106 protein-coding genes and 1 tRNA gene (1 of these 107 running past the window's edge) are annotated in these 114206 nt (G+C 63.2%); 49 read left to right on the top strand and 58 right to left on the bottom strand.

Features of this window, described 5'->3' with window-relative positions; translation table 11 throughout:
- Together mutS and ISG32_RS22750 are read left to right on the top strand one after the other, a co-directional pair.
- On the top strand, positions 1 to 2483 hold the 3' portion of the coding sequence (gene mutS, locus ISG32_RS22755) for a DNA mismatch repair protein MutS (RefSeq protein WP_228530036.1). 133 nt of this gene lie to the left of the window's left edge; the window shows 2483 of its 2616 coding nt (coding positions 134-2616); its start codon lies beyond the left edge, outside the window; it ends in the stop codon at positions 2481 to 2483.
- A gap of 27 nt (positions 2484 to 2510) precedes the next feature.
- Complete coding sequence (locus ISG32_RS22750) at positions 2511 to 2744, top strand: hypothetical protein (protein WP_194773317.1); 234 nt, start codon at positions 2511 to 2513, stop codon at positions 2742 to 2744.
- A gap of 27 nt (positions 2745 to 2771) precedes the next feature.
- On the opposite strand, the gene ISG32_RS22745 is transcribed toward ISG32_RS22750, so the two are convergent.
- Positions 2772 to 3386, bottom strand: a complete 615-nt coding sequence (locus tag ISG32_RS22745; RefSeq protein WP_194773316.1) for an ABC transporter ATP-binding protein — start codon at positions 3384 to 3386, stop codon at positions 2772 to 2774.
- Between the two features lie 80 nt (positions 3387 to 3466).
- Here ISG32_RS22745 and ISG32_RS22740 point away from each other — a divergent pair, with 80 nt between their 5' ends.
- A complete protein-coding gene (locus tag ISG32_RS22740) occupies positions 3467 to 3841 on the top strand; it encodes a hypothetical protein (protein ID WP_194773315.1) in 375 nt (124 codons plus the stop codon).
- 26 nt (positions 3842 to 3867) lie between these two features.
- On the opposite strand, the gene ISG32_RS22735 is transcribed toward ISG32_RS22740, so the two are convergent.
- From ISG32_RS22735 to ISG32_RS22720, 4 genes are read right to left on the bottom strand one after another with little or no spacing between them, the layout of a single operon-like run.
- Positions 3868 to 5328, bottom strand: a complete 1461-nt coding sequence (locus tag ISG32_RS22735; protein WP_194773314.1) for an efflux transporter outer membrane subunit — start codon at positions 5326 to 5328, stop codon at positions 3868 to 3870.
- A gap of 26 nt (positions 5329 to 5354) precedes the next feature.
- On the bottom strand, positions 5355 to 8540 hold the full coding sequence (locus ISG32_RS22730; RefSeq protein ID WP_194773313.1) for a multidrug efflux RND transporter permease subunit: 3186 nt from the start codon (positions 8538 to 8540) through the stop codon (positions 5355 to 5357).
- A complete protein-coding gene (locus ISG32_RS22725) occupies positions 8537 to 11704 on the bottom strand; it encodes an MdtB/MuxB family multidrug efflux RND transporter permease subunit (RefSeq protein ID WP_194773312.1) in 3168 nt (1055 codons plus the stop codon). Before ISG32_RS22725 ends, ISG32_RS22730 begins: the two co-directional genes overlap by 4 nt.
- Before the next feature lie 57 nt (positions 11705 to 11761).
- The gene (locus ISG32_RS22720) at positions 11762 to 13300 is read right to left on the bottom strand and encodes an efflux RND transporter periplasmic adaptor subunit (protein ID WP_194773311.1); all 1539 of its coding nucleotides are present in this window, start codon (positions 13298 to 13300) and stop codon (positions 11762 to 11764) included.
- A gap of 154 nt (positions 13301 to 13454) precedes the next feature.
- Here ISG32_RS22720 and ISG32_RS22715 point away from each other — a divergent pair, with 154 nt between their 5' ends.
- Together ISG32_RS22715 and ISG32_RS22710 are read left to right on the top strand one after the other, a co-directional pair.
- On the top strand, positions 13455 to 14282 hold the full coding sequence (locus ISG32_RS22715) for a proteasome-type protease (protein WP_194773310.1): 828 nt from the start codon (positions 13455 to 13457) through the stop codon (positions 14280 to 14282).
- Between the two features lie 87 nt (positions 14283 to 14369).
- Positions 14370 to 15197, top strand: coding sequence for an alpha/beta fold hydrolase (locus ISG32_RS22710; protein WP_194773309.1), 828 nt, complete (start codon positions 14370 to 14372; stop codon positions 15195 to 15197).
- 550 nt (positions 15198 to 15747) lie between these two features.
- Here ISG32_RS22710 and ISG32_RS22705 read toward each other — a convergent pair.
- Positions 15748 to 16581: an undecaprenyl-diphosphate phosphatase gene (locus ISG32_RS22705; protein WP_194773308.1), complete on the bottom strand. Its 834-nt coding sequence runs from the start codon at positions 16579 to 16581 to the stop codon at positions 15748 to 15750.
- Positions 16582 to 16734: 153 nt separating this feature from the next.
- Here ISG32_RS22705 and ISG32_RS22700 point away from each other — a divergent pair, with 153 nt between their 5' ends.
- Complete coding sequence (locus tag ISG32_RS22700) at positions 16735 to 18003, top strand: MFS transporter (protein ID WP_228530035.1); 1269 nt, start codon at positions 16735 to 16737, stop codon at positions 18001 to 18003.
- Here ISG32_RS22700 and ISG32_RS22695 read toward each other — a convergent pair.
- The 4 genes from ISG32_RS22695 to ISG32_RS22680 all read right to left on the bottom strand — a co-directional run bounded on the left by ISG32_RS22695 (position 17994) and on the right by ISG32_RS22680 (position 24479).
- Positions 17994 to 19202, bottom strand: a complete 1209-nt coding sequence (locus ISG32_RS22695) for an FAD-dependent monooxygenase (RefSeq protein ID WP_194773306.1) — start codon at positions 19200 to 19202, stop codon at positions 17994 to 17996. The two genes, ISG32_RS22700 and ISG32_RS22695, sit on opposite strands and share 10 nt — an antisense overlap.
- A 61-nt stretch (positions 19203 to 19263) precedes the next feature.
- On the bottom strand, positions 19264 to 20265 hold the full coding sequence (locus tag ISG32_RS22690) for an ADP-ribosylglycohydrolase family protein (protein WP_228530034.1): 1002 nt from the start codon (positions 20263 to 20265) through the stop codon (positions 19264 to 19266).
- Positions 20266 to 20617: 352 nt separating this feature from the next.
- Positions 20618 to 23530 carry an aconitate hydratase gene (locus ISG32_RS22685; protein WP_194773305.1) on the bottom strand — a complete coding sequence of 971 codons (2913 nt, stop codon included), beginning with the start codon at positions 23528 to 23530 and terminating at the stop codon, positions 20618 to 20620.
- Positions 23531 to 24179: 649 nt separating this feature from the next.
- Positions 24180 to 24479: an H-NS histone family protein gene (locus tag ISG32_RS22680; protein ID WP_194773304.1), complete on the bottom strand. Its 300-nt coding sequence runs from the start codon at positions 24477 to 24479 to the stop codon at positions 24180 to 24182.
- Between the two features lie 385 nt (positions 24480 to 24864).
- Here ISG32_RS22680 and ISG32_RS22675 point away from each other — a divergent pair, with 385 nt between their 5' ends.
- Positions 24865 to 25710, top strand: coding sequence for a symmetrical bis(5'-nucleosyl)-tetraphosphatase (locus ISG32_RS22675; protein ID WP_194773303.1), 846 nt, complete (start codon positions 24865 to 24867; stop codon positions 25708 to 25710).
- A gap of 72 nt (positions 25711 to 25782) precedes the next feature.
- On the opposite strand, the gene ISG32_RS22670 is transcribed toward ISG32_RS22675, so the two are convergent.
- Complete coding sequence (locus ISG32_RS22670) at positions 25783 to 26844, bottom strand: FAD:protein FMN transferase (protein WP_194773302.1); 1062 nt, start codon at positions 26842 to 26844, stop codon at positions 25783 to 25785.
- Between the two features lie 19 nt (positions 26845 to 26863).
- Positions 26864 to 27271, bottom strand: coding sequence for a c-type cytochrome (locus ISG32_RS22665; RefSeq protein WP_194773301.1), 408 nt, complete (start codon positions 27269 to 27271; stop codon positions 26864 to 26866).
- 171 nt (positions 27272 to 27442) lie between these two features.
- Here ISG32_RS22665 and ISG32_RS22660 point away from each other — a divergent pair, with 171 nt between their 5' ends.
- The 7 genes from ISG32_RS22660 (at position 27443) to ISG32_RS22630 (ending at position 36119) form a co-directional block, all read left to right on the top strand.
- Complete coding sequence (locus ISG32_RS22660) at positions 27443 to 27865, top strand: hypothetical protein (protein ID WP_194773300.1); 423 nt, start codon at positions 27443 to 27445, stop codon at positions 27863 to 27865.
- Positions 27862 to 29805, top strand: coding sequence for a TAT-dependent nitrous-oxide reductase (nosZ, locus tag ISG32_RS22655; RefSeq protein ID WP_194773299.1), 1944 nt, complete (start codon positions 27862 to 27864; stop codon positions 29803 to 29805). The genes ISG32_RS22660 and nosZ overlap by 4 nt, the downstream gene beginning before the upstream one ends.
- Before the next feature lie 72 nt (positions 29806 to 29877).
- A complete protein-coding gene (locus tag ISG32_RS22650; protein WP_194773298.1) occupies positions 29878 to 32511 on the top strand; it encodes a NosR/NirI family protein in 2634 nt (877 codons plus the stop codon).
- 53 nt (positions 32512 to 32564) lie between these two features.
- The gene (locus ISG32_RS22645; RefSeq protein ID WP_194773432.1) at positions 32565 to 33797 is read left to right on the top strand and encodes a nitrous oxide reductase family maturation protein NosD; all 1233 of its coding nucleotides are present in this window, start codon (positions 32565 to 32567) and stop codon (positions 33795 to 33797) included.
- Positions 33772 to 34725: an ABC transporter ATP-binding protein gene (locus tag ISG32_RS22640; RefSeq protein WP_194773297.1), complete on the top strand. Its 954-nt coding sequence runs from the start codon at positions 33772 to 33774 to the stop codon at positions 34723 to 34725. Before ISG32_RS22645 ends, ISG32_RS22640 begins: the two co-directional genes overlap by 26 nt.
- 36 nt (positions 34726 to 34761) lie before the next feature.
- A complete protein-coding gene (locus ISG32_RS22635) occupies positions 34762 to 35577 on the top strand; it encodes an ABC transporter permease (RefSeq protein WP_194773296.1) in 816 nt (271 codons plus the stop codon).
- The gene (locus tag ISG32_RS22630) at positions 35577 to 36119 is read left to right on the top strand and encodes a nitrous oxide reductase accessory protein NosL (protein ID WP_194773431.1); all 543 of its coding nucleotides are present in this window, start codon (positions 35577 to 35579) and stop codon (positions 36117 to 36119) included. The genes ISG32_RS22635 and ISG32_RS22630 overlap by 1 nt, the downstream gene beginning before the upstream one ends.
- 78 nt (positions 36120 to 36197) lie before the next feature.
- On the opposite strand, the gene ISG32_RS22625 is transcribed toward ISG32_RS22630, so the two are convergent.
- From ISG32_RS22625 to xdhC, 7 genes are all read right to left on the bottom strand, one after another.
- Positions 36198 to 37652 carry a DEAD/DEAH box helicase gene (locus ISG32_RS22625; protein WP_194773295.1) on the bottom strand — a complete coding sequence of 485 codons (1455 nt, stop codon included), beginning with the start codon at positions 37650 to 37652 and terminating at the stop codon, positions 36198 to 36200.
- 114 nt (positions 37653 to 37766) lie between these two features.
- Positions 37767 to 38642, bottom strand: coding sequence for a KPN_02809 family neutral zinc metallopeptidase (ypfJ, locus tag ISG32_RS22620; RefSeq protein WP_194773294.1), 876 nt, complete (start codon positions 38640 to 38642; stop codon positions 37767 to 37769).
- 372 nt (positions 38643 to 39014) lie between these two features.
- Positions 39015 to 39581, bottom strand: coding sequence for a dCTP deaminase (gene dcd / locus ISG32_RS22615; protein ID WP_166300202.1), 567 nt, complete (start codon positions 39579 to 39581; stop codon positions 39015 to 39017).
- A gap of 167 nt (positions 39582 to 39748) precedes the next feature.
- Positions 39749 to 41029, bottom strand: coding sequence for a guanine deaminase (guaD, locus tag ISG32_RS22610; RefSeq protein WP_194773293.1), 1281 nt, complete (start codon positions 41027 to 41029; stop codon positions 39749 to 39751).
- Positions 41030 to 41375: 346 nt separating this feature from the next.
- Positions 41376 to 42479, bottom strand: coding sequence for a BMP family ABC transporter substrate-binding protein (locus ISG32_RS22605; RefSeq protein WP_194773292.1), 1104 nt, complete (start codon positions 42477 to 42479; stop codon positions 41376 to 41378).
- Positions 42480 to 42748: 269 nt separating this feature from the next.
- On the bottom strand, positions 42749 to 44008 hold the full coding sequence (locus ISG32_RS22600; RefSeq protein ID WP_194773291.1) for a urate hydroxylase PuuD: 1260 nt from the start codon (positions 44006 to 44008) through the stop codon (positions 42749 to 42751).
- A gap of 176 nt (positions 44009 to 44184) precedes the next feature.
- Positions 44185 to 45042: a xanthine dehydrogenase accessory protein XdhC gene (gene xdhC / locus ISG32_RS22595; protein WP_228530033.1), complete on the bottom strand. Its 858-nt coding sequence runs from the start codon at positions 45040 to 45042 to the stop codon at positions 44185 to 44187.
- Between the two features lie 289 nt (positions 45043 to 45331).
- Between xdhC and ISG32_RS22590 the strand changes: the two genes are divergently transcribed.
- Complete coding sequence (locus ISG32_RS22590; protein WP_323745985.1) at positions 45332 to 45811, top strand: hypothetical protein; 480 nt, start codon at positions 45332 to 45334, stop codon at positions 45809 to 45811.
- 590 nt (positions 45812 to 46401) lie between these two features.
- Here the strand turns inward: ISG32_RS22590 and uraH are convergent.
- Entirely contained in the window at positions 46402 to 46752 is a 351-nt protein-coding gene (gene uraH, locus ISG32_RS22585) for a hydroxyisourate hydrolase (RefSeq protein WP_194773289.1), read from the bottom strand.
- Between the two features lie 101 nt (positions 46753 to 46853).
- On the opposite strand from uraH, the gene ISG32_RS22580 reads away from it, so the two are divergent.
- The 5 genes from ISG32_RS22580 (at position 46854) to ISG32_RS22560 (ending at position 52304) form a co-directional block, all read left to right on the top strand.
- Positions 46854 to 47531 (top strand): GntR family transcriptional regulator, encoded by a 678-nt coding sequence (locus ISG32_RS22580; protein ID WP_194773288.1) that lies wholly within the window; start codon positions 46854 to 46856, stop codon positions 47529 to 47531.
- Positions 47532 to 47576: 45 nt separating this feature from the next.
- A complete protein-coding gene (gene puuE, locus ISG32_RS22575) occupies positions 47577 to 48536 on the top strand; it encodes an allantoinase PuuE (protein WP_194773287.1) in 960 nt (319 codons plus the stop codon).
- A 39-nt stretch (positions 48537 to 48575) separates the two neighbouring features.
- Positions 48576 to 50357 carry a 2-oxo-4-hydroxy-4-carboxy-5-ureidoimidazoline decarboxylase gene (gene uraD, locus ISG32_RS22570; protein WP_194773286.1) on the top strand — a complete coding sequence of 594 codons (1782 nt, stop codon included), beginning with the start codon at positions 48576 to 48578 and terminating at the stop codon, positions 50355 to 50357.
- Positions 50358 to 50439: 82 nt separating this feature from the next.
- Positions 50440 to 51708, top strand: coding sequence for a M20 family metallopeptidase (locus ISG32_RS22565; RefSeq protein ID WP_194773285.1), 1269 nt, complete (start codon positions 50440 to 50442; stop codon positions 51706 to 51708).
- A complete protein-coding gene (locus ISG32_RS22560; RefSeq protein ID WP_194773284.1) occupies positions 51708 to 52304 on the top strand; it encodes a hypothetical protein in 597 nt (198 codons plus the stop codon). The genes ISG32_RS22565 and ISG32_RS22560 overlap by 1 nt, the downstream gene beginning before the upstream one ends.
- 12 nt (positions 52305 to 52316) lie before the next feature.
- On the opposite strand, the gene ligK is transcribed toward ISG32_RS22560, so the two are convergent.
- The 4 genes from ligK to ISG32_RS22540 form a co-directional block, all read right to left on the bottom strand.
- Positions 52317 to 53000, bottom strand: a complete 684-nt coding sequence (ligK, locus tag ISG32_RS22555; RefSeq protein WP_194773283.1) for a 4-carboxy-4-hydroxy-2-oxoadipate aldolase/oxaloacetate decarboxylase — start codon at positions 52998 to 53000, stop codon at positions 52317 to 52319.
- A gap of 12 nt (positions 53001 to 53012) precedes the next feature.
- Positions 53013 to 54041 carry an amidohydrolase family protein gene (locus ISG32_RS22550; protein WP_194773282.1) on the bottom strand — a complete coding sequence of 343 codons (1029 nt, stop codon included), beginning with the start codon at positions 54039 to 54041 and terminating at the stop codon, positions 53013 to 53015.
- A gap of 47 nt (positions 54042 to 54088) precedes the next feature.
- The gene (locus tag ISG32_RS22545; protein WP_228530032.1) at positions 54089 to 55075 is read right to left on the bottom strand and encodes a tripartite tricarboxylate transporter substrate binding protein; all 987 of its coding nucleotides are present in this window, start codon (positions 55073 to 55075) and stop codon (positions 54089 to 54091) included.
- Between the two features lie 158 nt (positions 55076 to 55233).
- On the bottom strand, positions 55234 to 57705 hold the full coding sequence (locus ISG32_RS22540) for an IPTL-CTERM sorting domain-containing protein (protein WP_194773281.1): 2472 nt from the start codon (positions 57703 to 57705) through the stop codon (positions 55234 to 55236).
- A 155-nt stretch (positions 57706 to 57860) separates the two neighbouring features.
- Here ISG32_RS22540 and ISG32_RS22535 point away from each other — a divergent pair, with 155 nt between their 5' ends.
- Positions 57861 to 58628 (top strand): IclR family transcriptional regulator, encoded by a 768-nt coding sequence (locus ISG32_RS22535; protein WP_194773280.1) that lies wholly within the window; start codon positions 57861 to 57863, stop codon positions 58626 to 58628.
- Between the two features lie 6 nt (positions 58629 to 58634).
- Here ISG32_RS22535 and ISG32_RS22530 read toward each other — a convergent pair whose 3' ends face one another.
- Positions 58635 to 59633 (bottom strand): LysR family transcriptional regulator, encoded by a 999-nt coding sequence (locus tag ISG32_RS22530; protein ID WP_194773279.1) that lies wholly within the window; start codon positions 59631 to 59633, stop codon positions 58635 to 58637.
- Between the two features lie 191 nt (positions 59634 to 59824).
- On the opposite strand from ISG32_RS22530, the gene ISG32_RS22525 reads away from it, so the two are divergent.
- From ISG32_RS22525 to ISG32_RS22505, 5 genes are all read left to right on the top strand, one after another.
- Positions 59825 to 61015 (top strand): MFS transporter, encoded by a 1191-nt coding sequence (locus tag ISG32_RS22525; RefSeq protein ID WP_194773278.1) that lies wholly within the window; start codon positions 59825 to 59827, stop codon positions 61013 to 61015.
- A gap of 462 nt (positions 61016 to 61477) precedes the next feature.
- Positions 61478 to 62965: a nucleobase:cation symporter-2 family protein gene (locus ISG32_RS22520; protein WP_194773277.1), complete on the top strand. Its 1488-nt coding sequence runs from the start codon at positions 61478 to 61480 to the stop codon at positions 62963 to 62965.
- Positions 62966 to 63162: 197 nt separating this feature from the next.
- Entirely contained in the window at positions 63163 to 65463 is a 2301-nt protein-coding gene (locus tag ISG32_RS22515) for an NADP-dependent malic enzyme (RefSeq protein WP_194773276.1), read from the top strand.
- A 639-nt stretch (positions 65464 to 66102) separates the two neighbouring features.
- Positions 66103 to 66849, top strand: a complete 747-nt coding sequence (locus tag ISG32_RS22510; RefSeq protein ID WP_228530031.1) for a TetR/AcrR family transcriptional regulator — start codon at positions 66103 to 66105, stop codon at positions 66847 to 66849.
- Between the two features lie 40 nt (positions 66850 to 66889).
- Entirely contained in the window at positions 66890 to 68602 is a 1713-nt protein-coding gene (locus tag ISG32_RS22505) for an acyl-CoA dehydrogenase family protein (protein ID WP_194773275.1), read from the top strand.
- A 12-nt stretch (positions 68603 to 68614) separates the two neighbouring features.
- Here ISG32_RS22505 and ISG32_RS22500 read toward each other — a convergent pair whose 3' ends face one another.
- From ISG32_RS22500 to ISG32_RS22480, 5 genes are read right to left on the bottom strand one after another with little or no spacing between them, the layout of a single operon-like run.
- Entirely contained in the window at positions 68615 to 69391 is a 777-nt protein-coding gene (locus tag ISG32_RS22500) for an enoyl-CoA hydratase/isomerase family protein (protein WP_194773274.1), read from the bottom strand.
- 5 nt (positions 69392 to 69396) lie between these two features.
- Entirely contained in the window at positions 69397 to 70620 is a 1224-nt protein-coding gene (locus tag ISG32_RS22495; protein ID WP_194773273.1) for a CaiB/BaiF CoA transferase family protein, read from the bottom strand.
- Positions 70621 to 70632: 12 nt separating this feature from the next.
- Positions 70633 to 71604, bottom strand: coding sequence for a Bug family tripartite tricarboxylate transporter substrate binding protein (locus ISG32_RS22490; protein WP_228530030.1), 972 nt, complete (start codon positions 71602 to 71604; stop codon positions 70633 to 70635).
- Positions 71594 to 72520: a LysR family transcriptional regulator gene (locus ISG32_RS22485; RefSeq protein WP_194773272.1), complete on the bottom strand. Its 927-nt coding sequence runs from the start codon at positions 72518 to 72520 to the stop codon at positions 71594 to 71596. The genes ISG32_RS22490 and ISG32_RS22485 overlap by 11 nt, the downstream gene beginning before the upstream one ends.
- Before the next feature lie 4 nt (positions 72521 to 72524).
- Complete coding sequence (locus ISG32_RS22480) at positions 72525 to 73478, bottom strand: Bug family tripartite tricarboxylate transporter substrate binding protein (protein WP_194773271.1); 954 nt, start codon at positions 73476 to 73478, stop codon at positions 72525 to 72527.
- Between the two features lie 147 nt (positions 73479 to 73625).
- Between ISG32_RS22480 and ISG32_RS22475 the strand changes: the two genes are divergently transcribed.
- The 5 genes from ISG32_RS22475 (at position 73626) to ISG32_RS22455 (ending at position 78868) form a co-directional block, all read left to right on the top strand.
- Entirely contained in the window at positions 73626 to 75971 is a 2346-nt protein-coding gene (locus tag ISG32_RS22475) for an acyl-CoA dehydrogenase (protein ID WP_194773270.1), read from the top strand.
- 171 nt (positions 75972 to 76142) lie between these two features.
- Positions 76143 to 76427: a hypothetical protein gene (locus tag ISG32_RS27650; protein ID WP_228530029.1), complete on the top strand. Its 285-nt coding sequence runs from the start codon at positions 76143 to 76145 to the stop codon at positions 76425 to 76427.
- Between the two features lie 381 nt (positions 76428 to 76808).
- Positions 76809 to 76934, top strand: coding sequence for a four-helix bundle copper-binding protein (locus ISG32_RS27795; protein ID WP_267254049.1), 126 nt, complete (start codon positions 76809 to 76811; stop codon positions 76932 to 76934).
- Between the two features lie 358 nt (positions 76935 to 77292).
- On the top strand, positions 77293 to 77751 hold the full coding sequence (locus ISG32_RS22460) for a MarR family winged helix-turn-helix transcriptional regulator (RefSeq protein WP_194773269.1): 459 nt from the start codon (positions 77293 to 77295) through the stop codon (positions 77749 to 77751).
- Complete coding sequence (locus ISG32_RS22455; RefSeq protein ID WP_194773268.1) at positions 77738 to 78868, top strand: FUSC family protein; 1131 nt, start codon at positions 77738 to 77740, stop codon at positions 78866 to 78868. The genes ISG32_RS22460 and ISG32_RS22455 overlap by 14 nt, the downstream gene beginning before the upstream one ends.
- A gap of 23 nt (positions 78869 to 78891) precedes the next feature.
- On the opposite strand, the gene ISG32_RS22450 is transcribed toward ISG32_RS22455, so the two are convergent.
- From ISG32_RS22450 to ISG32_RS22405, 10 genes are all read right to left on the bottom strand, one after another.
- Complete coding sequence (locus ISG32_RS22450; protein WP_194773267.1) at positions 78892 to 80355, bottom strand: hypothetical protein; 1464 nt, start codon at positions 80353 to 80355, stop codon at positions 78892 to 78894.
- 92 nt (positions 80356 to 80447) lie between these two features.
- Positions 80448 to 81314, bottom strand: coding sequence for a hypothetical protein (locus ISG32_RS22445; RefSeq protein WP_194773266.1), 867 nt, complete (start codon positions 81312 to 81314; stop codon positions 80448 to 80450).
- Positions 81315 to 81334: 20 nt separating this feature from the next.
- Positions 81335 to 81847: a putative periplasmic lipoprotein gene (locus ISG32_RS22440; RefSeq protein ID WP_194773265.1), complete on the bottom strand. Its 513-nt coding sequence runs from the start codon at positions 81845 to 81847 to the stop codon at positions 81335 to 81337.
- A gap of 14 nt (positions 81848 to 81861) precedes the next feature.
- Complete coding sequence (locus tag ISG32_RS22435; protein WP_228530028.1) at positions 81862 to 82518, bottom strand: penicillin-binding protein activator LpoB; 657 nt, start codon at positions 82516 to 82518, stop codon at positions 81862 to 81864.
- 319 nt (positions 82519 to 82837) lie between these two features.
- Positions 82838 to 83413, bottom strand: coding sequence for a YceI family protein (locus ISG32_RS22430; RefSeq protein WP_194773264.1), 576 nt, complete (start codon positions 83411 to 83413; stop codon positions 82838 to 82840).
- Between the two features lie 64 nt (positions 83414 to 83477).
- Positions 83478 to 84080, bottom strand: a complete 603-nt coding sequence (locus ISG32_RS22425; protein WP_194773263.1) for a YceI family protein — start codon at positions 84078 to 84080, stop codon at positions 83478 to 83480.
- Positions 84081 to 84155: 75 nt separating this feature from the next.
- A complete protein-coding gene (locus tag ISG32_RS22420; protein ID WP_194773262.1) occupies positions 84156 to 84722 on the bottom strand; it encodes a cytochrome b in 567 nt (188 codons plus the stop codon).
- A gap of 332 nt (positions 84723 to 85054) precedes the next feature.
- Complete coding sequence (locus ISG32_RS22415) at positions 85055 to 87943, bottom strand: DUF11 domain-containing protein (protein ID WP_194773261.1); 2889 nt, start codon at positions 87941 to 87943, stop codon at positions 85055 to 85057.
- 414 nt (positions 87944 to 88357) lie between these two features.
- Positions 88358 to 89104, bottom strand: a complete 747-nt coding sequence (locus ISG32_RS22410; RefSeq protein WP_194773260.1) for a GntR family transcriptional regulator — start codon at positions 89102 to 89104, stop codon at positions 88358 to 88360.
- Between the two features lie 9 nt (positions 89105 to 89113).
- Positions 89114 to 90832, bottom strand: a complete 1719-nt coding sequence (locus ISG32_RS22405; protein ID WP_194773259.1) for a sigma-54-dependent Fis family transcriptional regulator — start codon at positions 90830 to 90832, stop codon at positions 89114 to 89116.
- 294 nt (positions 90833 to 91126) lie between these two features.
- On the opposite strand from ISG32_RS22405, the gene ISG32_RS22400 reads away from it, so the two are divergent.
- The 18 genes from ISG32_RS22400 to ISG32_RS22315 all read left to right on the top strand — a co-directional run bounded on the left by ISG32_RS22400 (position 91127) and on the right by ISG32_RS22315 (position 105391).
- Positions 91127 to 91342, top strand: coding sequence for a phenol hydroxylase subunit (locus ISG32_RS22400; RefSeq protein ID WP_194773258.1), 216 nt, complete (start codon positions 91127 to 91129; stop codon positions 91340 to 91342).
- Positions 91343 to 91392: 50 nt separating this feature from the next.
- Positions 91393 to 92385 carry a ferritin family protein gene (locus ISG32_RS22395; RefSeq protein WP_194773257.1) on the top strand — a complete coding sequence of 331 codons (993 nt, stop codon included), beginning with the start codon at positions 91393 to 91395 and terminating at the stop codon, positions 92383 to 92385.
- 43 nt (positions 92386 to 92428) lie between these two features.
- Positions 92429 to 92725: an MmoB/DmpM family protein gene (locus ISG32_RS22390; protein ID WP_194773256.1), complete on the top strand. Its 297-nt coding sequence runs from the start codon at positions 92429 to 92431 to the stop codon at positions 92723 to 92725.
- 47 nt (positions 92726 to 92772) lie between these two features.
- Positions 92773 to 94347, top strand: a complete 1575-nt coding sequence (locus ISG32_RS22385) for an aromatic/alkene/methane monooxygenase hydroxylase/oxygenase subunit alpha (protein ID WP_194773255.1) — start codon at positions 92773 to 92775, stop codon at positions 94345 to 94347.
- Positions 94344 to 94700, top strand: coding sequence for a phenol hydroxylase subunit P4 (locus ISG32_RS22380; RefSeq protein WP_194773254.1), 357 nt, complete (start codon positions 94344 to 94346; stop codon positions 94698 to 94700). The genes ISG32_RS22385 and ISG32_RS22380 overlap by 4 nt, the downstream gene beginning before the upstream one ends.
- Before the next feature lie 41 nt (positions 94701 to 94741).
- Positions 94742 to 95809 carry an NADH:ubiquinone reductase (Na(+)-transporting) subunit F gene (locus tag ISG32_RS22375; RefSeq protein ID WP_194773253.1) on the top strand — a complete coding sequence of 356 codons (1068 nt, stop codon included), beginning with the start codon at positions 94742 to 94744 and terminating at the stop codon, positions 95807 to 95809.
- A 19-nt stretch (positions 95810 to 95828) separates the two neighbouring features.
- The gene (locus ISG32_RS22370) at positions 95829 to 96242 is read left to right on the top strand and encodes a 2Fe-2S iron-sulfur cluster binding domain-containing protein (protein ID WP_194773252.1); all 414 of its coding nucleotides are present in this window, start codon (positions 95829 to 95831) and stop codon (positions 96240 to 96242) included.
- A gap of 26 nt (positions 96243 to 96268) precedes the next feature.
- Positions 96269 to 97213, top strand: a complete 945-nt coding sequence (locus ISG32_RS22365; RefSeq protein WP_194773251.1) for a catechol 2,3-dioxygenase — start codon at positions 96269 to 96271, stop codon at positions 97211 to 97213.
- A gap of 46 nt (positions 97214 to 97259) precedes the next feature.
- Positions 97260 to 98150 (top strand): SphA family protein, encoded by an 891-nt coding sequence (locus ISG32_RS22360; RefSeq protein ID WP_194773250.1) that lies wholly within the window; start codon positions 97260 to 97262, stop codon positions 98148 to 98150.
- 28 nt (positions 98151 to 98178) lie between these two features.
- Positions 98179 to 98640: a GlcG/HbpS family heme-binding protein gene (locus ISG32_RS22355; protein ID WP_194773249.1), complete on the top strand. Its 462-nt coding sequence runs from the start codon at positions 98179 to 98181 to the stop codon at positions 98638 to 98640.
- Positions 98641 to 98664: 24 nt separating this feature from the next.
- Entirely contained in the window at positions 98665 to 100119 is a 1455-nt protein-coding gene (locus ISG32_RS22350; protein WP_194773248.1) for a 2-hydroxymuconic semialdehyde dehydrogenase, read from the top strand.
- Positions 100100 to 100966: an alpha/beta fold hydrolase gene (locus tag ISG32_RS22345; RefSeq protein WP_228530026.1), complete on the top strand. Its 867-nt coding sequence runs from the start codon at positions 100100 to 100102 to the stop codon at positions 100964 to 100966. The genes ISG32_RS22350 and ISG32_RS22345 overlap by 20 nt, the downstream gene beginning before the upstream one ends.
- A gap of 3 nt (positions 100967 to 100969) precedes the next feature.
- Entirely contained in the window at positions 100970 to 101755 is a 786-nt protein-coding gene (dmpE, locus tag ISG32_RS22340) for a 2-oxopent-4-enoate hydratase (RefSeq protein WP_194773247.1), read from the top strand.
- Positions 101756 to 101779: 24 nt separating this feature from the next.
- Positions 101780 to 102568, top strand: coding sequence for a 2-oxo-3-hexenedioate decarboxylase (gene dmpH / locus ISG32_RS22335; protein ID WP_194773246.1), 789 nt, complete (start codon positions 101780 to 101782; stop codon positions 102566 to 102568).
- Positions 102569 to 102603: 35 nt separating this feature from the next.
- Positions 102604 to 103581 (top strand): Bug family tripartite tricarboxylate transporter substrate binding protein, encoded by a 978-nt coding sequence (locus tag ISG32_RS22330; RefSeq protein WP_194773245.1) that lies wholly within the window; start codon positions 102604 to 102606, stop codon positions 103579 to 103581.
- A gap of 53 nt (positions 103582 to 103634) precedes the next feature.
- Complete coding sequence (locus ISG32_RS22325; RefSeq protein ID WP_194773244.1) at positions 103635 to 103826, top strand: 2-hydroxymuconate tautomerase; 192 nt, start codon at positions 103635 to 103637, stop codon at positions 103824 to 103826.
- 76 nt (positions 103827 to 103902) lie between these two features.
- A tRNA-Ser gene (locus ISG32_RS22320) sits at positions 103903 to 103992 on the top strand.
- Between the two features lie 190 nt (positions 103993 to 104182).
- Positions 104183 to 105391 carry a tyrosine-type recombinase/integrase gene (locus tag ISG32_RS22315; protein ID WP_194773243.1) on the top strand — a complete coding sequence of 403 codons (1209 nt, stop codon included), beginning with the start codon at positions 104183 to 104185 and terminating at the stop codon, positions 105389 to 105391.
- Between the two features lie 21 nt (positions 105392 to 105412).
- Here ISG32_RS22315 and ISG32_RS22310 read toward each other — a convergent pair whose 3' ends face one another.
- The 18 genes from ISG32_RS22310 to ISG32_RS22225 form a co-directional block, all read right to left on the bottom strand.
- Positions 105413 to 105808: a hypothetical protein gene (locus ISG32_RS22310; RefSeq protein ID WP_194773242.1), complete on the bottom strand. Its 396-nt coding sequence runs from the start codon at positions 105806 to 105808 to the stop codon at positions 105413 to 105415.
- 112 nt (positions 105809 to 105920) lie between these two features.
- On the bottom strand, positions 105921 to 106133 hold the full coding sequence (locus ISG32_RS22305; RefSeq protein WP_194773241.1) for a helix-turn-helix transcriptional regulator: 213 nt from the start codon (positions 106131 to 106133) through the stop codon (positions 105921 to 105923).
- Positions 106127 to 106630, bottom strand: a complete 504-nt coding sequence (locus tag ISG32_RS22300; protein WP_194773240.1) for a hypothetical protein — start codon at positions 106628 to 106630, stop codon at positions 106127 to 106129. Before ISG32_RS22300 ends, ISG32_RS22305 begins: the two co-directional genes overlap by 7 nt.
- Positions 106627 to 107541, bottom strand: coding sequence for a DNA cytosine methyltransferase (locus ISG32_RS22295; RefSeq protein WP_194773239.1), 915 nt, complete (start codon positions 107539 to 107541; stop codon positions 106627 to 106629). The genes ISG32_RS22300 and ISG32_RS22295 overlap by 4 nt, the downstream gene beginning before the upstream one ends.
- On the bottom strand, positions 107538 to 108101 hold the full coding sequence (locus tag ISG32_RS22290; RefSeq protein WP_194773238.1) for a DUF4406 domain-containing protein: 564 nt from the start codon (positions 108099 to 108101) through the stop codon (positions 107538 to 107540). The genes ISG32_RS22295 and ISG32_RS22290 overlap by 4 nt, the downstream gene beginning before the upstream one ends.
- Complete coding sequence (locus tag ISG32_RS22285) at positions 108098 to 108271, bottom strand: hypothetical protein (protein ID WP_323745984.1); 174 nt, start codon at positions 108269 to 108271, stop codon at positions 108098 to 108100. Before ISG32_RS22285 ends, ISG32_RS22290 begins: the two co-directional genes overlap by 4 nt.
- A 23-nt stretch (positions 108272 to 108294) precedes the next feature.
- A complete protein-coding gene (locus ISG32_RS22280; protein ID WP_194773236.1) occupies positions 108295 to 108513 on the bottom strand; it encodes a hypothetical protein in 219 nt (72 codons plus the stop codon).
- A 32-nt stretch (positions 108514 to 108545) separates the two neighbouring features.
- Positions 108546 to 108767 (bottom strand): hypothetical protein, encoded by a 222-nt coding sequence (locus ISG32_RS22275; protein ID WP_194773235.1) that lies wholly within the window; start codon positions 108765 to 108767, stop codon positions 108546 to 108548.
- 10 nt (positions 108768 to 108777) lie between these two features.
- Entirely contained in the window at positions 108778 to 109215 is a 438-nt protein-coding gene (locus ISG32_RS22270; RefSeq protein WP_194773234.1) for a hypothetical protein, read from the bottom strand.
- Positions 109216 to 109218: 3 nt separating this feature from the next.
- Complete coding sequence (locus ISG32_RS22265) at positions 109219 to 109503, bottom strand: hypothetical protein (RefSeq protein ID WP_194773233.1); 285 nt, start codon at positions 109501 to 109503, stop codon at positions 109219 to 109221.
- Positions 109503 to 111287: a replication endonuclease gene (locus ISG32_RS22260; protein ID WP_228530025.1), complete on the bottom strand. Its 1785-nt coding sequence runs from the start codon at positions 111285 to 111287 to the stop codon at positions 109503 to 109505. Before ISG32_RS22260 ends, ISG32_RS22265 begins: the two co-directional genes overlap by 1 nt.
- Positions 111288 to 111658: 371 nt before the next feature.
- Positions 111659 to 112096 (bottom strand): hypothetical protein, encoded by a 438-nt coding sequence (locus ISG32_RS22255; RefSeq protein WP_194773232.1) that lies wholly within the window; start codon positions 112094 to 112096, stop codon positions 111659 to 111661.
- On the bottom strand, positions 112093 to 112272 hold the full coding sequence (locus ISG32_RS22250) for a hypothetical protein (protein ID WP_194773231.1): 180 nt from the start codon (positions 112270 to 112272) through the stop codon (positions 112093 to 112095). Before ISG32_RS22250 ends, ISG32_RS22255 begins: the two co-directional genes overlap by 4 nt.
- 115 nt (positions 112273 to 112387) lie before the next feature.
- Complete coding sequence (locus ISG32_RS22245; RefSeq protein WP_228530024.1) at positions 112388 to 112834, bottom strand: ogr/Delta-like zinc finger family protein; 447 nt, start codon at positions 112832 to 112834, stop codon at positions 112388 to 112390.
- A gap of 37 nt (positions 112835 to 112871) precedes the next feature.
- Positions 112872 to 113144 carry a hypothetical protein gene (locus ISG32_RS22240; RefSeq protein ID WP_194773230.1) on the bottom strand — a complete coding sequence of 91 codons (273 nt, stop codon included), beginning with the start codon at positions 113142 to 113144 and terminating at the stop codon, positions 112872 to 112874.
- Entirely contained in the window at positions 113132 to 113347 is a 216-nt protein-coding gene (locus ISG32_RS22235; protein ID WP_194773229.1) for a hypothetical protein, read from the bottom strand. The genes ISG32_RS22240 and ISG32_RS22235 overlap by 13 nt, the downstream gene beginning before the upstream one ends.
- A 17-nt stretch (positions 113348 to 113364) precedes the next feature.
- Positions 113365 to 113586 carry a hypothetical protein gene (locus ISG32_RS22230; protein WP_194773228.1) on the bottom strand — a complete coding sequence of 74 codons (222 nt, stop codon included), beginning with the start codon at positions 113584 to 113586 and terminating at the stop codon, positions 113365 to 113367.
- A 45-nt stretch (positions 113587 to 113631) separates the two neighbouring features.
- The coding region (locus ISG32_RS22225) for a hypothetical protein (RefSeq protein ID WP_194773227.1) at positions 113632 to 114206 on the bottom strand (575 nt) is incomplete at its 5' end.

Here is a 114206-nt window from a genome sequence, read left to right as displayed (position 1 = left end):
AGGCGGCGCGTCTGCTGGACATCACGCTCACGCAGCGCGGGCAATCGGCTGGCGAGCCGGTCACCATGGCGGGTGTGCCGTTTCACGCGCTCGAGAACTATCTGGGACGCCTCATCAAGATGGGTGAGTCGGTCGCGATCGCCGAGCAGGTGGGCGAGGTCGGTGCGGCCAAGGGGCCGGTCGAGCGCAAGGTGGTGCGCGTGGTCACGCCAGGCACGCTGACCGATTCGGAACTGCTGTCGGACAAGAATGAGTCGGTGCTGCTGTCGGTGCACCAGGGCCCTCGCGCCAAGGCCGGCCTTGCGTGGCTGAGCGTCACGCAGGGCGTGGTGCATCTGGCCGAATGCACGCATGACGAGGTGGGCCCATGGATCGCCCGCATCGCGCCGAGCGAAGTGATCTACAGCGCGGGCGTCACGCAGCGCTTTGAAGAGCAGCTGGTCGCGCTGCGCCACGGCGGCGTGCTGACCTGCCCTTTGAGCCTGCGTCCCGATTGGCAGTTCGACGGTGCACTCGGCGAGCGCAAGCTGCTCGAACACCTCGGCGCAGCCAGCCTGCAGGCATGGAATGCGGAAGGCCTGCAACAGGCCCACGCCGCAGCGGCCGCCTTGCTGACCTATGCGGAACATACGCAGGGCCGCGCCCTCACCCACGTGCACGGCGTTCGCGTGCAACGCAATGGCGAGCTCATCAACCTGCCCGCCACCACGCGCCGCAATCTGGAGCTGACCAAGACGCTGCGCGGCGAGGACGCGCCCACTCTGTTCTCCTTGCTCGACACCTGCATGACCGGCATGGGCAGCCGACTGCTCAAGACCTGGCTGCTCGAACCCAGCCGTGACCGCAGCGATGCACGCGGGCGACTGTCCGCCATCGGCGCGCTGCGCGGCGCGGGATCGGGCAACAACAGCCCATGGCAACTGCTGCGCGGCGAGCTCAAGGGCGTGTCCGACGTCGAGCGCATCACCGCGCGCATCGCGTTGCGCCAGGTGCGACCGCGCGAGCTCGTGGGCCTTTCCAAGACGCTGGAAAAGTCGCACCTGCTCTCGCAGTTTCCGCGCCCGCCCGAGCAGGTCTTGTCGCAGCTGTTCGATGACCTCGTGCCACCGGCCGACTGCACCCAGCTGCTGCGCGCGGCGATCATGGACGAGCCCGCAGCGCTGGTGCGCGACGGCGGCGTGATCGCCACGGGCTTCGATGCCGAGCTCGACGAACTGCGCGGCATCCAGAACAACTGTGACGACTTTCTGCTGCAGCTCGAAACCAGCGAAAAGGAACGCACCGGCATCCCGAATCTGCGCGTGCAGTTCAACAAGGTGCACGGCTTCTACATCGAGGTCACAACCAGCTATCTGGACCGCGTCCCCGAGAACTACCGCCGCCGCCAGACGCTCAAGAACGCCGAGCGATTCATCACGCCCGAACTCAAGACCTTCGAAGACAAGGCGCTGTCAGCACAGGAGCGGGGACTCGCGCGCGAAAAGTTTCTCTACGAACAGATCCTCGACCAGTTGCAGGCCCATGTGCCCGCGCTCACCCGGCTGGCCGCGGCGCTCGCCACGCTCGATGCGCTGTGCGCGCTGACCGAACGCTCGCTCACGCTGAACTGGTGCGCGCCGCAGTTCGTGCCCGAGCCCTGCATCGACATCGACGCGGGCCGCCATCCTGTGGTCGAGGCGCGGCTCGCCGAGACATCGTCCGGCGCGTTCATCCCGAACAACACGCGTCTGAACGCCAACACGCGCATGCAGATCATCACCGGCCCCAACATGGGCGGCAAGTCGACCTACATGCGCCAGGTGGCGCTGATCGTGCTGCTCGCCAGCATGGGCTCATACGTGCCCGCGACGGCCTGCCGCCTCGGCCCCATCGACGCGATCCACACGCGCATCGGCGCGGCCGACGACCTCGCCAACGCGCAGTCGACCTTCATGCTTGAAATGACGGAAGCCGCGCAGATCCTGCACAGCGCCACGCCGCACTCGCTGGTGCTGATGGACGAGATCGGCCGGGGCACCAGCACCTTTGACGGCCTCGCGCTCGCAAGCGGCATCGCCACGCATCTGCATGACCGGACCAAGGCATTCTCGCTGTTCGCGACGCACTACTTCGAACTCACCGAACTCTCCGCACGCCATGGCCATGCCGTCAACGTGCATGTGGGCGCAACAGAGTCCGGCAGCGACATCGTCTTCCTGCACGAAATCCAGCCCGGCCCCGCGAGCCGCAGCTACGGCATTCAGGTCGCCAAACTCGCGGGCGTTCCCGCCGGCGTGATCAACCATGCGCGCCACACGCTCGACGCCCTCGAAGCCCGCGCGGGCGAGGACGAAACCCAGGTCGACCTGTTCGCGCCGCCGCCCGAGCCGGAGCACGCCGCCGTCAGTCAGGTCGAGCAGGCCCTCGGCAACATCAACCCCGACGCCCTGAGCCCGCGCGAGGCATTGGATGCGCTGTACCAATTGAAAAAACTGCTCGCGTGATCGGATGTGCGCACATAACATGCGCACATGAACGACGCCGAAGACACCCTGCTGGACGTGCATGACCCCGCTGTTCCTCCCGCCATCCGAGCACGTGTGCTGGCGATGATGCAACCGGGCGATTCACTGTGGCGATGCCCGCGCCTGTCGGCTCCGAAAGGACTGCTTGGGATTGTGGGTGTCGGCCCACGCAGCGTCGTCATCGAATGGTGGCTCGAGAGCGCGGACGGGGAGTTGATCGAGGCGTTCTGGGAAACGTAAAAGCGTGTCCACAGCACCCATCGCGACTCATCCGAGCGTGAACACGTCGTCCCAGTCCACATGCTGCATGGCGTCCCAATGCGTGACGATCACGCAGCGCGCGTGTTGACGCAGCAAACCGAATTCGTTGAGCGTGGTCTCCACATATCGCATCGAACCTTTGTCGAGCGCTGCCAGTGGCTCGTCGATCAAGACAAGCGCAGCGCCGCTGGCCCACGCCGTGGCCATCCACAGCTTGCGCAGCGAACCCGTGGAGAGCGCCAGCAACGGCTTGTGCATGTGCTCGCTTAGCCCAAAGCCTGCTGCATGGCGGTCAAAATCAGCAGCACTCCAATGCGCGAACGGCTTCGCTCGCTGAGCGACCCAATCGCTGCATGTCATCTGCCGCTCCGCCTCGTTCAGCTCCGCGCGCGGATGCTGCCAGAACACATCCCGCGCATTGCCAAGCACTCGTCCCGCAATGGGGCGCACATCGCCCGCCAAAGTGCACAGCAAGGCGGTTTTTCCGACGCCCTCATCGCCTTGAATCAAATGCAGGCCGGCGCCCCATGCATGGTCCTGACAGACGAGTTCGGGGCCCGAGGGGAATCCAAAGTGCAGATCTTCGACTGCGATGATGGGCTTGGAATCTGCGTGCGACATGGATGTTTCCGTCTCTCTGTGCTGTGGTTCGATGTTCCGGCGACAATGCGGCTCCGATTCTCCATCACGCGGACCGCAACGTGCCACAAGTTCTTGACTATCTGATTTTTGACTACAGCGAAGATGAGGACGGCAACGGCACCTGGGACGCCATGGCGAGCGCGCCCGCCGCGCGCCGTGACGCGTTGCTCGCCGAAGTGCAGGCCGTGCTGCGATGGGCGCATCGCACCTTTCCCCAGCGCTGTGGCGCACTGGAGGAAGGCAACGACTGGGATGTCGATCTGAGCGCACAGGATGATTCGGGAGCGCCCATCGCTGCGCGATTCGACGAGGCCACCAAATCCCTGCAAATGGCAGAAGCGGCTTCCGGCCACACCACCATCACACTCACGCTGACGGGCAATGCCGCGTTTGCCGATGCCTTGCGCGAGCAGTTCGATCTGGAAGGCGACTGATCCCCATGCGCCCGACCACCATCGCGTCAGCGCGCGTCCCAGCTCCCGGCGACGTTCTTGAGCAAGGTGTTCACCGCCACCAAACGGCGATTGCGCAGGTCGATCAGGCTGCGCTCGGCGCTGAGCACCGTCGTCTGCGCTGACAGCACATTCAAGTAGGCGACGATGCCTGCCTTGTATTGGTTGTTGGCCACGGTCAGCGACTTGCGCGCAGCGGCGGCCGCTTCCGCCTGCACCGTCAGCTCACGCGCGAGCGCGTCGGCGACGACGAGGTTGTCCTCCACTTCCTGCAACGCGGTGATCACCGTCTGGCGATAGGTGGCCGATGTCAGATCGAGCTGTGCGCGCGCCGATTCGACCGCCGCGCTGCGCGCTCCGCCATCGAACAGCGACAAGGCCAGCGCCGGCCCCAGCGACCAGAAAAGATTCGGAGCGCTGAGCAGATTGGAGAGCTCGGACGCGCGATACCCGGTACTCGCCGACAGGGTCAGTGACGGGAAATACGCCGCGCGTGCCACGCCGATCTGGGCATTCGCCGCCGCCACGCTGCGCTCGGCGGCAGCGATGTCAGGACGCCTCTCCAGCAATTGCGAGGCCAGAACGGAAGGCACGGCAGGGGGCGCGGGCAGCTCTGCAGTCTCCGGCAGACTGAAGTTGGCAGGCGCCTTGCCAAGCAACGCGGCCAGTGCATGCTCGTATTGCGCGCGCGTGGATTCGGATTCGATGAGCTGCGCCTCGGTGCTCTTGTATTGCGACTCGGCCTGCGCTACGTCGGCCGAGGATGCAACTCCGGATTGGTAGCGATTCTTCGTCAGCTGCCAGCTTTGCTCGTAAGCCTCCAGTGTCTGCCTGAGCAGGCGTTGCGAAGCCTCGGCTGCGCGCAACGAGAAATAGGTCTGCGCCACCGAAGCTTCAAGCGACAGCCGCGCCGCCGCGAGGTCGTATTCACTGGCCTGTGCACTCGCTTCGCTGGCGCTCACCTGCCCCGCCACGCGCCCCCAGAGGTCCAGCTCCCAGCTCGCATTCAGTCCCAGCGAGTAGCTGTTGGCGATGGTGCCGCTGCGCGCCACGGTCTCGCCCGTAGTCGAATCCGTGTAGTTGCCACCCGCCGATTTCGAACGCGTTCCGCTGCCGCTCGTGCCCAAGGTCGGAAACAGCGACGAGCGGCTGCTCGCGACCGATGCCTTGGCCGAGCGCACGCGCGCCGCCGCCTGCGCGAGCGTCTGGCTTCCCGCCTGTGCGTCATCCTGCAACTGGTTGAGCGTGGCATCGCCGTAGAGCGTCCACCAGTGCTTCGGCACGGCGGTCACAGCGCCCTCCGCCCCAGTGCGGGCGGGCTGCCACAGGCCGGACTCCGCGCTCAGCCTCGCCGCCTCTTTGAACTGATCGGGCACGTCGAGCGACGGGCGCTGGTAGGGTTCCTGAGTGGAACAGGCCGCAAGCAGCAAAGCGGCACTCAGCAGGCTCCATGCAAACGGTCTGGTCATTCTTTTTCGATGGTGTTGCGTCACGGTCATTTCCCCGTTTGAATCGCTGGCGATGTGGCAGGCGCTGGTGCTGACGAACGCAGCCAGGCGGGACGATGCGCCCAACCATTCACCACGCGATAGCGCACACGTTCAAGCAGAACGTAGACGACCGGCGTGGTGTAGAGCGTGAGCAGCTGGCTCACGAGCAGGCCACCCACGATGGCGATGCCGAGCGGCTGGCGCAGCTCCGCGCCGTCGCCGCGTCCCAGCATCAGCGGCAGCGCGCCGAAGATCGCCGCCATGCTGGTCATGAGGATGGGGCGCAGGCGCAGGTCACACGCACGGTAGATGGCCTGAGCGGGCGTGGCGTGACCGCCCTTTTCGCGCTCGAGCGCAAAGTCGATCATCATGATCGCGTTTTTCTTGACCAGCCCGATCAGCAGGATCACGCCGATGAAGGCGATCAGCGAGAACTCCGTCTTGAACAGCATCAGCGCCAGCAGCGCGCCCACGCCTGCCGACGGCAGCGTGGAGAGAATGGTGAGCGGATGCACGAGGTTTTCGTACAGGATGCCGAGCACCAGATAGATGGTGATGATGGCCGCCAGAATCAGCAGCGGCTGACCGGCCAGCGCCTGCTGGAACGCGCCCGCCGTGCCGCTGAAACTGCCGCGCACCGACACCGGCACGCCGAGCTCGGCCACGGCCTGGCGGATCGCGTCGTTGGCCTGCGAGAGCGACACGCCCTGCGCAAGGCTGTAGCTCACTGTGCTCGCGGGCGTGCCGCCCTGATGGCTGACCGACAGCGGCGTGTTGGTCGTCGTGATCTTCGCGAACGAGGTGAGCGGCACCTGCTCGCCGACGTTGTTGACGAAGAAGAAGCCACGCAGCGTCTCCGGGCTCTGCAGATAGCGCGGCGCGGCCTCCATCACCACGCGGTATTGGTTGAGCGGGTTGTAGATCACGCCGACCTGCCGCTGGCCGAAGGCATCGTTGAGCGTCGCGTCGATCTGCGACATGGTCAGACCGAGCCTCGACGCCGCGTCGCGGTCCACCACCAGCGTGGTCTGCATGCCGTAGTCCTGCACGTCGCTGTTCACGTCTTCCAACTCAGGCAGCGTTGAGAGCACCTGTCGGATGCGCGGCTCCCAGGTGCGCAGGTCGGCGATGTCGTCGGCCTGCAGCGTGTACTCGTACGAGCCAGCGCTTTGCCGTCCGCCGATGCGGATGTCGGTCTGCTTGAACATGAAGAGCCGCGCGCCGGGCTCGTCCTTGAGCTTTTCCCGCAGCCGGGTGATCACCTCGTCGCTCGACACCTTGCGCTCGGCCATCGGCTTGAGCGACATGAACATGCTGGCCGAATTGCGCTGGCCGCCGCCGGTGAAACCGGTCACGTATTCCACTGCCGGGTCCTGCTGGACGATGTCGAGAAAGCGCTTGATGCGCCGCTCCATCGCCTGAAAGGACGTCGCCTGGTCCGCGCGGATGAAGCCCATCACGCGGCCCGTGTCCTGGTCGGGGATGAAGCCCTTCTCGATCACGCGGTAGAGCTGCACGTTCAGCGCGATCACGCCAAGCAGCACCAGAATCACCAGCGGCTGGTGGCGCAGGCACCACGCCAACGTCCTGCGGTAGACGCGCATCGAGCCCGCTTCCAGACGACCGATCGCAGCGGAAAAACGCTCCCATGCGCGCATCACGGGGCCACGCGGCTTCGCCTTCTTGTCGCCTTCATCCTCCGGGCCGCGCAGCAGCGCCGCGCACATCATCGGTGTAGTGGTGAGCGACACCAGCATGGACACCAGAATCGCCGCCGACATCACCACCGCGAACTCGCGAAAGAACCGCCCGACGATGCCGCCCATGAACATGATGGGCACGAACACCGCGATCAGTGAGATGCTCATCGAGACCACGGTGAAGCCGATCTCGCGCGCTCCGTCGAGCGCCGCGCGCACGGCGGACTTGCCACGCTCCATGTGGCGCATGACGTTCTCTACCACCACGATGGCATCGTCGACCACGAAGCCCGTGGCCACCGTGAGCGCCATCAGCGAGAGATTGTCGAGCGTGTAGCCACACAGGTACATCACGCCGAACGTGCCGGTGAGCGACACCGGCACGGCCACGGCCGGAATCACCGTCGCGCGCCATTTGCGCAGGAACAGGAACACCACCAGAATTACCAGCGCAATCGAGATGATCAGCGAGCGCTCCACCTCCACCACCGACGCGCGCAGCGTGGGCGTGCGGTCGGAGACGATGGTCAGATCGATGGCCGCCGGGATGGACGCCTTGAGCTGCGGCAGCAGCGCGCGCACGCGGTTCACGGCCTCGAGAATGTTGGAGTCCGGCTGCTTGAACACCTGCAGCAGAATCGCGGGCTTTCCGTTCATCACGCCGTAGTTGCGCACGTCCTGCACCGAGTCTGTCACGTCGGCCACATCGGACAGTCGAATCGCATTGCCCGCCGACCACTTGAGCACCAGCGGCGCATAGTCCGCCGCCACGCGCGCCTGATCGTTGGTGGCCACCTGCCAGTAGTGGTCTTCGCGCTCGACCGCCCCCAGCGGCCGGTTGGCATTGGTGTTCGAGATGGCCGTGCGCACCTGCTCGAGCGACACGCCGTTGGATGCCAGGCGCACCGGATCCAGCTCCACCCGCACGGCGGGCAGCGCGCCGCCCTGGATCGACGCCTGCCCCACGCCCTCGACCTGCGAGAGCTTCTGCGCGAGCACGGTCGAGGCCGCGTCATACATCTGGCCGCGCGTGAGCGAGTCGGACGTCAGCGCGATCATCAGAATCGGCGCGTCCGCAGGATTCACCTTGCGATAGGTCGGATTGCCCGGCATGCCCGACGGCAGCAGCATGCGCGACGCATTGATCGCCGCCTGCACGTCGCGCGCGGCGCTGTCCACTGTGCGCGTCAGATCGAACTGCAGCGTGATGCGCGTGTTTCCGAGGCTGGAGTTCGACGTCATCTCGTTGACGCCGGCAATCGCGCCGAGCGCCCTCTCCAGCGGCGTGGCGACGGTTGCGGCCATGGTGTCGGGCGACGCGCCGGGCAGGCTCGCGGTGACCGAGATCGTCGGATAGTCCACCTGCGGCAGCGGCGCCACCGGCAACAGGAAATACGAAATCCCGCCCGCGAGCGCGAGGCCGATCGTCAGCAGCATCGTGGCGATGGGCCTGAAGATGAACGGCGCCGACAAGCCGGACCAGTTCTTCATGGCGCTTCTCCGAGGCGACGTTCTTCCTCCTCCTGCTCCGGATGGCTGAGCTTCACCGGCGGCAGGCCACGCTTGACGCGCCACCGCTCGACCCAGCCTTCAAACGTCAGGTAGATCACCGGCGTGGTGAACAGCGTGAGCAACTGGCTGACGATCAGGCCGCCGACGAGCGTGACGCCCAGCGGATGGCGCAGCTCGCTGCCCACGCCGGTGCCGAGCATCAGAGGCAGCGCGCCGAGCAGTGCCGCCAGCGTGGTCATCAGGATCGGACGAAAGCGCAGCATGCACGCCTGAAAGATCGCGTCGTGCGCATTGCGGCCCTCGTCGCGCTGCGCCTCCAGCGCGAAGTCGATCATCATGATCGCGTTCTTCTTGACGATGCCGATCAGCAGCACGATGCCGATGATGGCGATGATGTCGAGGTCGAGCCCGAACAGCAGCAACGCGAGCAGCGCGCCCACCGCCGCCGATGGCAGCGTCGAGAGAATCGTCACCGGATGGATGGTGCTCTCGTACAGCACGCCGAGCACGATGTACATGGTGACGATGGCCGCAAGCACCAGCAGCAGCGTGCTCGACAGCGAGGCCTCGAACGCCAGCGCCGCCCCCTGGAAATTCGCATCGACCGACAGCGGCAGTTCGCCCTCGTCGCGCATGGCCTTCATCACGTCCTGCACGGCCTTCACCGCATGGCCAAGCGAGACCCCCTGCGCGGTGTTGAACGAGATCGTCGCCGCAGGCAGCTGCCCCACATGGTTGACCGACAGCGCCATGCTGCGCTCTTCGATGGTGGCGATCGCGGTGAGCGGCACGGGCGGCCCGCTCGACGATGCGACGTAGATCGACTGCAGCGCCTCGGGCCCGAGCTTGAACTGCGGAGCCACCTCGAGCACCACGCGGTACTGGTTGGACTGGGTGAAGATCGTGGAGATCAGGCGCTGGCCGAACGCGTTGTAGAGCGCCGTGTCGACGCCCGCCACCGTCACGCCCAGACGACTGGCCTGTGCGCGGTCGATCTTCACGTAGGCCTGCTTGCCCTGGCTCTGCAGATCGGTGCTCACGTCGAGCAGCTGGTCCAGCCCCTGCATGCGTGTCACGAGCTCTTTGGTGCTTGCGGACAGCACGTCCATGTCGGGCGAAGACAGCAGCAGCTGGTACTGCGTGCGCGCCTGGCGGTCCTCGATGGTCAGGTCCTGCACCGGCTGCGCGAACAGGCGGATGCCGGGCACCTGGTTGGACTCGTCCGAGAGACGCCGCACGACGGCCGCCACGCCATCGCGCTGGCCATGCGGCTTCAGATCGATCAGCAGGCGACCGGTGTTGAGCGTGGTGTTCGTGCCGTCCACGCCGATGAAGGACGAGATCGACTGCACCGCCGGGTCCTTGAGCAGCTGATCGACCAGCGCCTGCTGACGCTCGCCCATGGCGGCGAACGAGATGGATTGATCGGCCTCGGTCGTGGCCTGGATCGTGCCGGTGTCCTGCTCGGGGAAGAAACCCTTGGGCACGGCGAAATACAGCAGCGCGGTGATCGCCAGCGTCGCGAGAAACACGATCCAGGTGAGGCCTCGATGGTCGAGCACCCAATTCAACATGCGGCCGTATTGCTCGATCATGCCGTCGAAGAAACGGCCTGTGGCGTGGTAGAGGCGGCCATGGCTTTCTTCGGGCTGATGCTTCAGCAGACGCGCGCAGAGCATGGGCGTGAGCGTGAGCGAGACCACCGCCGAGATCAGGATGGACACCGCCATCGTGATCGCGAACTCGTGGAACAGACGCCCCACCACATCGCCCATGAAAAGCAGTGGAATCAGCACCGCGATCAGCGAGATCGTGAGCGAAATGATGGTGAAGCCGATCTGCTTGGCGCCCTTCAGAGCCGCCTGCATCGGCGGCTCGCCCTTCTCCACATAGCGCGCGATGTTCTCGATCATCACGATGGCGTCGTCGACCACGAAGCCGGTCGAAATCGTCAGCGCCATCAGCGTGAGATTGTTGATCGAGAAACCCGCAAGGTACATCACGCCGAAGGTACCGACCAGCGACAGCGGCACCGCGAAGCTCGGGATAAGCGTGGCCGACGCGCTGCGCAGGAACACGAAGATCACGGCCACCACCAGCCCGATCGCGAGCATCAGCTCGACCTGCATGTCCTCGACCGAGGCGCGGATCGTCACCGTCCGGTCGGTGAGAATCTGCACGTCGAGCGACGCGGGCAGCGTTTCCTTCAGCTGCGGCAGCAGCGTCTTGATCGCGTCCACCGTCTGGATCACGTTGGCGCCGGGCTGGCGGCGGATGTTGAGGATCACGCCGGCCTGCGAGCCCTGCTCGGGATTCGCCGCCCATGCGGCAAGACGGGTGTTCTCGGCCTCGTCCACGGTGGTCGCCACGTCGGACAGGCGGATCGGGTTGCCGTTCTTGAACGCGATGATGAGATTGCGGTACTCGGCGGCGGACTGCAGCTGGTCGTTCGCGTCGATGGTGGACGCGCGTGACGGGCCGTCAAAACCGCCCTTGGCGCCCTTCACGTTGGCCGCGGCGATGGCCGAGCGCACATCGTCGAGCGTCATGCCGTAGCTCGCCAGCGCCGTGGGATTGGCCTGGATGCGCACGGCAGGCCGCCGCCCGCCCGCAATCGCCACCAGCCCCACGCCCTTCACCTGCGAGAGCTTGGGCGCGAGGCGGTTTTCGACCAGATCGTTGACGCGGATGACCGGCAGCGATGGCGAGGTGATCGCCAGCGTGAGAATCGGCGCGTCCGCCGGGTTGACCTTGCTGTAGGTCGGCGGCATCGGCAGGTCGCTGGGCAGCAGGTTCGAGCCCGCGTTGATGGCCGCCTGCACCTGCTGCTCGGCCACGTCCATCGACATGTCGAGCGAAAAGCGCAGGCTGATGACAGACGCACCGCCGGAGCTCACCGAGGACATCTGGTCGAGCCCCGGCATCTGCCCGAACTGGCGCTCGAGCGGCGCGGTGACATTGGAGGTCATCACGTCCGGGCTCGCGCCAGGGTAAAGCGTAGTGACCTCGATGGTGGGGTAGTCCACCTGCGGCAGCGACGAAATCGGCAGCAGGCGGTACGCCAGAATGCCGGAGATCAGCACCGCCACCATCATCAGGGTGGTGGCGATGGGCCGCAGGATGAAGAGGCGCGAGAGATTCATGTGGGCTGCCCGGTTGGGTGCTGCTGCGTTGCGTGCCTGTGCTGGCGCAACACCTGATCAACGGCTGGCCGCCGACGCGGGAGCCGCCGGAGCGGACGGGGCAGCAGGAGCTGAGGCGCCCTCGCGCGGTGCGGAGGCACGCTCACGCGGACGCGATGCGCCGGACTGCGGCCCACCGCCGCCGCCCGCCTCGCCGCGCGCGGCGCGCTCCTCGCGCATCTTCTGGAAGAAGGCCTTGCGCTCCTCTGGCGTCATGTTGGCCACCTTGGCGCGCACCTCGGGCGGCAGGTTGCGCGGCATGCGCGGCGCACCGGCGTTGTTCTGCACCGCCTGATCCACCTGATTGACCTTGTTGGCCGCGATATTGGACACCTGCGCACCTTCGCGCAGCCGGTCGATGCCGTCGGTCACCACCTGATCGCCGGGTTGCAGATCGCCTTGCACGCTCACCCGGTCCCCGTCGGTCACGCCAACGGTGATCTTGCGCTGGGTGACGGTGTTGTCGGGCTTGACCAAGTAAACGTAATTGTTCTGCACCGCCGTGGCGGGCACCGTGAGCGCGTTTTCGAGCAGGTTCACCTGCAGCTTCACGTTGACGAACTGGTTGGCGAAGAGTCTGGCGTCCGCGTTGTCGAACGCGGCCTTGGCCTTGACGGTGCCGGTGGTCGTGTCGATGGTGTTGTCGAGCGCGTTGAGGCGGCCCTTCGCGAGCAGCGTCTTCTGGTCTCGGTCCCACAGCTCGACGGGCAGGTCCTGCCGCTCGGCGATGCGGCGCGACAGCGTGCCCACATGCGCCTCGGGCAGCGCGAACACCGCGTCGATGGGCTTGATCTGCGAGATCGTGACGAGGCCGTTGGTGTCCGATGGGTTGACCACGTTGCCAAGATCGGACTGGCGCAGACCGAGCCTGCCCGAGATCGGCGCGGTCACGCGGGTGTAGCTCAGCTGCAGCCGGGCGGCATCGACCTGCGCCTTGTCGGACGCGACCGTGCCCTCGTACTGGCGTACCAGCGCGGCCTGGGTGTCGACCTGCTGGCTGGCGATGGAATCCTGTGCCTGCAGCTCCTTGTAGCGCTGCAGATCGAGCTGCGCGTTCTTGAGCAGCGCCTGATCGCGTTGGTAGGTGCCCTGCACCTGGTTCAGGGTCGCCTGAAAGCTGCGCGGATCGATCTCGGCGAGCAACTGCCCGGCCTTCACGTCGTCGCCTTCCTTGAAGTGCAGCTTGACGAGTTCACCGCTCACCTTGGCACGCACCACGGCCGTGGCACGTGCGCTCATGGTGCCGATGGCGCTGACCAGCACGCGCATGTCACGCTGGTCCACCACACCGGCGGACACCGGCTGCGCCTGCGCACCGCCCTGCGCGCCACGCGGGCCGCCCCGGCCGCCTGCAGCGCCCCCGGGTTTGGCTGCTCCAGCGGTCGCGGCAGTCGCGCCGGACGCATCCGCCGCCTGTTTCTTCTGGTACCACCAGTACCCGCCACCCGCCGCCAGAGTCAGCACGGCCAGAGCCGCGATCAGCCCGGCGCGCGCTCGCCCGAGTGAAAAGGGCCGAAAACGGGCGTGGAAACGGGCTGGCAATGAGCGATTGGGCATGTGTGCCTTGGGAAGGAGACGATTCTGGGCGAATGATAGCCACGCGCTGTAAACCATTGGTTAACCGCCAGTTTCCGTTTTGTCGACGCGGCAGACGCTCAAAGTGCGGGCCGACTACACTTGTCGTTTTCCGATTTTCTATTTCTGCACTGTTATGACGTACTGCGTCGCCATCAAGCTCAACGCCGGGCTGGTTTTTCTCTCCGACTCCCGCACCAATGCGGGCCTCGACCAGATCAGCTCCTTCCGCAAGATGATGGTCTATGAAAAGACGGGCGACCGCTTCATGGTGCTGCTGTCCGCGGGCAACCTGAGCATCTCCCAGTCCGTGCGCGAAATCCTGCAGGTCACCAAGCTGCGCGCGCACGACGACGAGGAGCCCATCACCATCTGGAACGCCAGAAGCATGTTCGACGTCGCCCGCGTGCTGGGCGCGGCCGTGCGCCGCGTGTACGAACGCGACGGCGAGGCGCTGCAGCGCTCGGGCGTGGACTTCAACGTGTCGATGATCATCGGCGGCCAGATCTTGGGCGAAGGCATGCGCCTCTTTCAGGTCTATTCGGCCGGCAACTTCATCGAGGCCACCGCCGAGACGCCCTACTTCCAGGTCGGTGAATCCAAGTACGGCAAGCCCGTGCTCGACCGCGTGATCAACCCCGAAACGCCGCTCGACGAAGCCGCCAAGTGCGCGCTCGTGTCCATGGACAGCACGCTCAAGTCCAACCTTTCGGTCGGTCTGCCGCTCGATCTGGTGGTCTACGAAGAGGGCCAATTCGCATCGGACAAGATTGTTTGCATCGACGAATACAACCCCTACTTCCGCATGGTCCACGAAACCTGGGGCGAGCGTCTGCGCCAGGTGTTCGACAGCATCGAAGACCCTGCGTGGAACGGCGGCATCACCGAAGTGCCGATCCGCGTGGAGCCGCACCGCAACCAGCACCTCAAGAAGATCACCGGCCCCGACGAAAAGCTGGTCTGAGCAAAGCCTGCGCGCTTGCTTGCTTACTTGATTGCTTGCTCGCTCACTCGCACAGACAGAACCCCACAAGAGACCAGCAGACCACCCATGCCCAACCGCCCCGCCATCGTCTTCTCGCACGGCAACAGCTTCCCCGGCGGCACCTACAACGTGCTGCTGAACGACCTGCGCCAACGCGGCTTCGACGTGAGCGCGGTCGACCGGTTCGGCCATGAGGAACGCTACCAAGTCACCAACAACTGGCCTCATCTGGTCCAGCAACTGGCCGACTTCGCGGGTGAACAGGTCGAGCGCACGGGGCAGAAGGTCTACCTCGTGGGCCACTCGCTGGGCGGCATCCTGAGCCTCATGACCGCCGCACGCCACCCCGACCTCGCCTGCGGTGCACAGCTTCTGGACTCCCCCATCCTCAGCGGCTGGCGCGCCAGCGCCGTCAACATGGTCAAGCGCGCGCAGGTCGTGGGCTCGCTCTCTCCCGGCAAGATCAGCCGCGCCCGCCGCAACACCTGGGCCTCCACACAGGAAGCCTTTGATCACTTCCGCCACAAGAAAGCCTTCGCCCGCTGGGACGAGCGCGTGCTGTGGGACTACGTGACGCACGGCTTGGTCGACAGCGCCGGGAAACGGGTCCTCGCCTTTGACCGCGCGGTGGAAACGGCGATCTACAACACCCTGCCCCACAACCTCGCCCCGCTGCTGAAGAAGCACCCGCTGCAATGCCCGGCGGCCTTCATCGGTGGTCTGGAGTCGGTGGAGATGCGTCAGGTGGGCATGGCGCTCACCCAGCGCGTCACGGCAGGGCGCATCATGATGATCGACGGCAGTCATCTGTTCCCTATGGAGCAACCGCATACCACGGCGGCTGCGGTGGAGGCTTCTTTGCGCAATCTGGCCGAGGTGGTGCTTCGGGGGTGATGGGGCATCTTATTGCTGCCTTGTTGAGGGCAGAGGCCGGGAGTTCCGCCCGGCGGCGGAGTCACTTTTTGCTTGCGCGCAAAAAGTAACCCAAAACGCGCTTTCAATACCCGCGGCAGAACTCGCTTTGCGCTGCGCGCGCCGCTCGGGCAACCGCCGCGAGCTAGATATTTCATAAGAGGTGTGTTCGGCACTTTGCTTCGCTCGTGCCGGGCATCTCGCGACTTCGCGAGATGCTGGTGCGCCAGTGCTGCACGATTTTGATTGGCTCGTTGGATCACCGTCGCTCAAAAGAGCAGTGGGCATTTGCCGCCTAACCCAACTCAGCAAGCACCCCGGCACGAGCGAAGCGAAGTGCCGCAAATACCTCTTAGTTAAGCACTAGCTCGCGGCGGTTGTCCGAACGAAGCGACGCAGTCGCGCAGTGAGTTCTGCCGCGTGACCCCGCATTCAAAGCGCGCTTTTGGTGACTTTTCGCGCGCAAGCGAAAAGTTACTCGCCCGCCGGGGCGAGACCCGGCCTCCGCCCTCAAACCAAGAACAGAAAAAAATCAAGCCTCAGACCAAGAAACCACCCCAGTCCAAGCAGTGATCAAAACGATCACACCAAACACAATCCGGTAATAAGCAAACGGCACAAAGCTGTTCGAGCTGATGTACTTCAGCAACCACCGCACGCACAGCCACGCACTGATGAACGAAAACACCAGCCCCACGGCAAACAACGGAATGTCGGCAGTGGAAAGCAGCGCCCGCTCCTTGTACAGGCTGTAGACGCCCGCACCGATCAGCGTGGGAATCGCCAGAAAGAAAGAAAAATCAGTGGCCGTCTTGCGCGAAAGGCCGAGAAACATGCCTCCGATGATCGTCGCGCCACTGCGGCTCGTGCCCGGAATCATCGCAAGGCACTGCACCAGACCGACTTTGAATGCGTCCATCACCGTCATCTCGTCCACCGAGTTCACGCGCGCGACGGTTCCGCCCGCGCTGCGCTTTTCGGCCCAGAGGATGATGAAGCCCCCCAGAATGAACGTCGTCGCGACCACGGTGGGCGTGAACAGGTGGGCCTTGATGAACTTGCCGAAAATCAGCGCCAGCACCACTGCAGGCAGAAAACCGACGAGCACGTTGAGCGCGAACTTCTGCGCGCGGCGCTCGGTGGGCAGCTCGACGATGGTGGACTTGATGCGCTCCCAGTAGACGAGGATGACCGCGAAGATCGCCCCCGTCTGGATCGCGATGTCGAAAACTTTCGCTTTCTCGCCATGAAAGCCGAGCAGCGCGCCCGCAAGAATCAAATGACCGGTAGAAGAGATGGGAAGGAATTCGGTCAGCCCCTCGACCACACCCATGATGGCGGCCTTGAGCAATAAAAGCAGATCCACGTTGATATCCAGAATTCAGGCGAAGGTGCTGATTATGTGCGGTTCAGGTTACAAAAAGCCCCTGCACCAAGCGTATAGCCTCATGCGGAACGTAAGCAATTGCAGCACACTGCCTGCATGCCCCCAATGCGGGGGCTGGCAATGTCGCAACCCATGACCAATCCAACGCCCGAACCGACCCAAGCCCCAGGCCCCGCAACCGCCGTCTGGGCCATGCTGCTCGCGCTCACCGCGGGCTTTGCGCTGAGCAACGCCTATCGCACCGTCGCCGCAATTCTGGCAGCGCCACTGTCCAGCGAGCTGGGCCTTTCCCCGCAGGCACTGGGCATTTTCGCTGGCAGCTTTCATCTCATGTTCGGTGCGATGCAGCTGTTCATGGGCATCGCCATCGATCTCTGGGGCGTGCGCCGTACGGTGCTGCTGGCCTCGCCGCTCGCCATCCTCGGCGCAGCGATCTCAGCGACTGCACCGGGTTACGGAGTGCTGCTGATCGGTCAGGCGCTCATCGGCATCGGCTGTTCGCCCGCGTTTCTCGCCTGCACGGTATTCATCTCGCGGCATTTTCCGGCGTCCCGATTCGCTTCGGTGTCGGGCATCGCGATGACGGTCGGCACACTGGGCATGCTGTTCACCGGCACGCCGCTCGCATGGTTGGTACAGAGCACAAGCTGGCGCATGGCCTTCACGGTGCTGGCCGTGATGTCGGCCGTCGCCTGGCTCTGCATCTGGCGCACGGTGCACGAGCCAGCTCCGCCCGCGGGCGCCGAAGTGCGCAAGGAAAGCATCGGCGAGGCCGTGGCGCGCTTTGGCTCGCTGTTCATGATTCCGCACACTTGGGGCATCGTCGCGCTGGGCTTTGTCTGTTACGCGGCCTTCATCAGCCTGCGCGGTCTCTGGCTGGGGCCGCTGTTGATCAGCCGTTATGGCTTCACGCTGGTGCAAAGCGGCAACGTCGCGCTCGTGCTGTCACTTGTCGCGCTCTGCGGTCCGATGGCATTTGGCCGCCTCGATCCCGGCCCCGCGCACCGCAGGCGGTGGCTGGTGGTCTGCACCATGCTCTTCGCCGCGTTGTTCGCAGTCATCGGCATTTCGCACGACGCATGGAGCAACATCGCGGCCGCGCTCGCCGTCGGTTTTCTCTCAGGCTATCTGATCCTGCAATACGCCGACGTGCGCAACGCCTATCCCGCAGCCCTCACCGGTCGCGCGATGGCGGCCTTCACCATGGCGATGTTCCTCGGCATCGCGGCCATGCAATGGTTCACCGGCCTCATCGCGTCCTTGGCCGAGGCTCGGGGGCTGGAGCCCTTCGGCCCGGTGATGTACGGCATCGCCGCACTGCTGGTGCTGGCCGCGCTGGCGTTCACGCTGCTGCCCTCACCGCCCGGGCCGTCGACCGCGCTGCAACAGCCTCAAAGCTGACTGACCCCCGCACCATCACCGCGATACAGCCATGGCACATCCAGCAGCCGCTCTCCAAGCAGCCGCAGCGACATGTCGCGCCCGAAACGCACAAAGCCCGTGGCGTGAAAAATCCGGCCATTGCGCCGCGAGCGCTCCTGCACGCGTGCATTGCGTTGCCAGCGGTTGAGCGCATAGCGGCGAAGACGCAGATCGACCTCCAGGTCGTGCATGGACAACGCCCGCTGCAGCTCCGCCGCATCCTCGATGGCCATGCCCGCGCCCTGCGCGAGATACGGCCGCATCGGGTGCGCCGCGTCGCCCAGCAGGGCAACAAGCCCCTGCGCCATCTCCTGCGGTCCGCGCACCGGGGGGCGATCCGACAGTGGCCACAGCCGCCATCCGCCGCTGACTGACGGCACCGCGCGGATCAGCTCCTGCAAAGGCGCGCAGGTCTGCGACAGCGCGGATTCCAGATCGCCTGCGTTCGCCGCATGGTCCCAGTGATCCAGATCGGCTGGCGCCTCGCCATGCCGGATCGCCACCACGTTCATGAGCTCGCCCCGACGCAGCGGATACTGCACCACATGCAGCCGAGGCCCCAGCCAAGCGGTGACCTGCTGCGTGCGCAGCGCCTGCGGCAGATCCGCCTGCCGCACCACCGCGCGATAAGCGAGATGCCCCGAGCTGCGCGTGGCCGTCTCTCCCAGCAAACGCGCCCGCGTGCCACTGCGCAGCCCGTCCGCGCCGATCAGCGCATCCCCTTCGACCAAAGTCCCGTCCTTCAACCGCACGGTGACCACACCATCGCCCTGCTGATGGTGCTCCACCGACTGATCCAGATTGAGATGCACGGTGGGCCGGTGCTTCACCGCGTTGAGCAGCAGCGCGTGCAGATCGGCCCGGTGGATCGTCGCATAGGCCGCCCCGTAACGCGCAATCACGGAAGCCCCGAGCGGCAACGCCGCCAGCTCGCCGCCCGAGACCGCGCTGCGCACCTGCAGCCGATCCGGGAACGCCGCCACCGCCTGCAACTCGCGATGCAGCCCCCAGGCCTGCAGCCGGCGCACCACGTTCGGTCCGATCTGCACCCCCGCACCCACCTCGGAAAACGCAGGCGCGCGCTCGAACAGCCGCACCTCCCACCCCGCAATCTCCGCCGCCAACGCCGCCGCCAGCCCACCAATACCGCCTCCGGCCACCAGAATCTGTTTTTGCATGGACAGGATTGTGATGTGGCTACGCAAGGGAAGACAAACAGAATGGAAATAGTCGCCTGATTCAGGTCGATACTGGGCCCGCGCCCGCCAGCCGAGCCGACAGTCCCCCGGCAATGGTTCGCAACCGAGCCGCGCCCTCCAACCGCGCCATGGCTTCCGATGGCAAGGCCAAGTCACCACGGGCCGCACCCCAAATGCCACCCGCCATGGCCCCGATGGTGTCCACATCGCCACCCAGCCTTCGAATGAAGTCGAGCATCAACAGGAAGTCCTCACGAACAAACCGCGCCGCGATGTAGACGGCCGTCAGGCAAGAGTCCACCGCCGAAATCCCGTTGCCAAGCTGGGCGCGCACCGAGCGAGGCCCAGGCTGAAGATGCAAAGGCAAATCCAGCCAGCGCTGCACATGATCGAGCTTGCTGCTCCACTCCGAGGGCTCACGCAGACCGGCCAGCGCCACCACAGCATCCAGTCCATCAGCCCCACGGATCGATTCACCCCCACCATCCAGTGCCCGAATCACCGCGGCAGCCACCAACGCCGCTCCATCCTGCGCCCGCACATGCCCGTGCGTGATTCCGGCCTGGGCCCGCGCCAGTTCAACCGCAGCCGCGCCGCTCGCGTCATCGGCCAAGCCAAACAGTACGGCCACATGCGCACGCATCGCACCGCCATTCCCCCATGACCCCTGCCTGAACACCGCCACATTCGCCCGCTGCCACGGCATGCCGGCGCGGATCTTCCGAAGCAGCTTCGCCGCCCCCGGCCCATAGCCCCGGTGCCAGACATAGCTCCCGGCAAACCGCGCGGCCACGTCATCCGCCACAAATCCGTCGCAGGCCAACAACGACTCGGCAAGATCGATGCTCATCTGCGTGTCATCGGTGAAACGCATCTCACCCGCACGCGTGCGCCCGATCACGCCCCACAGCCCACGCTCCAGCCACCCACCCTCAAACGGTGCCCCCTGCGCATCCCCCAACGCCCCGCCCAACAAACACCCAGCCACGCGCCGCGACACATCGCTAGACGATCCGTCATCCATCAACAAGTTTTGGTGCATGCCGCGATTGCAATCGCAAGCGAAAAATAGGACAAATGAAGGAGTAGCGAGCGCAAGCGCGAGCCCCCGGCACGAGCGCAGCGAAGTGCCGCAAACACCTCTTCAGACTGACTTGCGGCAAGCTGTTTGAACGGAGCGACGCAGTCGCGCAGAGAGTTTTGCCGCAGGTATTGAAAGCGCGTTTTTGATTACTTTTTTGCGCGCAAGCAAAAAGTGATTGCCCCGCCGGGGGCAGTCCCGGCCTCCGCCCCCAACAAACGAGCAGAAGCAGACATGGAAACCGAACACCAGCCCCCAACCCTCCCCCGCCAAGCGGGAGGAAGATCAAGAAAGGAAGCGAAACCCGGCCGGCTCAGTCAGCCAGCAACTGCCTCAGCACATAAGGCAGTATCCCCCCATGCCGGTAATAATCCACCTCAATGGGCGTATCGATCCGCAGCTTCACCACCACCGTCTTGCGCGTCCCATCAGGCCGCGTGATGATCAACTCCGCATCGCTCTGCGGCGCCAGATCCGCAGCCGGAACGACATCGATGAACTCGTTGCCCTCCAGCCCCAGCGACTGCCAGCTGTCGTTGCCGAGGAACTGCAGCGGCAGCACGCCCATGCCCACCAGGTTGGAGCGGTGAATCCGCTCGAAACTGCGCGCGACCACCGCCTTGATGCCCAGAAGCTGCGTGCCCTTGGCCGCCCAGTCGCGGCTCGAGCCCGTGCCGTATTCCTCTCCCGCGAGAATCACGGTCGCGCGGCCTGCGGACTGGTACTTCATCGCGGCATCGTAGATCGGCATCTTGGTGGTGCCGCCGTCATCGTCGCGGTACAGCGTCAGGCCGCCCTCCTCGCGTGAGCCGTCGGGCAGCGCCGGAATCATCAGGTTCTTGATGCGCACGTTCGCGAACGTGCCGCGCATCATCACCTCATGGTTGCCGCGACGCGAGCCGTAGCTGTTGAAGTCGGCCTTCTTCACGCCATTCTCGAGCAGCCATTTGCCCGCCGGTGAGGTCTCTTTGATCGAGCCTGCCGGCGAGATGTGGTCCGTGGTGATCGAGTCGCCGAACAATGCCATCACGCGCGCATCGCGCACCGCGTAGGGGCTGCCGGTGGTGACGGCCGGCTCCTTCAAGTCGAGCGCGAATCCGTCGAAGAACGGCGGCTCGGCGATGTAGGTGCTGTCGGGCCAGGTGTAGGTGCCGCCGGTCACGCCCTTGATCTTTTCCCAGAGCTTGCCGGGCTCGCTGCTGACCTTCTCGTAGTTCGCGCGGAAGGCCTTGCCGTTCATCGCGAACTTCATGAGCTTCTGGACCTCGTCGGTGGTCGGCCAGATGTCGCCCAGATAGATGTCGCGGCCCTTCTTGCCCTTGCCTACGGGCTCGGTCATCAGGTCCTTGCGCACATTGCCTGCAATCGCGTAGGCCACCACGAGCGGCGGGCTCGCCAGGAAATTGGCGCGGATGTTCGGGTGGATGCGCGCCTCGAAATTGCGGTTACCCGAGAGCACGGCCGCACAGACCAGATCGTTCTGCTGGATCGCCGCGTTGAACTCCGGCAGCAGATCGCCCGCATTGCCGATGCAGGTGGTGCAGCCATAACCGGCAATCGAGAAGCCCAGCTTTTCCAGATACGGCAGCAGACCGGACTCGGTGAGGTACAGCGTGACCAGACGCGAGCCCGGGGCAAGCGAGGTCTTTACATGCGGCTTGACCGTGAGCCCCGCCTCGACGGCCTTCTTGGCGAGCAGGCCGGCGGCCAGCATCACGCTCGGATTCGAGGTGTTCGTGCAGCTCGTGATCGCGGCGATCAGCACGTCGCCGTTGTGCAGATCCACCTGATCGCCCTCGACCGCCGCGACGTTCGCATCGGCGGTCCTGAGGCTTTGCGGCTGGTCGTCCACCACCGGCGTGTTGGCCACCATTTCCACCACGTTCTGCGGCGCGCCTGCGGGAATCGGCTTGTGGTTGGGCTCGGCGAACTCACCCTTGCCGTTGATGCGCACGCTGTAGGTCTTGTCGAGCTTGTCGATCGAGAGGTTGAAGCCGTTCTGCGCGGCGGGCGCCGTGAACAGCTCGGTGAACTTTTCGGCCACATGACCGATCTCGATGCGGTCCTGCGGGCGCTTGGGGCCCGCGAGGCTCGGTGCGACCGTTCCCAGATCGAGCTTGACGACGTGCGAATAGTCGATGTCGCCCGGATTGGCCACGCCGAAAAGACCCTGAGCCTTGAAGTAAGCCTCGAACGCAGCGATCTCGCCCTTGGTGCGGCCGGTGCCCTCGAAGTATTCAATGGTCTTCTCGTCCACCGGGAAGAAGCCCATGGTCGCGCCATATTCCGGCGCCATGTTGCCGATGGTCGCGCGATCAGGCACCGAGAGACTCCGCGTGCCCTGGCCGTAGAATTCGACGAACTTGCCGACCACCTTTTCCTTGCGCAGGATTTCGGTCACCGTGAGCACCAGATCGGTCGCCGTCACGCCCTCACGCAGCTTGCCGGTGAGCTCGAAGCCCACCACATCGGGCGTGAGGAAATACACCGGCTGGCCCAGCATCGCCGCCTCGGCCTCGATGCCGCCCACGCCCCAGGCCACCACGCCGATGCCGTTGATCATCGTGGTGTGGCTGTCGGTGCCGACCAACGAATCTGGATAGTAGACATCGCTCTTGGTCTTGTGAACGCCGCGCGCCAGATACTCCAGATTCACCTGGTGCACGATGCCGAAGCCCGGCGGCACAACGCCGAAGGTATCGAAGGCCTGCATGCCCCATTTCATGAATTGGTAGCGCTCCTGGTTGCGCTGGAACTCGAGCTTCATGTTCAGGTCCAGCGCGTTCTTGCTGCCGTAGTAGTCGACCATGATCGAGTGGTCCACCACCAGATCGACGGGCACGAGCGGCTCGATGGCCTTGGGCTTCTTGCCCAGCGCCTGCGCGGTGCTGCGCATGGCGGCCAGATCGGCAAGCAGCGGCACGCCGGTGAAGTCCTGCAGCACGACGCGGGCGACGACGAAAGGAATTTCATCGGTGCGCTCGGCGTTGGGCTTCCAGTTGGCAAGCTGCTCCACATGCTCGGGCATCACCTTCTTGCCGTCGCAATTGCGCAGCACCGATTCGAGCACGATGCGCAGCGACACCGGCAGGCGGTTCACATTCGGGAAGCGCTTGGCGAGCTCGGGAAGGGAGTAGAAGCGGTCCTTGGAAGACTTGCCGGAACCGGCAGCAAAGGACTTGAGAGTGGATTCAAAGGCGTGGCGTGATTCGTGGGTCTTGGCCATGGTGGGGGCTCCATTTGAAGTCGTCAGCTCACATTCTGGCAGTCACCGCGATGTTTCGCCATCGCACGAAAATAACCGTGTGACGGCGCAGGCCTGTCCGTTCAAAAAACCTTTTCCGACAAGCGTTTAGCGGGGCTCGCAATGCCCGATATCCGGCAAGCCCCTACATGAATCGTGAAAATCGGATTGCAAACGAGTGCACGCCCACTCAATGCAAGCGCTTGAAAGTTCCATGTTCCAAATCAATTGGCAGGGGTGTCCATCTCCAATGGGATATCACGAATCGAATGGTTCCCATGAGCACGGCCGATTCAGAAACACCTCCAAAGTTCAATCAGAAAAGTTAACCAGACTTCCCATATAGCATTGATGGAAGATCCGAAAATGACATCGGCATTGCACCGCTGTCGCCCACCCGCCATGCACTAACACAGCCAGCACCACCTTGGAGATAAGCAATACCCACAATGGCGCAGTCCGCATTCAATCGAAACCCATAGGCCGTGAATTGCCAATAATTGAGGCACACGGCAATTGACCAAAAGAAAAGTCCGCATTAAGCGGACTTTTTCTCTGGAATCGAAGATCCCGGCAAATCACCCCAACCCGTGCGACGCGGCAACGGACCTGCTGGGGTTGACTCAGCGAATCAAATGGCGAACTGTTCGCGATCCTGGTTCTGAATCCACTTGGGAGCCTTGCCGCGGCCAGTCCATGTCTCGCCGGTTTCAGGGTTGCGGTACTTGGGAGCAACCTTCACGCCCGAAGTGGCGGAGGCGCCGCGCGAGCCGCGACCTGTAGGGAAAACATCCTGAGCGGTCAGGCCATATTCAGCCACCAGACTGCGCACTTGCGCCACTGCAGCCGAAAGCTCCTGGCGACGCGCGTCATTGATTCGTTTTTCAAGGTCTTCGCGTTGCTTCAGAAGGTCTTTGTAGCTATCTGTCATGGTTGTGCCAATCAAGTGAAATTAATGAATGTGGAGGGATTATATAAACAAAACCCCGCCCTCATTCAATATGGGGAAAATTCACGGATTCTTTACATGCACGCCGGGCAAGGCACAAACGGGGAGCATATGGATGCCATTTGAAATCCACCGTTCTGAGCAGTCCGCTCATGCATGACATCTGCAATGATCCTCCTCATTGATTCAGATCGTTACTAATCTGCGCATTAACACCCAGCTTCGTCCCGTCAATTGACCACGCAGACACGCCCGCCTGGAAAGCCTGGCCAGCGAAGATCTTATTTACACAGGAATCCCAGAGTGTCATCCTGAGAGACAATTCGTTCCAAGTTCCCATTGCCGACACTCAACGAACTCCCACTTCATGGCCAATTACTTTATCGGCGACATTCAAGGTTGCCATGCCGCTTTCATACGCCTGCTGGAACGCATCGATTTTTCCGCCAGTCGCGACACGCTTTATCTGCTGGGCGATCTCGTCAATCGCGGACCCGACTCGGCGGGCGTTCTGCGCCGGGCGATGGAGCTGGGCGACAGCGTGCGCGCGCTCCTTGGCAATCACGACCTTCACCTGCTGGCGGCAGCGCATGGCGCACGCCATCCATCCCGCCGCGACACTCTGGCGAGCGTGCTCGACGCAAAAGACCGCGACGCGATGCTGGAATGGGTGCGCCACCAGCCCTTGGCGCGCTCGTTCTCGTTGAACGGCGAGCGGATGCTCATGGTGCATGCGGGCGTGCTCCCGCAGTGGAGTTTCGACGACACGCTGGCCTATGCCGACGAAGTGCGGCAGTTGCTGCAGGGCCCGGACCTGTACGCGTTTCTGATGGAGATGTACGGCAACCTGCCCGACCGCTGGAGCGATGATCTGCGAGGAGCGGACCGGCTGCGCGTGATCATCAATGCGCTCACCCGGTTGCGTTTCTGTTCGTGCGACGGAGTCATGGATTTCGACAGCACCGAGAGCGCCGCCACGCCCCCCGACGGCCTGATGCCCTGGTTCGACGTGCCCGGCCGCCGAACGGCCGACACGCTGGTCGCGTTCGGCCATTGGTCGACGCTCGGCCTCGTGAACCGCCCTCACCTGCTGGCGCTCGACACCGGCTGCATCTGGGGTGGATGCCTGAGCGCGATGCGCATCGGCACCTCGCTCGCGGACCGCGAACTGTTCGACGTGGAATGCGAACAGGCGCAGAAGCCGGGCAATTGAGCTCCCTGAAGGACTTCGCACCCGTTTCACGCGCTGCGGTAGACATGCTGCCCGTGGGCAGCTCACTTGCGGCTACGCCAGCCGCGTTCGCATTCCTTCGGACAGCCAATGCGAACCGTCGCCGAGCCCCGCCATCACATCGACCGCAGGGTGGCGCGCGCCAAACGTCTTCAGGGCCGTCGGGCCGGTCACCATCAGCGCTGCGCCCCAGCCGTTGACTTCCTCCATCCGTTCAGCCCTGAGCGCCACGCCATGCACGCCCTGCACCGGCCAACCGGTGCGCGGATCGAGGACATGGTGCAGCCTGCGGCCGTCACGAATGAACGCCCTTTCGTAGTCGCCCGACGAAGCCACGATGCCGCGCCCCGCCAGCGACAGACTGCCAAGCAACCGCTGCGGCGCATTCGGATCGCGCACACCGACGCGCCATGGCGCGCCATGTTGGGTTCCGGAGATCAGCACATCGCCGCCACCGTTGATCAGCGCGTCGCTCAGACCCGCGCGCTGCAGGCTTTCGAGACCGGCCTGCAGAATCGGCAGCTTGGCGACGCCCCCCAGATCAAGCGCCATGCCCTCGCGCCGCAGAAACGCGGTCCCGGCGGACGGGTCCAGAACCAGATCGCGCATGCGAACCAGCGCGATCTCGCGCGCCACCTCGGCGTCCGTCGGCATGCGCTCATTGCCGGGCTCAAAGCTCCAGCCACGGACCGCACCGATCGTGATGTCGAACGCACCGTCGGTCTGCTCATGCAGGCGCTTCGCCTGCTGCATCACCGCCATCACCTCGGGGGATACACGGGTCGGCGCGCGACCCGCCGATGCGGCGATGCGGCCGATCTCGCTGTCGCTGCGGTAACGGCTCATGCGCTGCTCGAGAACCTGCATGTGCGCGATGGCCGCGTCGATGGCCTCGAAAAGCAGCGGCAGCTCCCCGGCATTCCGCACGGGCACCATCACGTCAACGCGCGTACCCATCAGCGCCCGACGGCGTTTGGCCAGGCGCGCTGCGGACGGAGCCCCGGCATCCGCAGCAAAAGCCCCATGCGGCAATGCTCCAAGCAATGGCAGCGCCAGAACCATCCGCCTGCGCGCATTGATCGTCAGGTCAGGGCGCACGCGATCCTGTGTCGTCATGAGGCTTCCCTCCGTCCCATCACTTCGACAGACCGACCATGTGGTCCACGGCGGCCTTCACATCGTCGTCCGACATGGTCGGGGCACCGCCGCGCGCGGGCATCGCGCCCTTGCTGCCGTTGAAGCCTTCGATGGCGTGCTTGTAGAGCGTGTCCGCACCCTGCGCGATGCGAGGGGCCCAGTCTTCCTTGTCGCCCACCTTGGGAGCGCCAGCCACGCCTGAGCCGTGGCACAGCGCGCAGGTCTTGTTGTAGGCGCTCTTGCCCAGTGCGTTTTCGGGCGCAGCCGGAGTGGCGGCGGGCGCAGGCGCTGGTGCCGCCGCAGGGGCCGGTGCCGGAGCGGGCGCTTGCGGCGGCTCGTTCTTGCCGCAGGCGGCCAGCGTCAGGACCAATGCCATCGATGCCAGTTTGAATGTCGTGGAGCTCATCTCTCTCTTCCCTTCATTGTTGGAAAACCCATCGATTGCCATGCATTCCCGCAACCGTGTGGAAAGTGTGATCTTTTTCACCTATTAGTAACTTGATCCAAATTAAGGAAAAAAAGCAGTTCAGATGTGACGATTCATTACCCGCTCAAGACGGGCAACGAAACCACAGAAATGCTTAGCCACACTCACCACACGATCCTCCAGAGCCTGCGCCAATGGCGCCTCGGCGTGGTCGTCTGGTTGATGCTCGGAATGAGCGCCGCGTTCGCGTCGCCGCTGCTCAACCCCTCGCGTCTCGAGGTGGTCTGCGGCACGCACGGCAAGGCCAAGCTCGTCGTCCACGACGACAGCACCTTCGGCAGCAAGGCACGCCCTGCGAACGTTCACAGCATGGACTGCACGCTGTGCGCCGCGCACCCGATGGCGCCGGGCTCCATCGCCGAGCCGATCGACTTTCCAGCCCTGGACTTCCACGCGCTGGTCACTCAACCACCGGTGCCTGCCATCGCACCCACAGCCGCGCCGCCACCCGCGCGAGCGCCCCCTTCACGCGTTTCCCTTTTCTTTCAACAGTCCTCAGAGAGGTCGATATGAGCCAGGAAAAAACAGATCTGCACACAGACAACGCCGGCATGGGCCGTCGCAGATTCATCAATACCGCCGCACTGGCGGGGCTTGCAGTGGGCGCCGTGGCCTGCAACGACAACAAGGCCGCAGCACCTGCCGCATCCGGTCCGGCAACCGCGCCCGCACCGGCTCCGGCTCCAGCCGCCCATGCCGGAGCGAGCGTGCACCTCAAGCCCGGCGAGCTCGACACCTACTACGGCCTGTGGAGCGGCGGCCACACCGGCGACATGCGCGTGCTCGGCATGCCCTCGGGCCGCGAGCTGCTGCGCATTCCGTGCTTCGTGCCCGACGCGCTCGTCGGCTGGGGCATCACGAACGAATCCAAGGCGGTCATGGGCACCAAGGCCGATGGTCACCTGAAGTATTTCGTGGGCGACACCCACCATACGCACGCCTCCTACAAGGACGGCAACTATGACGGCCGCTACGCGTGGATCAACGACAAGATCAACTCGCGCGTCGCCCGCATCCGCCTCGACTATTTCGTCTGTGACAAGATCACCGAACTGCCCAACGTGCAGGGCTTTCACGGCATCTTCCCGGACAAGGCCGACCCCGTCGATCCGGCGATCAACTACACCACGCGCGTGTTCTGCGGTGGCGAGTTCGGGATTCCGCTGCCCAACAACGGCACCGACGTCAACAAGCCCGAGAAGTACCGCTCGCTGTTCACGTGCGTCGACGCGGAGACCATGGAAGTGCGCTGGCAGGTGCTGCTGGACGGCAACTGCGACCTGGTCGCCACGTCGTATGACGGCAAGCTCGCCGCCACCAACCAGTACAACACCGAGAACGGCATCCACTACGAGGACATGATGTCCGCCGAGCGCGACGCCTGCGCGTTCTTCCACATCGCCCGCATCGAAGAGGCCGTGAAAGCCGGTAAGTTCCAGACCTTCGGCAACTCCAAGGTGCCGGTCGTCGACGGCACGCATGAAGCCAACAAGGACCCCAAGACCGCGCTCGTCGCCTACGTGAGCACGCCCAAGAACCCGCACGGCGTGAACGCCAGCCCCGACGCGAAATACTTCATCTGCGCGGGCAAGCTCTCGCCGACCGCCACGGTGATCGAACTCGCCAAGGTGCTCGACTGGTTTGACGGCAAGCTCGAGAAGCTCGACAGCGCCATCGTCGCCGAAGTTGAACTCGGCCTCGGCCCGCTGCACACCGCCTTCGACGGACGCGGCAACGCGTTCACCACGCTGTTCCTCGACAGCCAGGTCGTGAAGTGGAACGTGGAGGCCGCCATCAAGTTCCACGCGGGCGACAAGACCGCCAAGTACGTGGTCGACCGCCTCGACGTGCACTACCAGCCGGGCCACATCAACGGCTCGCAGTCCGAGACGCGCGCGGCGGACGGCAAGTTCATCGCCGTGGGCTGCAAGTTCTCCAAGGACCGCTTCCTGCCCGTGGGCCCACTGCACCCAGAGAACGAACAGCTGATCGACATCTCCGGCGAGAAGATGGTGCTGCTGGCCGACCACCCGGTGCGCGGCGAGCCGCACGACTTCATCATCTTCAAGCGCGATCTGCTCAAGCCCAAGCAGGTCTACGCGCTCGACGATTCACCGATCGCCGTCAAGGACCCCAAGGAATCCGGCGTGTTCCGCAACGGCAAGAAGGTCACGGTGAAGCTCACCTCGCAGGCGCCCGCGTTCAGCCTGCGCGAATTCACCGTGAAGAAGGGCGACGAGGTGACGCTGATCCTGACCAATCTGGACAAGGTCGAGGACCTGACCCACGGGTTCGCGATCCCCAAATACAACGTCAACTTCATCGTCAATCCGCTGGAGACCAAGTCGGTGACGTTCATGGCAGACCAGCCCGGCGTGTTCTGGGCGTACTGCACGCACTTCTGCCACGCGCTTCACCTTGAAATGCGCACGCGCATGATTGTCGAGGCCTAAGCAGTAAACAAGGCAGGTGTCGGGAATGCCGACCGGCACCTGCAACTTCGACCTGCAAATTCGGATAGAACCATGTTGTTGCCCAGGCGATTTTTCAGGTCCCTCTGGACCCTGCTCCTCCTCTCTCTTTGGTTTGCAGCGGCACCCGCCGCGCACGCAGGCAGCGGCGCCTACGAAGCCGAACTTCCCGCGGACGTCCAGACCAACAAGGACATGTGTTCCCTGCTGCCGTGCAAGGATGTGTTCCCGGGCGCGACACATTTCTCCGAACGCAAGGGCCAGCCCCCCTACGTGGAGGCCTACGACAACGACACGGCCGACAGGAAACTGCTCGGCTACGTCATGCTCTCCACCGACATCACGGACACGCCCGCCTACTCCGGCAAGCCCGTGGTCACGCTGATAGGCATGGACGCCAGCGGCCATTTCGTCGGCGTGAAAGTGCTCAAGCACTCCGAGCCGATTCTGCTGCTCGGCATTCCCGAGTCGGCACTGATCAACTTCAACGACCAATACCTCGGCAAGTCCGTCGCCGAACGCATCGAAGTCGGTCCGTCGCGCCCCGATGAGGGCGTGATCGGCCTTGATGCGATTTCCGGAGCGACGGTCACCGTCATCGCGCAGAACCAGGTGGTGCTGATGTCGGGCGCCGCCGTCGCGCGCCAGGTCGGCATCATCGCGCCCATCGTGCGCGAACCTGCCCGCTTCAACACGCTGGGCCAGAAATTCAGCTGGCAGCAGCTCGTCGACATGGGCGCGGTCAAGCGCCTCGTCGTCAAACCCGAACAGGTCGGCCTGCCGCGCGACGTCACGCCGTTCATCGACCTGTGGTTCGGTGATCTGAACCAGCCCGACATCGGCCGCAGCCTGTTGGGCGACAACGGCTTCGCGAGCCTGCAGTCGCGCATCCAGCCCGGCGAAAGCGCCTTCTTCATCGTGCGCACCGATGGTCCCGAATCATTCAAGGGATCGGGCTTCGTGCGCGGCGGCATCTATGACCGCGTGCAGGTCAAGCAAGGTCCCGATTCATTCACCTTCCGCGATCTCGACGCGTTCAATCTCTACGGGCTTGAAGCCGAAGGCGCTCCGCGCTACACCGAATCCTCGATCTTCGTGATCCGCTCCTCCTCGTTCTCCGCAGCCCATCCATGGAAGCTCGCCTTCCTCGGCAACCGCGTGGACCGCGCAACCGGCCATCGCAGCTTTGCAGTGTTCGAATCGAACTACTGGATGCCCGCCCAACTGCTGGACGGCGGCCGCCCCAAGATCGACGAACCCGATGCGCCATGGGTGCGCGTGTGGAAAACGCAGGGCTGGAAGATCGGCCTCTTTGCAGCGCTGCTCGTGTCGCTCACCATCATCTACGCGCTGCGCGAGAAGCTCACCCGCCTGTCCACCCACAAGAACAAATGGCCGGTCAACGCCTTCAAATACAGCTTCTGGGCCATCGGCATCGTGTTCGTCGGCTTCGGCGCGATGGCCCAGCCGTCCATCACCCAGGTGCTGACCTGGTTCCACTCGGTCCTGTTCCAGTGGACCTGGACGCTGTTCCTCACCGATCCGTTCATCTTCCTGTTCTGGATCTTCATCATCATCACCGTGTTCCTGTTCGGGCGCGGCCTGTTCTGCGGCTGGATCTGCCCGTTCGGATCGCTCTCCGAGGCACTCTACAAAGTGGCGCGTGCAGTGGGTCTCAAGCGCTTTCAGTTCCAACTGCCACAGGTATGGCATGACCGGCTCAAGTGGCTCAAGTACGTGATCTTCTTCGGGCTGCTTGCGGTGTCGATGTACGACATGACGCTGGCCGAAAAACTCGCCGAGGTCGAACCGTTCAAGACGACCTTCCTCGTCGGCATCACCAACCGCCCCTGGCCGTACGGGCTCTTCGCCTGCACGCTGCTCGGTCTGTCGCTGTTCATCGAACGCCCCTTCTGCAAGTACCTCTGCCCGCTCGGCGCATCGCTCGCGATTCCAAGCACCTTCCGCTGGTTTGGCTTGAAGCGCAAGCAGGACTGCAACAGCTGCAAGGCCTGCGCGGTGGGCTGCGGAGCGCAGGCCATCGACGCCGCAGGTCGCATCGACCACCGCGAATGCCTGCACTGCCTCGACTGCATGGTGCTCTACACCGACGTGAAGGGCTGCCCGCCCCTCGCCAAGGAGCGCAAGCGCCGCGAGAAGGAAGGTCTCCCGCTCACGCCGATCGCCAAGAATGGCTACTTCATTCCCATCGTGCCCGAAGCCACATGGCAGGAGCAGATCAGCGCCAAGGCCATCGATGGCCCCGATCCGCGCATGCCCACCAATGCCGAACACGTGAGCGCGCTGAATGAAACCACGGGCATCCGCCACGCCGCGATGGAAGTGCTCGAGCACATCAACCCTTGGAGCACCACCGGCTGGGCTCGCCATCGCCTGCTGAGCGTGCTGGCCGTGCCCTGCCTGATCGCGGTGATCGCCGCGTGGGCACTGCTTGCCATGGGGCAGATATCGACCACCGTCATCATCCTCGCGTGGTTCGTCTGGAGCGTGATCGAGGTGCTGCTGCGACTGACCGGTCGCCGCTACGTGAAGGACGGAGCTTGGTGGCTGAGCCGCTACCGCCACGCCAACCTCATGGACATGCTGGCCTATGTGGCGTTCAAGAATCTGCTGATCGGCGCGGCCCTGCTGATCGCGCTGCGCGCGGTGAACTGGACCGTCGCATGAGAAAGTCAGACAATGTTCCCCGTGCGATCAAGGCTTTGCTGAGCGGCGTGCTGATGGCTGTCTGCGGCGCAGGCTGGGGGGCCACGCTGAGCGTGAAGCCCGGCGAGGACATCGCCGCCGTCGTGCAGGCCGCCAACGCCGGTGACGTGATCGAGGTCGCGCGGGGTCAGTACCGCGTGAACCTCGTGATCGACAAGCCGCTCACGCTGCGCGGCATCGACCGCCCCACGCTGAGCGGCGGCAACACCGGTGACACGATCCGCGTGACCGCGCCCGATGTGGTGATCGAAGGGCTGATCGTGCGCGACTCGGGCGACAGCCTCAAGGACCAGAACGCGGGCATCTACCTCCGGCCCGGAGCGCACCGTGCCATCGTGCGGCACTGCGATCTGACCTACAACCTGTTCGGGCTGTGGATCGAAAAGGCCGACGATGTGCGCATCGAGCACAACCGCATCACCGGCAAGCGCGACTATGCCTCGTCGCAGCGCGGCAATGGCGTTCAGCTCTACAACACCAAGGGCGCGCGCATCTTCCACAACGACATCAGCTTCGTGCGCGACGCGCTGTACGTGGACGTTTCCCACCACGCGGAGTTTCGTGGCAACAGGCTGCACCACAGCCGCTACGGCACGCACTACATGAACTCTTACTACAACCTGTGGGAGGACAACGACACCTACTACAACCGGGGCGGACTCGCGCTCATGGAGGTGCGCAACCAGATCGTGCGCAACAACCGCGCCTGGGGCAACTCCGATCACGGAATCATGCTGCGCACGCTGCAGGACGCGGTGATCGAAAACAACGTGGTCGCGGGCAACAACCGGGGCTTCTTCATCTACGACGTCGAGTACATAAAGCTCACCGGCAACCTCGTGGTCGACAACGTCGTCGGCGTGCACCTCTCGGCCGGATCGACCCGCAACGAGGTCGAGCGCAACGACTTCATCAGCAACCGCGAGCAGGTGCGCTACGTGGGATCGCGCGACGAGCGCTGGGGCGTGAAGGACGGCAACCACTGGAGCAACTACCTCGGCTGGGACCGCGACGGCGACCGGCTCGGCGATGTGCCCTACGAGGCCAACGACATGGTCGACAGCCTCACCTGGCGCCACCCCGGCATCAAGCTGCTGCTCGCCAGTCCCGCCATTCAGGCGCTCAAGCTCGTGAGCCAGCAATTCCCGATTCTTCGCATGCCCTCCGTGGTCGATCCCCACCCGCGCATGCAACCCGGCAACACACAATGGAGAGATTGGCTTGGCAAGCATTTCAACGGGCAATGAGCCCCCCGCAGGCCGCACGGACGCACCCTCGATCGCCATCCAGGCGGTGAGCAAACAGTTCGGTGACTTCACGGCGGTGCGCGACGTGAGTCTCGACATCGCGCGGGGCGAGATCTTCGGCCTCATCGGCCACAACGGCGCCGGCAAGAGCACGCTGTTCAAGATGATGCTCGGGCTGATTCCTCTGACCGCAGGCAGCATCCGCATCTCCGGTCAGGACATCGCTGGACCCCAAGCCCGCAACGTGCGCCGCCACATCGGCTACCTGCCCGAGAACGTGGTGCTCTACGACAACCTCGACGGGCTCGAGACGCTGAAATTCTTCGCGCGCATGAAGAACGCTCCACAGTCGCAGTGCGTGGCCATTCTCGAGAAAGTCGGCCTCGCGCATGCGGGCAAGCGCCCGGTGCGCGCCTACTCCAAGGGCATGCGCCAGCGCCTCGGCTTCGCGCAGGCGCTGCTCGGCTCGCCGCGCGTGCTGTTCCTCGACGAGCCCACCAACGGCCTCGACCCCAAGGCGATCCGCGAGTTCTACACAACCCTGCGCGAGCTGCAATCGACCGGCGTCACCGTCGTCATCACCTCGCACATCCTCGCCGAGCTGCAGGAACGCGTGGACCGCCTCGCCATCCTGACGGCGGGCGAAATCCAGGCGCTCGGCAGCGTGCAGGAGTTGCGCGACCAGCTGCACATGCCGATCACCTTCGAGATCGACATGGCCGCTCAGGATGCAGTGAATGTGGCGACCCAACTCAGACAAGCCACCGGATTCGATGCGCAGAAGACCCACTACGGCTTGCGCCTGCAGTGCGACCGCTCGTACAAGCTGGCCGTGCTCGCTGCGCTGAGCGCGCAGGGCAGCGCCGTGACCGACATCCGCATGCGCATGCCGTCGCTGGAAGACGTGTTCTTCGGCCTCAGCGAATGACAACAACAACAACAACAACAACAAGGTAGGACGCACATGCAGCTTCAACCCATACTGACCGTCGCCACCAAAGAGTTCCACGACCGCATCCGCAATCGCTGGGTGCTCGCGGTGGCGCTGGTGTTCGCCGTGTTCTCGCTCGTGATCACCTATTTCGGCGGCGCGCAGCAGGGCGTGGTGGGCTTTCGCTCCATCGAGATCACCATCGCCAGTCTCGTGAGTCTGGTGATCTATCTGATTCCGCTGATCGCGCTGCTGCTCGGTTTCGACGCCATCGTCGGCGAGCGCGAACGCGGCTCACTCGACCTGCTGCTGTCGATGCCGATCACGCGGCTGGAGCTGCTGCTGGGCAAATACCTCGGCCTCGCCACCGCGCTCACCGCGTCGATGATCGGCGGCTTCGGAGTGGTGATCGCGCTGCTCTTCGGCAAGATCGGCGCGCGCGGGCTGTACCACTTCGCGGGCTTCATGTTCAGCTCGGTGCTGCTCGGCCTTGCGTTCCTGAGCATCGCCGTGCTGCTGTCGGTGATCGCGCGCGACCGCACCCGCGCCTCGGGTCTGGCCATCGCCGCATGGTTCTTCTTCGTGCTGGTGTTCGATCTGCTGATGCTGGGCCTGCTGGTCGGCACGGGCGGAAGCATCGGCGGAGATGCCTTCACCTGGCTGCTGCTGCTCAACCCGGCGGACGTGTTCCGCATCCTCAATGTCTTTTCGCTCGACGACGTGCGCACGCTCTACGGCCTCGCCAGCATCGTGCCGCCCGCGCTCGGCAACCCGCTGGCCATGGGCGCGGTGATGCTGGTGTGGATCGTCGCCCCGCTCTTGCTTGCCCAATGGAGATTCAAATCATGATGACTGCTTACAGCACGATCACCGTTCGCCTTCTCGCCGCTGCAGCCCTTGCCGCATCGGCCCTGACGCTGACGGCCTGCGGCGACGATTCCAAGTCCGCTCAGGCCTTGGGGCCGGTGGAGATCGACCGCTCCACCAGCTGCTCGCTGGACGGCATGCTGCTCGCCGACTACCCCGGGCCCAAGGCACAGATTCTCTATGCCGACCAGACCAAGCCCGCGTTCTTCTGCGACACCATGGAACTGATCAACCAGCTGCAAGCGGGCGAGCAGGTGCGCGCCATCAAGGGCGCCTACGTGCAGGACATGGGCAAGGCCGACTGGAATCAGCCACAGGGGCACTGGATCGACGCGAAGACCGCGCTCTATGTGGTCGGCAGCAAGCGCCACGGATCGATGGGCCCGACGATCGCAAGCTTCGCGCAAGAGGAAGATGCCGCGCGCTTCGTGCAGGAGCACGGCGGCAAAGTCATGAAGTTCGGGGAGATCAAGCCGGGCATGGCCGACCTGAGCGGGGGGGCGCTGCACGACACGCGCATGTGACGTCAGTGCAGGCAAGGCAGTCGGGCCCGGAGATCGGACCCGCTGCTGCCGGTAAGCGCCGCCCTGTGACGGCTGGCCTCAGTCCGCCATGGCCGCTGGTGCAGGCGCTGGCCTGAACAGCGCGGCGACCTTGCGCTTGGTCTTGATGTTGGACGACACGCCGCCGCGCGCGGGCTGCGACTTGGCGGCTTCCCATGTGGCGGGTTCCGCCTTGGTGGTGCTGGCCTCGTAGGGCTTGTCGAAGAATGGGTCCTGCGGCTGACGGTGACCGCCACGACCTCCGCGCGACGAATAGCCGGAAGAGCCCGACGATGCCGAAGAGGAACGGGAGTCGCCCTCCTCGCCACCCCACGCACGTCGGCCATCGTTGAAGCGGCCACGTGGGCGCTCGTCGTCGAGTTCGAGCGCTTCAACGTCGATCTTCTTCTTGATGAGCTTCTCGATGTCGCCAACCAAACGCGAATCGTGCGAGGTCACCAGCGTAACCGCCAAGCCTGACGCACCCGCGCGACCGGTACGGCCGATGCGGTGCACGTAGTCTTCGGCGTTGAACGGCACGTCGAAGTTGAACACGGCGGGCACATCCTTGATGTCCAGACCGCGAGCAGCCACGTCGGTGCAGCACAGCAGATTGACTTCACCGCTCTTGAAGGCTTCAAGCGCCTTCAGACGCTCGTCCTGGCTCTTGTCGCCATGCAGTGCGGCCGCCTTGAGGCCGTCGCGCTCGAGCGCACGCGTGAGGCGCGCGCAACCGAGCTTGCTGTTCACGAAAATGAACGCCTGGTTGAGGTTGCGGTCCTTGAGCACCTGCTTGATCGCGCGGCGCTTGTCGTCGTCGGTCGACGCGTAAAAACGCTGCTCCACCGTGGAAGCCGTCTCGTTCGGACGCGCCACCTCGATGGTGATCGGGTTCTGCAGGTAGCTGCCGGCGAGGCGCTTGATCTCGGGCGAGAACGTCGCTGAGAACAGCAGCGTCGTGCGGCTCTTGGGCAGGTAGGACAGGATGCGCTGCAGATCGGGCAGGAAACCGATGTCCAGCATGCGGTCCGCCTCGTCGAGCACCACGTACTCGATCTGGTTGAGCACCACGTTCTTGGCTTCGATGTGGTCCAGCAGACGACCCGGAGTCGCCACCAGCACCTCGACGCCCTTCTTGAGCTCGGCGGTCTGTGGCTTCATGTCCATGCCGCCGAACACCACCGTGCTGCGCAGCTTGGTGTACTTGGCGTACAGCGCCACCTGCTGGGCCACCTGATCGGCCAGCTCGCGGGTAGGCAGAAGCACCAGCGCACGCACGGGATGGCGGGCCGGGGAGACCGAACTGGTTTCATGCTTCATGAGACGCTGCAGCAGCGGCAGCGAAAATGCTGCCGTCTTGCCGGTGCCGGTCTGGGCGGCACCCATTACGTCCTGGCCCGCGAGGACGACAGGGATCGCCTGCTCCTGGATGGGCGTCATGAACTCGTAGCCCATGTCGGCTACGGCACGCTTGAGCGGTTCTGCAAGCGCGAGGGAAGAATAGGCTTGTGTCATTAAGCCTCTATTGTCGCACTTTGCCGCAATTCACGGGTTTTCCACATGCCAAGCCCTGCCAATTCTCTGGCAAGAAGCGTACAAAACGCCCGTTTTTCGCGCCAAAAGCCACGATCACAAGGACTGTGTGTTGAAGGTATCGCAAGACTGGACGCTGCCTGTCTTGAGGCCGGTGCTGAACCAGCGCACGCGCTGCGCGCTCGATCCATGGGTGAAACCGTCCGGGCGCACGGTGCCCGTCTGTTCGCGTTGCAGCTTGTCGTCGCCGATCGATTGGGCCGCGTTGATGGCGGACTCGATATCACTCTGATCCAGCCAGTTCTTGGCCTGCTGCGAATGGTTGGCCCACACGCCGGCGTAACAGTCGGCCTGCAGTTCCAGGCGCACGGAAAGCGCGTTCTGGTCTCGCTGGCTGACGCGACCGCGCATGCCGTCCACCTTCTGGGTGGTGCCGAGCAGGGTCTGCACATGGTGGCCGACTTCGTGCGCGATCACATAGGCCCGCGCGAATTCGCCGGGTGCGCCGAGCTGACGGCTCATGGTTTCGAAGAAGCCCATGTCCAGATAGACCTTCTGGTCGCCCGGACAGTAGAACGGTCCCATGGCCGACTGGCCCGTACCGCAAGCGGTGGGCACCGCGCCACGGAACAGCACCAGCTTGGGCTCGCGGTACTGCGCGCCGCCCTGCTGGAAAATCTTGGTCCAGACGTCTTCGGTCGACGCCAGCACGGTGGAAACGAACTTGGCTTGGGAGTCAGCCGCCGGAGGTGCCTTGGCCGGACCTTGCTGCTGCTGCACCTGAGGCTGGCCGCCGCCCGAGAGCATGCCGATGGTCGTGAGCGGGTTGATGCCGAAGACACCCCAGCCGATCAGTGCGATCACCACCGTGCCAATGCCGATGGAGCGCCCGCCGATCATGCCGCCGCCCCCACCGCCCTCGCCACGGCGGTCTTCCACATTGCTGGATTCGCGATTGCCTTCCCATCTCATTGTCGTATCTCCGGTTTGAACTGCGCTTGCTGTCGTGGGTGCAGGATGTTACGCCGAGAACGCCCCCAATGCAGCGCAAAAAGCTGTTGCCTCAATGAAACGCGATTGTCGTCATGGGAGTTGACAACAATTTGCCACCCTACAGTCGTAGGACGCCCTCGCGACTTTAAAAACAGTGGTGCCCGCCAGCCGGAGCGGACCCCCAAAGCCCAACGGGCGCCCACTCCTCACCCCCAACGCCAAGACAGCCTCTCAGGCCAGGCGTAGAAGCCGCAGACATTACTTCGGTAAGGCAAGGCTTCGCAACGACGCATGAGGGGCTGTATTGGCACCCCAAAACGATCAGCGATCAATCACCCAAAAAACAAAAAATCAGGCCTTGGGCAAGGTCACGCCGACTTGGCCTTGGTACTTGCCGCCGCGATCCTTGTAGCTGACTTCGCAGACCTCATCGCTCTCGAAGAACAGCACCTGCGCACACCCCTCGCCCGCATAGATGCGTGCAGGCAGCGGCGTGGTGTTGCTGAACTCCAGCGTCACATAGCCTTCCCACTCGGGCTCGAACGGCGTCACGTTGACGATGATGCCGCAGCGCGCATAGGTGCTCTTGCCGAGGCAGATGGTCAGCACGTTGCGTGGAATGCGGAAATATTCGACCGTGCGCGCCAGCGCGAAGCTGTTGGGCGGGATGATGCAGGAGTCGCCGTGGAAGTCGACAAAGCTCTTCTCGTCGAAGTTCTTGGGATCGACCACGGTGCTGTGGATGTTGGTGAACACCTTGAATTCAGGCGCGCAGCGGATGTCGTAGCCGTAGCTGCTGGTGCCGTAGCTGATGATCTTGCGGCCATCCACCTGGCGGACCTGCCCCGGCTCGAACGGCTCGATCATGCCTTCGTTTTCGGCCATGCGGCGGATCCATTTATCGCTCTTGATGGACATCCCAGTTTCTCCAGTCACAACGGTGTGCAGCGCAGCCGGACAACCCGGAGCACTACCAAAAATATAGCTTATTGCGTCGCCGAGGGCCACGCCAAACCGGATATTTTCACCGCAAAACGCGCGATGGCCGCGCTGAACCCGAATTTGCCGGGTCGGCGGTCGGTGCTTCAGGCGATCACGGTGCGTTCGATCAGGCGGTCATCGCCCAGCACGATCATGGCGAACAGCAGTTCGTCCAGATTGCGCGCCTGCGCCGTGCGGCGTGCGGCGAGCGGCGTCGCCTTCGGGTTGAGCACCACGAAATCCGCCTCGCAGCCCGGCTGCAGATTGCCGACCACGCCGTCCAGCCCCGCAGCCCGGGCCGCACCCGCCGTGTGCTGCCACCAGAGCGCCTGCGGGCTGAGCGACTGCCCCTGCTTGGCATGCCCCTCGCGCCCGACATAGTAGGCCGCGAGCATGGTGTGGAACGGGCTGAAGCTCGTGCCGCCGCCCACATCGCTCGCCAGCCCATATTGAAAGCCCGCCGCGTCGGCCAGCTGAAAGTCGAAATGGCCGCTCGACAGAAACAGATTGCTGGTCGGGCAGACCGCTGCGGCCACGCCGCGATCACGCATCAACGCACGGTCCTCGGCGTCGAAATGGATGCAGTGCGCGTAGATCGAGCACTCGCGCATCAGCCCGAAATCGTCATAGATCGACAGATAGCTGCGCGATGCCGGAAACAGCTCGCGCGCCCAGCGGATCTCGTCGTGGTTCTCTGCCACATGCGACTGAATCCAGACGCCTGGATACTTCGCGGCCAGCTCACCCGCTCCGCGCAGTTGCGCATCGGTGCTCGTGGGCGCAAAGCGCGGCGTGATCGCATAGCCAAGCCGGTCCACGCCGTGCCAGCGGTGGATCAGCGTTTCGGTGTCGATCAGCGACTGCTCGGTCTGGTCGCGCACGCCGTCCGGCGAATGACGATCCTGCAACACCTTGCCCGCGATGATGCGCATGCACCGCGCCTGCGCCTCGGCCATGAGCGCATCGACCGAGCCCGGATGCGAGGTGCAGAAAGTGACCGCCGTCGTCACGCCATTGCGCAGCAATTCATCGACGAAAAAGGTCGCCACTTCCCGCGCGTAGCCGTCATCGGAAAAGCGCGACTCGTGCGGAAAGGTGTAGTTCTCCAGCCAGGGGAGCAGGCCATCGGCGGGCGAGCCGATGACGTCGGTCTGGGGGTAATGGATATGCAGGTCTACAAAACCTGGAGCGAGGATGCGCCCCGGAAGATGGGTGACCTCCGCACCATTTCCTGCGTACTGGGGGCTCAGTGCACTCCAGTTGCCAGCCGCCACCACGCGCTGCACGCCATTGGCGTCGGGGGCGGTGACGAGCAGGCCGTCTTCTTCGTAGAGGGCCTGGCCATTGGGAGCGAAACGCAGGAGGGATGAGCGGTAGAGGGGCATGGGGTGGAGCTTAGCCAATGGGGCGTGCGCGCGGCATGTTGTTGCGCGCATAGAGGTCATAAGGAATTCTTATTTTCTCTTTTTGTCTTTGTTTGTTTTGGTCGCTGGTGTTTGTTGGGGGGCGGAGGCCGGGAGTTCCGCCCGGCGGCGGAGTCACTTTTTGCTTGCGCGCAAAAAGTAACCCAAAACGCGCTTTCAATACCTCCGGCGGAACTCGACTGCGCGCTGCGCGCTCCGCTCGGGCAACCGCCGGAAGTCAGTTGGGAAGAGGTGTTTTCGGCACGTTGCTTCGCTCGTGCGCATCTCGCGACTTCGCGAGATGCATGTTCGCCTTCGGCTTCTTTTATTACTTGCGCTTGGGTGCTTGCACGCCCTCGGCCAGCCAGTTCATCTGCAGGATCTGTTCGTCGGTCAAAGCCTTGCCAGCAGGGATCTGCTCGGTTCCTGCGTTGTCCCGGATCGCCTGCTTTCCTGCGCGGAAAGGCTGGAGCTTGCCGGTGGCGATGTCCTTTTCGCGGGCCTTCACTTCTTCGCGCACTGCGGTTGGAATTTTCGGGCTGTAGCCATCCATGCGGATCATGCCCTCGCGCACACCGCCCCAGCGGTCCTGGCTCTTCCAGGTGCCTGCTGCCACGGCCTTGACGCGGTCGGCGTAGTACCGGCCCCATTGGTGGGTGACGGAAACGAGTTGCGCGTCCGGGCCGACGTGGTTCATGTTGGAATGGAAACCGATGGCGTATTTGCCGCGTTCCTGGGCCGCGCCCATGATGGCAGTGGATGCGGTCTGGAATGCGACGACGTCGACGCCTTCGTTGAACAGCGCCATCGCGGCTTCGCGTTCCTTCGGGGGATCGAACCAGACATCGAGCCAGATCACCTTGACCACGGCTTTGGGATTCACCGAGCGCATGCCGAGGGCGAAGGCGTTGATGCCCTGCATCACTTCGGGAATCGGGAAGCCCGCGACGAAGCCAGCGGTGCCGCTTTTGCTCATGCGCCCCGCGAGCACGCCCGAGAGGTAGCGGCCTTCGTAGTAGCGCGCATTGGCGGTGGAGACGTTGTCGGCGCGCTTGTAGCCGGTGATGGACTCGAACTTCACGTTCGGGTAGTCCTTGGCCACGCGCATCGTCGGCTCCATGTAGCCAAAGCTCGGGGTGAAGATGATCTGGTTGCCCGATGCGGCAAGGTCCCGGATCACGCGCTCGGAATCCGCACCTTCGGCGACGTTTTCGACGAAGGTGGATTGCACCTTGTTGCCAAGCGCGGCGTCCATTTCCTTGCGGCCGGCCTCGTGCTGGTGCGTCCAGCCCGCGTCGGCGATCGGCGATACGTAGACGAACGCGGCCTTCACCGGAGCGTTTGCTGGCAACGGCGCTGCGGCTTGCGCTGAAAAAGTGGGGGAAAGGAAAAAACAGGCGGCCGCGAGCGCGGCAGCGAGGTTTTTGTACATGGTGTTCCTCTACATGGTCCCGATGAATCGCACAAAAAGAAAAGCTGCCGGGACAGCAGCTTTTCGTGCATGAAAGGCGCGGATTGTACGCGCGCCTGATTTTCCTTATGGCGTGTTTACGATCTCATCGCGAGGCTTGCAGGATGCGGATCGGGATGGGCTGCAAGGCGCAAACCGCAGCAATGGCTCGTGCCATTGCGAGGATTTGCAACGCGGCAGACCGCCCGATGCCGCGCCTGCAAGACCGTGTGGAGATCGTCAACACGCTCTTATGGCGTGGTCGGAGCGCCACCCTCATACCAGCGCTTGAACATGTCGCGCTCGTCATCGGTCAGACCGGCGGGGTTGCCGAACGGCATCTTCTTGAGCTGCACGACCTGAGTGTAGATCTGCTGCGCGTGGCTCTTGACCTCTTCCGGCGAATCGAACGCGATGTTCTTCTGCGCGATGGTCTTGGCGCTGTGGCAGACCACGCAGGCCTTTTCCATCACGCCATGCACCTCGTTGTAGGTGGGCACGCCGGCCGCTGCAGCCACGGGTGCGGCACCGGAGGCCGCCGGAGCGCTGGTCGCCGCAGGTGCGGCCACGGCCGCCTTGGGCGCGGGCTTGAGCCACGCGGCCACGCCGATGATAACCAGCACGCCGACCACGGCATAGGGCCATGGGTGGCTGTTGCGGCCAAGCTTGAAACCGTGGCGCAGCACGAAGAACTGGCGGATCGCGGCGCCCGCGAACATCATGAGGATCAGCACCAGCCAGTTGAGATCGTGGTTGTAGAGCCAGCCGTAGTGATTCGACAGCATGGCGAACAGCACCGGCAGCGTGAAGTAGGTGTTGTGCACCGAGCGCTGCTTGCCGCGCTTGCCGTGGATCGGATCGACGGGGCGACCCGCCTTGAGATCGGCGACCACCGTGCGCTGGCCGGGAATGATCCAGAAGAACACGTTGGCGCTCATCGAGGTCGCGAGCATCGCGCCCATCAGCAGGAACGCAGCCTGTCCGGGGAAGATGTGGCAGGCGAGGAAGGCCGCGATGCAGACCAGCACCAGCACCATCGCGCCGACGATGCCGTCGCCGTTCTTGCGCTGGCCGAACACGCGGCAGATGCCGTCGTACAGCAGCCAGAACACCACGAGGAACGCGAGCGCCGCCATGATGGCCATGCTGCTGGACATCGGGTTGGGGCTGGCCGGATTGACCAGATAGATGTTGGCGTTCCAGAGATACGAGACCGTCAGCAGCGCGAAGCCCGACAGCCAGGTGGTGTAGCTTTCCCAGTAGAACCAGTGCAGATGGTCCGGCAGCTTGGGCGGCGAGACGTTGAACTTGACCGGGTGATAGAAGCCCCCGCCGTGCACGGCCCAGAGCTCACCCGAGACGCCGTCGCGCTTCAGGTTTTCGTCGACCGGCGGCGTGAGGCTGCTGTCGAGAAAAACGAAATAGAACGAGGAGCCGACCCAGGCAATGGCGGTGATGACGTGGAGCCAGCGCAACAGCAGATTGGCCCAGTCGAGAATGTAGCTTTCCATGGCTCTCAACCTTACCTGCTCACCACTGCGGGCGCTCTGAGCAGAAAATTCTGGCCACGCACCTTGGTTTTTCTGGACTCATCCAGCTCCCTGGGCACCGCTGCGACCGACTTTTGCAGACACAAAGTGTATACAAAACAGAACGGACTCGCCATTCGACCAAACTAGTGATTACCCTAGATTTCCGAATTTTTTGACGAATCCAAGTAGACGGATTGCAACAACTGTGCCGCAACGGCCACGGCAATCACCTCTGGCTCCTTGCCCGTGATGCCCGGCACTCCGATGGGACAAGTGACGTGCGCGATCTCGCGCTCCTCAAACCCGCGCTGGCGCAGCCGACTCGTGAACACCGCGCGCTTGGTGGCACTGCCGATCAGCCCCACGAACGGCAGATCGCCCCGCTCGCGCTGGCGCTTGAGGCACGCGGCGACGATGTTCAGATCCTCCGCATGGCTGAAGCTCATGATCAGCACCCGCGCGCCCGCAGGCAGATCGTGCACGGCCCCCTCCACCGGATCGGAATGCTCGCACGCCACCTGTGGCGGCACATCGGCAGGAAACACGCTGTCGCGGCTGTCGATCCAGCGGATGGCGAACGGCAGCGTGCCCAGCACGTTCACCAGCGCATGCCCCACATGCCCGCCGCCGAACAGTGCCAGCGGATGCAACCCCGGCAACAACCGCGAGCGCAAGCCATCACGATGCGAAGCGTTCACCCATTCAAAGCGCAGATGCACCACCCCACCGCAGCACTGCCCCAGACTGGGGCCCAGCGCCCAACGACGGACAAAGCCATCGCCATCGCCATTCAGCCCACCGCCAGCCGCCAGCAGATTGCACGCCAGTTGAATCGCCTCGAGCTCCAGATGCCCACCACCAATCGTGCCAAGCACCGACGCGTCACCACCACCCAGCACGGCCATCCACGCGCCCCGCTCACGGGGCGCGGAGCCCTGTGTGGATTCCACGGTCACCAGACAGGCCGTACCGGTCTGCAAATGCTGCAGCAAGCGTTGAAGTGAAACGGACAAGGCAGTCACCCTCAGGGTTTCGGATAATCCATGCGGAGCAGCAAGAAACAGGCCGCATCCGTATTTGAACAAAGAAATGCCCACCCTGCCGTTACCCCGCCCCAACGCGAACAAAAAAGCCAGCAACCAGCGCTTGGCCTGGCTGGCCGTGCTTCTCGCAGCCATCGGCATGGCAGCGCTGGTGCACTACGTGGAAACGCAGAAACCGGCAACACCAGCACGCCCCACGCAACCAGCACAACCGGCTCCACCGGCGCAGACCACCCAACCCACACCGCCCGGCCCGCCGATCACCCCTCCAGTCATCCAACCAACGCCCCAGGCCGAATCACCCAGACCACCCCCAGCCCCGGCCAGCAAGCCATCCAAGCCCTCCAAACCCCAAACGCCCAAGCCACAAGCGGCCCCCAAGCCGGAACCGGAAAACGCATCGCACGCCATCACCCCACGCGCGTACAGGCAAGACGCCGCCCGCCACCTCTATGCCAGGAACGCGGCACGCATCTACAAGGGGAAACTGCAACCGCTGCTCTATGCAGTCGGCGTGCTGCAGGTGCATCTGGACCAGAACGGAAAAATCAAAAAACTCTACTGGATGCGCGCCCCACGACACGCGCCGGAAGTCATCCGGGAAATCGAGCGCACGGTACGCGCAGCGGCGCCCTATCCCGCGCCGGTGCGCATGGGGGGCGTGGTCTATACGGACACCTGGCTTTGGGACAAGTCAGGTAGGTTTCAGTTGGATACGTTGACTGAGGGGCAGTTGTAGGGGGCTCTGCGTGCTGGCTTCCCCTGCGCTGGTTGCGCGGGGGGATTTTTGACTGGCGTTTGCTGGGGTGTTGAGGGCGGAGGCCGGGACTGCCCCCGGCGGGGCAATCACTTTTTGCTTGCGCGCAAAAAGTAATCAAAAACGCGCTTTCAATACCTCCGGCGGAACTCGCTGCGTTCCTTCGTCACTCCGCTCGGGCAACCGCCGGAAATCAGTTTGGAAGAGGTGGTTGCGGCACTTTGCTTCGCTCGTGCCGGGGTGTTTGTGAACTTGGGTTGGGCGACTCACGCCCGCTGCTCTTTTGAACGACGTTGATCCCACAAGCAAATCAAAAATCGCGCAGCGCTGGCGCACCAACATCTCGCGAAGTCGCGAGATGCCCGGCACGAGCGAAGCGAAGTGCCGAACACACCTCCGAGTGAACATCTAGCTCGCGGCGGTTGCCCGAGCGGCGCGCGAAGCGCAAAGCGAGTTCTGCCGCGGGTATTCAAAAGCGCATTTTTGGTGACTTTTTGGGCAAGACCAAAAAGTTACTCCGCCGCCGGGCGGAACTCCCGGCCCCGGCCCTCAAACCCGGTCAACAGAAAAAATCAAGACCCCCGATAAGTGGAGTAACTCCAGGGACTGACCAACAAAGGCACGTGGTAATGCTGATCCACATGCGCCACCCCAAAATCCAAACTCACCTTGTTCAAAAAATTAGGCTCAGGCAACACAACGCCCAAAGAAGAAAAATAACCCGCCACATCGAAGGTCAACCGATAAGTCCCCACCTTCAACGTGGAGTTGTCGAACAACGGCGCATCCGTGCGCCCGTCATGGTTCAACGTCAGGCTCTTCACCAGCGTGGCCTGATCGCCATCCGTGCTGAAGAGTTGCACCTGCATGCCGGCTGCGGGGCGGCCATTCATGGTGTCGAGAACGTGGGTGCTCAGGCCCATAGGGATAACTCCTTAAACGAGGAATGGATTCGACTGTATCTCTGTCGACCAAAAGTGTATACAATTTTTGTGAACTTGACGCGCAAATATTAATTTTCAAAATGGAATCCTCCGCCACCAGCACCATCGCCGAATCGCTGACCCGTGCCATCGTCGAGCACAAGCTGCTGCCCGGCACCAAGCTCGGGGAGCAGAAGCTGGCCGACCACTTCGGTGTCTCGCGCACGCTGGTGCGCCAGGCGCTGTTCCAGCTCTCGCAGAACCGGCTGGTGACGCTGGAGCCCGCGCGTGGCGCGTTTGTCTCCACCCCATCTGTCGAAGAGGCCAAGCAGGTCTTCGCCGTGCGTCTGATGCTCGAGACCGCGATGACGCGCACCTTCGTTGAGCAGGTCAAGCCAGCGCAGATCAAGGCTCTGAAGTCCCACATCGCCGCGGAAAAGAAAGCCATGGAACGCAACGACGTCGGCCAGCGCACCGAGCTGCTCGGCGACTTCCACGTGGTGATGGCCGAGCTCATGGGCAACGGCGTGCTCGCGCAGATGCTCGGCGACCTGATCTCGCGCTGTGCGCTGATCACGCTGATGTACCAGAGCACCACGGCCGCCGAACACTCGCACGAGGAGCACGAGGCCATCGTCCATGCGCTCGCCAACAAGGACGCAGAGACTGCCGTGCGCCTGATGCAGGAACATTTGCTGCACGTGGAAGAAGGTCTCACCTTCGACCGCGACATGCCCACGAGCGACCTGTCCATGGCGCTCTCCTCGGTCGCGAGCTGACCGATCCGCGCCACCCATTGCACTGACGAAGAATTGAATACGCACATGACCTACGACGCCTGCGCTCCCTACCCTCGCGATCTTGTCGGCTACGGCCGCAACACCCCGAACCCCGAATGGCCGAACAAGGCGCGCGTGGCGGTGCAGTTCGTGCTGAACTACGAGGAAGGCGGCGAGAACTGCGTGCTGCACGGCGATGCGGCGAGCGAGCAGTTCCTCTCGGAAATGTTCAACCCGGCGGCCTACCCTGAGCGCCACATGAGCATGGAAGGCATCTACGAATACGGCTCACGCGCGGGCGTGTGGCGTCTGCTGCGCGAATTCGAAAAGCGCGGTCTGCCGCTCACCGTGTTCGGCGTGGCAACCGCCCTGCAGCGCCACCGCGAAGTCGCCCAGGCCTTTGACGAACTCGGCCATGAAGTGGCCTGCCACGGCCTCAAGTGGATTCACTATCAGGGCGTTCCTGAAGAAATCGAACGCGCCCACATGGCGCAATGCATGGACATCTTCGGCGAGCTCTACGGCAAGAACAGTGACCACGGTCTCGGCTGGTACACGGGCCGCGACAGCCCCAACACGCACCGCCTCGTGGCCGACAACGGCGGCTTCACCTACGACAGCGACTACTACGGCGACGACCTTCCGTTCTGGATGACGGTGAAGAAAACCGACGGCGGCCATCACCAGCAGCTTGTCGTGCCCTACACGCTCGACTGCAACGACATGCGCTTCGCGCTGCCCCAAGGCTACTCGTACGCCGATCCGTTCTTCCAGTATTTGAAGGACACTTTCGACGTGCTCTACGCGGAAGGCGACGCGAACGGCGACAACGCGCCCAAGATGATGAGCATCGGCATGCATTGCCGTCTGCTTGGAAAACCCGGGCGCATCACCGCGCTGCAGCGTTTTCTCGACCACATCCAGCAGCACGACAACGTGTGGGTGGCGCGCCGCATCGACATCGCGCGCCACTGGGCCCAGCGCTTCCCCGCGCCCGCCCTCTGACCGCCACGCATGCACTTATTGATGAACGGAGACGACGCCATGCCACTCACCATAGATCAACTCAACGCCGCCGATCCCGCCCAGGGCACCCAACTGCTGGACGGCATCTATGAACACTCCCCTTGGATCGCCGAGCAGGCGATGGCGGCGCGTCCGTTCAAGTCGCTCGCGCACCTCAAGCATGCGATGGCCAAGGTGGTGAACACGGCTTCGCAGCAAGCCCAGCTCGACCTGATCCGCGCCCACCCCGAACTCGCGGGCAAGGCCATGGTGTCCAAGACGCTCACGGCCGAGTCGACCAACGAGCAGAGCAAGGCGGGCCTCACCCAGTGCACGCCCGAAGAGTTCACCCGCATCCAGCAGCTCAACACCGACTACAACGCGCGCTTCGGCTTTCCGTTCATCCTCGCCGTGCGCGGACCGCGCGGCACGGGTCTCGCCAAGCAGGAGATCATCGACACCTTCGCGCGCCGTCTCGACAACCATCCCGACTTCGAGCGCGCCGAGGCGCTGCGCAACATCCACCGGATCGCCGAAATCCGCCTGAACGACAAGTTCGCGTTCGAGCCCACGCTCGGCAACGACGTCTGGGACTGGCAGGAGCGCCTGTCGCAGCACACCGACAAGGGCTACGAAGAACTCGGTCAGCTCACCGTCACCTACCTCACAGACGCGCACCGCGCCTGCGCCCAGCGCATTAGCCACTGGATGCGTGACTGCGGCTTCGACGAGGTCGAGATCGACGCGGTCGGCAACGTCGTGGGCCGCTACAAGCCCGCCAACGAAGGCGGCAAGTACCTGCTCACCGGCAGCCACTACGACACCGTGCGCAACGGCGGAAAGTACGACGGCCGTCTGGGCATCTTCGTGCCCATGGCCTGCGTGCGCGAGCTGCAGCGCCAGAACAGGCGCCTGCCCTTCGGCATCGAGGTCGTAGCATTCGCTGAAGAGGAAGGCCAGCGCTACAAGGCCACCTTCCTCGGCTCCGGCGCGCTGATCGGCGACTTCAAACAGGCCTGGCTCGACCAGCAGGACGCCGACGGCATCACCATGCGCGAGGCCATGCAGCACGCGGGTCTGTGCATCGACGACATCCCCAAGCTCCAACGCAACGCCGCCGATTACCTCGGCTTCATCGAGGTGCACATCGAGCAGGGCCCGGTGCTCAACGAGCTCGACATCCCTCTCGGCGTGGTCACCTCGATCAACGGCAGCCAGCGCTATATCTGCGAGATGATCGGCATGGCCAGCCACGCAGGCACCACGCCCATGGACCGCCGCCGCGACGCTGCCGTCGGCGTGGCCGAACTCGCGCTCTATGTGGAACACCGCGCCACGCAGGATGGCGACAGCGTCGCCACCATCGGCCAGCTCCACGTGCCCAACGGCTCGATCAACGTCGTGCCCGGCCGCTGCCTGTTCAGCCTCGACATGCGCGCGCCGACCAACGCGCAGCGCGATGCGTTGGTCAAGGACATCCTCGCCAAGCTCGACGAAATCGCCAAGCGCCGCGGACTGCACTACAAGGCAGAAATGTCCATGAGCGCCGACGCCGCACCGAGCGCGCCCGAATGGCAAAAGCGCTGGGAAAACGCGGTCAACGCGCTCGGCGTACCGCTGTTCCGCATGCCCAGCGGCGCGGGCCACGACGCGATGAAGATCCACGAAATCATGCCCCAGGCCATGCTGTTCACGCGCGGACTGAACTCGGGCATCAGCCACAACCCGCTGGAATCCACCACGTCGGACGACATGCAGCTCTCCATCGACGCGTTCAGCCATGTGCTCGCGCAGCTCGCCGCAGAAGAACAAAAGGCCTGAGCCACACACTCTCTCTGTAATGCTCCCGCATTGATCTTGAACCCATCCCACCCACAATCGAAACGACAACGAAGGACTCGCAATGACCCAAGACCGCCAAGCCACCTATGCTGCGCTCGACGCATGGATTGACCAGCATTTCGATGAGCAGGTGCGCTTCCTTCAGGCCCTCGTCCAGGTTCCCACCGACACGCCTCCGGGCAACAACGCGCCCCACGCCGAGCGCACGGCCGAGCTGATCAAGTCCTTCGGTTTCGACGCAGAAAAGCACGCCGTGCCCGAGCAGGACGTGAAGGACTACGGCATGCAGTCCATCACCAACCTGATCGTGCGCCGCCCCTATGGCGACGGCGGCAAGACGATTGCGCTGAACGCCCACGGCGACGTGGTGCCGCCCGGCGAAGGCTGGACGCATGACCCCTACGGCGCTGAAATCGTGGACGGCAAAATGTACGGCCGCGCGACGGCCGTGAGCAAGAGTGATTTCTCAACCTTCACTTTCGCGGTGCGCGCACTCGAGGCCGTGGCCAAGCCGGCCAAAGGCAACGTCGAACTGCACTTCACCTACGACGAAGAATTCGGCGGCCTGCTCGGTCCCGGCTGGCTGCTCGAAAAGGGTTTGACCAAGCCCGACCTGATGATCGCCGCTGGCTTCAGCTACGAAGTCGTCACCGCGCACAACGGTTGCCTGCAGATGGAAGTCACCATCCACGGCAAGATGGCCCACGCGGCCGTGCCGGACACCGGCGTCGACGCTTTGCAGGCCGCCACGGCGGTGCTCAACGCGCTGTACGGCGAGAACGTGAAGTACAAGCAGGTGCTCTCCAAAGTCACCGGCATCAAGCACCCCTATGTGAACGTGGGCCGCATCGAAGGCGGCACCAACACCAACGTGGTGCCCGGCAAGGTCGTTCTCAAGGTCGACCGCCGCATGATCCCCGAAGAGAACCCGCAGGAAGTCGAAGCGACCATCCACCAGGTGATGCGCAACGCCATCGCCGAGTTCAACGCGCAGCACGGTTTCACCGGCGAGAACGCGGTGACCATCGACATCAAGCAATTGGTGCTGGCCAACGCGATGACCCCGCTCGCCGGCAACAAGCCGCTGGTGGACGCCATCCAAACGCATGGCGAGGCGGTGTTCGGTTCGCGTCCTCCGGCTGTCGGAACGCCTCTTTATACCGACGTGCGTTTGTATGTGGAGCGCGGGATTCCGGGGGTGATTTATGGGGCCGGTCCTCGGACCGTGCTGGAGTCGCATGCCAAGCGGTCGGATGAACGGGTGGAGCTTGAAGACTTGCGTCGGGCTACCAAGGTCATTGCCCGGTCTCTGGTTGATTTGTTGGCTTAGTGTTTTCTCTGTCCTGCGGGGTGCTTGGTTCTCTGGATTTTTCAAGCTTGTTCTTGGAGTTATTTTCAGAGGCCGGGACTGCCCCCGGCGGGGCAGTAACTTTTTGCTTGCGCGCAAAAAGTCACCAAAAACGCGCTTTCAATACCTCCGGCAGAACTCGCTTTGCGCTGCGCGCTCCGCTCGGACAACTGCCGGAAATCAGTTTTGAAGAGGTGGTTGCGGCACGTCGCTGCGCTCGTGCCGGGGTGCTTGCAGAGTTGGGTTGGGCGACCCATGCCCGTTGCTCTTTTGAAGAAATTGATTCAGCGAGCAAATCAAAAAAATCGCGCAGCACTGGCACCCCAGCATCTCGCGAAGTCGCGAGATGCCCGGCACGAGCGCAGCAACGTGCCGAACACACCTCTTATGAAAACTCTGACTCGCGGCGGTTGCCCGAGCGGCGCGCGCAGCGCAAAGCGAGTTCTGCCGCGGGTATTCAAAAGCGCATTTTTGGTGACTTTTTGGGCAAGACCAAAAAGTTACTCCGCCGCCGGGCGGAACTCCCGGCCTCCGGAAGCAAACACCCAGCAGCTCCTCAAAAATCCAAAAGAGATTGAGCGAGAAAAAACTCAATCCACGTACCGAAGCCCCGCAGCAGCCAACGGCTCCCTCATCGAATACATATCCAACCCCAAAACACCTGAAGCCAACTTATCCCGCTTCGCCGCCTCATTGGCCTCCCGCTTCAAAGCAGCCTCCAACGTAGAAGCAGCCAAGGAACGAGGCACACAAACCACCCCATCATCATCCGCAACGATCACATCGCCCGGCGTGACAAACGCCCCCGCGCACACCACCGGCACGTTCACAGACCCGAGCGTAGCCTTGATCGTCCCCTTGCTGCTGATCGCCTTGCTCCAGACGGGAAACTGCATTTCAGTCAGCGTCTTCACATCCCGCACGCCTGCGTCGATGATCAGCGCCCTCGCACCGCGCGCCTTGAAGCTGGTGGCCAGCAGGTCGCCGAAGTAGCCATCGGTGCATTCCGCCGTGATGGCCGCGACGACGATGTCGCCGGGTTGGATCTGCTCGGCAGCGACGTGCATCATCCAGTTGTCGCCGGGGTGCAGCAGCACGGTGACTGCGGTGCCCGAGACCTGCGCACCCGCATAGATCGGGCGCATATAGGGTTTGAGCAGACCGACGCGGCCCATGGCTTCGTGCACTGTGGCGGAGCCCAGTGATGCCAGCGCGTCAGTGGTGGCGCGGTCGGTGCGCTCAATGTTGCGGTAGACGACTCCGAGTTCGTACATGGTGAATAGTCCTTAGAGGTTCTTGGCCTTGAGTTGCGCGTCGAGGCGCGTGAAGACGCGGCGGGCGTTGCCTTCAAAGACCATGTGGCGTTCGGCGTCGCTCAGGTTGGCCGTCGCGTTCACATAGCGCTTGGTGTCGTCGTAATGGTGACCGGTCTGCGGATCAATGCCGCGCACGGCGCCGATCATTTCGCTGGCGAACAAAATGTTCTTCACTGGGATGACCTTGGTGAGCAGGTCGATGCCGGGCTGGTGATAGACGCAGGTGTCGAAATAGATGTTGTTGAGCAGATGCTCTTCGAGCAAGGGCTTCTTCATTTCCTGCGCGAGGCCGCGGAAACGGCCCCAGTGGTACGGCGCTGCCCCGCCGCCGTGCGGCACGACGAACTTGAGCGTCGGGAAATCCTTGAACAGATCGCCCTGGATGAGCTGCATCACCGCCGTGGTGTCGGCGTTCAGATAATGCGCGCCGGTGGTGTGAAAGCAGGCGTTGCAGCTGGTGCTCACGTGGATCATCGCGGGGATGTCGTACTCGACCATCTTTTCGTAGAGGGGGTACCAGTGGCGGTCGGTGAGCGGTGGGCTGGTCCAGTGGCCGCCGCTCGGGTCCGGGTTCAGGTTGATGCCGACGTTGCCGTATTCCTTCACGCATTTTTCGAGTTCGGGAATGCAAGTCTTCGGGTCCACGCCGGGCGATTGCGGCAGCATGGCCGCGCCGACAAAGTGATCGGGGAAGAGTTGCGACACGCGATGGCAGAGCTCGTTGCAGATCGCCGCCCAGGTGCTCGAGACTTCGAAGTCGCCGATGTGATGAGCCATGAAGCTCGCGCGAGGGCTGAAGATGGTCAGGTCTGCGCCGCGCTCCTTCATCAGGCGCAGCTGGTTGGTCTCGATGGACTCGCGCAGCTCGTCGTCGCTGATCTTCAGATCGCTCGCGCGCGGCTTCTGCGTCGGGTCCTGGATGCCTGCGATCTGCGCATTGCGCCAATTTTCAAGCGCCTTGGGGGCCGTGGTGTAGTGGCCGTGGCAATCGATGATCATGTGAACTCTCCCCTTCTCTGTTGGAAAAATTATTCTTTCAACCTGGCTCAGTCCGCCTTGATGTTCGCGTCGTGGATCACCTTTTCCCACTTGGCGGATTCGCTCTTGAGGAAAGCCGCCGCGTCCGCCGAAGACGAAGGCGTGATCACCGCACCCAGAGCGTTGAGCCGCTCGCGCACGCCCGGATCCGCGAGTGCCTTGAGGGTTTCGGCATTGAGCTTGCTGACGATGTCGGCCGGTGTCTTGGCCGGTGCCATCAGCACCCACCAGACGCTCGCGTCAAATCCGGTGACGCCCGCCTCCGCCATGGTCGGCACGTTGGGCAGCATGGGCGCGCGCTTCTCGCCGGTCACGGCCAGTGCCTTGAGCTTGCCGGATTGCACGTGCGGCAGCACCTCGAGCGGGTTGAGCAGCATGAAGTTCAGGCGTCCCGCGATCAGATCGATCAGCGCGGGCGAGCCGCCCTTGTAGGCCACGTGCAGCGCGTCGAACTTGCCGACCGACTCAAACAGCGCACCGGCCAGATGGCCCGAGCTGCCGTTGCCGGCCGAGCCATAGTTCATCGCGCCGGGCTTGGCGCGTGCGGCGGCGACGAGTTCCTGCACGTTCTTGTACTGCGCGTCGGCAGGGGTGACGAGCACCAGCGGCGCGTAGCCGATGCGCGCGATCGGCGTGAAGTCGCGCAGGCCGTTGAACGACAGGTTCGGGTACAGCGTGTTGTTGGTCACCACGCCATTGGCGCCGACGAGCAGCGAGTAGCCATCCGCTGGCGACTTGGCGACGTTCTCGGTGCCGATGTTGGCATTCGCGCCGGGCTTGTTGTCGACGATGACGGGCTGGCCCATCTGCACGGCCAGGCGCTCGCCCACGCTGCGGCCCACGGTGTCCACCGCGCCGCCAGCGGCAAACGGCACGACCAGCCGCACCGGCTTGTTGGGATAGGCGGCCTGCGACCACGCTGCGGCGCTTGCGCACAGCAGCACCAGGGCCATCGCGCCACGGCGGCGCAGTTGTTGGGTGAAGGGGGTCTTCATGTCTATCTCCTGAATCGGCTTTGCAACAGGACCGCAGAGTAGACACGGAAGTTTCGCCCGCCAACACCATTCCATCCAGTGAAACGATTATCCCAAACAGAACGGCCCCGCCGGATGCGAATCCGACGGGGCCGTGTTCACCGACCGGCTTGAACGGTTCAGCGCTTGAGGCGCCTCACGCCGAAGGCCAGAAGTGCAAAGCTCATCAGCCACAGCGCCACATCACCAAGCGTCGGCACCGGCTGGGGCGTGGCGGCGATGGCGGCGATGACGGTCTGCGTCATCGTCATGCTGGCTGCGGCGGTCTGCGTGTCGCCCGAATAGGTCGCGACGATGGTGTGGCTTCCAGCCGCGAGCGCGGGCGAGGTCCAACTTGCGCTGCCGCCGACAAGCGGTACAGAGCCGATAGGCGCGCCGTTGTCGGTGAAATCAATGGTGCCGGTGGGCACGGCGGGAGCCACCTTGGTGCGCTTGCTCAAACTCTGGGAGGCGAGCGTTTCGGTGCTCACCACGACGTTGAACGTCACCGCATCGCCGGGCCGCGAGGGGTTGGGCGTGGAGGTGATCGTCACCGTGCTGCGGATCTTCTCTGGCTCGGGCGCAGCGGCCACCTCGAGGGTATAGGCGCGCTCGGCCACGCTGCCGCCTGCGTCCTTGACCTGCACGGTGAACGCGAAGGATCCGCTGGCCGTGGGCGTGCCGCTCAACGCGCCATCGCTGCCCAGTTGCATGCCGGGCGGCAGGCTGCCGGCGACGATGCTGTAGGTGTAGGGTGCGGTACCGCCAAGCACCGGCAGGCTGCCTTCGTAGTTCTGGTTCTGCGTGCCGCCCGCGAGTTGCGGCAGCGCGAGCGCGAGAGGCTTGATCACGAACGTCGCCATCACCGACTTGTGGTCCGTGGGCCAGTCCGAGAGAGGCTCGAGGATCGGGTCTTCGCCGGTTTCTTCCACGCGCTGGTTGCGCAGGATGGACTTGCGCGGACCGACGACGGTCGCGCCCTGCAGGGCGAGGCGTGCGTCGGGCTGATAGAACACGTAGTCGATGCGGTCGCGCTCGTCGGCGTCCGGTGCCCAGGTGAGGCTGGTCGTGGGCTTGAGCGGGTTGTCCGAGGGCCAGGTGAAGCCAGGATGGGTGACCGGATTCGGGAACTTCACGCGATACGCGTCCAGATAGCCCGCCTGCTCCAGAAGCGTGGTGCTCTGCCACGGAATGACGGTTCCGTTGTGGTCGTAAAGCGCCTTGGTGGCCTCGTTCCAGTCGAGATGCGAGGGCTCATTGAAGTCGCCCGCCATCACAACGAGACGGCCCTTGTCGCGCTCCAGCTTGGCGTCGGCGATGAACTGGCGTATCGATTCGGGGCGGCCCGATTTTTCGTTGAGATCCAGAATCAGCGGCACGTCGGTGATCGGACCCGTCGGGATCTTGTTCCAGCCATATTCGCTGGTCGGGTTGCCCGCAGGTGTGCCGCCGCCATAGGCGCGCGGCAGATAGCAGACGTACCACTGATACGCCAGGTGTCCCGAATAGACCGCGACCGGCGTGCCGTTCACGTTGATCACCGCCTTGGAGAAACGGTTGAACTCCGAGGTCTCGATGATCGGATAGCGCGAGACCACGCCCACGTCCTTGTCCGGTCCATAGGAGTGGAACAGATAGCCGCGCTTGGCGAGGTCGTTCACGAGTTGCACGCCGTAGGCCTGTCCGGTTTCGCTGAGCGTGACCACGTCGGCGCCAGTGTCGCGGATCACGTCGGCGATCATGTCAGGCCCACCCGCGCCCACGCCCGTGCCGCGCAGCCAGACGTTGAACTGCAGCACCTTGAGCTCGGTGGATTTGCCATCGAACGCCGGAGGGCCGATGAGCGTGGAGGGATCGATGGGCTTGGCCTTCACTTCGAACAACACCGGCGGCGCCATCCACTGGTAGCCATCATTGGCGAGCAGGAACGCCGCGTAGGTGCCTGCCGCGAGGCCCGTCACGTCCCACTGTCCGCTCGCACTGGCCGCGTACTTGTACTGGGTCGACGAGTTGGATTGCGCGAAGCTCCACGGGCCGTCGCTCTTGACGCCGGGGCCGTCCTCATAGCGCCAGACTCCAATCCAGTTCTTGGCGGCAGGCGTGATGCCGCCGTACTGCAGCGACACGCTCGCGCCGACGTCATAGCTGCGCAGATTGCTGGTCAGACTGCCGACCTCGCGCTGTGCGCTGCCATCTTCCGTCACCCAGAAGACGATGGGCGTGGACAGCCACGCATAGCCGTCATCGGCCAGCAGAAACGCCACATGGCGTCCCGGCGCGACGCCCTTGAGAGTGACCTCGCCCGAGGCGGTCGCAGGGAGATAGGCCCATTGGAGCGAACCCTGCCCGCCGTTGGTCGCGCGGTCCCATACGCCGTAGCGCGTGCCCGAATCGGGATAGGACCAGATGCCGACCCAATGCGTTTTGCCGGGCGTCGCGATGTCCTGGAAGACCGCCTTGATGGTCTCGTCGCGCTGATAGACAGCCTTGTCCAACTGCCATTGCGCGGGGGCCGCCGCGCTCGCCGGTTGTGGCAACATCCACGCCAGCACCATGCAGATGCACACCATCCAGACCCTCGCCGCCGCTGCCCGAAGGCTCGTACTTTTCATTGTTTCATCAATCATGTGGGAATCGCTCGTTCAATCCGCTCACGCGCCAAGCCGCGCACGTCAAACCCGGCAGAGTAGTCAACGAACGTTACATATCGATGAAAGAGCGATGGCGGGCCACCGTCGAGGGAAATGGAAGACCCTCGAGGACTTGCATGTCTGAATCCGACATCGATGCCGCAGCGCCCGCAGTCACCGGCACCACGGTCACGGCCGTGCTGCGGGCGCTGAGTCTGCTCGACGCGTTCGGCGAGCACGACGCGCAGCTCACGCTCGCCCAGCTCGCGCAGCGCACGCAGCTGGCCAAGCCCACTGCACTGCGGCTCGCGCGCACGCTGTCGGTCGCGGGCTATCTGGTGGCGCTGCCCGGCGGCGTGTGGCGGCTTGGGCCTGCGGTGGCGCTGCTTGGCGCGCGCTACCAGCGGGCCTTCGATCTGCGCAACGTGATCGAGCCCGCACTGCATTCACTCGCGCAGAGCACAGGGCACAGCGCCTCGTTCTTCGCGCTTGAGCATGGCAGGCGCGTGCGGCTGCTGCGCGTGCGCGGCGCCGACGGCTTCGTCAGCCCCACGCGCGTGGGCGAGCCGCTGCCGCTGGATCGCGGCGCGGCCGGTCAGGTGATTCTGGCGTTCACCGGACACCTCGGCGATCTCATGGAGACCATTCGCCAGCGCCGCTTTCACGCCACCGTCGGCGAGGCCAACGCGCTGGCCGCCAGCATCGCCGCGCCGGTGTTCGCAGCGCGCGGCGCGGTCATCGGTGCTTTGAGTCTGGCCGTGCCCGCAAGCGACGACGCGAATGCCGAACTGCTGCGGCATGCCGATGCCATCGTCGAAGCGGCGAATCGCCTGTCGCAGACACTCGCGGCGGCGCGGTATGCCGATCAGGAAACCATCGTGCAGCGCAGCCATTGGCATCCCTGAACAGGTCTATCTCCCGCGCTTGAGAAAGGCCTTCGGCACCTTCTCCGCGTGCCGCAGATCCACATGCTCCTTGAGAAAATCCAGCACCGCGCGCGTGCGCTGCGGCAAGTGGCCGGGCTTGCCGACGTAGAGGGCGTGAATCGGCTCGAGATCGCCCACGTTGCAGTCCTCCAGCACGGCCTCGAGCCGTCCGGCCTGCAGATCGTCCCAAGCGTGGTAGAGCGACAGCCGCGCCAGCCCCGCGCCCTGCAGCGCGAGATTGCGCATCGCCTCGCCGTCGTTCACCCGCAGCACCTCGCCCATGCTGACCTGGATGCGCTCATGGCCCTTGCGGCTGCGATCGCACAGCGGCCAGTGCGGAACGGCGCGCGGGTAATTCCATCCAATGCGCACAAAGCGTTCGAGATCGCCCGGATGGCGCGGCCTGCCGAGGCGATTCAGATAGTCTGGCGCGCCCACGATCAGCTGCCGCGTGTGACCGAGCAGCCGCGCCACGTTGTCCGATGAGGGCAGGCTGCCCCAGCGGATCGCGATGTCGGCGCGGGCCTCGATGAGATCGACCACGTGGTCGGTGAGGCTCAGGTCGATGCGCAGTTCGGGATAGGTCTGCATCAGCAGCGGCACCAGCGGAATCAGCAGCCGCTGGCCGGTTGCGGTGCTCGCGTTGATGCGCACCACGCCCGACGGCACGCTGCGCGCGGTGACCGAGGTTTCCAGCTCGCTCAGATCGGCCAGCACGCGCTTGCCGTTGTCGGCGAGCTTGCGGCCCTCGGGCGTGAGCTGCAGATGCCGGGTGGAACGCTGCAGCAACTGCACGCCGAGCCGCGCCTCCAGCCGCGCGACGATCTTGCTGACGGCCGAGGGCGACACATCGCTTCTGCGCGCGGCTTCGGAAAAGCTGCCGAGCTCCGCCACCCGAACGAACACCTCCAGTTCGCCGGAGCGGTTGATCTCGGTGCCGAGCTGGCTGGACTTGCGCGCAGGCGTCGTGTTTCTCGTTGCCATGGAGCCTCTGGGAAGAGAAAGGATGAGTGAGGGGAAAGGGTCCTTATTCGTTCCATGATGGCACAAGTCCTGTTCCCATGTTCCCGCTACACAAAACTGCGCGCGACGCGCACAGTACAGGCATCGGGGCCCGCCATCACGCGAGATTCGCCCCTTCACGCAAACCCCTTCCCACAAGGAACCTCTTCATCATGCCCGCATCCCTGTTGGCTCTGGCCGCCGGCGCCTTTGGCATCGGCACCACCGAATTCATCATCATGGGTCTGCTCACGCAAGTGAGTCAGGACCTGCAGATTTCCATCCCCACGGCGGGCACGCTGATCTCGGGCTACGCCATCGGCGTGGCCATCGGCGCGCCGCTGCTCACGCTCGGCACGCGCAGCTGGCCTCGCAAGCGCCTCCTGCTCACGCTGATGCTGATCTTCATCGCGGGCAATGCGGCTGCGGTGTTCGCACCCAACTACGGCTGGCTGATGGCCGCGCGGGTCCTCACCTCGCTCACCCACGGAACCTTCTTCGGCGTGGGCGCTGTCGTGGCGACCGGCCTCGTCGCGCCGGAGAAAAAAGCATCGGCCATCGCGCTGATGTTCTCGGGCCTCACGCTCGCCACCCTGCTCGGCGTGCCTGCGGGTGCGTGGATCGGCCAGCACTTCGGCTGGCGCATGGCCTTTGCCGCGGTGGCGGGCGTGGGCGTGATCGCCTTCATCATCCTGGCGCTGTTCGTGCCGCGCGACGTGGCGGCCCCCGCCCCCTCCTCCCTCAAGCAGGAGCTCGCGGTGCTCGGCAGCGCGCAGGTCTGGCTCGGTCTCGGCATCACGGTGTTCGGCTTTGCGGGCGTGTTCGCGCTCTACACCTACATCGAGCCGCTGCTCACCCAGATCACCCACATGGGCAACCAGCTCGTCGCCATCACGCTGCTGGTGTTCGGCGCGGGCCTGGCCATCGGCAACTACTGGGGCGGCAAGCTCGCCGACCGCGGCGTGATGCGTGCGCTGTTCATCACGCTGGCCGCGCTGCTTTTGGCGCTGATCGCGGGCCGCTGGGCCTTCGCAAGCGCCTGGATCGCCATGGGCTACGTGCTGCTGCTGGGCATCGCCGCGTTCATGACGGTGGCGCCAATGCAGATGTGGGTGCTGCAGTCGGCGGGCTCTGCGGGCTCGAACCTCGCGTCCAGCCTGAACATCTCGGCCTTCAATCTGGGCAATGCGCTGGGCGCCTGGGTCGGCGGCGCGGTCATCGCTGGCGGCCTGGGGCTGCTGTCGCTGAGCTGGGCGGCGGGCGTGCTGACCGTGGTCGGACTGGCGCTGACCGGCGCGAGCCAATGGCTGACCCAGACATCGGCAGGCAAGCCCGACCACTGCGCGCTGCAAGGCGCACGCTGAGGCAGATGGCAAGGGCACAGCACACCGCCCTTGCGTCTCCGTCAGAGCGCGGCGGAAGCCAGAAATTCGCGGTTGCCACCATCCAGATCATGCAAACGTTTTTCACAATCTGGATTCACCCGCCACTCTGACGCCCGCCCGAGGCCACCACCACCACGCCCGGTGGACTCCAATCGCCTTCCATCCGCTGCCCGGCCACGCTCGGGCATTTTGTCCTTGGACTCGCGCCGCAGCCGCTTGCACAGGCACTTTCGCGCGCACCACGGCGGTGCAATCCCCACCGATAGCAATGCCCGAAGACGGTGCGGGGCGCGCTAGGGTTTACCGGGAGATGCGCCCACCCGTGCTTTGTATACACTTTTTGTATGAATTGTTGTGCGCAAAATTCATCCCGACATGCTGGCTCGAACCTTGCATGTCTGCGCGCACAAGCATTGTGTAAAGCACAGAGGTAGAAGCCCCATGTCATCTTCCATCCATCCCGTTGATGAAACACTCCCGCTTGGCAGGGTCACCACGCTGGGTCTCCAGCACGTGCTGGTCATGTACGCGGGCGCGGTCGCCGTCCCGCTGATCGTGGGCCGTGCGCTGAATCTTGCGCCGGAGCAGGTCGCTCATCTGATCTCGGCCGATCTGTTCGTCTGCGGCCTGGTCACGCTGATCCAGGCCATGGGCGCCACACAGTGGTTCGGCATCAAGCTGCCGGTGATGATGGGCGTGACCTTCGCGTCCGTCGCTCCGATGATTTCGATGGCTCAGGCCACCGGAGGACAGGCCGGAGCCGGGCTGATCTTCGGCTCGGTGATCGGCGCGGGCATCGTCTCGCTGCTGATCGCCCCGCTCATCAGCCGCATGCTGCGCTTCTTTCCGCCGGTGGTCACCGGCACCATCATCGCGGTGATCGGCATCAGCCTCATGCGCGTGGGCATCAACTGGATCTTCGGCAACCCCGTGGGCCCGACCGCGCCTTCCGTCCCCAACCCGGAGCACCTGAAATGGCTGGCCGACGCGCAGGCCACCGCGGGTGCGCCGGGTTCTTCGCTGCCGCCCATCCCCAAGGGCTTTGCGGTGGTTCCGACCATTCCCAACCCCAAGTACGCGGATCTGGCCGGTGTCGGCATTTCCGGCGCGGTGCTGGTCACCATCCTGCTGATCGCACGCTTCGGCAAGGGCTTTCTGGCCAACGTCTCGGTGCTCGCGGGCATCGTCGTCGGCGGCATCATCACCGCCGCCATGGGCCTGATGGACTTCAACAAGGTCGCCAAGGCCGAGTGGTTCGACCTCGTTCTGCCGTTCGAGATCGCCACCCCCGTGTTCGATCCGGTCCTGATCCTCACCATGTCGCTGGTGATGGTGGTGGTGATGATCGAGTCCGTGGGCATGTTCCTCGCGCTGTCCGACATGACGGGCAAGGAGGTCTCTCAGGACGACCTCACGCGCGGGCTGCGCACCGACGGCCTCGGCACCCTGCTGGGCGGCATCTTCAACACCTTCCCCTACACCAGCTTCTCGCAGAACGTGGGCCTCGTCGCCGTCACCGGCGTGAAGAGCCGCTGGGTCTGCGTGGCCGGTGGCGTCATCCTGATCATCCTGGGCATCCTGCCCAAAATGGCCGCGCTGATCGAATCGCTGCCGACCGTGGTGCTCGGCGGTGCGGGCCTTGTCATGTTCGGCATGGTCGCGGCCACCGGCATCCGCATTCTGAGCAACGTGGACTTCCAGAAGAACCGCAACAACGCGATGATCGTGGCCGTCTCCATCGGCGTGGGCATGATCCCGCTGGTCGCGCCCAACTTCCGCCAGTGGATGCCGCACGCCATCCACCCGCTCATCGAATCGGGAATTCTGCTGGCCTCGCTCTCTGCTGTACTATTGAACATCTTTTTCAATGGCACCAGCAGCGATACCTCGGCTGCTGTGCGAGCTGCGGCCCAGGCCGATGCGCACTGAACCACAGACCGGTGCCTGCCCGCATGTCTGAATCCCTCATCCAAGGGACCTGACACAAAGCCCTTGCGCTGAACGGCGCCGGGGCTTTTTTTGTATTCTTTTGTCACAATTGCGCTAGGGTTCCGCCTAGCGCGATAGGCTGGTCAGGCTGGAGTAAGCTCTGCCAGACTTTCCCTTTGTTCAGTAGTAAGCAACGTATGACCCAGAACTTGTCAGCCGCCGAGTCGGCATTGCGCGAAGCCGCCCTCGAATACCACCGCAACCCTTCCAAAGGCAAGATTTCGGTCACGCCGACCAAGCCGCTGTCCAACCAGCGAGACCTGTCTCTGGCGTACTCTCCGGGCGTGGCCTATCCGTGCCTGGACATCCAGGCCAATCCGGCACTTGCGGCCGAGTACACCTCGCGCGGCAATCTGGTGGGCGTGATCACCAACGGCACGGCCGTGCTGGGTCTGGGCGACATCGGCCCGCTGGCGGGCAAGCCGGTCATGGAAGGCAAGGGCTGTCTGTTCAAGAAGTTCGCGGGTGTGGACGTGTTCGACATCGAGCTCGATGCACGCGACCCCGACAAGATCATCGAGATCGTCGCCGCACTCGAGCCCACGCTCGGCGGCATCAACCTCGAGGACATCAAGGCGCCCGAGTGCTTCTACATCGAGCGCGAGCTGTCCAAGCGCATGCAGATTCCGGTGTTCCACGATGACCAGCACGGCACGGCCATCATCTCCAGCGCCGCCCTGCTCAACGGACTGGAACTCGTGGGCAAGCAGATCGACAAGGTGAAGGTCGCCGTGTCCGGCGCGGGCGCTGCGGCGATCGCCTGCGTGGACGTGATGGTCGGCCTCGGCGTCAAGCGCGAGAACGTCTTCATGGTCGACTCCAAGGGCGTGATCTATGACGGTCGCCCCGGTGGCCTCGACGAATCCAAGCAGCGCTACGCCCAGAAGACCGACGCGCGCACGCTGTCCGACGTCGTCAACGGCGCGGACGTGTTCCTCGGCTGCTCCGCCCCCGGCGTGCTGACCGCCGACATGGTCAAGACCATGGCCGACAAGCCGATCATCCTCGCGCTCGCCAACCCCGAGCCGGAAATCCGCCCCGAGCTGGCCAAGGCCATCCGTCCCGACTGCATCATGGCCACCGGCCGTTCGGACTATCCGAACCAGGTGAACAACGTGCTGTGCTTCCCCTACATCTTCCGCGGCGCGCTCGACTGCGGCGCAACGAAGATCACCGAAGCCATGAAGCTCGCCTGCGTGCGCGAGATCGCCGCGCTGGCCAAGGCCGACGTGAGCGACGAAGTGGCCGCAGCCTATCAGGGCAAGGAACTGAGCTTCGGCCCGGACTACCTGATCCCCACGCCGTTCGACACCCGCCTGATCCTGCGCATCGCCCCGGCGGTCGCCAAGGCGGCTCAGGAATCCGGCGTCGCCACGCGCCCGATCGAAGACATCGAGGCCTACCGCGAAAGCCTGACGCGCTTTGTCTACCAGACCAGCATGTTCATGCGCCCCGTGTTCGCCGCCGCCAAGGCCAACATCCAGCGCGTGGCCTATGCGGAAGGTGAAGACGAGCGCGTGCTGCGCGCCGCACAGGTCGCCATCGACGACGGTCTGGCCAAGCCCATCCTGATCGGTCGCCCCGCCGTCATCGAAGCCCGCGTCGCCAAGGCCGGTCTGCGCATGCAGCTCGGCAAGGACGCCGAGATCTGCAACCCCGAGGACGATCCGCGCTTCCGCCAGTACTGGGAGACTTATCACAAGCTCATGGGCCGTGACGGCGTGACGCCCGAGGCCGCCAAGGCCGCAGTGCGCCGCTCCAACACCATCATCGCAGCGCTGATGGTGCATCTGGGCGACGCGGACGCGATGCTCTGCGGCCTGGTCGGCAAGTTCGACGCCCACCTCGGCCATGTGCGCGACGTGCTCGGCCTGAAGGAAGACGCCACCCAGCTCGCCACCGTGAACGCGGTGATGCTGGACACCGGCACCCTCTTCATCGCCGACACCTACATCAACGAAGACCCGACCGCCGAAGAGCTGGCCTCCATCGCGCTGATGGCCGCCGAAGAAGTGCAGCGCTTCGGCCTGCCGCCCAAGGTCGCGTTCCTCTCGCACTCCAACTACGGTTCGTCCACACGCCCTTCCGCCCTCAAGATGCGCAAGGCCCGCGACCTGTTCCAGAAGCTGGCCCCGCACATCGAGTGCGACGGCGAAATGCACGGCGACGCGGCCCTGTCCGAGAAGGTGCGCCACAACACGCTGCTGGAGACCACGCTGTCAGGTTCCGCCAACGTGCTGATCTGCCCGAATCTGGATGCGGCGAACATTCTGTTCAACGTGCTCAAGCAGACGGGCGGTCATGGCACGACCATCGGGCCGATCCTGCTCGGCGGTGGTGGTGCGGCGGATGTGCTCACGCCTTCCGCTACCGTGCGTCGGGTGGTGAATATGACTGCGTTGGCTGCTGCGAATGCGGCGGGGAAGCACAAGGGCTGATGCCCTTTTGAATCCCTTTCCTGGGTGAGAAAGCGCCGCGTTTTATCGCGGCGTTTTTTTTGGCTTTGATGAAGCTGACGACTGCTGGGTGGCTGCTTTCCGAGGCCGGGACTGCCCCCGGCGGGGCAATCACTTTTTGCTTGCGCGCAAAAAGTAATCAAAAACGCGCTTTCAATACCTCCGGCGGAACTCGCTGCGTTCCTTCGTCACTCCGCTCGGACAACCGCCGGAAATCAGTTTTGAAGAGGTGATTGCGGCACGTTGCTTCGCTCGTGCCGGGGTGTTTGTGGAGTTGGGGTGGGTAACTCATGCCCGCTGCTCTTTTGAGCGACGTTGATCCCGCAAGCAAATCAAAAATCGCGCAGCGCTGACGCCCCAGCATCTCGCGAAGTCGCGAGATGCCCGGCACGAGCGAAGCAACGTGCCGAACACACCTCTTATGAAAACTCTGACTCGCGGCGGTTGCCCGAGCGGCGCGCGCAGCGCAAAGCGAGTTCTGCCGCGGGTATTGAAAAACGCATTTTTGGTGACTTTTTGGGCAAGACCAAAAAGTTACTCCGCCGCCGGGCGGAACTCCCGGCCTCCGTAAACAACCACCCAGCCGAAGCAAGCAAGAGACCAGACAGCAGCCCCGCATGCATGAAGGCGGAATGGTCCGAAGGAGCACCCCCCTCCATTTTCGGTTGTACCCAAACAAAGAATGAATTACTATTCACATCATTGCGAATCAACATTCATTCCTTCATGGCCTATCGTCAAACCGCCGCCGTTGAGGCGCGTCTCCAAGACAACCGTACCCGCATTCTCCAGGCCGCCCGCGCGCTCGTCAGCGAAGGCGGATGGCAGGAGGCTCAGGTCGCCAACGTGGCTGCGACTGCCGGGATGGCCACGGGGACGGTGTATCGGTACTTCCCCTCCAAGGCGGAGCTGTTCGCCGAGGTGCTGTCACGGGTGTCTCAGCGGGAGGTGGATGTACTGTCGGACATCGCGGCTTCGGATGGATCGGCTGCCGAGCGGCTGCATTCGATGGTCACCACTTTCGTGCTGCGGGCGATGCGCAATCCGCGGCTGGCGTATGCGTTGATTGCCGAGCCTTGCGACAAGGCGATCGACGAGGAGCGGCTGACCTATCGCGCCGCGATCAGCGAGGTGATCCGGGCGGTGATTCTCGAGGGTCAGGCGCAGGGCGGCATGCGCGGTGATGTGCGTGCCGACGTGGCCTGCACGGTCATCGTCGGCGGGTTCATGGAAGGGCTGATCGGGCCGCTTTCGCCGCTGGCCAACACATCGCAGCTGAGCGAGGCCAAGCAGCGCATCGAGATCGCCGCCCTTGCCGATCAGATCGCGGCGCTGGCGTGTGCGAGCGTTGCTGCGTCGGGTCGCTGAACTCAACACCCTATTTTTCGATCAACCAGGAGACAACGCCATGAACCAGTCCACTTCCAGCGCATCCCTCGTCGCGCCCGCTGATCGTTACCGCACGCACGAGGTGCGCAATCAGGCGCAGCCCGCAAACGGGTTCAACGCTTTTTCCGGTGATGCCGTGCTGACCGCAGCGATTGCGCGCGAAGCTCCGTGGGCTGGCGAGCGCTGCGCCGCGCTGGGTGCGCTGGCGGGGGATGTTGGCGTACAGGAACTTGCGCGCCTGGCGAATCGCCATGATCCGGAGTTGAAGACGCATGACCGCTTTGGTCACCGCATCGACTGGGTGGAGTTCCACCCGAGCTGGCATGAGCTGATGTCGCTTGCCTGGAAGCACGAAGTGCCCAACCTCACCTGGCGCACCGCCGAGTCCGGCGGTCACTATGCGCGCGCGGTGCTGTCCCACTTGTGGAATCAGGTCGAGCATGGAACGGCCTGCCCCACCGGCATGGCCTATGCGTCGTTCGCGGGCTTTTCCGCAGAGCCTGCGCTTGCGGTCTGGGCCGAAAAATCCAAGGGCACGCAGTATGAATTCAGCCGCCGTGAAGTGGGTGACAAGCCGTCCGTCGTGATCGGCTATGCCATGACGGAAAAGCAAGGCGGCTCGGACCTGCGCGAGACGCAGACCTCGGCGCGCTTTTCACATTCGGCCGACTACCATGGCGCCACCGCGCACTGGTACGAGCTCACCGGCCACAAGTGGTTCTGCTCGGTGCCGCAGTCCGATGGCTTCTTCACGCTCGCCAAAGTCGATGGCGGTGTGACCTGCTTCTTTCTGCCCCGCACCTTGCCGGATGGTTCCTTCAACCGGTTCTACATTCAACGTCTCAAGGACAAGGCCGGCAATCGCTCCAACGCATCCAGCGAGATCGAATACGCGGGCACCCTCGCCATCCGGGTGGGAGAGGAAGGTCATGGGATCCGCGAGATTCTCTCGCACGCCCACCTCACGCGCCTCGATTTCGCCGTGGGATCCGCAGGACTGATGCGTCAGGCGCTCACGCTCGCGCTGCAGCACACCACCACGCGCACGGCCTTCGGCAGCTCGATTGCGGATCGCCCAATGATGCTCAACGTGCTGGCCGACATGGCCGTCGAGACGGAGGCGGCCACCCTGCTCGCGTTGCGCGTGGCCAAGGCGACCGACGGCATGGAAACCAGCACGCACGAAAAACTGCTCGCCCGCGTGGCCACGCCCGCCGCCAAGTTCTTCAACTGTTCGCGCGCACCCGCCATCGCCTACGAGGCACTGCAGTGCCATGGTGGCAACGGCTTCATCGAAGAGAACCCCATGGCGCGTCTGTACCGCGAGGCGCCGCTCAACAGCGTCTGGGAAGGCACGGCCAACATGATGTGCATGGACGTGCGCCGCGCGATGCAGCGCACGCCTGAAACCCGCGACGCGCTCCTTGATGACTGGAAGCGCCTCGCGGGACAGGATGCTCGCTTCGACCGCATGGCGGGCAACGCCACGCGGCTCATTGACGCGGCGCTTGCAGACGAGTTCCTCGCACGCCCGATGACCGAGGCGGTCGCGCGCACCATTCAAGGCGCTGAACTCCTGCAACACAGCACCACCGAGGTGATCGATGCCTTCTTCTCGACGCGCGGCGGTCAATCGGGCAGCGACTGGGGCGTTCATCTCGGCACCATGGGCGGCCGAGTGAATGTCGACACCGCACGCAAGATCGTGCACCGCGCGAACGTGCTGCGTTGATATGCTTTGGAATCAACGCCCGACAAACACCGGTGCGCGCTTTTCCACAAAAGCACGTCGCGCTTCAACCGCATCCTCGGTCTTGGCGACCTGCGCCGTGCGGTCCTGCTCATACCGGTAGCCGTCGCGCAGACTCATGTCCTCAATAGCATTGGCCGTCTCGATCATCAGCTGTACCGACAGCGGACTCTTGGCCGCAATTTGCGCCGCGATTTTCTGCGCCTCCGGCAGCAACTGATCCGGCGCCACGCATGCTTCGATGACGCCCAGTCGATACAGTTCGGGTGCAGTCACGCGCATACCGGTCAGCATCATGCGACGCAGCCGCGAATGGCCGAACAGACGCTGTGCGTGCTTCACACCGCCGAGCAGCCCTACATCGACTTCAGGGAGCGCCAAGCATGCGGTCTCCGATGCGATCAGAATATCGCAGGACGCTGCAATACCCAATCCCGCTCCCAATGCGGGCCCATTCAGCGCCCCGATCACCGGCTTGCAGCATTCACGGATGGAATGAAACAGTTCGCGCGTACGGCGCGAATGTTGATTCAAGCCGCCCGGTGTACCGGTGATATGTTCGCGGTTTTTCAAATCCGCTCCGGCGCAAAAAATCTTGCCATATCCCGTCAGAATCACGACCCTGACCGAGTCATCTGAGCCCATGGTATCCAGCGCCTGGGTCAATTCATTCATCAACTGAGTGCTGACGGCATTCACCGGCGGGTTGTTCAGCGTAACAACCGCGATGAAGTCCTGAATGGCGACTGTGATTTGTTCAAAGCTGTACATATGTTTTAGATAACAGAGTTTTGACGTAATTCCTGAATGCGGCTCGCGTTCAGGCCAAGAATTTCTCTCAACACGGATTCCGTATGCTCGCCCATCGCGGGAGGTCTCATGTTCAGCCGGGTTGACGCTTCAGAGAACTGATAAGGGCTGCGGATCTGGGGAATGCTCACCCCGTGCTCGTCCTGCAGTTCAAACTGCATTTGCCGATGCACTACCTGCGGATCGTTGAGAACCTCTGGAATGGTATTGATCGGTCCGGACGGCACGCCGAGCAACTCCAGTTCTGCCAGCAGTTCCGCCTTATTGAATGTGGCGAGCAGCTCATCGAGCAAAACGTCGAGCTCGGGCAGATTGCGCACCCGCGCATCGTTCGTGGCGAATTTTTCAGAAACGGCCAGCTCCGATTTCCCAAGCGCAGCACATAATTTCGCAAACTGTCCGTCATTACCCACGGCCAGGATAATCTGACCGTCGATGCATCGATAGACGCGTTGGGGCTGTATGTTGGGATGGCGATTACCGCGCCGGACCGGGGTTTGGCCCGTCAGCAAATAGTTCATTCCCTGATTCGCCAGCAATGACACCGCCACATCCAACATCGCAATATCGATATGCTCTCCCCGCCCTGTGCGCTCGCGGCGAACCACCGAGGCGAGGATCGCGCTCGTGCTGTATACCCCCGTGATCAAATCGATCAACGGAATCCCGATTTTCATCGGACTGCCACCCGGCCGGTCGTCTGACTCGCCCGTCACGCTCATGATCCCACTCATCGCCTGAATCATGAAGTCGTACGCTGGCTGCTTCGCGCGCGGACCGGTCTGACCGAACCCGGTGATGGAGCAGAGAATGATGTCTGGCTTGACCTCTTTCAAAACCGAATACCCCAGTCCCATTCGATCCAGCGTTCCGGTTTTGAAATTCTCCAAAACAATGTCCGCCTTCTTGGCAAGCTCCAGGATGATTTTTTTTCCTTCGTCGGTTTTCAGGTCTACCGTAATCGAATACTTTCCCCGATTGGCCGCAAGAAAGTATCCAGACTCACCGACACGATTTCCGTGGTCATCCGATAAATAGGGCGGCCCCCACAGCCGCGTGTCGTCTCCCGCGCCCGGCTGTTCAACCTTGATGACCGTCGCACCCAAATCCGCCAGAGATTGACTCGCCCAAGGACCTGCCAAAACACGGCTCAAGTCCAATACCATCAAATTAGAAAGAGGTGTATCCATGATGTTCAACTATTACTGTGCCTGAATTCCAGCCTCTTCGATGACGCCTTTCCACCGGCGTCGCTCTTTCTCGACAATGGTCTTCATCTCCTCCGGCGTGTTGGCGACTGCCACAATGCCTTGCGCCGCCAGGGTTGATTTCACGTGGGATTCCTTGGCCGCCTGATTAAGTGCAGCGGACATCCTTCGAACAATGTCGTCGGGAGTGCCACGCGGAGCGGTAATGTAGTTCACCGGAGATGCATCAAACCCGGAAATGGTTTTGTTCAGCGGATGCACATTCGGCAGAATATCCACCGCAAATGGCGTGGTGACACCAAGCGGGGTCAATCTACCGTCTTTTATATACGCGGTATAGATTCCAACGGTGTCGATGGAGAAATCACCCATTCCTCCGACCAAGTCACGCAGCGCCTCTCCTGTACCTTTGTAGGGAATATGCTCCACATCGATTTTCGCCAGATTTTTTAGCAACTCGCCATTCAGGTGGCTTGAGGATCCAATGCCGGCGCTGACAAACGAAAGCTTGCCCGGGCGTGACTTTGCATAACTGATGAACTGATCAATGTTTTTGATTCCCAATTGGCTGTTCACCACCAGCACGCTGGGGGCCAGTGACACCTGAGAAACAGGTATCAGCGCATCGGGATCGTATCCCAGTTTTTTGACGAGAAAAGGCAGCGTCATTTGCTGACCGGGCGTGGTATACAGAAATGTGTACCCATCCGGAGATGACGAAGCTACGGAGTTTGCGCCAATGGCCCCCCCTGCACCGGCCTTGTTCTCGACAACGATGCTCTGACCCAGTATTTTCTGGAGAGCGTCGGCATATACGCGGGCGGTAATATCTGCGCCGCCACCGGGCGCGAATGGCACCACCATCTTGATTGGTTTCGAAGGCCATTGCTGTGCATGGACGACGCCAGTCAACAGCATGACTGAAACAGCCATCGCGAAAGCCTTGGAAAAAATACTAATTTTCATAATGCCTCCTAAAATCTTCGAACAGTTTGCTTATTTTTGAACGCACAATTCGCACCGCCTTTGCGTTGTTTGGCGGCATATTCATGGAAATAACGCGAATCAATTCAGGATCAGTAATCCTGCTCGCCTGCAAAACACCCTCCTCCACCTCATTTTTGATGGCATGCCAGGGCAATATCGTGTAGCCACCTCTTTTGGCAGCTACTTCCTTTTGCAAGACTCCGGAGTCGGCCTCCATGATGACGTTGATTTTCACCCCATAGACGCCGCCCATTTCTTCCAGCATATTTCTAAACGACGACGGCTTCGCCGAAAGCACCAAAGGCAAGTCACTCAACGCCGCAAACGGGGTCTCGGCCTGTGCCGTCACTGTGTCTCCGACAGCGCCGACCAGAAAGGACGGAAGCCGGCACATCACCTCGTCCTCCCAATCCTTGATCTGATGGCTTTTGTATGGAATGCCGATATCCACTTCGCGCAGCCGCAGCCACGTCTCTATTTGGCCGGCTGCGCCTTCAATGATTTTCAACTGTATACCGGGATAGTTTTCCTTCAGATAAAAAAACAAGGGAGAAAGAATGCTTTTGGTCAGCGACGGAATAATGGCAATGCGCACCAGACCGGTGATGTGATCGTTATCGATTACATCCGATATGTTTTGCGCACCTTCCAGTGTGCAGATTGCCAACGGAAGGATTTTTCTACCAAGCTCCGTCAACTCCACACCACGTCCATGCCTGATGAACAGGTAGCCCCGGCAATCTTTCTCCAGATTGGAAAGATAGCGGCTGACAGCAGGCTGGCTGAGCCCCAGATCGATCGCCACGCGAGTGATGCTTCCAGCCTCTGCAGTCAGAACAAATATCTTCAGTGTTCGCAGATCCCATAACGGGAGAGTTTTCTCGGCTGAAATCATGAATTTATTCACTGGTTAGTTTTTCTTCTTTAATAATAGCACCCCAGCGATTTCCCTCATTGACGAAGAACTTCTTAAATTGCGCCTCATCTTTGTAGTCCGCGATGGCGCCCATTTCCTTGGCCTGCTGTTTGACTTCGTCACTTTGCACGATGCTCTTCAGCGATTCATTAATTTTTGAAACAAAATCCTCTGAAGTATTCTTTTGAACAAAAATACCCCACCAGCTTTCAGCTTCAATATTCTTTTTTCCTAGTTCAGCAAAGGTTGGAACATCCGGAGCGAGTTCGATTCTTTTTGACGAAGCCACCGCGATCGGATGAATCTTTCCGGTTTCCACATAGCGCATTGCCTGAGCGGTATCGAAATACCCGTCAAGTTGTCCCGAGAGCAAATCGTTCATGGCTGCCGATGTACCGCGGTAATTGACATGCGTGACCTTCAGGCCATTTTCCTTAGCAAACAGCGCAGCAGCCAAATTCGGGCTGGATCCCGCACCCGAGTTGCCGAAACTCAATTGTCCCTTTGGAGTCGAAGCATATTCAAGCAGCTTGTTCAGATCGCCAGGAAGTCCGCTTCTGACGAACAGAATCAACGGGCTGCTGGCCACCTTGGCGATGGGTCGAAGATTCTCGGGCTTATAGGATAGTTGCCGAATCATATAAGGATTAGTGGCACTGCCAACGCTGCCAAGGAGAATGGTTTTGCCGTCAGCCGGTCCATTGGCCACGCTCGCAGACCCGATGGAAGCGCCACCACCCGGTTTATTATCTGCAATCACGGGCTTTCCTTGGATTACAGAAAGCTTACTCGCCAACAAACGACCATATAAATCCGTGATACCGCCAGCCGAATATGGGATGACTATTTTCTCGACATAGTGCTCCGTCGCATTCTGAGAAAATGCCGACAAGGAAAATGCGGCAAGCGCGGCGCAAACATAAAACTTCAAGCTCATATTGTCTCCTGATTGCCATCCATGATAGGTATGCATCGCCTGAAAGGCATAACAACTTTGCTATATCAGCTCTAAAGCATTTTCGACACCAACCCTTCAGGGGATTCGTAATATGAACACCATCCCAATTGACCATCTATTTTTATAATGGAATACCCTGATATTTACGAGCTTTTTGGTGCATCGTCATCCTGCGAGGAATTCGGTGAATCGGCACACGATCTGGTGGGTCGGCATTCGTCCACCAATCGCATGCGTGCCCACGCGCAAAACAAAGGCGCGTTGGATCACGCGTTCTGGGGCGCCATGGCCGAAGCCGGCCTGATCGGGGCGGGCGTTGACGAAGCGAGCGGCGGTCTCGGCCTGGGCTTCGAGGCATGGGGAGCCATCGCAAAGCAATTGGGGGCCCGGCTCGCGCCGGACCCGTTCGTGGCCTGCGCGGTCTTTCCGTGCTCGGTGTTGACGCAGCTTGCCCTAACACCGCAAGTCGCCCAGCTTCTGGCGGAAGTCCTCAGCGCTCAACATGTGTGCGCCGTCGCGTGGCAAGAAGACAGCAGCGAGATATCGCCCAGCTCTGCAGCGACATCGCTGAGCGTGGCCGACGGTCGATTGATTCTCAAGGGTGAGAAGCATTGGGTGATGCAGGCGGCTGAAGTGGACAGCGTGCTGGTACACGCGCGTCAGAACAGTGAGCCGGTCCTGATCCGCCTGCCGCTGGCGCATCCCGGAGTGGAGATTCGCCGCGAACCCCGCGTCGATGGAACCTGCTGTGCGCATTACCACTTTGACGCCGCCGTCGCCCCCGAGCAGATACTCGCGCGCGGAGAAGCCGTAGACCGCGCGGTCAATCACGCGCTGCACGTCGCGCGCCTCACCATCGCGCAGGAATGTCTGGGCATCGCGCAGGTCGTGTTCGCCGCGACCAAGGCGTACTTGTCGGCGCGCGTTCAGTTCAGCAATGTGCTGGCGAGCAATCAGGCCCTGCAGCACCGGATGGTCGATGACTACATCCGCATCTCTGCGATGACCGCCTCGCTCAAGCATGCGTATGAGTTGCTGCAAGCCAATCCCGGTGCGCTTCAGGAAATCGCCTGCCGACTCAAGGCACGCGCATCCGAACTGGCAACGGACATGTGCCGCAACGCCGTTCAACTGCATGGCGCGATCGGCTACACGGATGAACTGGAAATCGGGCTGTACCTCAAGCGCGCGCTCAATCTGAGCAGCCAGCTTGGTGCATCCGTGCGGTTGATGGACGTGGCAATTGATACTTCGGTCGCCACGCAATATGCCGGGGAAACGCTCCAAACGGCAGCGCCCGCGGGCGGTGAATGCACCGACCTCAACGCCTTGCCAGAAGCGCAGTTCAAGGCAGTTCTCTATCAATTTCTCGAGAACAACTACCCTACCGCGCTGCGCCATGTGCCGCGTCGCCTGCGCTTGCATGAGTGCCGCGATTGGTACATGGCACTCTCCGCGAAGGGCTGGCTTGCGCCCGCATGGCCTCGTGAATATGGCGGAATGGGGTTGTCACCGGAGAAGCTGCTCCAGTTCTTCGACGTCATGGAAGACTACGGCGTGGCGCGTCTGCCCGATCAAGGCATCATCAACCTCGGACCTGTGCTGATCAAACATGGAACGCAGGAGCAGAAGAACCACTATCTGCCGCGCATTCTGAAAGGTGAGGACATCTGGTGCCAAGGCTATTCCGAGCCCAACGCCGGCTCCGATCTTGCGTCGCTGAGGACCGAAGCCGTCAGCGACGGTGATTTCTACACGGTCAATGGCTCGAAAATCTGGACGACCCTGGCGCATGATGCGGACTTCATATTCGCCTTGGTCCGCACCGACAAGGCGGCGAAAAAGCAGGCGGGAATCACCTTTTTGCTGATCAACCTGAAGTCCCCCGGAATCACCGTGCGCCCCATCACCAATTTGATGGGCGAGCAGGAGTTCTGCGAAGTGTTCTTCGACAACGTGCGTGTGCCGCGCAGCAATGTCGTGGGTGCGGAAAACGATGGATGGAAGATTGCCAAGGATCTCCTTGGCCACGAGCGGATTTTTGCGGGCAGTCCGCAGCAGTCGCGCCAGGCCCTCAGCCTGCTGCAGAAATTCGCTCGCAAAGAGGCTTTGTATGAAGATCCCGCGTTCCGCATGACCTATGGAAAACTGGTGGCCAGCATCAAGGAGCTGGAGTCCTACTACGCCTATTTCGCCGAGTTTGTGAAGCGTGGCGAAACGCTTCCTGCGTCCGTATCCTCACTCAAGATTCTTGCCACCGAAACCTACGTGCAGATTGCCCGCGAACTTCTGCGCTGGGCGGACATTCACGGGGGGTCGGGCGCGGAGCTGGAGATCGAGCCGCACACCAGGCTGGTGGGACCCGCGCCGTTCCTCCAATCGCTGGTCACCACCATCTATGGCGGCACCAATGAGATCCAGCGCAACATCATCTCGAAGGCGGTATTGAAGTTCCCGTCCGCATCGAGGTAAGCGCCACCACTTGGCACGTCAGGCACTACCTGATGTGCCGAGCGAAGCCACCGGGACACTTCTGTCCTAACCGCGTCTTCACGCGTCTCCTACAGACATGACGGCCAAGCCCGGGCCCAATGGCTTGAAGGGCTGCCGATGGTGGTTTCCCGTCGCTCAAGGAGATCACAAATGGGCAGTTCAGACGACAAACTCAATCGCGATCCCATCAGCGGAGAACCCGGAGCGCATCCAATTGGCACCAGCATTGGTGCCGCAGGCGGCGCTGTCACCGAAGCTGCTGCAGGATCGATTGGTGGGCCCATTGGAGCGGCTGCCGGAGCTGTGGTGGGAGCCATTGTGGGTAGGCTGGCCGGCAAGGGAGCCGCAGAGGCGATCAATCCCACGGTCGAGGATGCTTACTGGTGCGAGGCCCATGTGCGCGAGCCTTTTTACTCCTCCGACTACACCTACTAGGACTACCAACCCGCCTACCGCGTGGGATGAGAGGCTCGCGCGGCCGGTACCGACTGGGATGTCGCACGCGCCGAGTGGGCACGCAAGTGGGATGCCGAGCACGCCGAGGGCCGCCTGCATCGCGAGAAAGCCCTGCCGGCCTTCAAGGCCGCCCGGGAGCGCGCTAACAAGCACTATGTGCAGGAAACCGGCTATTGACCGGAGCAACGCGCAGCGTCCACCAACCAAGTCAATCGTCGCAACCTGCGACGCAATGACGCAGATGTGATGGCGGGGTGAGCGCAGAGCGACCACCCTGCTTTGCGTTTTGGCGTGGCAAGTGCATTGTTAGTGCGCGCCTGCGCTTTCACGCAGCGCAATGAAACCCTTTTGGAGAGCCCCATGCAGATGAACACCCACCCCGGCAGCGCCGGCACCGACACAGGAACCCACGTTTATCAGGCTTGCATCGACGCGTGCAACGCATGCGTGCAACATGTGCATGAGCGCATGCCTCAAGAAAAGTGAGGTCGGCATGATGCAACGCTGCATTGCACCTGATGTCGACTGCGCGGCGATCTGCAGCCTGAGCGCCAACGCTATGGCGCGCAACAGCGAACTGGCACGGCACTTCTGCCGCATTTGCAGCGAGGCCAGCCTGACGTTTGCCAACGAATGCAGCCAGCACTCGCATGACCATTGCAAGCACTGCGCCAAGGAGTGCAAGACGTGCGCGAACGCCTGTTTGGAAATGGTGAACTGAAGGTCTTCCGGCCGCTGATGCAAGCACCGGAAATGAGCGAGCCGCTGGACTAAAAACCATAACCGCAACAAGTCATTGTCGGCTATGTAGCTTGTATTCAAATGATTTTTATACAATTAATAAATGAACAGCAATGACTACGCAACGCCCCGCAGGCGTGTGGGATTCCGACTCGTCGGATTGGCTCGTCGCTGGCGTCAGGCGCTAGACACGCGGCTGGCCAGCGCAGGACTGAGCGATGCGGTATGGGCACCGCTGATACATCTCTATCGCCTAGGCGACGGTGTATCGCAGAGTGAACTCGCCTCCGCCGTCGGCATTGACGGCTCGAGCCTCGTGCGCCTGCTCGACATGCTGGTTGCGCAGGAACTGGTGGAGCGCCAGCCCCATCCGACCGACCGCCGCATCAAGCTGCTGAATCTCACGCCCAAGGGCCGCACCACGGTGCAGGCCATCCGCAAGCGCCTCGTGGTGCTCGAGGACGAACTGCTCGTCGGACTCGATGATGCGACGCTCGAGACCTTGCTCAACGCGTTCGACGTGATCGATCAGCGCATCGCCGCACTCCATGACAAATCCTGAGCGCACCGTCGCCTCGCACGGCCAGATGCTGATGCAGACGCTGGCCCCGGCGCGCCTGCGCGAGAGCCTGTCGCTCAATCGACCGTCGTCCGTGCGCAACGCCACCGTGGCCGGCATGCAGGCGACGATCGCCGTCGTGATCGCGGCCATCGCGCTGCATCTCTCGCCGTGGTCGCACATGGCGGGCTTTGCCGCACTTGGCGGCATGGCGGCGCTGTTCGGCCGATTCGCCTCGCCATCGAAGCGCCGCAGCATGGTGTTCACCGCCGGCTGCCTGTTGACGACACCCGTGGCCGTGCTGTCGTCGTTCGCGCTGCTGGGCATCAACCCGGTGGGCATGCTGCTGCTGCTCTCGTTGGTCGCGGGTCTGCTGGCCGCCGTCGCGCATCGCACGCAGATCGGCGCTCCCGGTGCGGTGATCTTCGTGTTCGCTGCCAGCGCCGCGATCAGCCCCATCACCACCGGCGCCGAATGGGCCGAGCGCGTCTTCGCGACCGGCGCCGGCGCGCTCATCGCGATGATCGTCTGCACACTCACCGACCGGCTGCGCGACCTCGACGTGAGCCTGCCCGCGCCACCGACGGTTGCGGCATCGCCCTCAACTGCCGTGCCACCGCTCACGCCTGGCTATGCGCCGCAGTTCGCCGCGCGCGTGGCCGTCTGCGCGGCGATCTCGTCGCTGATCGCCTACGCCATGGGTTGGTCACACCCCGCATGGGCCTCCATCGGCGCGATCGCCATTCTGCAGGGCGTGCACCTGCCCGGCACCATCCACCGCGCATGGCAACGCACGCTCGGCACCATCGTGGGGGCGTTCATCGCGTGGCTGATTCTGTCGGCCCATCCCTCGTTCTGGCAGATCCTGCTGGTGGTGGCGATCTTCCAGTTCATCACCGAGATCATCATCGGCTACAACTACGCGCTCGGCCAGATGGCGATCACGCCGATGGCGCTGCTGATGACCGCGCTGTCAGGCCACTCGGGCGCGACCGACATGGCGGTATCGCGCATCTACGACACAGCCCTCGGCGCGCTCGTCGGCATCGTGTTCGCGCTGGTGCTCTCCTCGCTCGACGAACGCCTGCACCTCGCGCGCCACCACTCGCGCAAGCATTGACTGCCGCGCCGGAGCCTTGCCCGTCAACTGGCGAGCGAGGCCTCCAGCTCCTGGCGAAACGCCGGATCGCCAGGATGCTCGCCCGGCTCCAGCGGACCCGCATCTCCCGAAACGCTCAGCGGCGAGGTGCTGCGCCCCCAGTAGAGCTGGCATGTCGGCGCATCGACGATGCGCGTGAGATCCACCTTGTTCTCCGTGCTCCCCCACTGCGCCGTCAGGTCGCTTTGGAGCTTTGCCGGAGCGGTTGCCAGCCACACGTTCGCGGGCAACTGCTCCCACTCGCGGATGTCGGCCTGGGCCTGCGTGGACGATGAAACTCCCTGCGCAACCAACCCGGCGAACATGCCCAGCAAGCCCAGGCCGGCCACATCACGGCTTCCGGTGCTCATCGCCACGTTCATGCCTATCGAGCCGATGCTGCTCGCCACATCCGCCACGCCTTGCGCGCCATCCTTGAACGATGCCTTTCCGTTGAGCACCGAGTCGATCTGGCGGCCACCACGCGTCGTGGCCTGAAAGCCGATGTCGGCGCCCACGATGAAGCTGCCGTTGAAGCAGGCACTGTCCTGCGGCTCCTTGCAACTCGCGCTCACCTCGGAGGGCTGCGCATCAAAGGGCTGCCACTTCAATTGTTCGCCGTGCTTGCCCGCTCCGTATTTGAACGGCGCACGCCCGGTTTCGAGCAGCACCAGCACGGGCTGTTCGGCGGACATGTTCGAATAGGACGGATCGCCCTTGATCGCCATCTGCAGAAAGTCCTGAGCGAGCGCAGCGTTGCCATCGCAGTGGCTCGCCCAACCCGCCATGTACGGCATGAGTGCAAAGTCCCCCGCGAACTGTTCGGACTCCGCCACCGTATCCTGGTAGTCCGCCTGCTTGAACATGGCCCGCGCATTCTGAAAGTCGCTTCGTGCCGCGTAGACCAGCCCACGGTAGAAGTAGGTCATCGCGCGTTCATAGGGCTCGCCCTTGAAGTCCTTGATCTTCTCGGCGGTCCACATCGACTTGGCTTTTTTCGCCTCCTCGTTGTCCGCGTAGACCTGGTCGATGCGCAGCGTGGCCGCATCCAACGCCTTCTCGGCCACATCGATCTGTCCGCTCGACAGCGCCGCCAGTCCGATCCGCTGGAAGTTCAGCGTGGCATTGCGCTCGCCCTCGATGTAGAGCCGCTCGTGCAGCGGACGCATCTGCACATCCGCAATGTGCGCAGCGTAGGCGCTGGCACGCTGCTGCAGATCGGCTGGCACCGACTTGGCCGTGCCCCACTTCTTTCGCGGTGCCTCGGCAGCCTGTTCGATGGCCTGCCTCTGAGCCTCCTGCGCCGCGTTGTTGGCCTGCGTCTGCACCAGACTCTGGAGCAGCGCGCCCCATTGGGCCTGCGCCGGAAAGCTCAGCGTCGCCGCGCACAACGCCGCGGCCAACGGCGTCAATGAAATCACGCGCCTCTTGAAGGAGCGTGTGCGATCGGGATGGGTTCTGGTTGCCATGTTGCTTCTCCTCTTGCCTTGAATTCCATTCGAGCGGCGCTCGAACGCCTCTTGCCTCGCATGTGTGCCGATGTTCTTGAAGCCCGCCGCAATCAATGCGACAGGGCTTCGTGAAGTCGCGCCAGCGTCTGCTCGCCCATGCGCCGACCGATGTCGCCGATGCTGTCGCTCGGCAACACCTCACGGAAGCCGCCGTTCGGGTCGGCCTCGAAGCGCCTCGGCATGTTGGCGGGCCGCTCCGGCGCACGCGTGTCCATGTAGCCCTCGGTCAGCACCGCGCCGTCTTCCACGCGCTTGATGGAGACATGCACCGACCAGCCTCTGGGCGATGCCGGGTCCGGCGTGTGCAGCACTTCCATGAGCAAGCGCGCGTGCCGCTGCAGGGCCTCGCTCTCGACATGCTGTCCATGTCGCTCGGCCGCTGCCCCCTTGCGTTGTGCCGAGGTGGACCGGATCACCAGGTTGCGATCCACAAGCCGCACTCCTGCGGAAGTCACCGTCTGCATGAAGGCCGAGCGCAGTTGCAGCTCCAGGTGCTCCGGCAGCCGCGCGCGGCGCGGGTCCTTGCCGCTCAGGCGTTGCGTCGTGACGGTGATGTTTCTCGTGCGCTCTTCACCGGCCCGCCTTTCATCACCGCCGCTTGTGTCCATCGTCTCGATGTGGGTCTGCACGATGTCGCTGGGCTCCATCAGTTCGGCCAGCTGGCGATTCCAGTACAGCGCAATCGTCGGCCGCCCGGCCCGCGCATAGGCCTGCGCAAACTCGGTACGCTGCAGCACGGGCGCTGCATCGGCGGAGCGCCGGGGCGGAGGAGCCTGCAGGACCTCTGGCTGCCCATCACGATAGACATCGGGCATCCGCTCGCTGGTCTGCGCATGCATCGAAGGAGCCAGAAGCGCCGTCGACAGGGCGAGCGGGATCATCAGGGCTGCTCGCGCGCCCTTGGTTCGAATGCACATGGGTCTTGCCTTTTACTGGTTCAGCGGATGCCCGCAGGTGACTGCATCGGCGCCCTGTAGCTCTGCCCCTGCTGCCACTGCGTCTGTTCGCGATTCGCGTCATGGATGTCGACGGCCACTCTGCGCGTGCTCTGGGATACGGCCGACTCACCATAGACCGCCTGTCCGCGCGGCGGCAGAAACACGGTCTTCCATGCGCTCGGTGGCTCGCTCTGCCCACGATCACCGGAGAAACGCGTGCGCATCAGCACCACCACATCCACATCAGTGCAGTTGTAGATCTCCGCCTGCACCGACGCGAGACCAGTGGGCGTTCGCGCGGTGCCCATGTCCTGCACGCCGACGATGCGAGCCAGCTCGGGGGACAGCAACTGGATGCTGCCGCCAAGGCGCTGCGCGGCGCCGCTGCTCTGCTGCTGCTCCCAGGTCATGCAGCCCGCCACGACCGGCGGTGTGGACTGCACCGTGGTGCACACCACGGAGAGCAGGCCTGCGCCAATGAAGACCAACGCGGTGAAAAATCGATTCGTCATGAGACACCTCTTCTTCAGCGATAGATCACATCGTCCGCCGCCGCGCGGGAGAACTCATACATCCCCGCCCAAACGATCTCTCCGGACTCCAGATCCGTCAGCTCGAACGAGATCTGCGTGTAGCGCTGAATCAGCCCCGAGCGCGTGCTGCGGCTGTCAAGCGACGTGATCTTGCCGGAGAGTCGGTAGTCCGCGCCCGCCTGCGCCTTGGTCAATCCGGTCGTTCCGACATCGGTGGTTCCGCTGCGCTTCAAGGCCCTCTCCTGCTCCACCATGGCCGCGTTCTGGCGGTTGATGAACTGCATGCGCGAGCGCGCGGCACGGTTGAGGTTGACCATGAGTCGCTGCGTGATGAGATTGCGGTTGATGGCCTGCGAGCTCTCGTTCACGAAGTACTGCGCGTCGATGATCACGCGCGGACGCCGTCCGGTGTCGGCAAAAATGGGCTCGACCAGAATGTCCCGCATCATCTGATCGGTCATGGCGACGATGTCCTGGCCCTCGACGCCCACACCGGACACGGGACCCTTGCGGCTTGAGTCCACCTCCATCGACTGGACTCCGCTGACGTTCTGCAAAGGTGGATTGCTCTGGCACCCCGCCAGCACGAGCATCGCCAGTGTCGCTGCGGTCGTGGAGACGGAAAAATGGCGAAAAGATGGAAACGACATGGCTTTCATTCGTTGATTTCACCGTCGACCGTTGGTCGACTGATGCGCCAATGAAGTTACATATTGACGCTTGTTGAAACCGAATGTATTCACATCGCCTGCCCTCGTCCATAACGCAATTGCGGTATGGACGGGGCGAGATCCCGCATGGTATTTCGCGCGTGCAAACACGCCTTCCAACGTGCGCAAACCCGCACCAGCATTGGCAAACGCCGCCAAACTCAAGCGACACCGGCCACGCGTAAACGCAGGCCTTTGAGCAAAAAAAGGCCGGTACCTCGCGGTACCGGCCTTCGTCGTCAGACAGTGCGAAAAACGCTTACTGCTTCACGGCTTCGATCTGCGCGACGATGCGCACATTCTTGGGGAAGCCGTACTGCACGCCGTAGTCCACACCGAACGCCGTGCGGTCGATGGTGGTCTCGAAGTCGCCACCGCAGACTTCGCGCTTGAGCATCGGGTTGTCATAGCAGGAGAACTGGTTGGCCTTGAAAGTCACAGGCTGGGTCTTGCCCTTGATGGTCATCTCGCCGGAAACCGAGACCACCTTGTCGCCGTCGAATGTGAACTTGTCACCCACGAACTTGGCCGTCGGGAATTTTTCCACATCGAAAATTTCGCTGCTCTGCAGGTGCTTGTTGAACGGTGCCGTACCGGAGTTCACCGAGTCGATGTGCAGCGTGAGCTCGACCTTGCCGGTCTTGGCGGTCTTGTCCAGTTGCACGGAGCCTTCCTTCTTGTCGAAGCGGGCGCGGTTCACGCTGGCGCCGAAGTGGCTGATCTCGAAGGTGGCGAACGTGTGCGATGGATCGATCGCATATGTGGCGGTCTGCGCTTGAGCTGCGGAACCGATGAAAGCTGCTGTGGCGGCCAAGGCGAAGAGGAATTTGCGCATCGAAAATACTCCAGTCAAAAATCAAAAAATCGAAACGGGGAGGAAAACAAAAAAGAGATCAGATTCAGATCTTGGGAACGCCGGTCAGTGCCAGTTTGAACTTCACCTGCACTTCATCCGCCACCATCGAGGTGTCGGCCCATTCGTTCTCACCGATCTTGAAGGTCAGACGCTTGATCCCGAAACTGCCTGCGGCCATGGTCGTGGCACCGCTCTGCGTGAGCGTGACCGGCACCACCACATCCTGGCTTGCGCCCTTGATGCTCAGCTTGCCCGCCACTTCGTACTTGCCTGCGCCCACCGACTTGATGGTCGAGGACTGGAATGTAGCCTGCGGAAATTTCGGCACGTTAAACCACACGGACTTCGGCAGTTCGGCATCGGTCTCCTTCACGCCAAGCGTGGCGCTGCCGGTGTCGATGGTGAACGCCACCTTGCTGGTCGCGAGCTTGGCTGGGTCAAAGGACACCTGCGCATCGAACTTCTTGAACTTGCCTTCGACGGGCACGCCCATCTGCTTGCTCACGAACGCAATTTCGCTCTGCGCGGGAACCAGCGCCTGCTGTGCCTGCGCAGCCGGTGCCACCATCAGCAGCGCAGATCCGGCCAACATGACGCCTGCGCTCAACACAGAGAACGACTTCTTCTTCAACATCATCATTTTCATTTCTCCTTCACACGGAAAATCTGGATTGTGAAGAGGCGGTAGGTCGCCTCTTCGTTGCATAAACTGAACGCTGGATCAGGCACGGCCCGGCAGCATGCGCCCCAGCAGACCATCACGGTCAATGAACTGGTGCTTCACCACCGCTGCCACATGCAGCACCACCAGTGCTGCCAACGCATAGGCGCTGTAGGCATGCCATGGCTTGATGGCCTTGGCGAGCTCGGGATCGGCAGCCACGAAATCCGGCAGCGGCAGCGCACCGAACAGCACGATCTGGAAGCCCGATGCCGAGCTGTACGCCCAGCCGATCAACGGCACGGCGAAGAACAGCGCATACATCAGAAAATGCACGGCATGGTGCGCGAACTGCTGCCAGCCCGGCATCGTGGCACGCACCTTCTCGGGCAGCGGCGGCGGACGATGCGTGAAGCGCCACAGAAGGCGCAGCACCGACAGCGCGAGAATCGTGACTCCCGCCCACTTGTGCCAGTTATAGAGCTTCAGGCGCTGCGGTGAGAACGGCAGACCCGTCATGTACAGGCCGACGCCGAACAGGGTGACAAGCGCCAGGGCCAGTACCCAGTGAAACGCCTTGGCACCTGCGGAATACCGCGTCGGCTGATTTTGCAAAGCTGCCTGCATAAAGAAACTTCAATCCCTCACGGCGATATCTCGGGTCTGTCGGGACGGCTGCCGTGTTGATGCTGCCCTGACTTCAATGAACTGAAGTCTAGAGTCGGTCTCGTGCATGAAGTTTCAATGCAATTGTCGTTTCAATTCAAAAAATGTGAATTTATCGGCATAAGCTCATTGCCGAAAGTTGGAAGCAGAAGGTCATTCAGATTGACCATCAGCACCACGCATGGAGGATCGGCTAGACCTCATCGCAAGAAAAAAGGCGGCACACGGCCAATTGCCGTGTGCCGCCTCGTGTGCAGAAGAGCCTCGTTCTGTCTCGGCTCTTCCCATGTTCATCAGTGACGACGAGCGTTGAATCGCACGGCCATCAGGCCGACCAGAGCCGAGAGCATCAGCAGGATCCAGCCGCCGCCGACAGGCACCGGCGTAGCGGCCGTGACCTTGTCGACGCGCTCCTCATCGGAGTCGGTTGCCGTGTTGTTGCCTGCGTTCGGATCGATGGTGTCGGCCGGCAGCGCCACGGTGGCCGTATTCACCAGCGCGCCGGTGAAGTTGGAAGGCACGGACATGACCAGCGTGTACGTCGCGGAGGCACCTGCAGGCAGATGGACCTTGTCGTTCAGCGCACCGCTTCCGCTGGTGGCGCAGGTCGTACCGCCTGCGGGCACGCAGGTCCAGCTGGCCTTCGTGATGCCGGTGGGCAACAGGTCGCTGACCGTGGCACCCGTGACCGCGTCAGGTCCGGCATTCTTGGCCGTGATGGTGTAGGTCACGTCGGAGCCTGGTTTGTAGCTGGTAGCGCCATCGGTCTTGGTGATGCTCAGGTCGGCCGAGCTCTGCGCGTCGGAGTCCGTGGCCGTGTTGTTGCCTGCGTTCGGATCGATGGTATCGGCTGGCAGCGCCACGGTGGCCGTATTCACCAGCGCACCGGTGAAAGTGGCAGGCACGGACATGACCAGCGTGTACGTCACGGAGGCCCCTGCAGGCAGATGGACCTTGTCGTTCAGTGCACCGCTTCCGCTGTTGGCGCAGGTCGCACCGCCTGCGGGCACGCAGGTCCAGCTGGCCTTGGTGATGCCGGTGGGCAGCAGGTCGCTGACCGTGGCACCCGTGACCGCGTCAGGCCCGGCATTCTTGGCCGTGATGGTGTAGGTCACGTCGGAGCCAGGCTTGTAGCTCGTGGCGCCGTCGGTCTTGGTGATGCTCAGATCTGCCGAGCTCTGCGCGTCGGCATCGATGGCCGAGTTGTTGCCCGGGACCGGATCGAGCACGCCTGCGGGCGTCTGAACGGTCGCCGTGTTCACCAATGCACCGGAGAACGTCGATGGCACGGACATGACCAGCGTGTACGTCGCCGAGGAGCCTGCGGGCAGATGCGCCTTGTCGTTCAGTGCACCGCTTCCGCTGGTGGCGCAGGTCGCGCCGCCTGCGGGCACGCAGCTCCAGCTGGCCTTGGTGATGCCGACGGGCAATGCATCGCTGACCGTGGCGCCAGCGGCCGCATCCGGGCCGTTGTTGGCAACGGTGATGGTGTAGGTCACGTCGGAGCCAGGCTTGTAGCTCGTGGCGCCGTCGGTCTTGGTGATGCCCAGATCGGCAGTCGCCTGCGCATTGGTGTCCGTGGCCAGATTGTTGTTGGAGTCGGGATCGATCACACCTGCGGGCACCTGCACCGTGGCCGTGTTCGCCAGCGTGCCGGAGAAGGTAAGGGGCACCGACATGGCAAGGGTGTAGGTCGCCGTCGCCCCGGGGGCCAGACTGATCTTGTCGTCAAGCGCACCGGTACCGTTGGCTGCGCAGGTGGCTCCAGCGGAGGCCACGCAGGACCAGCTCGCCTGGGTGACGCCGGTAGGCAGCGCGTCGCTGACCGCGGCTCCCTCGACGGCATCCGGTCCCGCGTTCGTGGCCGTGATGGTGTAGGTCACGTCCGTGCCCGAGATGTAGATGCTGTTGCCGTCCGTCTTGGAGATGCCGAGATCGGCAACGCTCTGCACGCTGGTGACGCTGGCCGTGTTGTTGGCCGTGTTCTCGTCCACCAGCAGCGGCGTGTCCGCGGGCAGCGCCACCGAGGCCGTGTTCACGAGGTCGCCCATGTAGCCTGCAGGAACATCCATGGACAGCTTGTAGGTGAGCGTGCCCTGATACGGGACATAGGCCGTGGCCACATCGATGCCGCCGGTTCCTGCGGTCACGCCGCAGCTGGCGTTTCCCGCGGCCGCACAGGTCCACTGCGCGCTCGTGATGCCTACCGGCAGAGCATCGGTCACGCGGGCATTGGTGACATCGAACGGCCCGTTGTTGCTCACCACGATGGTGTAGACCAGCGGGCTGCCCGCCACGTAGGAACCTGCGATCTTGGTGATCGCGAGATCGGCCGGGAAGTCGAGCGACTGCGCGGGACAGTTGGCACCGTCGTTGGATTCCGCGACGGGCGAGGCGGACAGACGGGTACGCACGCCCGTGTTCACGTCGATGTAATAAAAGCCCGAGCCATCGTTGGCCGTGCCGAACAGGCCGTTGGTCGCGCCGAACTGCGCACCCAGTTGCGCGCCCGTGGCGGTGGGGTATGCGGTACCGACGTCGGTGACCGTGCCGGTCGTCCCGTTGATCTCGATCCTGTACAACTGACCGTTGTTGCCCACCGAGTACAGCACGCCGTTGACGAAGGCCATGTCGGACACTTCGATGGCCTTGTTCAGGGTGACGGTGGTGAATTTCAGGGTGACGACGTCGACGACATAAATCGTCTTGGTATCGCCCTGCACCTTGATATAGTAGTTTCCAGCAATATCAAAAGCGCCACTGGTAAATGCCTTGAGATTTCCGGACGGCAATCCACCCACATTACCAACAACTGTCACCGAGCCATTCGAATTGACACGAAGCAAGGTATTTCCCTCGTATTTCATGCCATAGAAATATTCATCCACCGGGTTATATCCCAGCGCGTTGTAATTGACTCCACCTGTCGCCCCCAGATTGCTCAGAGTGGGTGGATTGGTAGCTGTATTGATATTGTTGAAGAACGTCTTGGTATCGTTGCCAGCGGCATTGGAGACATACAGCATGCCATTGCAGGGCGTCGTCTGGGCCGCGACCTGCCCCCACGCCGCGATGCACAGCATCGACGCGAAGGTCAGGCGCAGCATGCGTGGAGACGTCAGTTGATTGGCCAGCCCAAGCCAACCTCCCAGCCGGGGCACCGAACCTTCACGGCCCTGCATGTGGCGCATGCTCCGTACAAATGGGAAAAGCAATTCATTTCCCTTTTTAATATTAATTGATCGCATATTAATAATCCATTGTTAACCTCCAAATTTGAACCCAACCACCCAGCGTCAACCATGACTCCAATTAACCACATGGATTATTGAAGCCCATCAATGTTATTTCTTGCAAACGGACGCCTTGGCTGCCCGTTCAATATGTAATCCCTGCTCGCGACCTCCATGGAAAAATCGCACCGACAAGGATATTCGTTCTGTGCAATCGAAAATCCTTGCGTGGGTTACGCCCTCCGGGCCGCCCTGCGCCAAGGAGTCGTCAGAGCGTGTTTACGATCTCATCGCGAGGCTTGCAACGCGGCAGACCACCCGAGGCCGCGCCTGCAAGACCTTGTGGAAATCCTGAAGACGCTCTCAGGCCTCGGCAGCGGGAAGAATCATTCGCCCCTCGCGCAGTGCCCTGAGCAACTGGTGCGGCGTCGCACAGATATGGGCTTCGAGCGCGAGCGCGGCGCGTGCGTCCTGCCCGGACATGGCCAGCTCGAAGATCTCGGTGTGCTCGGCATGCACGTCACGCACGGCGCCCGGCAGTTCGATGGCAAACGATCGATAGCGTTCGATGTGCCGCGACAGCAGCTTGAGCACCTTGCGCTCCCAGGGGGACGGGCGACCATCGAGCAGGGTTTCATGAAAGCGCAGGTTCAGCGCTTCCCAGCGCCCCCGATTGGCGCGCGTGAGCGGCTGCTCCACGGCAGCCAGTTCTTCGTAGCTTGCACGCAGGCGCGCGCGCCACGCCTCGTCGCCATGGCGTATCGATTCGCGCAGCGCGTTGGTCTCGATGTGCACCCGCAGCCGCGTGAGGTCTTCCAGATCATCGATGGCGATCGGCGAGACGCGAAAGCCGCGCTGACCTTCCGCCGAAACGAGCGCGTCGCTCACCAGCCGCGTGAGCGCCTCGCGCAGCGTGCCCGCGCCCACCGCATAGGTCTGGCGCAGATGCTCGACGCGCAGCTTGCTGCCGGGCAAGAGGCGGCCCTCGATGATGTCGGTGCGCAGCTCGGCATAGGTCTGCTCGGTCAGCGTGCGCGAAGTGTCGTCGTTGCTGATGAAGCCCTCGGCTTCCGGCAGTGCGACCGCTTGAATATAGGGGCGTTTGGCCATGCTGTTCTCTCACTCCCCTTCTGGCTGTGGCGCGCGGTCACGCGTGCGCGAAAGCCTGTAGCTCAATTGCGGTCGCGTCATGCCGAGCGCACGCGCGGCGGCCGCGAGGTTGCCGCCCGCGCGGCGCACGGACTCCTGCAGCAGGCGGTCTTCGAGCGCATCCAGCGTCAGCCCTTCGCCGAGCATCGCGTCATAAAAATCGCCCGCACCAATCTTCTTATCTCCTTCGGAGGACGTCTGCTCATCGCAACAGAGCAAGCCCTGCGCGTTCACCGAGGTCTGCCCCGCGTCGCTCCACTGCGGGAACAGCGCGGTCACGTCAATCAGCTCATCTGCTGCCGAAAGAATCAGGCCGCGCTCCATGAGGTTCTCGAGCTCCCGCACGTTGCCGGGCCAGCGATGGCTGCGCAGCGCCGCAATCGCCCTGTCCGTGAGCCCCGCGACATGCTTGCCGTGCAGGGCCGAGAATTTCTGCAGCAGGTGCATGGCGAGCGACTCGATGTCGTCCACCCTCTCGCGCAGCGCAGGAATGCGGATCGGATAGACGTTGAGCCGATACAGCAGGTCGGCGCGGAATCGCCCCTGCTCGACCGCCTTTTCGAGGTCCACGTTGGTCGCAGCCACCACCCGCACATCCACCTTGATCGGCTTGGTTCCGCCCAGACGTTCGATCTCTCCGGTCTGCAGCACGCGCAGCAGCTTGGCCTGCGCGGGCAGCGGCATTTCGCCCAACTCATCAAGCATCAACGTGCCGCCATTGGCGCGCTCGAAGCGGCCGATGCGGGTCGCGTTCGCGCCGGTGAAAGCGCCCTTCTCCGCGCCGAACAGCTCGCTTTCAATCAGCTCATCAGGCAGCGCCGCGCAGTTCACCGCGACGAAGGGTTTGTCCGCGCGCGAGCTCATCGCGTGCAGCGCGCTCGCGAAGCGCTCCTTGCCCACCCCGGTCTCACCGGTCAGCAGCACCGTGACCTGCGTGGGTGCGGCCTTGCGCAGCAGCTCCACGGCTGACTGAAAGGCGCGTGACTGGCCAAGCAGCGGTCCCTGCGAATCCGTTGGCTGAAGCCTCGTGCGCAGCGCCTCGACCTGCGACTGCAGCTCGTCGAGCCGCACCAGCATCGAGTCGGGAAGGTAGTCCCGCGCAAGCTGCTCGCCATCGGGCCACTCGTGCACGAAGCGCCCTTCGATCAGGCAATGCGAGTACCCACATGCCTCGCACTGCAGCTCCTTGAACAGCACCTGCCTGCGAAAGAAAGCGCTCGAATAACCCGAGGCGTAACCCAGCAGCATCCAGCACGCCGGCTCGCTCTGCGGCCCCCACTCGCGCGCCTGCGACTCGGCCTCCCAACTGTGTTCCCAGCGCACCTGACAGAGCAACCGCCCCGCCTCCTCGTCCGCGTCGAAGACCAGCGGCGTCGCGCGCACCGCACCTTCAAGCCGGTGCAACTGCGGACCCACCGCGAACATCTCGAACAGGCTGCCGTTCGGCCGGATCTGGCGCGCGAGCAGCGCATCACGTTCGCCCGCCGCGTAGCCACCGCGCATGAGCACACGCCGCGTGTGCCCGGGCCCGAGCGTGTTCATCAACTCCTTGCGCAACTCCATGAGCGACGCGGAGTGCATCAACAGCATGCGCTGCCCGGACAGCCATATCAGGCCATCGTCAGTGGAAAAGCGCACCAGACTGCGCAGATCGGCATCCGGCGGCAAAGGAGGAATCGAATGGGACATTCCTCAACTATCGATAAAACAGCTTTCTCTGCCTATCCGGTCTGACCCGTGTTCCATCGTCATCGAAATGATCAATTGATCACCTGATGAAGCGCCGAATTCATCAAATGATCATGCTGCGACGCAGCAATAGCCGCTGCAGCGACAGTTTGGCCACGACACCCTCGGTTCGAAGCACCGACAAGACATCCCGCAGCAGCCAAAACGTAGGGACTAACCCGTGTTTTATCGATAAATATGATTCTTGGCACGCCGCGTGCAAACCCATGAGCACAGACCTGCAAGGAGTGCGCAATGGATGAATCGACCACCACAGCCGAACGACTGGATCTGCCCAAGGCAGACCTCACGCAACGCAGCGTGAACGTACTGCGCCGTCGCGACAACGGCTTCATTGAATTCGAGTTCTCGGTGGGCTGGCCCGAGCTGGTGGTCGAACTGATGATGACCCGGCCCGACTTCGAGCAGTTCTGCAACAGACAACAGATCCCCGTTCCACAAGGCGCCTGAGCAGCCACCCCGCCCCGCCATTCATCTACAACCACCAGGAGACAAGGCCCATGAACATCGAACTGCAGGCGCGCGAAATACAACCGCAGCGTCAGACCTTCGCCCGCGTCGCCGCGCACACCGGCGACAAGCCCGCATCGCGCTATCTGGAGGCCATGCTCGGCGCGCAGCCCTCCGAGCACTTTCACTACAAGCCGACGTGGGAACAAGGCTTCGAGCTGTTCGACAAGCGCCGCACGGCCATCGTGATGAACGACTGGTATGCGCTGCGCGATCCGCGTCAGTTCTATTACGCATCGTGGACCATGGCACGCGCCCGCCAGCAGGACGCCATGGAGGCCAACTACCAGTTTGTCGAATCGCGCCAGCTCGCCCAGAAAATGAGCGATGCGCTGCGCGCCCAGGTCTGCACCGTGCTCCTGCCGCTGCGCCACGTGGCCTTCGGCGGCAACATGAACAACTGCCAGATCTGCTCGCGCGGCTACGGCACGGCGTTCACCGCGCCCGCCATGTTCCATGCGATGGACCAGCTTGGCGTGGCGCAATACATCACGCGCCTCGGCCTCACGCTCGAAGAGCCCGGCGCGCTCGAGGCCGGCAGGAACGACTGGCTTCAGGCCAAACCATGGCAGCCGCTGCGCCAGTACGTGGAAGACAGCCTCGTGGTGCTCGATCCAGTGGAGCTGTTCATCGCTCAGAACTTCGCGCTCGACGGCCTCCTCTACCCGCTGCTGTTCACCCAGTATGTGGACGATCACCTCGCGGTGAAGGGCGGCACGGCGGTGGCCATGCTCACCAACTTCATCCCCGAATGGCACACCGAATCCGCGCGCTGGATCGATGCGGTGATCAAGGTCGCGGCGGCCGAGTCCGAGCACAACCGCACGCTGCTCTCCGGCTGGTACAGCCGCTACGTGGAGCGCGCCGCGACGGCGCTCGCGCCGATCGCCGCACTAGCGCTGGGCGACGACGCCGAGCGTGCCCTCGCCGACGTGAAGACCGCCCTCGAGACCCGCGCCCGCAAGGTCGGGCTGACCGTCTGAGCCCCCACGACCACTCAGCCAAACCACGGAGACAAGCCACACCATGTCCACACAGAACAGCAGCCAGCCGCGCTCCAAGGTGTTCATCGCCTTTCAGGACAACGAGGAATCGCGCCCCGTCATCGAGGCGGTGCTCGCCGACAACGCCGAGGCCACGGCGGCCTACACGCCCGGCCTCGTGAAGATCGACTGCCCCGAGCGCCTCGTGATCCGCCGCGAGCGCATCGAAGAAAACACAGGCCAGCCCTACAACCTGCAGCAGCTGCAGATCAACCTGGTCACGCTCTCGGGCCACGTCAACGAAGACGACGACGAGTTCTCGCTGAGCTGGGGCCGTTGACCCCCAGCGCACCACCCTACTGAACAAACACAAGCCAAGGAGACATCATGGACACCCCCGTGATCAAGAAGAAACTGGGCCTCAAGGAACGCTACACCGCGATGACCCGCGGCCTCGCCTGGGACACCACCTACCAGCCAATGGACAAGGTGTTCCCCTACGACAAATACGAAGGCATCAAGATCCACGACTGGGACAAGTGGGAAGACCCGTTCCGCCTGACCATGGACGCCTACTGGAAATACCAAGGCGAGAAGGAGAAGAAGCTCTACGCCGTGATCGAGGCCTTCGCGCAGAACAACGGCCAGCTCGGGGTGACCGACGCGCGCTACATCAACGCGCTCAAGCTCTTCATCCAGGGCGTGACACCGCTCGAATACGGCGCGCACCGGGGCTTCGCACACGTGGGTCGCCACTTCACCGGCGCGGGTGCCCGCGTCGCCGCGCAGATGCAGTCCATCGACGAGCTGCGCCACTTCCAGACCGAGACCCACGCGATCAGCCACTACAACAAGTACTTCAACGGCATGCACAACTCCATGCAGTGGTACGACCGCGTGTGGTTCCTCTCGGTGCCAAAGTCGTTCTTCGAAGACGCGATGACGGCAGGCCCGTTCGAATTCCTCACGGCCGTGAGCTTCTCGTTCGAATACGTGCTCACCAACCTGCTGTTCGTGCCCTTCATGTCGGGCGCGGCGCACAACGGCGATCTCTCCACGGTCACCTTCGGCTTCTCCGCGCAGAGCGACGAGTCGCGCCACATGACGCTCGGCATCGAGTGCATCAAGTTCATGCTGGAGCAGGACCCAGGCAACGTGCCCATCGTGCAGAAATGGATCGACAAGTGGTTCTGGCGCGGCTACCGCCTGCTCACGCTGGTCGGCATGATGCAGGACTACATGCTGCCCAAGCGCGTGATGAGCTGGAAGGAAGCGTGGGAGATGTATGCCGAGGAAAACGGCGGCGCGCTGTTCCGCGACCTCGCTCGCTACGGCATCCGCGAGCCCGCCGGCTGGAAGGAAGCCTGCGAGGGCAAGGACCACATCAGCCACCAAGCCTGGAACACCTTCTACAACTACGCGGCCGCGGCCCCCTTCCACACCTGGGTGCCCGAGGACGAAGAGATGAAGTGGCTGTCGGAAAAATACCCGACGAGCTTCGACCAGCTCTACCGCCCGCGCCTCGAGCATTTCCGCAGCGAGCAGCAGGCGGGCAAGCGCTTCTACAACACCACGCTGCCGATGCTCTGCACCACCTGTCAGATCCCGATGGTGTTCACCGAGCCGGGCGATCCCACCAAGATCTGCTACCGCGAATCCACCTACGGTGGCGACAAGTACCACTTCTGCAGCGATGGCTGCAAGCATGTGTTCGACGACGAGCCCGAGAAGTACGTGCAGTCGTGGCTACCGGTGCATCAGATCTACCAGGGTCACTGCTTCAAGGAGGGCACCGATCCCACCGCCGAAGGATTCGAACCGCTGGCCGCCGTGCTCGACTGGTACGGCATCAACGTGGGTCGCGACAACCTCGATTTCGAAGGATCGGAAGACCAGAAGAACTTTGCCGCATGGCGCGGCGAAACCACCGGCAATCCAGCCAAGGAAGGAGGCGCGGCATGAGCGTCAAGGCACTCTACCCCTACAGCTTCGAGGCCAAGGACCGGCGCGAGAACTTCCCCGCACCGCTGCTCTATATCGGCTGGGAAGACCATCAGATGTTCTGCTCGCCCGTGTGCCTGCCGCTGCCCGCCGAGACCCCCTTCGGCGCACTCTCGCAGGCCGTGCTCCCCGGTGTTTTCGGCGCGCATCCGGACTTCGCGCGCATCGACTGGAACGCGGTCGAGTGGTTCAAGTCGGGCGAGCCATGGCAACCCGACCCAACCCGCTCGCTCGCCGACAACGGGCTTGGCCACAAGGACGTGATCCGGTTTCGCACGCCGGGGCTCACGGGCATCGCTGGCTCGTTCGCCTGAGCCGTGGCACCGCCACAGCGACAGATCGCGGAGCTGACATCATGAGCTTTCAACTGACACTGGAGCCTCTGGGCGCCACCATCGAGGTGGAAGAAGGCCAGACACTGCTCGACGCCGCGTTGCGCCAGGGCATCTACATCCCCCATGCCTGCGGGCATGGGCTCTGCGGGACCTGCAAGGTGCAGGTCTGCGACGGCGAAGTGGACCACGGCGCGGCCAATCCGTTCGCGCTGATGGACATGGAGCGCGACGATGGCAAGACGCTCGCCTGCTGCGCCACGCTGCAGGCGGACACCACCATCGAGGCCGACATCGAGGACGAGCCCGATGCGCTGATCATCCCGGTGCGCGACTTCGGCGCGACGGTCGTGCGCATCGAGCAGCTCACCCCGACGATCAAGGCGTTGCACCTTCGGCTCGACCAGCCCATGCAGTACCAGGCAGGTCAGTACGTGCAGGTGCGGATCCCGTCGCTGGGGCAGAGCCGTGCGTTCTCGATCGCCAACGCGCCCGAAGCGAATGGCTTCGCAAGCGAGATCGAACTCAACGTGCGCCAGGTGCCCGGCGGCGCAGGCACCACCTGGCTGCACGAGGCATTGAAGGAAGGTGCGCGGATCGACATCGCCGGCCCGTACGGCCGCTTCTTCGTGCGCCACTCGGCCGCCCAGCCCATGGTTTTCATGGCCGGTGGCTCGGGTCTCTCGAGCCCGCGCGCGATGATTCAGGAACTGCTGGCGCGCGACTGCAATCAGCCGATCACGCTGATCTACGGCCAACGCAGCCGCGAAGAGCTGTATTACGACGACGAGTTCCGCGCGCTCGCCGCCGAACACCCGCACTTCACCTACATCCCCGCGATCTCGGGCGATGCAGATGCCGGCGCGGGTTGGGACGGCGCACGCGGCTTCGTGCACGAGGCCGCGCGTGAGCACTTCGCTGGCAACTTCTCGGGGCGCAAGGCCTACCTGTGCGGACCGCCGCCGATGGTCGAGGCCTGCATCGCCACGCTGATGCAGGGACGGCTCTTCGAGCGCGACATCTACACCGAGAAATTCATCTCGGCCGCCGACGCGCAGGGCACGCGCAGCCCGCTGTTCAAACGCGTATGAGCGAAGCGGAGACAACGCCATGTGGACCTTGAACACCGCCCCAAAGCACTGCGTGCACGTCACGCTCACCGACGAACGCTACGACTGCCACAGCAACGAGAGCCTGCTCAAGGGCATGCTGCGCCTGGGCCGCAAGGGCATTCCGGTGGGCTGCGTGAACGGCGGCTGCGGCGTCTGCAAGGTGCGCATCGTCAACGGCTCGGTGAACCCGCTCGGCCCCGTGAGCCGCGCCCATGTGAGCGCGGAGGAAGAAGCCGCGGGCTACACCCTCGCCTGCCGTGTCGCGCCGGCCGAGGCCGTGTGCCTTGAAGTGAGCGCGCGGCTTGCGCGCCCGCTCTCGAAATCCTGCAAGGACGACCACAAGATCGTTCAGCCAACGATGGCCGCAACGTCTGCGTCCGTCGATTCCACCAACCAGTCACCAACCACCTGACCACACCACAACCAAGGAGACAAGCAATGGGAGTACTACGCATCGGACACGCGAGCATCAAAGTGATGGACATGGCCGCCGCCGTGAACCACTACGAGAAGGTGCTCGGCCTCAAGACCGTCATGCAGGACAAGTCGGGCAACGTCTATCTCAAGTGCTGGGACGAGTGGGACAAGTTCTCGCTGATCCTCACGCCCAGCGATCAGGCGGGCCTGAACCACGTCGCCTACAAGGTCGAGAAGGACAGCGATCTCGACGCCTTCCAGAAGCGCATCGAGGCCTATGGCATCACCACCGAAATGCTGCCCGAAGGCACCCTGCCGTCCACCGGCCGCATGTTGAAATTCAACCTGCCGAGCGGCCACGACTACCGCCTCTACGCGCACAAGGAACTGGTGGGTACCGATGTGGGCAGCACCAATCCTGATCCATGGCCCGACGACATCCGCGGCTCCGGCGTGCACTGGCTCGACCACATCCTGCTGATGTGCGAGATGAATCCGGAAGCGGGCATCAACACGGTCGAGGCGAACACGCGCTTCATGGCCGAGTGCCTTGACTTCTTCCTCACCGAGCAGGTCCTCGTCGGTCCCGAGGGCAACATCCAGGCCGCCACCTGGCTGGCCGTCACCACCACGCCGCACGACATCGCCTTCGTCGGCGGCCCGCGCAGCGGCCTGCACCACATCGCCTACTTCCTCGACTCGTGGCATGACGTGCTCAAGTCGGCCGACGTGATGGCCAAGAACAAGGTGCGCATCGACGTCGCGCCTACACGCCACGGCATCACGCGCGGCGAGACGATCTACTTCTTCGACCCGAGCGGCAATCGCAACGAGACCTTCGCGGGCCTCGGCTATCTCGCGCAGCGTGACCGGCCGGTGACCACCTGGACCGAGGACCAGCTCGGCTCCGCGATCTTCTATCACACGGGTGACCTGGTCGCCTCCTTCACCGACGTCTACACCTGATCCACGACGGCAGGACCACAAGGCAAAACACAAGGAGCGTCAACCCATGAAGAAGATCCACCACGCAGTCGCTGCGGCTGCGCTGGCAGCGCTGTTGCCCCTCGCCGTGCAGGCTGAGGGCCACTACGTGCCCGGCGTAGAAGGCACACAGGCCGCGAGCGTACCACCGCCGGGCGTCTACTACCTCGGCTATCTGGTCAACTACGACATCAACAGTTTCCGCGCACCCGGCAGCAGCGACAACCTGCCCGGCCACAACCGGGGCACCGTCACCGCGCTGGCCAACCGCCTCGTCTGGATGACGGACACCAAGCTGCTCGGCGCCGACTACGGCATGGAGGCCATCGTGCCCCTGATGCGCACCTCGCTCACCATCAACGCGGCCGGTGTCTCGGACAGCCGCAGCGACCTCGGCGACATCTACGTCGGCCCGCTGGTGCTCGGCTGGCATGGCGCGCAGTGGGATGCGGTGGCCGCCGCCGGCATCTGGCTCGACAACGCAAGCACCAGCCATCCGGCATCGGCCGGCAAGGGCTTCAAGAGCACCATGCTGACGGGCGGCGCGACCTATTACTTCGACTCCGCGAAGACGGTCTCCGCATCGGGCCTGATGCGCTTTGAGCGCAACGGCAGGAACGACGCGGGCTTTCGCCACGGCAACCAGATCTCGCTCGAATGGGGCGTGGCCAAGAACTTCGGCACCGTGCAGGCGGGCGTGGTCGGCTACAGCCAGTGGCAGGTGAGCGATGACAGCGGCGTAGGTGCCAGCGGCGACCGTTCATCGCGCCACGCCATCGGCGCCGAGCTGATCTACCCGATCCCGAGCGCGGGCGTGTTCCTCAAGGGCGCGCTCTACAAGGAAGTGCGCGCGGAGGCCGGAACCGGCGCCTACCCCAAAGGAACGCTCGCGCGCTTCACGCTCGTGAAGGCGTTCTGACCGAAAAGCAGCCTGAGAGGAAACAGCCATGCAGAACCCGAATCACACCGCAGACGCCAACCTCTGTAGCGTGACGCAACGCGTGATCGACGCGAACGCCGCCCTGCGCGCCGTGCAGGCCGCCATCCGACACGCCACGCAGCTGGGAGTGCGCGTGAACGTGTCGGTGGTGGACGCATCCGGCGTGCCTGCGGCCTTCGCGCGCATGGCTGGTGCTCCGCTGCACTCCATCGACATCGCCATCGACAAGGCCTACACGGCGGCCAGCTTCGGCCTGCCGACGGACCAGTGGCAGCAAGCGCTGCAAAGCCATTCCGAAGCCGTGCGACAAGGCCTGGTGCTGCGCCCGCGCTTCGTGGCCTTTGGCGGCGGCCTGCCGATGGTCGAGCACGGAGAACGCATCGGCGGCATCGGCGTTTCCGGCGGAAGCGAAGCGCAGGACACGGACATCGCGCGAGCGGGCCTTGCCGAACTGGGCCTGTCCATCTGACAACAACCAACGAATGAGAACATCATGAAAGAAATCAGAAACTTCATCAACGGCGAGTACGTCGCTTCCAGCCGCACGTTCGACAAGTGCTCCCCGCTGACCGGCGAAGTCATCGCCAAGGTACACGAGGCCAACCGCGAACAGGTCAACGCCGCCGTGGCCGCCGCACGCGCTGCGCTCGATGGCCCCTGGGGGCGCATGACCGTGGCGGAGCGCGTGGACAAGCTCTATGCGCTGGCCGACGGCATCAACCGCCGCTTCGAGGAGTTCCTCGCCGCCGAATGCGCCGACACCGGCAAGCCACGCAGCCTCGCGAGCCACATCGACATTCCGCGCGGTGCGGCCAACTTCAAGATCTTCGCCGACGTGGTGAAGAACGTGCCCACCGAGTTCTTCGAGATGTCCACCCCTGACGGCAAAGGTGCCATCAACTACGGCTACCGCGCGCCCGTGGGCGTGGTGGGCGTGATCTGTCCATGGAATCTGCCGCTGCTGCTGATGACGTGGAAGGTCGGCCCGGCGCTCGCCTGTGGCGACACCGTGGTGATCAAGCCTTCCGAAGAAACGCCGCAGACCGCCGCGCTGCTCGGCGAAGTGATGAACGAGGTCGGCATTCCTCCCGGCGTCTACAACGTGGTGCATGGCTTCGGCCCCGATTCTGCGGGCGAGTTCGTCACCACGCACCCCGATGTCGACGCCATCACGTTCACCGGCGAGACACGCACCGGCGAAGCCATCATGAAGGCCGCCGCCAAGGGCGCACGCCCGGTGAGCATGGAGATGGGCGGCAAGAACGCGGCCATGGTGTTTGCCGACTGTGACTTCGACGCGGCCATCGAAGGCACGCTGCGCTCGGCCTTCGTCAACAGCGGCCAGGTCTGCCTTGGCACCGAGCGCGTGTATGTCGAGCGTCCGATCTTCGAGCGCTTCGTGGCCGAGCTGAAGAAGCAGATCGAGGGCTGGAAGATCGGCGTGCCCGAAGACGCCGGCACCCAACTCGGCCCGCTGATCAGCAAGGAGCATCAGGACAAGGTGCTGTCGTACTACCGCCTCGCCGTCGAGGAAGGCGCGAAGGTGGTGACCGGCGGCGGCGTGCCCGACATGGGCGCGCAGTACGCGGGTGGCTCGTGGATCCAGCCAACGATCTGGACCGGTCTTTCCGACGACGCGCGCGTGATGAAGGAAGAGATCTTCGGCCCCTGCTGCCACATCATGCCGTTCGACAGTGAAGAGGAAGTCGTCGCCAAGGCCAACGACAACGTCTACGGCCTCGCCTGCGCGATCTGGACGCGCGACGTCTCCCGCGCGCACCGCGTCGCGCAGCGCATGAAGGTCGGCATCTCCTGGGTCAACAGCTGGTTCCTGCGCGACCTGCGCACGCCGTTCGGCGGCAGCAAGCAATCGGGCATCGGCCGCGAGGGCGGCGTGCATTCGCTGGAGTTCTACACGGAGCTGAAGAATGTCTGCATCAAGCTCTGAACAGGTGATGGAGCGCAACCCGGAGATCGCGCAGAGCATCAGCGCTGCGGGCATCCGCACCAACTACCACGACGTGGGAAGCGGCGACCCAGTGCTGCTGATCCACGGCTCGGGCCCCGGTGTCTCCGCATGGGCCAACTGGCGCCTCGTGATGCCCGCGCTCGCCGAGCGCGCCCGCGTGATCGCGCCCGACATGGCGGGCTTTGGCTACAGCGAGCGCACCGTGAACTTCACCTACGGCATGAACGCATGGGTGCGTCAGGCCGTGGGCCTGCTCGACGCGCTCGAGATCGAACGCGCCGATCTGGTGGGCAACTCGTTCGGTGGCGGGTTGGCCCTCGCGCTCGCCATCCGCCATCCCGAGCGCGTTCGCCGACTCGTGCTCATGGGCAGCGTCGGCATGCCGTTTCCGATCACGCCGGGCCTCGATGCGGTGTGGGGTTACAAGCCCTCATTCGAGGCCATGCGCAAGTTGCTCGACATCTTCGCGCACGATCGTCGACTGGTGAACGACGAGCTTGCCCAGTTGCGCTACGAGGCCAGCATCCGCCCAGGATTTCAGGAGTCGTTTTCCGCAATGTTCCCCGCGCCGCGCCAGCGCTGGGTCGATGCGCTCGCAAGCAGCGAGGCCGACATCCGCCGCATCCCGCACGAAACGCTGATCGTGCACGGCCGCGAGGACCAGGTCATTCCGTTGTCCAACTCCATCACGCTCGCCGACTGGATCGCACGCTCGCAACTGCATGTCTACGGCCACTGCGGGCACTGGACGCAGATCGAGCATTCCACCCGCTTCGCCAGACTGGTGGGCGATTTCCTCGCCGAGCCGGAACCCCGCAAAGGCTGACCCATGAGCACACACATTCCACTTCAACAACTGGGCGACGAGCTCTATGACGCACTCACCGGCGGCCACATGATCGAGCCGCTGTCCACGCGCCATCCCGACATGGGAATCGATGACGCCTACGCCATCCAGCAGCACATGCTCGCGCGCCGCCTGGCTGCGGGCGAGCGCGTGATCGGCAAAAAAATCGGTGTCACATCGAAAGCCGTGATGGACATGCTCGGTGTGTTCCAGCCCGACTTCGGCTGGCTGACCGACGGCATGGTCTACAACGAAGGTGCGCCCATTCCCGCCCACACCCTCATCCAGCCCAAGGCCGAGGGCGAGATCGCGTTCGTGCTCATGAAGACTCTCAAGGGCCCGGGCGTGACCGCCGCCGACGTGATCGCCGCAACCGAGGGCGTGATGGCCTGCTTCGAAATCGTCGACTCGCGCATCCGCGACTGGAAGATCAAGATCCAGGACACCGTGGCCGACAACGCGAGCTGCGGCGTCTTCGTGCTCGGCGACCGCCTTGTCGATCCGCGCGACGTGGACCTGGGCACCTGCGGCATGGTGCTCGAGAAGAACGGCGAGATCGTCGCCACCGGCGCAGGCGCTGCGGCGCTCGGCCATCCCGCCAATGCCGTCGCATGGCTTGCCAACACGCTCGGCGCGCACGGCATCGCGCTTGAGGCCGGAGAGGTCATCCTGTCCGGTTCACTGGCCGCCATGGTGCCCGTGAAGGCGGGCGACAACCTGCGCGTGACCATCGGCGGCATCGGTGGCTGCTCGGTCCGTTTCATCTAATCGCCGCACAGAGGAGAACTCACCATGGCACTGGAAAAGCACACCATCGAACAACTCGCCGAGCATCTGGACAACTGCGAGCTGCAAGCGCGTGACACCCCCAAGATCACGGATGACTACCCCGACATGGACTGGGACGACGCCTACGCGATCCAGGACACGATACGCGCACGCAAGCTCGCGCGCGGCGCGCGCATCATCGGCTACAAGGCCGGCCTCACATCGCACGCCAAGATGAAGCAGATGGGCGTGGAGTCGCCGGTGTTCGGCTTCCTCGCCGACTACTTCAGCGTGCCCGAGGGCAGCGCCGTTCAGGTCAGCGAGCTCATCCACCCCAAGGTGGAACCCGAGATCGCGTTCGTGATGAAGCGCGCGCTCAAAGGCCCGGGCTGCAACATCGCAGACGTGCTGGCCGCCACCGACTTCGTGCTGCCCGGCATCGAAGTCATCGACAGCCGCTACCGCGACTTCAAGTTCGACCTCAAGAGCGTCGTCGCCGACAACACCTCCGCCTCGCGCTTCGTCGTCGGCGGACAGGCCCAGCGCCCCGAATCGGTGGACCTGCGCACCGTCGGCATCGTGCTCGAAAAAAATGGCCAACCTGCGGCGCTCGGCGCGGGAGCCGCCGTGCTCGGCCACCCCGCATCGGCCATCGCCATGCTCGCCAACCACCTCGGCAAGCGTGGCGAAGAAATCCCCGCTGGCGCACTGATCCTCTCCGGCGGCATCACCGAAGCCGTGGCCGTCGCGCCCGGCGACAACGTCTGTCTGCGCGTGCAGGGCATGGGCAGCATCACGCTGCGTTTTGCCTGAACGCGGCCATCCGCAACACCGCAAGGAGACAAGCCATGCAACGCCGCCACTTCATGGCCGCTGCCGCCATCGCCGCCACCGGCGACATCGCTCGCGCACAGACAACAGCCCACTATCCCGCACGCCCCGTGCGCATGATCGTGCCCTTCCCGCCTGGTGGCCCCACCGATGTGATGGGCCGCACCGCCGCCAAGGCCATGGGCGAGCAACTGGGCCAGTCCTGCATCGTCGAGAACAAGGCCGGCGCAGGCGGCAACATCGGCACCGACGCGGTCGCCAAGGCCGCGCCGGACGGCTACACCATCGGCCTCGCCGCGATCAGCAGCCTGGCCATCGCGCCGCATCTCTACACAAATCTGTCATTCAACGTCGAGAAAGACTTCACGCCCATATCACTCGTCGGCACCACGCCCTGCGCACTCGTGGTGCATCTCGATGCGCCATTTACCGATCTCAAGGGTCTGATCGCATACGCCAAGGCCCACCCAGGTCAGCTCAACTACGCCACCTCGGGCATAGGCACCAGCAATCACCTCGCGGCCGAGCTGCTGCAGTCGGTCGCAGGAATTCAGCTCACACATGTGCCTTACAAGGGATCAAGCCAGATCGTGCCCGACCTGCTCTCGGGCACCATCATGATGAGCATGGAAAGCTCGCTCGCCACCACGCTGCAGCACATTCAGGCCGGCAAGCTGCGCGCCATCGCGATCACCTCACCACAACGCGCCAAGGCACTGCCGCAGGTGCCCACCGTTGCGGAGTCCGGCTACTCCGGCTTCGCCGTCGAAACCTGGTTCGGCCTCGTAGCCCCCGCAGCCACGCCCAAGCCCATCATCCAGCGACTTGCCGACGCATGGGCCACCGGCGCGAAAGGCCCCGAGGTCCAGACCACCTTCGACCACATCGCAGCCAACCTGCGCGCCACCACCCCCGCCCAGTTCGCCGCCTTCATGCGAACGGAGAACCAGCGATTCGGCGAACTGATCCGCAGCACCGGCATCAAGGCCGAATAACCACAACCAAAGCTACATCCATCGCTCCGCCCCTCACAAGACAAGGAACCCCCATGCCATTCGCACAGATCTACATGATCGAAGGCCGCACCGAAGAACAGAAAAAAGCCGTGATCGAAAAAGTCACCCAGGCCTTGGTAGACGCCGTAGGCGCCCCACCCGCCAACGTGCGCGTATGGATCCACGACGTCCCCAAAGAAAATTGGGGCATCGCCGGCCAGACCGCCAAGGAACTCGGCCGCTGATCGCCTTGACTTCCAGACGCGACCACCACAATCGTCGCTCGAGAGCCACTGCCGATTGTGTAGAATACGAGGTTCCGGAGGTTTGGGTGAGCGGTTTAAACCAGCAGTCTTGAAAACTGCCGAAGGGGTGACCCTTCCGTGAGTTCGAATCTCACAGCCTCCGCCAAGACGAAAAAACAAGCGCTTTTTTAGGCGCTTTTTTTACGTCCATTCGACGGTGCTTGACCCATACAAATCAACGTGTTACGCTGTGATATATGGTGTTATATACAGTACCTCATCAAGCAGACGTCAGCCGGTTCTCAATCGGAATTCAAGTTTTTTTGGCCGGTACGTTGGCCGGTAAAAGCTGACCTATGCCCAAACGCATCTTGGAAATGACGGCCATCGAGGTGGCACGCCTGCGCGAGGATGGTGACCACAGCGTGGGCGGTGTCTCCGGCCTCTATCTGCAGATCATCGGCGCGTCACGCTGCTGGATGCTCCGCTACACGCACCTCGGCAAGCGCAAACGCATGGGCCTTGGCATCTACCCCACCATCAGCCTGGCCGTAGCCAGAGATTCCGCGCGCGCTGCAGCCGCCCTTGTACAGACAGGCATCGACCCAAAGCGAGCGCGCGAAGACGAACGCGAAGCCGCACGCATGCACGACGCCAAACAGCTCACGTTCAAGCAGGCAGGCGAAGCGTTCATCAAGGAACACGAACCCGGCTGGAAAAACCTCAAGCACATCGACCAGTGGAAGAACACGCTGGCCACGTACGCATATCCCAAAATCGGCAAGCTCCTGCTGTCTCAAATCGATCAGGCGTATGTGCTGCAAGTCATATCGCCCATCTGGTCGACCAAGACCGAAACGGCATCGCGCATGCGCGGCCGCATCGAGCAGATTCTGGATTGGGCGACGGTGCATGGCCACCGCTCCGGCGTGAATCCTGCGCGATGGCGCGGACAGCTCGAATACCTGCTTCCCAACCCCGACAAGGTTGCACCCATTGAGCACCACGAAGCCGTGCCATATGAGGACCTGCCGCAGGTCTACAAACAGCTTTGTGCAATCAAAGGCCAAGCCGCCCGCGCGCTGCGGTTCGTCATCTTCACCGCCGGACGATCCGGCGAAGTGCGCGGCATGAAATGGCAAGAAGTCGATTTGTTCCGCGCCGTCTGGACCATCCCCGGCGAGCGTATGAAGTCTGGCCGCGAGCACCGCGTGGTGCTCCCGCCGCAGGCCGTGGAATTCCTACGCAACCAGCCGCGCCGCAAGGACCGCGAAGACCTGGTGTTTCCGTCGCCGCGCGGCACGTTTCTTTCAGATAGCACGCTCAGCAAGCTGATGCGTGATCACAAAATTAACGGCGTGCCGCACGGCTTCCGCTCGACGTTCCGTGACTGGGCAGGCGAGACAACACACCACCCGCGAGACGCCATCGAGCTTTGCATTGCCCACGTCATCGACAACAAGACCGAGGCGGCCTACCGACGCGGCGACATGATCAAAAAGCGCGTGGCGATCATGAAGGATTGGGCCGACTACGCCACGTCAGAAACAACAAACCCAGCCTAAGCTGGGTTTTGAATCTGCTCCTTAAAGGAGCTGTTGCGATACCTCGTTATCAGAAAGATCGGGCGCTTCGTTTTTGTTGCTGAGAGCGACCTCTCTCGATCCATAGAATTTAATAACTCGACGTGTCACTTTACGCCCCTCCCCGGAGGCTCCAATTGAAATACCGGCCTCATCCCCCTTGGCTCCAATATTCCCCTTCCCTGACCCTTCGTAATACTCAGTTATCTCCACCAAATCAGATGTCGCAATTCGTTCCGCTATCGCAAGTTCTTGAGCAACACGCGCCTGATGCGCCCGAAACTCCATTTCTATTTTTTGTTTCTTTGCCTCTTCCTCAAGCTCTGGCAACCCTTTATCTTTTGCATTGTTGATATCTTCTTGAGCGTCTGAAAATTTTTCAACGATCAGTTTTGACATGTATTTAACGACGTAGTCGGAAGCTATCGACCCCACCATTTGAGAAACATTTATCACCTAATACCTCCTTATAAGTGCCGAACGCCAAGCGATTTGTAACCAATCATAGCGCCTACTCAGACGCGATATCCTCCGCATCCCCGCCCCAAGCCTTCGGGCACCGCATCAGCCATTCCGCCACCTCGCTGACGTTCCAAAAAATCTTGTGGCCGGTGGCGCCCATCTTGCGCGGGTGCGGGAAACCGTCTTTCTCGATCCGGGCGCGCAGCGTGTTTTCAACGATGCCCAGCTCCGACAGCAATTCATCCAGCGTGAAAATCAGCATGGCGCCTCCTCGCTGAGCAGATCGGCCGGCATCTCGAATTGCCGGATCGCATCCGGCTGAATCCGGCCCGATTGCACATCAGCCGCCAGCGCCCGCGCGCTATCCAACACCTCCACCGCGCGGCGCTGGTTCGCCATCATCAGATCGCCAGAGATATCGAGCGCCGCCTGCAGCTGCGCGGCCCATTCGGCATCCCACGCGCAGCCGCTGCAGGCCATTCGCACCACCTCGGCCAGGGCCTGATGCAAGCCCTCGCGATTGCGCCCCTCCACCACCGCCGTGGCGGCCACTTCAGCGCCGATGCCCAGCGCGAACGCCAGCGCCGCCAGCAGGTCGCGCTGCTCGCTTCCATCATCCACCAGCAGACAGCGCAGGCCGATGGACGCCATTTCCTCGCGCACCTCACGCAGCGCCACCGCCCGCCCCACCGAGCTGGCCAGCGCGCGCCGGTAATCAGAGCGGATGCCCGCCAATGCGTTCGACTTCTTGTTTTTCATATTGCAGCCCTCAAAGCATTGATCACGTCGCGTGCCACCGGCGGGCACACCGCATTGCCAAGCAGATGCACCGCCTCGCGGTGCTGCGTCGGCAGAACGTATTCGGCAGGAAATCCCATCGCCGCACGGCACTCCTGCGCCGACAGCATGCGCATGCGCTCGCCATCCACCACCGCCCAGCGGTCCCGCGTCGTGATGGTGCCGATGGGCCGGTGCATGCTGCGGCCGCCCCGCTCGTTCCCGTAGTACGCCGACAGAAAGCGATCACCATGGCACCGGCGGCCGTTGCGCACGCGCTCCAACGTGGCGGCGGCGCGGCCCGGCTTGTCGACCAGGCTCCACCGGCCCGCACTGAAATCCACAAAACTGGTGGCCGGTACATGCTCACGCGGCTGCAGATTCAACTCAATCGGAGCGCGGCTGCGCGTGGCCACGATGAACATGCGCACACGGTGCTGCGGCACGCCATGCTCGGCCGCATCGATCACATGCGGGCTCAGCGAATAGCCCAGCGCCTCCATGGCCGCACTCCATGCCGGGTACAGCGCCCAGTCCAGAAACTCGGGCACGTTCTCAATGACCGCGGCACTCGGCCGGTGGAACTCCAGCGCGCTCACCACAGCCCACGCCGTTGACCGGCTTTCATCATGCTGCGGATTGCCCGCAGACTTGCCGCGCGCCTTGCTGTGGCCTTGGCAGCATGGCGACGCCAGCAGCAGATCATGCGCCGGAACGCGGCTCCAATTGGCTTGGTGCAAGTCCTGACAGACATGCTGCGCGCCCGGATGGTTCGCCTCGTGGAACTGCACGGCCAGCGGCCAATGGTTTGCAGCCCAGACCACGCTGCAGCCCGCCATCGTCGCGCCGGTGGAGAAGCCACCAGCGCCCGCGAACAGATCGACGGCCCTCATTCGACACCACCAATCTTTGAAACTTTTCTTCTGAACCAGAGCGGGCCACGACCTTCTGCAGGTGGTTGAGGAAAAGCGATTGACTCATCCCCCCTTCCCAAATCTACCCCTACCCATGCAGCCGACTTCTCCAACGCCCGCGATGCGAGGCGCTGATAAGCAATGACGACCTCCGCGTATGTGAATGAATCACGGCCACGCATCACATTTCCATCAGCAATGCACGACAGCGCCGCCCACATCCGAATGCAGGCTTCCTCCCTTCTCTCCGCACCCGGCTCAAACTGCATTGCAATTCCAAGGTCACACGCGAGATCGCACTCGATCCTCGCGCCCTTGCTGCTCTCCCACCCCTTGAGCAGATAGATCGCGTCGCACGTCACCAGCTGGGCCAGCGCCATGCGCATGTAACCCGCCCAGCTCTTGCAAGCAGGGTCTGGATTCTCGGCGGGGTTCTCTACATGGTGACCAGCGGCGCGAAGGCTCTCGGCAGCGGCGTTGAACGCTGGATAGTTGAAACCGGGAAGGCCAGTCATCGGGCCTGCAATGTAGATCTTCATTTTTTGATTCCCATCGAAGCGAGTTTTTCTTCCAGCTCACGCTGCCGGGCAAAGTACCCATCGAAGTAGTTCAAGATTCCGTACACGGCCATCACGGCCGTTGCAATCCAGAATCCCGTCCATCCGTGGATCGTCTTCATTGACTCCGTTGTCGCCATGAATATCAGCATGCAGATGGTCCAACGTAGATGTCTCACAGCTCAGCCTCCACGCGCTCGACGCGCAGCACGTTCTTGCCCGACACACGCGCGGCGCTGGTGGTCGCGTGCGTGGCATTGGCCGCGCGCACGCGGATGGTCGGCAGCTGCTTGGCGTCGGCCAAGTCCTCAACGTCCTGGGCGGGCACGTTGGCAGGCATCAGGAATGCGCGATAGCTGTGCATCGCGGCGATGGTGTGAATTGCTTGTGTCATGTCGTTTTTTCTCAGTTGAATTTGTTGGTTGATCAGCCCGCCATCACCAGCCGAAGCTGGCCCTGCTCTGGCGGCGTTTCCACCGCGCGCGGTTTGCGCCCGCGCTTCGGCTTGGCCTCGGCGGCCAGGCGCTCGCGCTCGGCGGCGAACACGCTGGCCAGATGGTTCGCTGTGGTGCCCGCAGCGGGCACGTAGTCGCCAGCGATGGCGCGGCGGAAGCAATGCACGCGGGGTTCGGTTCGTTTTGCGTTCATGGCGTAGCCCTCATTTGCCATACATAGCCCAAGCGGGCTGTATGCCGACGATGGCGCAGTGGTGACCGAAGACATATCCCCACGCTTCGGTGAACACTCGCCACCCGTGGCCGTTGCTTCCATCGTGGTCTGGCTCTCTACCGCGCGGAACGTCTTTCAACCATCCAGCAACAACGTCTGTCATCGCGCCAAGTCCCATCGGCGTAGGCAGCGGCACAGCGTCACGCTCGGCGCTCCACAACAGAATCATGGTCGGTACCCCCGTGGAATCCTCCACGTTCTCAGTGCAGTGGCGATGCGTTGGCTCCCCGTAGTAACGTGTCTGTTCAGCGAGGTTTACGACCTTGTAGTGCGTCGCTTTCAAAAGCGAATTGCCCCACGCCAGCCCTATCGCACCTGCCAGAAAGTCGTCACCCTCAGACGTGATGTCGATGCGTCGGTTGTCCATCTCTCAATCCCTTTCGTTGGTGGTTGATTCATCAGCCGCGCCCATCTCCACCACGACGGGCGACAGCGCTTCATGCAGATCGGCCAGCAGTTCGGCCGGCGTATCGAGCACCGCGCGCTTCATCGCTGCGCGGGCTTCGGGGGAATCGTTGAATTGGTTGCAGCGGCGCGCGGCGTGAACCAGCGTCATCTGCAGCAGCGGCGTGACCTTGTGGCCAGCGGCGCGCAGTTCGTGGACGAATGCGCCCACGCTGCCGCCCGCCTTGTGCTGGGTTGCTTGGTTTTTCATCACTGCCCGGCTCCCATTCGGCGCATGGCGGCGAAGAATTCGACCGCCTGGGGTGTCACCCACTCGCTCGCGTCAGGGCCTTGGCGGCCAAAAAGCTGATCGCGTAGCTCGCCGGTGAGGCGGGCCGTACAGTTATTGAAACCAGTCCAAGCGCGAGGCATAGCCTCGCGGGACGCGGGCTCGCCCGTGCCCTGCGCTTGTCCTGCTGCATTGGTAATTTGCACATCCGTGGATGCAGAAACATCCGCCGCGTGTGTGTGTTCCTGCACCACGGGCGACCACGCAATGCGGCGGCTCACCAGCATGTAGCCGCGCATGCACCCGCGCTGCGCCTTGAGGCCCACGATGCGGCCCACGCGCACCTCTTCGCCGTACTTGTTCGCCTGCCCCCGCTCGGGCGTGCGGTTCGCAATGCGCAGATGCCACTGGTGGCGCTTGCACGCGTGCCCGCCCATAGCCTCCATGAACACGCGCCAGTCCGCCCGCAGTGCGCCATGTCGATGACACACGCTGTGCGCGCGCACCGTGGCCTTGTCACCCTCACGTGCGAACAACTCAAGTTGATCGCTCGACACGCGGCGCAGCTCCCGCCACACCGTCACGCTCGGCATGCCGATGGTCTGAAACTGGCGAATGCCCCACGTCGCCGCCCACGCATCCACGCGCCGGAAACCTTGGCCGGACTCCTGCACATCCGCCTCATCACGATCACCGAAATTCATCGCGATCTGGTCACCGTTGACCACGTCCTGGTGCTCGGCCAGCGCGATATGGCCCACGCTCTTGGCGATGTACTTGGCCACGTAGCCAGCGGCACCGCCTTTGATCATGCGTTTGATGTTCACGCGGTTTTCCGCCGCGCCGCGTTCGTCGCCGTCGTCACTCAGCCAGTAGTGGCGAATGCGCTCTTCCAGCAGCAGCGCATGCGCTTCGGACTCCACCCACACCAGAGCGTGCCAATGCGGCGTTGCATCGTGGTGCGGCTCGGCCACGCGTAGGCCGTACATCTTGATGCCCTTGCGCGCCGCATCAGATCGCAGCTTGCCCCACATGGCGCGCAGCCACAGCTGCCCATCACGCGGCGTAGTGTCCTGCGCAAACTTTTTGTTTGGAATGGGCCGCCCACCCTTGCCCAGCTTCACCGGGTGAAAACGGCTCGGCAGCGTGAGCGTGAGGAACAGGCCCACATGCTTGTGCGAGTCCGCATACTCTTCCGCGCCACGAATGCGCGTCATCAACTCGCCGCCGCGAACCATGGGGTTCGACGTGCCCAGCGCCGCCAGTTCCGCGAGGCTGTACGCCTGCCCCGCCTCATTGCGGAAAAGCGTGCGGCTCAGCGTTTCGGCATTGCGCTTGATCTGCTCTTGGCGACGCCGCAGACCTTCCTCGCTCACATAGCCGCCATTGCCCACATGCACACGGCCCAAGCCCACCGCGCCTGCCTCCACCACACGCGCCACATGCACGCGCAACCTGCGCCGCCACCATTGCGCATCCTGCGCGCGCTTGATGGCTGGCTTCCCCTTGATTGGCATGTCTTCCGTGATGCCCACCGCGCGGATCAGCATGCGGATGCTGTCCACACACGCCGCCTCGTCGCCGCCATTGGCCAGCGTCACCGCCTCCAATTCATCGGCCTGTGCGGCCAGCGCCTTCGCCATATCGCGAATTTCATAGTCTTCGAGATTCCAGAGCGTTGCCGAGCCAAAACGATCATCAAAGGCCGCAATGGTCTGCATCAAATCCCACGCATCGGCCCATTCCGGCTGTTGAGATTCAAGCAATGAAGTGCCACCATCCAAGCGCGCTCGAATCGCCGCCCGCCATGTCTTCGGCGCACACGCAATCACGCGCTCCATGTGGCCGCGCGCGACAAACAGACGCGGCTTATCGCGCTCCCATTCGGCCAAGCTGCCATTGGGCAATTTGCGCAACAAAGGCGCGAGCTTTTCACCTCGTCCAGACTTTTCGGCTTCTTCGTTTTTTAGACTTTTGAGAGCCTTCTTCACCGCGTCGCGCGCAGCGTCACTAGCCGCCGTGTCCACCACCGTGGCAGCAGCGGCCGCTCGCGCCGCATACTTATCTGCCTTCTCACGGCAAAACGCCTCGAATGCAGGATCACCGGCCGACTGGATGACGATGGGCGCGCGCATGCTCACACCCTCGCTGTCAGGGCCATCAGACCCTTGAAATACTGCTTGGCATCGCGAACCTGCTTGCTGATCGCGCTGCGCTCCGGCGGCGGCATCTCGTACCAGTTGCGCGACGCGAGCACGTCCAGACTGTCCAGACCCACGCCCAGCCCGGCACGCAAAAGCATGTTCGCGCGCCAATTGAGCGGAATGCTCTTCCACTCGCGCGAGGCGGAATCATTGAACCGCCCCTCGGTGGACTGCGCCGTGTATTCGTCGCTCAGTTCGCAGAGGCGAAGCAGCGCCTCATCGCGCGCCGTGATGCCCTTGGCGCTGCCCGAGCGCAGGCGCTTGGCCATGCGATCAATACCCTCCATGCGCTGCTTGTGGCGCTCGATTTCACGGGCGCGGATGCGCTCGATCTGGTCATCCGCAATCGCCAGTCGCTCGGCCTTGTTCATGCGCGTCCCTTCGCACCAGCACGACCCACAGCGAAGCGGCAGCATGGGCCCCAGCCCTTGCCCTCTGCCACGCTGAATGCAGCGTCCCACGCCGCCGCCCATGTGCGCACGGCGAGCGGCTGCGAGCACTGCACGCCATTGGCGTTGCACCACGTCATCACAAAGGTGTTGTTCACAGCACTCCCTCCCAAATTTCAGACAAAAAAAGTCCCTGCCCGGCGCACACGCGCCTTGCAAATTCATTGATCGATGGATTGGTGCCGCTGCTATTCAGCGGCGATGGGTTGCGGGCTAACTGCTCTCGCCCGCCGTGCTCGCGCCGCTGGCGAATAGGTCACCCGTCACCGGCAGCGTGAAGCGCGCCACATGGGCGGCCTCGCCTGCGTTGTCCAGCACCACGCGCACCATGTCGCGGCGCACATGCGTGGACAGAGGAATGTTGACCGTAGGGTCAGGCGTGGCGCTCGGGCACAGCGTGCGCACCACCTCGCTGGCCACCACGAAGGTGTGACCGCACTCCACGTTCGTGCATTGGTATGTCGTCTCGCGCATCGTCGGCGTCAGCATTTCAGACGTGCGGATCTCGGCCTGAGCCTTGCAGTGCGCACACGCCATTCGGGTGCCTTCATAGCGCAGCTTGCGGCCCTGATGGCTCGCACGCTCGCGGCGCGGCTGTGCGGCGCTCAGCGCCTGCATCTCTGCATTCGTGGTCAACATCGTGGCGGCCCTGTCGGTCATTGATAGATTTCGATATTTCGAGCGGCTCAAAATCCGCTTATTGCTGCTCTGCGCCGCCGCTTTGCTTGGCCTCGTATTGCGTCAGTGCCTCAAGGTAGAGGCGACGCATGAAGCTCGACACCGAACGGTCCTCGCCAGCGGCAAGGCGCTGCGAGCGTGCCAGCTCATCGGGCATCAGGAACATGCCCGACTGCACCACCTTGCGGCGCTGCGGCTGCTTGGGCCGGTCATTCAAACGACCGGCCGCATGGTTGCGCTGGACCAGCCCGCGAAATGCATCGCGCGAAATCGGTTCGTTCAGTCCTGGCATGTTTTTTCCCTTTTTGTGTTGTCCACCGCCAAACGCGGCCCCGGCTTCATGCCGGTCATATCGAAAACCAAGTTATCCAATTGGCGACCAATTAGCCGCTCCATCACAGTCGCCACATCGGGCATGCCGAGGGCATTGCGCAACAGCTCCAAACGGTGCTGCAGCTCGGCGGAAATCTCCACCTCGTGTTCTGTTGTTTGCATTGGCCATAGTCCGCATGTCAGTGGTGAGACTCCATCCCCGCACCGCCTGCGGCAAGCGAGCCCATCATCCCCAGCTTCTGCAGCTCCTTTTCAGCAGCCAGCAGCGCCATGTTCTGGATCAGCGTTGCCTTTTGCAGGCCCAATCTGTCCGCCAGCACGCCCAGCAGAACGTCGTCTTTCTGCTTGAAACGTACCGTGTGCCGAAAGTCGCGGCGCTGTGATTTGTCGTCATATGCCATTTGCCAAGCCTCCCCGCTATGCGCGGTGTGTAATATCGCGATACCTCAATTGACAGAATCAGGACCATGAGCGACAAGATCGATACCCTCGACACCATTGGACAGGCGCTTGGATTCGCACTTGCCGTCTACGACCAGACCAGCAGCAAAGGCGGGCAACTGGACCGCATCAACCAGACGCGCGTCATCCTGAGTGACATGATTGACGACGAACGGTTCAGCACCGAAGTTGCCGCTGTTCTTGACGGCTTTTGCGCCGGGCTCACCACACGCATGCAAATCGACATAGCGGAGCAAACCAAGAGCGACAGCCTGGCTCGCCGCCTGCTCTGACTCGGCCTTACGCAGCTCTCTGCGCTCGCGCCGCTGCTGCGGCGTGAAAGCCACCTCACCCGCAAACGCCTCCAGCAGCGGCACCAGCGCGGTAGCGTCGGCTTCTGAAAACTCCACCGGTACGCCCGATCCCGAGAACACCAGGCGCGGGGCGCCATCGCGCGCCACGCTGAAGAACAGCCACAGCGGCTTATCAGCGCCCGCGCTCGCGTTCTGCGCCAGCACGTAGCGCGGCCCGCCGTCCGGTTCAGCGCCTTCAAATGCAATCTCGCGCAAGCGGTTGCAAA

The organism is Diaphorobacter caeni, from assembly GCF_015354245.1.
Lineage (GTDB): Bacteria > Pseudomonadota > Gammaproteobacteria > Burkholderiales > Burkholderiaceae_C > Diaphorobacter_A > Diaphorobacter_A caeni.
This window is presented reverse-complemented; position numbering and strand designations above follow the sequence as displayed.

Coding starts and splice junctions, on each gene's coding strand:
- ISG32_RS22750 (WP_194773317.1), top strand. CDS start 2,511: ATGAACGACGCCGAAGACACCCTGCTGGACGTGCATGACCCCGCTGTT.
- ISG32_RS22745 (WP_194773316.1), bottom strand. CDS start 3,386: ATGTCGCACGCAGATTCCAAGCCCATCATCGCAGTCGAAGATCTGCAC.
- ISG32_RS22735 (WP_194773314.1), bottom strand. CDS start 5,328: ATGACCAGACCGTTTGCATGGAGCCTGCTGAGTGCCGCTTTGCTGCTT.
- ISG32_RS22730 (WP_194773313.1), bottom strand. CDS start 8,540: ATGAAGAACTGGTCCGGCTTGTCGGCGCCGTTCATCTTCAGGCCCATC.
- ISG32_RS22725 (WP_194773312.1), bottom strand. CDS start 11,704: ATGAATCTCTCGCGCCTCTTCATCCTGCGGCCCATCGCCACCACCCTG.
- ISG32_RS22720 (WP_194773311.1), bottom strand. CDS start 13,300: ATGCCCAATCGCTCATTGCCAGCCCGTTTCCACGCCCGTTTTCGGCCC.
- ISG32_RS22715 (WP_194773310.1), top strand. CDS start 13,455: ATGACGTACTGCGTCGCCATCAAGCTCAACGCCGGGCTGGTTTTTCTC.
- ISG32_RS22710 (WP_194773309.1), top strand. CDS start 14,370: ATGCCCAACCGCCCCGCCATCGTCTTCTCGCACGGCAACAGCTTCCCC.
- ISG32_RS22700 (WP_228530035.1), top strand. CDS start 16,735: ATGACCAATCCAACGCCCGAACCGACCCAAGCCCCAGGCCCCGCAACC.
- ISG32_RS22695 (WP_194773306.1), bottom strand. CDS start 19,202: ATGCAAAAACAGATTCTGGTGGCCGGAGGCGGTATTGGTGGGCTGGCG.
- ISG32_RS22690 (WP_228530034.1), bottom strand. CDS start 20,265: ATGCACCAAAACTTGTTGATGGATGACGGATCGTCTAGCGATGTGTCG.
- ISG32_RS22685 (WP_194773305.1), bottom strand. CDS start 23,530: ATGGCCAAGACCCACGAATCACGCCACGCCTTTGAATCCACTCTCAAG.
- ISG32_RS22680 (WP_194773304.1), bottom strand. CDS start 24,479: ATGACAGATAGCTACAAAGACCTTCTGAAGCAACGCGAAGACCTTGAA.
- ISG32_RS22675 (WP_194773303.1), top strand. CDS start 24,865: ATGGCCAATTACTTTATCGGCGACATTCAAGGTTGCCATGCCGCTTTC.
- ISG32_RS22670 (WP_194773302.1), bottom strand. CDS start 26,844: ATGACGACACAGGATCGCGTGCGCCCTGACCTGACGATCAATGCGCGC.
- ISG32_RS22665 (WP_194773301.1), bottom strand. CDS start 27,271: ATGAGCTCCACGACATTCAAACTGGCATCGATGGCATTGGTCCTGACG.
- ISG32_RS22660 (WP_194773300.1), top strand. CDS start 27,443: ATGCTTAGCCACACTCACCACACGATCCTCCAGAGCCTGCGCCAATGG.
- nosZ (WP_194773299.1), top strand. CDS start 27,862: ATGAGCCAGGAAAAAACAGATCTGCACACAGACAACGCCGGCATGGGC.
- ISG32_RS22650 (WP_194773298.1), top strand. CDS start 29,878: ATGTTGTTGCCCAGGCGATTTTTCAGGTCCCTCTGGACCCTGCTCCTC.
- ISG32_RS22645 (WP_194773432.1), top strand. CDS start 32,565: ATGGCTGTCTGCGGCGCAGGCTGGGGGGCCACGCTGAGCGTGAAGCCC.
- ISG32_RS22635 (WP_194773296.1), top strand. CDS start 34,762: ATGCAGCTTCAACCCATACTGACCGTCGCCACCAAAGAGTTCCACGAC.
- ISG32_RS22630 (WP_194773431.1), top strand. CDS start 35,577: ATGACTGCTTACAGCACGATCACCGTTCGCCTTCTCGCCGCTGCAGCC.
- ISG32_RS22625 (WP_194773295.1), bottom strand. CDS start 37,652: ATGACACAAGCCTATTCTTCCCTCGCGCTTGCAGAACCGCTCAAGCGT.
- ypfJ (WP_194773294.1), bottom strand. CDS start 38,642: ATGAGATGGGAAGGCAATCGCGAATCCAGCAATGTGGAAGACCGCCGT.
- dcd (WP_166300202.1), bottom strand. CDS start 39,581: ATGTCCATCAAGAGCGATAAATGGATCCGCCGCATGGCCGAAAACGAA.
- guaD (WP_194773293.1), bottom strand. CDS start 41,029: ATGCCCCTCTACCGCTCATCCCTCCTGCGTTTCGCTCCCAATGGCCAG.
- ISG32_RS22605 (WP_194773292.1), bottom strand. CDS start 42,479: ATGTACAAAAACCTCGCTGCCGCGCTCGCGGCCGCCTGTTTTTTCCTT.
- ISG32_RS22600 (WP_194773291.1), bottom strand. CDS start 44,008: ATGGAAAGCTACATTCTCGACTGGGCCAATCTGCTGTTGCGCTGGCTC.
- uraH (WP_194773289.1), bottom strand. CDS start 46,752: ATGGGCCTGAGCACCCACGTTCTCGACACCATGAATGGCCGCCCCGCA.
- ISG32_RS22580 (WP_194773288.1), top strand. CDS start 46,854: ATGGAATCCTCCGCCACCAGCACCATCGCCGAATCGCTGACCCGTGCC.
- puuE (WP_194773287.1), top strand. CDS start 47,577: ATGACCTACGACGCCTGCGCTCCCTACCCTCGCGATCTTGTCGGCTAC.
- uraD (WP_194773286.1), top strand. CDS start 48,576: ATGCCACTCACCATAGATCAACTCAACGCCGCCGATCCCGCCCAGGGC.
- ISG32_RS22565 (WP_194773285.1), top strand. CDS start 50,440: ATGACCCAAGACCGCCAAGCCACCTATGCTGCGCTCGACGCATGGATT.
- ligK (WP_194773283.1), bottom strand. CDS start 53,000: ATGTACGAACTCGGAGTCGTCTACCGCAACATTGAGCGCACCGACCGC.
- ISG32_RS22550 (WP_194773282.1), bottom strand. CDS start 54,041: ATGATCATCGATTGCCACGGCCACTACACCACGGCCCCCAAGGCGCTT.
- ISG32_RS22545 (WP_228530032.1), bottom strand. CDS start 55,075: ATGAAGACCCCCTTCACCCAACAACTGCGCCGCCGTGGCGCGATGGCC.
- ISG32_RS22540 (WP_194773281.1), bottom strand. CDS start 57,705: ATGAAAAGTACGAGCCTTCGGGCAGCGGCGGCGAGGGTCTGGATGGTG.
- ISG32_RS22535 (WP_194773280.1), top strand. CDS start 57,861: ATGTCTGAATCCGACATCGATGCCGCAGCGCCCGCAGTCACCGGCACC.
- ISG32_RS22530 (WP_194773279.1), bottom strand. CDS start 59,633: ATGGCAACGAGAAACACGACGCCTGCGCGCAAGTCCAGCCAGCTCGGC.
- ISG32_RS22525 (WP_194773278.1), top strand. CDS start 59,825: ATGCCCGCATCCCTGTTGGCTCTGGCCGCCGGCGCCTTTGGCATCGGC.
- ISG32_RS22520 (WP_194773277.1), top strand. CDS start 61,478: ATGTCATCTTCCATCCATCCCGTTGATGAAACACTCCCGCTTGGCAGG.
- ISG32_RS22515 (WP_194773276.1), top strand. CDS start 63,163: ATGACCCAGAACTTGTCAGCCGCCGAGTCGGCATTGCGCGAAGCCGCC.
- ISG32_RS22510 (WP_228530031.1), top strand. CDS start 66,103: ATGAAGGCGGAATGGTCCGAAGGAGCACCCCCCTCCATTTTCGGTTGT.
- ISG32_RS22505 (WP_194773275.1), top strand. CDS start 66,890: ATGAACCAGTCCACTTCCAGCGCATCCCTCGTCGCGCCCGCTGATCGT.
- ISG32_RS22500 (WP_194773274.1), bottom strand. CDS start 69,391: ATGTACAGCTTTGAACAAATCACAGTCGCCATTCAGGACTTCATCGCG.
- ISG32_RS22495 (WP_194773273.1), bottom strand. CDS start 70,620: ATGGATACACCTCTTTCTAATTTGATGGTATTGGACTTGAGCCGTGTT.
- ISG32_RS22490 (WP_228530030.1), bottom strand. CDS start 71,604: ATGAAAATTAGTATTTTTTCCAAGGCTTTCGCGATGGCTGTTTCAGTC.
- ISG32_RS22485 (WP_194773272.1), bottom strand. CDS start 72,520: ATGATTTCAGCCGAGAAAACTCTCCCGTTATGGGATCTGCGAACACTG.
- ISG32_RS22480 (WP_194773271.1), bottom strand. CDS start 73,478: ATGAGCTTGAAGTTTTATGTTTGCGCCGCGCTTGCCGCATTTTCCTTG.
- ISG32_RS22475 (WP_194773270.1), top strand. CDS start 73,626: ATGGAATACCCTGATATTTACGAGCTTTTTGGTGCATCGTCATCCTGC.
- ISG32_RS27650 (WP_228530029.1), top strand. CDS start 76,143: ATGGGCAGTTCAGACGACAAACTCAATCGCGATCCCATCAGCGGAGAA.
- ISG32_RS27795 (WP_267254049.1), top strand. CDS start 76,809: ATGCAGATGAACACCCACCCCGGCAGCGCCGGCACCGACACAGGAACC.
- ISG32_RS22460 (WP_194773269.1), top strand. CDS start 77,293: ATGAACAGCAATGACTACGCAACGCCCCGCAGGCGTGTGGGATTCCGA.
- ISG32_RS22455 (WP_194773268.1), top strand. CDS start 77,738: ATGACAAATCCTGAGCGCACCGTCGCCTCGCACGGCCAGATGCTGATG.
- ISG32_RS22450 (WP_194773267.1), bottom strand. CDS start 80,355: ATGGCAACCAGAACCCATCCCGATCGCACACGCTCCTTCAAGAGGCGC.
- ISG32_RS22445 (WP_194773266.1), bottom strand. CDS start 81,314: ATGTGCATTCGAACCAAGGGCGCGCGAGCAGCCCTGATGATCCCGCTC.
- ISG32_RS22440 (WP_194773265.1), bottom strand. CDS start 81,847: ATGACGAATCGATTTTTCACCGCGTTGGTCTTCATTGGCGCAGGCCTG.
- ISG32_RS22435 (WP_228530028.1), bottom strand. CDS start 82,518: ATGTCGTTTCCATCTTTTCGCCATTTTTCCGTCTCCACGACCGCAGCG.
- ISG32_RS22430 (WP_194773264.1), bottom strand. CDS start 83,413: ATGCGCAAATTCCTCTTCGCCTTGGCCGCCACAGCAGCTTTCATCGGT.
- ISG32_RS22425 (WP_194773263.1), bottom strand. CDS start 84,080: ATGAAAATGATGATGTTGAAGAAGAAGTCGTTCTCTGTGTTGAGCGCA.
- ISG32_RS22420 (WP_194773262.1), bottom strand. CDS start 84,722: ATGCAGGCAGCTTTGCAAAATCAGCCGACGCGGTATTCCGCAGGTGCC.
- ISG32_RS22415 (WP_194773261.1), bottom strand. CDS start 87,943: ATGCAGGGCCGTGAAGGTTCGGTGCCCCGGCTGGGAGGTTGGCTTGGG.
- ISG32_RS22410 (WP_194773260.1), bottom strand. CDS start 89,104: ATGGCCAAACGCCCCTATATTCAAGCGGTCGCACTGCCGGAAGCCGAG.
- ISG32_RS22405 (WP_194773259.1), bottom strand. CDS start 90,832: ATGTCCCATTCGATTCCTCCTTTGCCGCCGGATGCCGATCTGCGCAGT.
- ISG32_RS22400 (WP_194773258.1), top strand. CDS start 91,127: ATGGATGAATCGACCACCACAGCCGAACGACTGGATCTGCCCAAGGCA.
- ISG32_RS22395 (WP_194773257.1), top strand. CDS start 91,393: ATGAACATCGAACTGCAGGCGCGCGAAATACAACCGCAGCGTCAGACC.
- ISG32_RS22390 (WP_194773256.1), top strand. CDS start 92,429: ATGTCCACACAGAACAGCAGCCAGCCGCGCTCCAAGGTGTTCATCGCC.
- ISG32_RS22385 (WP_194773255.1), top strand. CDS start 92,773: ATGGACACCCCCGTGATCAAGAAGAAACTGGGCCTCAAGGAACGCTAC.
- ISG32_RS22380 (WP_194773254.1), top strand. CDS start 94,344: ATGAGCGTCAAGGCACTCTACCCCTACAGCTTCGAGGCCAAGGACCGG.
- ISG32_RS22375 (WP_194773253.1), top strand. CDS start 94,742: ATGAGCTTTCAACTGACACTGGAGCCTCTGGGCGCCACCATCGAGGTG.
- ISG32_RS22370 (WP_194773252.1), top strand. CDS start 95,829: ATGTGGACCTTGAACACCGCCCCAAAGCACTGCGTGCACGTCACGCTC.
- ISG32_RS22365 (WP_194773251.1), top strand. CDS start 96,269: ATGGGAGTACTACGCATCGGACACGCGAGCATCAAAGTGATGGACATG.
- ISG32_RS22360 (WP_194773250.1), top strand. CDS start 97,260: ATGAAGAAGATCCACCACGCAGTCGCTGCGGCTGCGCTGGCAGCGCTG.
- ISG32_RS22355 (WP_194773249.1), top strand. CDS start 98,179: ATGCAGAACCCGAATCACACCGCAGACGCCAACCTCTGTAGCGTGACG.
- ISG32_RS22350 (WP_194773248.1), top strand. CDS start 98,665: ATGAAAGAAATCAGAAACTTCATCAACGGCGAGTACGTCGCTTCCAGC.
- ISG32_RS22345 (WP_228530026.1), top strand. CDS start 100,100: ATGTCTGCATCAAGCTCTGAACAGGTGATGGAGCGCAACCCGGAGATC.
- dmpE (WP_194773247.1), top strand. CDS start 100,970: ATGAGCACACACATTCCACTTCAACAACTGGGCGACGAGCTCTATGAC.
- dmpH (WP_194773246.1), top strand. CDS start 101,780: ATGGCACTGGAAAAGCACACCATCGAACAACTCGCCGAGCATCTGGAC.
- ISG32_RS22330 (WP_194773245.1), top strand. CDS start 102,604: ATGCAACGCCGCCACTTCATGGCCGCTGCCGCCATCGCCGCCACCGGC.
- ISG32_RS22325 (WP_194773244.1), top strand. CDS start 103,635: ATGCCATTCGCACAGATCTACATGATCGAAGGCCGCACCGAAGAACAG.
- ISG32_RS22315 (WP_194773243.1), top strand. CDS start 104,183: ATGCCCAAACGCATCTTGGAAATGACGGCCATCGAGGTGGCACGCCTG.
- ISG32_RS22310 (WP_194773242.1), bottom strand. CDS start 105,808: ATGTCAAAACTGATCGTTGAAAAATTTTCAGACGCTCAAGAAGATATC.
- ISG32_RS22305 (WP_194773241.1), bottom strand. CDS start 106,133: ATGCTGATTTTCACGCTGGATGAATTGCTGTCGGAGCTGGGCATCGTT.
- ISG32_RS22300 (WP_194773240.1), bottom strand. CDS start 106,630: ATGAAAAACAAGAAGTCGAACGCATTGGCGGGCATCCGCTCTGATTAC.
- ISG32_RS22295 (WP_194773239.1), bottom strand. CDS start 107,541: ATGAGGGCCGTCGATCTGTTCGCGGGCGCTGGTGGCTTCTCCACCGGC.
- ISG32_RS22290 (WP_194773238.1), bottom strand. CDS start 108,101: ATGAAGATCTACATTGCAGGCCCGATGACTGGCCTTCCCGGTTTCAAC.
- ISG32_RS22285 (WP_323745984.1), bottom strand. CDS start 108,271: ATGCTGATATTCATGGCGACAACGGAGTCAATGAAGACGATCCACGGA.
- ISG32_RS22280 (WP_194773236.1), bottom strand. CDS start 108,513: ATGACACAAGCAATTCACACCATCGCCGCGATGCACAGCTATCGCGCA.
- ISG32_RS22275 (WP_194773235.1), bottom strand. CDS start 108,767: ATGAACGCAAAACGAACCGAACCCCGCGTGCATTGCTTCCGCCGCGCC.
- ISG32_RS22270 (WP_194773234.1), bottom strand. CDS start 109,215: ATGGACAACCGACGCATCGACATCACGTCTGAGGGTGACGACTTTCTG.
- ISG32_RS22265 (WP_194773233.1), bottom strand. CDS start 109,503: ATGAAAAACCAAGCAACCCAGCACAAGGCGGGCGGCAGCGTGGGCGCA.
- ISG32_RS22255 (WP_194773232.1), bottom strand. CDS start 112,096: ATGAACAAGGCCGAGCGACTGGCGATTGCGGATGACCAGATCGAGCGC.
- ISG32_RS22245 (WP_228530024.1), bottom strand. CDS start 112,834: ATGACCGACAGGGCCGCCACGATGTTGACCACGAATGCAGAGATGCAG.
- ISG32_RS22240 (WP_194773230.1), bottom strand. CDS start 113,144: ATGCCAGGACTGAACGAACCGATTTCGCGCGATGCATTTCGCGGGCTG.
- ISG32_RS22235 (WP_194773229.1), bottom strand. CDS start 113,347: ATGCAAACAACAGAACACGAGGTGGAGATTTCCGCCGAGCTGCAGCAC.
- ISG32_RS22230 (WP_194773228.1), bottom strand. CDS start 113,586: ATGGCATATGACGACAAATCACAGCGCCGCGACTTTCGGCACACGGTA.